Source organism: Streptomyces sp. RG80, from assembly GCF_040446465.1.
GTDB lineage: Bacteria > Actinomycetota > Actinomycetes > Streptomycetales > Streptomycetaceae > Streptomyces.
The window spans coordinates 112917-222781 of record NZ_JBEAAJ010000002.1; the positions used below are offsets into that span (position 1 = coordinate 112917).

Sequence of the window (109865 nt, forward strand, 5' to 3'; positions counted from 1 at the left end):
GCCCGGCGCGCTGGCCCTGGGCGCGGTCCTGCTGGCCCGGTGACCCCCGCCGCACCGGAGGACCCCCGCGCCGCCCGCACGCGCGCGAAGCTGCGCGAGGCCCTCCTCGCGGAGTGCGCCGAACGCCCGCTCGCGGAGGTCGGCGTGGCCGCGCTGGTCCGGCGGGCGGGGGTCGGACGGGCCACGTTCTACGTCCACTACGACGGCCTGGAGGCGCTCGCGGTCGACGCCTGCGCCGACGTCGTACGCGAGGCCGTGGAGGCGCTGCACGCCTGGCGCGGCCGGCCCGACCCGGTGCACGCGCCGCCCGCGCTGCCGACGTTCTTCGCCTCGCTCGCCCCGCACGCGGCGCTGTACCGGGCCCTGCTCGCCCCGGGCGGGGGCGGCCCGCTGGGCCGGGTCCTGCACCGGGACCTGCGCGCCTACAGCCTGCGGGAACGCGAACTCGCGGGCGCCGCCGACGCTCCATTGGTCGCGTCGGCAGTCGCCGCCACGTTCGCCGGAGTACTGGCCGACTGGCTGCACGGACTGCTGGCGGGCACTCCCGCCGACATCGCCGACCAGGTCTGGCAGTTGCTGGTCGCCCTGCACGCCAGCCGCTGAAAGGCAGGCTCTCGGGGTTCAGGCGCAGGCCATGCCGTCCTTGACCCGCGGCCAGGCCTCCACACCGTCGGGAGTGCGGACGTACGCCGTCTCCTTGTCGTCCGTGAGCCACAACCGCCAGTCCCGCAGCCGGTACCCGGTGTCCTCGGCGTCGGCGGGCAGGGGGACGTCCCCGTCGTAGGGGGTCTTGAGCATGTCGTCGCCGAGCACTCCCTTCGGGTCGCGGGCGTACAGCACTCTGTCCCGGTACTCGCCCGTGGCCAGGAAGTGCGCCTCCTGCCAGTCGCAGTGGGCGGCGCCGACCGAGCTGCTGATGACCGTGAGCGGCACCCGCCTGCCGTTCCGGTCGGTCCAGACCTCGTACTCCTTGGAGTCGGTGAAGCTCGCCGGAAACTCGGCGGGGTCGCAGGAGGCGCTGGTCTCCGGGCCCCAACCGGGCCGGTTCTTGCGGTCCTTGGCGACGATCACGGCCACCTTGGTCCGGCCGTCGACGTCGTAGGAGTACAGGACACGGCCGCCCTCCTTCCGTTCCACGCGGTAGCCGTCCTTCGGGACGTCGGGCTGCTCGATCTCGAAGTACGTCTCCAGCCCTTCCTCCGGTGTCTGCCCACCGTCGCCCTTGCTCCAGGGTTCGCTGCCGCCGGCCGTGGAGATCTCCCAGTCGCACTCCAGGGCGCGGGCCGCGGCGCCCGTGTCGATGAGCTCGGACCGGTCGTCCTTCTCCTCGTCCCAGTCCTTGCCGGGGATGTACAGCGGTCCGCTGTAGGGCGTGGCGGGTGCCGCGCCCCCGACGACCGTGTCCTTCCCGCTCTCGGTCCCGCATCCCACGGCCGCCACCGCGACCAGCGCCGTCAGCGCCACCAGGCCTCCGCGCATCCCCCACCCCTGTTCACCAGCCGCTGTCCTGATCCTCAGACGTGGCAGGGCCGGGAAACGTTCGGTTCAGCGCGCGGCCGTCTGGAAGGTCCGCCGGTAGGCCTGCGGCGACACCCCGATCGCGGCGTGCAGATGCTGGCGCAGCGAGGCGCCGGTGGCGAAGCCGACCTCGCCGGCGATCTGGTCCACCGACAGGTCGCTGGACTCCAGCAGGTGCCGGGCGCGGGCCACGCGCTGCTGGATCAGCCAGCGGCCGGGGCTCAGGCCCACCTCGTCGTGGAAGCGGCGGGCGAAGGTGCGCAGGCTCATCCGGGCGTGGCCGGCGAGGTCGGCCAGGGCCAGCGGGTCGCCGAGGCGCTCCAGGGCCCAGGCGCGGGTCGCCGCCGTGCTCGCGGCGCCCTGTTCCGGGACCGGATGCTCGATGTACTGGGCCTGGCCGCCGTCGCGGAAGGGCGGCACGACGCAGCGGCGGGCCACCGCGTTGGCCAACTCGCTTCCGTGGTCGGTGCGGACGATGTGCAGACACACGTCCACGCCGGAGGCCGCGCCGGCCGAGGTGAGGATGCGGCCGTCCTCGACGAACAGGACGTCCGGGTCCACGTCGACGTCCGGATGCAGACGCTGGAACGCCTCGGTCACCTGCCAGTGCGTGGTGGCCCGGCGGCCGTCGAGCAGGCCCGCCGCGGCGAGGACGAAGGCGGCGGTGCAGATCGACACGATGCGGGCGTCCGGGCGGATCAGCGCGAGGGCGGCGGCGACCTCGGCGGACAGCTCGGTGGGGATGTGGGCCGCGGCCATGGAGGCGACCACCACGGTGTCGGCCGTGGCCAGAACTTCCGGGCCGTGCTCGACCCCGATCGTGAAGTCCGCGTTGCTGGGCACCGGCCGTCCGTCGACGCTGCACGTCAGCACCTCGTAGTGGCCGTCGGCCGCGCCGAAGATCCGGCTGGGGATGCCCAGCTCGAAGGGGTAGACGCCCTCCAGGGCCAGGACCACGACTCGTTCGACCCGCCGCTGCGCACTCATGGCACGATTCTATCGAAGGTTGGCAATCATGCCATTTCCCGGGAGGGCGGGTCCGGGCACGCTGGATCACCATGAGCACTGTGAAGACGATGCGAGCCATCAGCCAGGACGTTCTCGGTGGTCCCGAGGTCCTGAAGGAAACCGAGGCGGAGCGGCCGCAGCCGCGCGCGAACGAGGTACTGGTCCGGGTACGGGCCGCCGGAGTGAACCCCACCGACTGGAAGCACCGCGCCACCGGCGGCTTCCTCGGCGAGCCGCCCTTCGTCCTGGGCTGGGACGTCTCGGGCGTGGTCGAGGCCGTCGGTATCGGAGTCGCCCGCTTCCAGCCCGGCGACGAGGTCTTCGGCATGCTGTCGTACCCGTACGGCCACGGTTCGCACGCGGAGTACGTGACGGCCCCGGCGCGTACGTTCGCGCACAAGCCGGCCTCTATCGACCACGCGGCGGCGGGCGCGCTGCCACTGGTCTCGCTGACCGCCTGGCAGGCGCTGGTCGAGTACGCCGACGTACGGCCGGGACAGCGGGTGCTGGTGCATGCCGCGGCCGGCGGCGTCGGGCACGTGGCCGTGCAGATCGCCAAGGCGAGGGGCGCGTATGTGATCGGCACGGCGAGCGCGGGCAAGCACGAGTTCCTGCGCGGACTCGGCGTGGACGAGGCGATCGACTACCGGGAGACGGACTTCGCCGAGGCCGTCAAGGACGTGGATGTCGTGCTGGACACCCTCGGCGGTGACACGTCCGTGCGCTCGCTGCGGGTGCTGCGACCCGGCGGGCTGGTGGTCTCGATCCTGCCGGTCGGGTCCCCGGAGTTCTTCGAGGAGGCCGAGCGGCTCGGCGTGCGGGCGCTGCGCATGCTGGTGGACGCCTCGCACAGCGGGATGAAGGCGATCGCGGAGCTGGTGGAGGCGGGGAAGCTGCGCCCCGCGATCGCCGGCACCTTCCCGCTCGCCGATGCCGCCGAGGCACATGCCCTCGGCGACACCGGTCGGACCACGGGGAAGCTGGTCCTGACGATGGACTGACCGGCCTCAGAACGTCAGCACGGGTTTGATCGCCTTGCCGGCGCCCATGTCCGTCACCGCCTGGTCGATGTCCGCGAACGGATAGGTGCTGACCAGGCGGTGCAGCGGCAGCCGGCCCGACTTCACCAGGTCGACCAGGGCGGGGATGAAGCTCTGCGTCTCGGCGTCGCCGAGGGTGAGACCGACGATCCGCTTGCCGCCGAGCAGTCCGTTGACGTCGAGGGAGACCTCGGTGCCGAACGGCGGGGCGCCGACGACGACGAGGGTGCCGCGGGCGCCGAGCGCGTCCACGCCCTTGCGCAGCACGGTGACGTTGCCGGTGGTCTCCACGACGCCGTCCGCGCCCCGGCCGCCGGTGATCGCGGCGAGGGCCTCCCCGAGGTCCTCCGCACCCGCGTCCACCGTGTGGGTGGCGCCCAACTCCCTTGCCAGGGACAGCCGTTCGCCGACCCGGTCGACTGCGACGATCGTCGTGGCCGGGGTGAGGGCGGCGGCCATCACCGCGGACAGGCCGACCGCTCCGGCACCGAGGACGACGACCGTGCTGCCCGTGCCGGGCTTCAGTACGTTCCACACGGCGCCGACACCGGTCTGGACACCGCAGCCCAGCGGGGCGAGGGACGCCAGCGGGACGTCGGGGTCGACCTTGACGAGGCTGCGCTCGTCGACCAGGGCCCGCTCGGCGAAGGAGGACTGGCCGAAGAAGTGGCCGCCGAGCGCCTCGCCGCCGCGGCTGATGGTGCTGCTGCCGTCGGCCCGGCGGCCGCCGATGAGGTTCAGCGGCAGCCAGGTCGCGCAGTACGCGGGGTGCCCGCCGTTGCAGTTGCCGCACTCGCCGCAGGACGTGAACGACAGCACGACGTGGTCGCCCGGGGCGACCCCGGTGACGGCCGATCCGACGGCCTCGACGACCCCGGCGCCTTCGTGGCCGAGGACACCGGGCAGCGGGAAGGGCAGTCCGCCGCTCGCCACGCCGAGGTCCGTGTGGCACAGACCGGTGGCCACCATGCGGACCACGGCCTCGTGCGCACCGGGCTCGTCCAGCTGGACGTCGGCGAGGGTGAACGGTGCTCCGCCGGACTCGACGACGGCGGCGCGGGTGGAGATGGGCATCGCGGTAACTCCCTTGGATTTCAAGCGCGTTCAGTCGAGCTGAGGTTCGGCGCGGTCAGTCGAGCGAGACGACGACGGACTTGGTCCTGGTGTAGGAGGCGAGCGCCTCGGGACCGTACTCACGGCCGAACCCGGAGTCCTTCACACCGCCGAAGGGCACCGCGGGGTCGAGCATCGCCCAGTCGTTGACCCAGACGATGCCCGCCTGGAGCTTGTCGGCGATGCGGTGCGCGCGGGCCAGGTTGGTCGTCTGGATGCCCGAAGCCAGGCCGTACGGCGTGGAGTTGGCGAGCCGGATCGCCTCCTCCTCGGAGTCGAAGGGCTGCACGGTGAGGACCGGGCCGAAGATCTCCTCCTGGATCACCCGGGAGTCGTTCGGCAGGTCGGCGATGACCGTGGGCCTGTAGTAGTAGCCGCCGTCGAGGTCGTGACGTTCGCCGCCGCAGACGATGCGGCCGCCCTCCTTGCGGGCCAGCTCGACGTACTCCTCGACCTTCTTGAGGTGCTTCTCCCCCGCCATCGGTCCGATGACGGTCTCGGGCTGCCGCGGGTCCCCGATCGGCACGCCGGGCACGGCCTGCTCCAGGATGCCCAGCAGGGTGGCGTAGACCGAGCGGGCCACCAGCAGTCGCGGGCCGCCCATGCAGAACTGGCCGGAGTTGAAGACGAAGGCCTTGATGATCGAGCCGACGGCCTTCTCCAGGTCGGCGTCCTCGAAGACGACGTGGGCCGCGTTGCCGCCCAGCTCCATGGTGACCGGTTTGAGAGCCTCGCCGGCGACGCTCGCGGCGTGCCGGCCGACCGCGGTGGAGCCGGTGAAGGCGATCTTGTCGACGCCGTTGTGCCGCAGCAGCGCCTCGCCGGCGATGGGGCCCGCGCCGGTGACGACGTTGACCACGCCGTCGGGCACGCCCGCCTGCTGGAAGAGCTTGGCCATGTAGAGCGCGCTGAGCGGGGTCTCGTCGGCCGGCTTGTGCACGACCGTGTTGCCCGCCGCGAGCGCCGGGGCGATCTTCGAGCCGGCGAGGATCAGCGGGAAGTTGAAGGGCGTGATCGCCGCGACCACGCCGAGCGGCTCGCGCCGGGTGTAGGCGAGGGCGTTCATGGGGGTGTCGCGGTTCGCGCCGTGCAGGGAGTGGGCGAGGGCGGCGAAGTGCTCGTAGTCGTTGGCCGCGTTGGTCACGTCCACGGCGTGCGCCAGCGTGATCGGCTTGCCGACGTCGAGGCTCTCCAGCCGGGCCAGTTCCTCGGCGTTCTCGCGGATCAGGTCCGCCACGCGCTGCAGGACCCGGCCGCGCTCCCGGCCGCTCATGCCGGACCAGGAGCCCTCGTCGAAGGCCTCCCGCGCGGCGCGCACGGCCGCGTCCACGTCGGCGGCGCCCGCCTCGGCGACCGTGGTGAGGACCGCGCCCCGGGACGGGTCGACTACCTCGGTGCGCGCTCCGTCGGCGGCCTCGCGCCACTGCCCCCCGATGAACAGCCGTCCGGGTTCGATCTCGAAGGTGGTCATCGCCACTCCTCAGCTCCATCGCCAAGATTTCAACAAACAGGATTCCTGTTGGTCCGCAGTCTCTTTACAGACAGGATTCCTGTCAATGCTCTAGGCTGAACTCATGCTCGACACCCAGGCGACCAAGGCGCCCCCGTCACTGCTCTACATGGTCAAACAAGTGGAACTCGTGGTCCGTTCCCACCTGGACGAGCTGGTCAGACCGTCCGGGATCACCGCGTTGCAGTACACGGCGCTGACCGTCCTGGAGCGGCACGACGGACTCTCGGCGGCGCAGCTCGCCCGCGACTCCTTCGTCACCGCCCAGTCCATCGCCGACCTCGTACGGTCACTGGAGAACCGCGGCCTGGTGCGCCGGGAGCGCAATCCGCGCAACCGCCGGGAGCTGCTGATCCTGCTGACCGACACCGGCCGCGAGCTGCTCGCGCAGTGCGAGGAACCGGTCCGCGAGCTCGAGGAGCGGATGGTCCGGGATCTCACGGCCCACCAGACCGAGCAGTTCCGCCAGGCGCTGTCCCGGGCCTGGCACGCCCTGTCCTGAAGTCGGGTCGCAATTCAGAGACATATGTCAATCGAACATGCTCAAATTCACTCCATCGAGGGTAACTTGCAGTGCGGGGAAAGCTTTTGCGCTCGCTCGGGCCCCGGGGACACGGCTGCGCTCGTTACGCTCGCCGCACGACGTCACCCCAGCCCCCGGTGAACTGCGAAGCCGTCGCATGAGGAGCTGGTGGGAGGCGATGTCGTCGTGGAGCAGGAACCTGCACCGCTCAGTCGGCATCTGCGCATCCACCAGGACCGGGGACACACGGTGCTGGAGTTCCGCGGCGAGATCGACATCGTGGCGGCGCTGGAGATCGTCCCGTATCTGGACCGGGTGACCGGGCATCCCGGCACCCGGATCGTGATCGACCTGCGCGAGGTCGAGTTCTTCGACTGCTCCGGTCTGCGTCTGCTGTACCGGGCCCGCAGCCGTGTGCTCGATCACGACGGGCAGTTACACCTGGTCTGTGTCCACCCCCTGACCCTGCGCATCATGCGGGTCACCGGCCTGACCCGGCTGCTGCCCGCGCACGCCACGCTGGACGCGGCCCTGGGACAGTCCGAGGCCACGTCCGGCTCGCTGTGAGGCCCTGCGGGGTGAGCGCGGCTACCTGACGATCCTGGTGACCTGCCCGGCGCCCACGGTCCGCCCGCCCTCACGGATGGCGAACTTCAGCCCCTCCTCCATGGCGATGGGCTGGATCAGCTGCACGAGCATCGTCGTGTTGTCGCCCGGCATGACCATCTCGGTGCCCTTGGGCAGCGTCACCACGCCGGTGACATCGGTCGTGCGGAAGTAGAACTGCGGGCGGTAGTTGTCGAAGAACGGCGTGTGCCGGCCGCCCTCGTTCTTGGACAGGATGTACGCCCGGGCCTCGAACTCCTTGTGCGGGGTGACCGTGCCCGGCTGGATCACGACCTGGCCGCGCTCGACGTCCTCCCGCTTGATGCCGCGCAGCAGCAGCCCCACGTTCTCCCCGGCCCGGCCCTCGTCGAGCAGCTTGCGGAACATCTCGATGCCGGTGACGGTGGTCTTCGTCTTCTGCTCGTGGATGCCGATGATCTCGACCTCCTTGTTGACGTGCAGCACCCCGCGCTCGATCCGGCCGGTGACGACGGTCCCGCGGCCGGTGATCGTGAAGACGTCCTCGATCGGCATCAGGAACGGCTTGTCCACGTCACGCTGCGGCTCCGGCACCGCCGTGTCCACCGCGTCGAGCAGCTCCAGCACCGACCGGGTCCACTGCTCGTCGCCCTCCAGGGCCTTCAGCGCGGACACCTGGATCACGGGCACCTCGTCGCCGGGGAACTCGTACTCGCTGAGCAGCTCGCGCACCTCCAGCTCGACGAGTTCCAGGATCTCCTCGTCGTCCACCATGTCGGTCTTGTTGAGGGCGACCACGATGTACGGCACGCCGACCTGCCGGGCGAGCAGGACGTGCTCCTTGGTCTGCGGCATCGGCCCGTCGGTGGCCGCGACGACGAGGATCGCGCCGTCCATCTGGGCCGCGCCGGTGATCATGTTCTTGATGTAGTCGGCGTGCCCCGGGCAGTCGACGTGCGCGTAGTGCCGGTGCTCGGTCTGGTACTCGACATGCGCGATCGAGATGGTGATGCCGCGCTGCCGTTCCTCGGGCGCCTTGTCGATCTGGTCGAAGGGCGTGAACGGGTTCAGCTCGGGATACCTGTCGTGCAGCACCTTCGTGATGGCCGCGGTGAGCGTGGTCTTGCCGTGATCGATGTGGCCGATGGTTCCGATGTTCACATGCGGTTTGGTCCGCTCGAACTTCGCCTTCGCCACGGGGGCCTCCAGGTCACCTGGGTGATGCCGGACGTCGCCCGGCTACCCCTCCATGTCTATTCGCTCCGCGGCGCGTCGAACAGGGCACTGACGGACTCACCGTTGTGAATACGACGCACCGCCTCGGCCAGCGCCGGGGCGATGGACAGGATCCGCAACTTGTCCGTGCGCTCCGCCTCGGGCACCGGCACGGTGTTGGTGCAGACGATCTCCAGGACGTCGGGCTGCTCCCCGATCCGCTTGAGCGCGCCCGCCGCGAACAGTCCGTGCGTACAGGCGACCCGGATCGAGCGCGGCTTCAACTCCCTGAGCCGGTCCAGGAGTTCGAGGACAGTGCTGCCCTTGGCGATCTCGTCGTCCAGCACGATGACATCGCGGTCGGTGACCTCGCCGATGACATCGCTGATGCTGACCCGGTCGTCGGCGTAGCGCTGCTTGGCACCGGCGGCCACCTGGGCGCCGATGAGCCGGGCGAACGCGGCGGCCTCCTTGGCGTTGCCGAGGTCCGGGGAGACGACCGTGGTCCGCGAGAGGTCGTACTGCCGGAAGTGCGCGGCGAGTTCGCGCAGCGCGTGCAGATGGTCGACCGGCACCGAGAAGAAGCCGTGCACCTGCGGCGAGTGCAACGTCATGGCGAGCACGCGACTGGCGCCGGCCGACACCATCAGATCGGCGACGAGCCGTCCGCCGAGCGAGATGCGGGGCGCGTCCTTCTTGTCGGAGCGCGCGTAGGAATAGTGCGGCATGACGACGCTGATCCGCCGCGCGGACGCCCCGCGGGCGGCGTCGCACATCAGCAGCAGTTCGACGAGGTGCTCCTGGACGGGCTTGACCAGCGGCTGGATCAGGAAGACGTCCCGTTCCCGGCAGTTGGCCTGAAGCTGCACCTCCAGACAGTCGTTGGCGAACCGGCTGACCCGGGTCGGGCTGAGAGGCACGCCGAGATGCGCGCAGACCTCCGCCGCCAGCTCGGGGTGGGCACTACCGCTGAACACGGCGATGTCTCGCACGATCCGCTCCTCGGATGATCATCTCGGGGCTGCGGCCTCATGCTACTGACCGCGAAATTCGGTTGCGGCCCCGCACCCGGCACCCGCCATCATGGCGGCGTCCGTTTACCTCACGTCAGGATCACCCGCATGCGCCGTCCCCTCGGAATCCCCCAGCCCTTCCACAGGCCCACGGTTCTCGAGGACGCGACCCCGTATGCACACCCTGAACATCGGAATTCTGGCCCACGTCGACGCCGGTAAGACCAGCCTCACCAAGCGGCTGCTGTTCGACCACGGCGCGATCGACCGGCTCGGCAGTGTCGACGGCGGTGACACCCGAACGGACGACGGCGCGATCGAGCGGCAGCGCGGTATCACCATCCGCTCCGCGGTCGCCTCGTTCACCGTCGGCGACACCCGGATCAACCTCATCGACACCCCCGGGCACTCCGACTTCATCGCCGAGGTCGAGCGCGCCCTGGAGGTCCTGGACGGCGCGGTCCTGGTGCTGTCGGCCGTCGAGGGCGTCCAGGCGCAGACCCGGGTCCTCATGCGCACCCTGCGCCGGCTGCGGCTGCCCACGCTCGTCTTCGTCAACAAGGTCGACCGGGCGGGCGCCCGCGCCGAAGGCCTCCTCGACGAGATCCGACGCAGGCTGACACCCCATGTCGCACCGCTCATGTCGGTCCGGGGAATCGGCACGCCCGCCGCCCGCGTGACACCGCTGCCCTACGGCGACGAACTGGCCGAATCCCTCGCCGACCTGGACCTGGACATCCTCTCGGCCGTCGTCGACGGCCCCGCCCCCACCCCCGACGACCTGAACAAGTCCCTGGCCGGCCACACCGCCGATGGTGCCTTCCACCCCGTCTGGTTCGGCTCGGCCCTCGGCGGCCAGGGCGTGTCCGAACTCGTCGAGGGCGTCATCCGCCTGATCCCGCCCGCACCGACCACCGGGGCCACCACCCCGCGCGGCACGGTCTTCGCCGTCCGCCCCGGACCCGGCGGCGAGCGCACGGCATATCTCCGCCTGTACGACGGTGAGGTGACGGAACGTCAAAGGCTCACGTTCCGGCGGCGCGAGGCCGACGGCCGGACCCGCGAGGTCTTTGGCCGGGTGACGCGCCTCGATGTGATCGGCGGCGCCGCCGGTCCGCTCACCGCCGGGAACATCGCGGCGCTCAACGGCGTCCCGGGCATCCGCGTCGGCGACCGACTGGGCGAACTCACCGACCGGTCACCGCAGTTCGCGCCTCCGACCCTGGAGACCGAGGTCAGCGCCCGGCGCCCGGAGCAGGGCGGCCCAGCTGCGCGCGGCGCTCCTCGCCCTCGCCGACCAGGACCCGCTCATCCACGCCCGCCCCACCGCCACCGGCACCACCGCGCTGCTCCTGTACGGCGAGGTCCAGATGGAGGTCCTCGCGGCGACGCTGGCCCAGGACTTCGGTGTCGAGGCGGAGTTCGAGCCCGGGCGGGTCCGGTTCCTGGAACGTCCGCGCGGGGTCGGTGAGGCGTCCGCCGAGAATCCGTGGCACGACCGCACCCGGTACTGGGCGACGATCGGGCTGCGGGTCGAGCCGGGAGAGCGTGGCTCCGGCGGGGTGTTCACGTACGAGACCGAACTCGGCGCGCTCCCCCGGGCGTTCCACCAGGCGATCGAGGAGACGGTCCACGCGAGCATGCGGACGGGGCTGTGCGGCGCGGCCGTCACGGACTACCGGGTCACGCTGGTCCGGTCCGGGTTCGTGGCGCCGCTCAGCACGGCCGCGGACTTCCGCGGACTCACTCCGGTCGTACTGCGCCGGGCCCTTCAGCGGGCGGGAACCCGGCTGTACGAGCCGTACCACGCGTTCGAGTCGGAGGTCCCCCTGGACGCGCTGGCCCCGGTCACCGCGCATCTCGCCGCGCTGGGCGCCGAGTTCACCGGTACGACCGGCGGGAGCACGGCGTGGGTGATCGCCGGTGAGCTCGCGGCCCGGCGGGTGCGCGAGGCCGAGCTGCGGCTGCCGGGGCTGACACACGGGGAGGGGGTGTGGTGGTCGCGCCCCTCCGGTGACCGCGAACTGCGGTCGCCGTAGGGCGCGTTGGCACCCGGCGGGCCTTTCCTTGGAGACCTTCCCTTGGAGGCCTTTCCTTGGAGACCTTCGCTTGGAGGTGTCACCAGGACACCGGCAGATGCAGCGGGCTGCGGGTCATCTGTCCCACCCGCCACTCGATCGTCTCCGGCGTGAACTCGGCCCGCAGCTCCGGGAAACGGGTGGCGAGCTGGTGCAGGCCGAGTTCGAGCTCCAACCGGGCAAGCCAGGCGCCGAGGCAGTGGTGGGGTCCGGCGCCGAAGGTGATGCTCGGCGCGGTCAGGGGTGCGGACAGGTCGGGCGGGCCCGGCGGGAAGACGTCGGGGTCGCGGCCCGCGGCGTTGGTCTGGAGGGCGACCACACTGCCCGCGGGGATCAGCACCCCGCCGACCTCGACGTCCTCGACGGCCCGCCGGATCAGACCGGGCAGCACCCTCCCCTCGCTCAGCGGGACGGTGCGCAGCAGCTGCTCGGCCGCGACCGCCGCCGACTCCTCGTCGCGGGCGAGCAGCGGCCAGCCGTCCCGGCCGTCGGTGAGGAGGTAGACGACGGCGTTGCCGAGCGAGGACATGGTGGTCTCGTGGCCGGCCACGACCAGTCCGCAGACCAGGGTGATCAACCGCCGTTCGTCGATACCCAGTTCGTCGCCGGCCGCCACCAGGCCGCTCACCAGGTCGTCCCCGGGCTCCTTGCGCCGCTCGGCGATCAGCCCGGCGGCGAACATGCCGAACTCCGTCATCGCCTCGACCACCTCATCGGCCGTGTGCGCACCGCCGGACAAGGCGTGGTCGGCCCAGTGCCGGATCCGCTCACGGTCGACATGGTCGAGCCCCATCAGCCGGCAGATCACCGACACGGGCAGCGGCCGGGTGAACCCCTCGACGATGTCGGCCGGTCGCGGCCGCGCGGCGAAGTCGTCCAGCAGCGCGGCGACCACCGAGCCGACCCAGGGCCGCCAGCGGGCGACGGCCCGCGGGGTGAACGCCCGCTGCACGGTGCCGCGCAGCAGCTGATGGGCGGGGCCGTCCTGGTTGAGCAGGCCGTTGGGGTCGTCCAGCAGGTTCGGTACGACGAGCAGCGGCGGGGCGTTCGGAGCATGCAGCGAACTCCGGTCGAACCGCGGGTCCATGAGTACCTGGCGGACCTCCGCGTACCGGGTCACGAGCCACACCGGGGTGCCGGTCGCGAGGGTGCCGAGCGTGGGCGGGCCGTGCTCGGGGAGGCTGATGCGGTGCATGGGGCACAGCGGCCGGGATGTGCTGTCTGGACTCATCCGGGTCTCCAGAAGCGCCGGTTCTCGAGGGTTTCCACGCTAGTGCGCCGTCCGTGCCCCCGTCAGCGGTCGCAATCGGCCAACACTGCGGTCTGACAAGGGTTTTGGAGGGAATCCGAGCAAGTAGGAAGGAGGGCCGTCGCATGACGACTCCCATCAGGCGCATGTCCAAGCGCATGCCCGGCTGGGCGAAGTTGGTGAGCGCCGTCGTACTGGTGCTCGTCGTGTTCTTCGCCGGTATCCGGCTGAGCGTGCTCCCGGGCCTCAAGGACCTGTTCGGCACCGAGACCCATGACCGCTCGGGTCCCGCACTCCTCCAGTCCATCCAGGACCTCAGCCGTTACGACGCCGCCTCCGGCAACTTCCAGGTGGTCGTGGACCTGGAGAAGGACGCCAAGTACCTGCCCGACGCGATCCGCGGCACCCGCACCCTGTACGTCGGGGCGGGCACCGTCGACGCCTATGTCGACCTCGGCAAGGTGGCCAAGGACGACGTGACGGTCAACGAGGACCGCACGACGGCCACGCTGCACCTGCCGCACGCACAGCTCGGCAAGCCCGCCCTGGACGCCGACCGCTCCTACGCGGTGTCCAAGCAGCGGGGTCTCCTGGACCGGCTGGGCGACCTGTTCTCCGACAACCCCAACGGCGAACAGGCCGTGCAGAAGCTCGCGGTGAAGCACATCGGCGACGCGGCGAAGGACAGCGGGCTCACCAAACGCGCCGAGACCAACACCACCGACATGCTCGAAGGCCTGCTGCACTCCCTCGGCTTCAAGGAGGTGAGCGTCACGTTCGGGACCTGATCAGGAGATCGGGATCCCCGGCAGGGCCAGGGCGCCGAGCAGTGCGGCGCCCGCCAGCACCCAGGCCACGTAGTCCCCGATGTGCCCGGACTGCAATCGCCGCAGCGGCAGCGCCCAGGCCGGTGCGGCGAGCAGCCGGGGACGGGTGACCGCAAGGGCCGCGAGGCCGAGGGCCAGCAGGGTCGAGAGGAGACCCAGCAGGACGCCGACCGGCGTCCAGTGCACGGAGGCCACCACCACTCCCCCGGATCCGGTCTCGTTCACGGAGTGGGCCACCACGTCGGCGAAGCCGGGTGCCACCCCGACCGCGAGCGCCCCGGCGAGCAGGACCGCCGGGACGGCCGTCATGGTGTCCGGCACCCTCCGCAGCCGCTGCCCGGTCTCGGGCCGCTCCCCGGTACCGGTCGTCTCGTAGCCGCCCGCCTCCCGCGGCCTGGGGCCGAGCCCGAGGAACACGCGCGCGCCGACCCGCAGTACGGCGCCGGCGGTCACCGCGGTCGCGGCGACGTAGAGCACGGTGAGCGCGGGGCCCGCGGCCTCCTCGGTGACGGCCTTGCCGAGGGCCGTGCCGAACGGCGGCAGCCCGGCGAGGCCGAGCGCGGCGACGGTGAACAGCACGGCGACGCCCCGTAGTCGGCGTGCCTTGCCGTGCAGGGCGTGCTCGTCGACGCTGCCGCAGCGGTCGAGGAGGATCCCGGCGCAGGCGAACAGGGCGGCCTTCACTCCGGCGTGGCCCAGCAGGTACAGGGCGACCCCGTCGTCGGCCTCGGGCTTGAGGACGCCGATGCCGATGAGGAACAGGCCGGTGTGGGCGACGGTCGAGTAGGCGAGCAGCCGTTTGATGTGCCGCTGGTACCAGCACATGACCGCGCCGATCACCGCCGTCAGCGCGCCGAGCGTCACGAGCAGCCGGGTCAGGTCGGCGGCCGGGACGCCGCCGGGCCCGGCGAACACGGTGCCGTACACGCGCCAGACGCCGTAGCCGCCGAGTTCGACCATGACGCCGGACAGCAGCATGCACACGGGGGTGGGGGCGACGGCGTGCGCGTCGGGCAGCCAGAAGTGGAAGGGCACCGCGGCGGCCTTGACCAGCAGCCCGGTCAGGACGAGGACGAAGGCGGCCAGTACCAGCGCGTCGGGCGGTCCGTGCGCGTCGAGCTCCTGCCCGATCCGGGTCATCGCCAGTTCGCCGGTGCGGGCGTAGAGCAGCGCGATGCCCATGAGCATGGCGTACGCGCCGAGCGAGGTGACGACGGCGAAGGTCAGGGCGCCCTGGACCGCCTTGGCCTCCTCCACTCGGGTGCCGGTCAGGGCGTACGCCACGACGCTCATCAGCTCGAACCAGACGAACGCGTTGAAGAGGTCGCCCGCGATCGCGAACCCGCACATGCCGCCCTGGAAGAGCAGCATCAGCCCGGGGAAGGAGCCGGCGTGCCGGCGCGGGGGTTCGTCGAAGTAGTGCCAGGAGTACACCAGGGCCGCGAGTGTCAGCAGCGAGGCGAGCGCGGCCATGCCGAGTCCGGGGCCGTCGCCGACCAGGACGATACCGACGCTCTCGCCGTTGACGGGGACCCAGCCGCCGACCCACTCGACCATCGGCGGTGAGGAGTCGAGGAGCAGCACGATCGCCAGCCCGGCGGTGCCGGCGGAGACGGCGCAGGCCGTGGACTCGGCGACGATCCGGGGCAGTCGGCGGCCGCCGGCGACCAGCAGGGCGGCGCCGAGCAGCGGGACGGCGACGAGGAGGGGCAGCAGGTCGTTCATCAGCCGCGCAGCTCCGAGAGTTCGTCGGGGTCGATCGTGCCGTGCCGCTTGGAGACCTGTACGACGAGCGCGAGCAGCAGCGCGGTGACGGTGGCGCCGACCACGACGTCGGTGAGGGCGAGCGCCTGCACGACGGGGTCGACGACCGGCCGGGAGCCGGGTTCCAGATCGGAGAAGACCGGCGCGGTGGCGTCGTCGCGGTACCCGACGGCCAGCAGCAGCACATAGGTGGCGGACTGGCACACGCTCAGACAGCCGACGGCGTGGATCAGGTTGCGGCTGGTGGCGAGGCCGTAGCAGCCGACCAGGAAGATCCATACGGCGACGAGGTACGGCAGGACGTCCATCACTTCGCGTTCTCCTCCTCGATCTCGACGGCCTGGTCCAGGAACCGGGCGAGCAGCACCACGACCGCACAGGCGACCTCCATGCCGATGGCCGCGTTCAGCAGCGGGACCATGCCGCCGGAGGAGAGCGTGTTGAACGTGCCGTACGGCAGCAGGGTGTTGGTGAGGAAGGCACTGCCGCCGATCAGGCCCGCGATGCCCGTGACGAGGTAGGCCGAGACGGCGAGGGCGTCCCCGACCTCGTACAGGCCGACCGGTCGGACGCGTTCCAGGGCGCGGTAGTCGGCGCCGAGGTAGAGCAGGTGGAGGGAGGTCGCGGCGACGACCCCGCCCTGGAAGCCGCCGCCGGGGCTGAGCTGACCGTGGGCGATGACGTAGAGGCCGGTGAGCAGGGCGAGGGGCAGGACGAGAAGGGCGTAGCGGCGCACGGGCAGGGCCACGGGCTCGGGTTCGGGGCGGGCGCGGTGCTCGTCGCGGGTCTGCCGCAGCAGGACGACACAGCCGAGCACGGCCGCGAACAGGATGGTCATCTCGCCGAGGGTGTCGAAGGCGCGCTGGTCGAAGTTGACGGAGGAGATGGTGTTGGCGGTGTGCCGGGCGAGCGAGGTCGCGACGGCCCGGTCGCCGTAGGGGTGCCGGTCGCCGCCGAAGGCGGGCAGCTGGAAGCAGGCGGCGCCGAGCAGCGCGGCGAGTCCCGCGCCGCCGACGGCCACGAGCAGCAGCCGGGTGCGCCGGTTCACTCGGGGCGTCCCTTGCGCCGGGCGCGCCGTCTGACCTTCTGGACGGCGAGCAGGAGCAGCAGCGGGGTCAGCGCGGAGCCCACCGCGAGCTGCGACAGCCCCACGTCGGGTGCCTGGAGCACGGTGAACAGCACGGCCAGCACCAGCCCGAGGACCGACAGGACGAGGGCCTGGCGCACGGGGTCGCGCACCAGCACGGCCGTGGTGGCGGCCGCGGCGACCAGCAGCAGTACGACGACGATGACGGCGTCAGCCACGGCGCACCCCGCGGAATCCGCCGGACAGCGCGCGCGAGGCGACGACGTTGCCGCCGATCAGCAGCGCTCCGGTGACCAGGAGCTTCGCCATGGCCCGGCTAGGCCCCTCCGCCGCGCACAGTGCCAGGACGACGGCGGCGACGAATGCGGCGACCGCCCAGGTCAGGCCCCAGGCGCGCGGCGGGTCCGCGGCGAGTTCGGTGGCGAGCAGCCGGGCGAAGACCAGGGTGCCGACCGGGCCGAGGAGGGCGAGGACCAGGGCGAGATCGACGTAGGACGGGCGGTCGTAGGCCTGTGCGAGCAGCAGGAGGGCCGGGCAGGCCAGGGCGGTGGACAGGTTCTGGGCCACGACCCGGCGGCGCAGCGGTCCGGTGGCGACGCCCCACAGGGCCGCGCCGACGCCCGCGCCGAGGGTGACGGTGGCGGCGAGGGTCCAGCCGTTCACCGTGCGCTCACCACCCGCCGCGCGGCCGTCGCCGCGAGCGCCGCCACGGCCGCGGCGGCCGTGCCGACCAAGAGCTCGAGCGTGTCCACCGGGCCGATGAGGACCAGCCACAGCGCGGCGAGCGCCGCCCACCAGGCCAGCGCCTCGGCCACGGTGAGCAGCGTCGTACGCCGGTCCATGCGCCACCTCCTCGGGCCCGCCGCCGACGAAATGTCCCGGGTGCGGTTTTCGCGCCATCCAAACACCGCCCCGGGGGCGGGCGGTGGCGGCGCGCGCGGGTCCGATGCCGGAGTGCCCCACCCGTACGAAGGGAAACCGTGGGGTGCTCCCGACCCGCCGGGGCGCGGCCGCATTCTCGGCCCGTTCGCGGGTAATCGCCTTACGACGCAGGGAAGTTGAAGACTGGAGGACCGCATGGCCCGTGCAGCCTTACGTCCACGTGACGCGTTCCGCCTGCGTACCACCAGGTCCGCCCCGCCCAAGTCCGACCCGGCCAAGGGCGCCAAGACCGGCAGGACCGCGAAGGCCGACCCCGCCAAGTCCAAGGCCACGCCGGAGAAGCGGCGCAGCCCGCTGGCCGTCGTCCGTCGGGTGGTGGCGATGGTCGCCGCGTTCGCCTTCATGGTGGCGTTCGCCGTCGTACTGGCCCGGCTCACGCTGGAGCCCTCACCCGCGTCGGAGGCGCTGACCCACACCAATCTGCATCCGGGCCGCTCCCTGCGCGCCTATCTCGATCAGCCCGAACTGCGGGACGCCGCCAAGCAGATCGGCGGCAACATCCTGCTGGGCATCCCCTTCGGCGTCCTGGTCCCCGTGCTCGCGCCACGCACCCGCGGCGTGCTGCGGGTACTTCTGTTGACGGCCGTCGTGATGCTGCTGGTGGAGTTCGCACAGGGCGCGCTGATCACCGGGCGGGCCTTCGACATCGACGACGTCATCCTCAACACCACCGGGGCGCTGATCGGCTATGTCCTGCTGGGGCGGCGGCTGAGCAGGGCGGTGCACCGCTGAGGTCAGCGGACGGACAACTGCACGATGGCCGCCGTACCCACCACGACGATGAGTCCGCGCAGGATCGCCGGGTGGAGACGGCGGCCCGCCGCTGCTCCGGCCTGACCGCCCACGGCGGAGCCGATCGCGAGCAGCGCGACGGCCGTCCAGTCGAAGTCGGCGACGACCAGGAAGAACAGCGCCGCGACCGTGTTCACGACGGCGACGAGGACGTTCTTGACGGCGTTGAGGCGCTGGAGGCCGTCATCCAGACGCAGCCCCATCAGGGAGACGTAGATGATCCCCTGGGCGGCGGAGAAGTAGCCGCCGTAGACGCTGGCCAGGGTCAGTCCGACGAGCAGCGGCGGGCCGCCGTCGGCGGGCGCGGTGCGGCCTTCGCGGGTACGGCGGTCGCGCAGTCTCCGGCCGATCAGGGGCTGGAGGACGACCAGCACGAGGGCGAGACCCACCAGGACCGGCACGATCGTCTCGAACGCCTGGGCCGGCAGGGCCAGCAGGAGCGTGGCTCCGGTCAGACCGCCGACCACGGCACCGGCACTCCAGGTGAGGATCCGGCGGCGCTGGCCCGCCAGTTCCCGCCGGTATCCGATGGCCGCGCTGATCGAGCCGGGGATCAGGCCGAGCGCGTTGGAGACCGTGGCGGTGACCGGCGGCAGTCCGACCGCGAGCAGCACCGGGAAGCTGATCAGCGTTCCCGATCCGACCGCGGCGTTGACGGCACCGGCACCCAGACCCGCGGCCAGGACGGCGAGGAGCTCTCCGAGACCTTGCATGAGGGGAGCTTAGGAACCGGACGCTTCGGCACCGGCCGAAGGGTCCCGCACGCTCCCGGCCGGAGGGGCCTCAGTGCCGGGTCCAGGTGAACTTGTCGCCGCCCACCCAGCGGACGGTGTCCGGGTCGTCGAGGTCGTGGACCGTGATGCCCCACGCGGCGGCGGCCTCCAGGACGTCGGTGACGGCTTTCGCCTCTCCGACCACTTCTCCGTCGATCTCCACGATCCGGAAGGGGGGCGTACCGGGTTGTACCCCGAGCACCATGATCCGCGGATGGGAGATGTACGGGCTCGCGCTTTCGGTCATGCAATAGAGCGTAGAGCGCATTCCGCAAGAGGGACATGAGAGGGCAAAGGTGTCCCCGCTCCGCCGTGCGAGCCACGCACACCCGGGGAACCCTGGAGGAGGAGGTGGCGATGGACCCCGTCGAGGCACTGGACCGGATCGCCTTCCTGCTGGAGCGGTCCCTGGCGCCGACGTACCGAGTGCGCGCGTTCCGTACGGCCGCCCGGGTGCTGGCGGCGCTGCCCGAGGGGGAGGTGCGCGAGCGGGCGGAGGCCGGGACGCTGGAGTCGCTCAAGGGGGTCGGCCCGAAGACGGCGAACGTGGTCCGTGAGGCGCTGGCCGGACAGGTTCCGGGCTATCTGGACAAGCTGGAGCGCGAGGCGCCCGCGGGGCCCGCCGTCGAGGGCGGGGAGCGGCTGCGGGCGCTGCTGCGGGGCGACTGCCACGTGCACTCCGACTGGTCGGACGGCGGCAGCCCGATCGAGGAGATGGGCCGGACCGCGGCGGAGCTCGGCCACGAGTGGACGGTGCTCACCGACCACTCCCCCCGGCTGACCGTGGCCCGCGGCCTGTCCCCCGAGCGGCTGCGCGAGCAGCTGGACGTGGTGGCGGAGCTGAACGCGACCTGGGCGCCGTTCCGGCTGCTCACCGGCATCGAGTGCGACATCCTCGACGACGGCTCGCTCGACCAGGAGGAGGAGCTCCTCGGGCGGCTCGACGTCGTGGTCGTCTCCGTGCACTCCAAGCTGCGTATGGACGCCCGCTCGATGACCCGCCGCATGGTCGCCGCGGTCCGCAATCCGCACGCCGACGTCCTCGGGCACTGCACCGGACGGCTGGTCACGGGGCGGGGGCGGCCGGAGTCGGAGTTCGACGCCGACGAGGTGTTCGCCGCGTGCGCCGAGTCGGGCACGGCCGTGGAGATCAACAGCAGGCCCGAGCGGCTGGACCCGCCCCGGCGGCTGCTGCGGCGGGCCGTGGCGGCGGGCACGCTGTTCTCCGTCGACACCGACGCGCACGCGCCGGGCCAGCTCGACTGGCAGATCCTCGGCTGTGCCCGTGCCGAGGAGTGCGGGGTGCCCGACGCGCGCGTGGTGACGACCTGGTCCCTGGAGGAGCTGCTGGCCTGGACCCGGGAGGGCCGGGTGCCGTCCGGAGTGACCGGCTCCTGACGTGGTACTCGTGCGCTGCGATGCGTGGTATGTGAGGAGGAGGACGGGCCTATGGAACGCGCGGCCGTGTTCGACGTCGACGGAACGCTGGTGGACACCAACCACCTCCATGTGGCGACCTGGTGGGAGGCCTTCCGCCAAGCGGGTCACGAGGTGCCGATGCACGCCCTCCACCGGGCCGTGGGCCTCGGCTCCGACGACCTCGTCGCCCATCTGCTCGGCGAGGACCGGGCCGAGCGGGAGGCGGCCGAGCTCAGCGCCGCCCACAAGGCCCTCTACGGGCAGTACTTCGACCGGCTCCCGGCACTCCGGGACGCCGGACGGCTGCTGCGGCGTCTGGACCACGAGGGCTGGACGGTGGTCCTGGCGACCTCGGCGGGCGGTGCCGAACTGTCCGCGCTGCGCCGCGCGATCTCCGCGGACGACGCCATCACCGCCACCGCGAGCGCGGACGACGTCTCCGAGGGCAAGCCCGCCCCGGAACCCGTGGAGCACGCCCTGGAACTGGCGGGTGTACCGGCCGAGCGCGCGGTGTTCGTCGGCGACACCGTGTGGGACATGAAGGCGGGCAGCCGGGCCGGTGTGCGTTGCGTGGGCGTGCTGTGCGGCGGCATCCCGCGCGCGGACCTGGAGGAGGCGGGCGCGGAGGCGATCTACGACGATCCCGCCCAGCTGCTCACGAGCCTCCCGGACAGCCCGTTCGCCTGGCTGCCGTTCGATCGGTGACGCAGCTCACGCCATAACGCGACAGCTCGGGGAACACCCAAGGGTGGTTGCCCGTTGAACCACACGTAGGTGCGGACGGGACAGTGTCCCGGGGCCTCGACTTCCGCCCACACCAGGACCGCCCCGACCGTGATCCCCCGTCCGGTCGGGGCTCTTTTTCGCCCAGACTCCTGGCCGGACTCCGCTCTTCGGGTTCCGCTTGACTTCGAGAGCACTCCAATTCGTAGCGTTCCTCGGTATGAGCACTGCACAGCACAAGATCGGATCGGGCTTCGACGCCCACAGCACCGCCGCCGACATCCTGGCCGGCCTCGACCTCACCGGCAGGCTCGCGATCGTCACCGGCGGCTACTCGGGGCTCGGCCTGGAGACCACGCGTGCGCTCACCGAGGCGGGCGCCCACGTCGTCGTACCGGCGCGCCGTCCCGCCGTCGCCCAGGAGGCCGTGGCGGGCATCGACCGGGTCGAGGTCGACGAGCTGGACCTCGGCGACCTCGACAGCGTGCGCGGCTTCGCCGAGCGGTTCCTCTCCTCCGGCCGGCTGATCGACTTCATGATCGACAACGCCGGGATCATGGCCTGCCCGGAGACCCGGGTCGGCCCCGGCTGGGAGGCGCAGTTCGCCACCAACCACCTCGGGCACTTCGCGCTGGTCAACCGGCTGTGGCCGGCGATCGCCCCCGGCGGCGCCCGGGTCGTGTCCGTCTCGTCGCGCGCCCACCACTTCTCCGGCATGCGCTGGGACGACGTCCAGTGGACCTCGGGCTACGACAAGTGGCAGGCCTACGGGCAGGCCAAGACCGCGAACGTCCTGTTCGCCGTCCACCTGGACCGGCTCGGCCGCGACGCCGGTGTCCGCGCGTTCGCCCTGCACCCCGGCGGCATCTTCACACCGCTGCAACGGCACATCCCCAAGGCCGAGATGCTGGAGCGCGGCTGGATCGACGAGGACGGCAACCTCCTCAACCCCCAGGGCTTCAAGACCCCACAGCAGGGCGCGGCCACCCAGGTGTGGGCGGCGACCTCGCCTCAGCTGGAGGGCCTCGGCGGCGTCTACCTGGAGGACTGCGACATCGCCGAGCCCGCGCTCGACGGCGACCAGTCCGCCGGCGTCCGCGACTGGGCGACCGACCCGGAGCAGGCGGCCCGGCTGTGGACGCTGTCGGCGGAACTGACCGGCGTCAACGCGTTCCCCGCCTGATCGATCCCTTCACGCCGAGCGCTCTACGCCGAGTCCTGTAACGCACGCCGTGCCCTTTGACGCCGAGCCTCTTACGCGACCCGGCAGTAGACACCCTGCTCCCGGCGCCCGGCACCGCCGACGAGAGCGGCCAGATCGCCCACGATCCCGTGGGCGATCCCCGCGTCGATCATCTCCCCGTCCTCCGCCCGCAGGGCGACCCACGCCACGGCGAGGTCACGGAGCCGGGACGCACCGGCCCCGGCGAGCGCGGCACACAGCCGGGCCGAGAGGGCGAACACCAGACACCCGGAGTCGTCCTCGGCGACGGTACGGGGTTCGCCGGCCGCGACGAGGTCGGCGAAGTCGCCGCCGGTGAGCAGGCACTCCCACTCGACCACGGCCTCCTCGACGTCGAAGTTCCCCATGGAGAGCGACTCGTGCGCGGCCTCCGGTCCGGTCCGCAGCGCGCGGGCCGCCGTCTCGTCGTCCGGTGCCGCGAAGAAATCGACCTCGACACTCACCGTCAGTCGTCGCTCTCCCCCGCGGCCGCGGGGTCGAGGTCCTCGCCGACGGTGTACGTGTCCTTGAGCTTCACCTCGGAGACCCCGCGGCCCTCCGGGAAGACCCGTCGCCAGTCGCCGACGACGTGCAACTCGTCGGTGCCCATGGCGCGGACGACCATCAGGCCCTCCGCATGGGCCTTGTACGCCTTCATCCAGAGGTTGGCGAAGGCCTGGGAGCGGATCAGGTGCATCCAGTCGGGGCGGTAGAGCTCGCGGTTGTAGTTGGACTCCCCCATCGTGGAGACGAACTTGGAGTACATCGCCTTCACGTACTCCAGCGTCACCTCGTCGCCCTCGGCGATCGCCCGGTCCCGGGCGTCCTTCAGCGCGACGCGGAACTTCTCCAGGAGGCCCTCGGTCGCGCCGGAGGTGAACGACTCGTGGATCTCCGGCGGGTCGCACAGCCCGTACTTCGGCCCCGACAGCCGCAGCAGCAGACGCAGGGTCGGTTCGGTGACCCAGAGGGGGCCGGGTTCGTCGCGGTTGCCGATCGGGTTGGGCAGCTGGTCCTCGTGGTCCCACTCGGGCGGGGTGATCAGATGCACGCCGGCCCGGCGGCGGTCGTGGTCGAAGCCGGTGGAGTGCTCCAACTGGCCGATCGGCAGATGGGTCTTGAGCGCCGACAGATACGCGCCGTTGATGTCGAGGGCGGTCACCTCGTGCGCGCCGGGCGGCAGTTCGGTCCGGGCCCACTTGGGGCGGGCCTCCCAGATCCGGTCGGCGCCGCGGGCGGACTGCTTGCGCAGGATCTCCGGGATCCAGGGGTGCGCCACGACGTCGTAACGGCCGCCCTTGCGGGTCTCGTCCAGCAGCGCCATGGCATCCGGGATCGCCCGCTTGACCAGGGCCGCGGTCGCGGCCTCCAGATCACCGCTGTGCTTCTCCAGGGCGGCGGCCACCGCGGCGCCGATGAGGTCGGTGTCCTGCGCGGCGGTCTGCATACGGCGGCCCACGGGGACCACGCGTACGGGCTCGGCGTCACGCCCGGGCCGCGCGGGGGCAGGCCTACGGCGCTGTGCGGGGGCCTGCGCGGGAGCCGGTGCGGGAGCCGGTGCGGGAGCCTGCGCAGGAGGCGCCTCGTCCTCGTGCTCGGCGGGGCCGGGCTCCGGGGGCACGTCCGCGGGCGCCGTCGTACCGCAGTCGGCCGGGTCGAGGTGCTGGGGGAACCCGGCGACCTGGTGGTGGGCCGGGGTGCCGCACAGGACGCACGGCTGCGGTGCGGCGAGAGCCTCGACCTCGTCCGGCTCGCCCGCGCCGTCACCGCCGGTCGCGGGCTCCGTCTGCTTCGGGTCGTCCACTTCGTCGTCGGCGTCGGACGTGTCGGCGGCCGCCTCCGCAGCCCGGGCCGCCAGTTTGGTCCGGGCCCCTTCCAGGAAGTACGCGTACTTCTCGCGCACGTCCCCGCTCGGGTCCCGCCCCGCCTCCCAGCCGCCGACGGTGGACGGGCTCACGCCGAGGGCCTGGGCCACCTGGGAACGCGAGAGGTTGAGCCCCTCACGCAGCTCGCGCCGCACGTCGGCGGGCGGCAGCGGCACCTCCTGGCGGGCGGCCGCCAGGAGCGCGTCGATCGCCTCGAAGTCGGTCATCGGGTCACCGCCGTCGTTCCTCCGGTCCGGCGCCGCCGGACGGGCAGCGTCTCGCACGCCCGGGTCGGTCCGGCCAGCAGGTCGAGCACGTCGATGCCGAAGTGGGCGGCGAGCGCGTCGCAGTCGGCCAGACTCCAGGCGGCGCTGCCGGACTGACGGCGGCTCACCTGCGCCTGGCTCACCCCGAGCGCCACGGCGACCTCCGCCTGTGACTCACCCGTCGCGTGCATCAACGCGGCGACCGAAGACCTCACACGTTCTCCCAAGGACAGTCCCACCCCGCCAACCCTACCCGGCCTCATGCGTCCACCGTATGAACCATGCTGTGGGCGCAATCCCCGCGTTGCATCCTCCCCGCCCGGGTACTCGGTCGTCCCCGTCGAAGCGGCATGCCCGAGAGGAGCCGAAGGTGAGCAGGATTGTGGTCACGGGTGCGACCGGCAACGTCGGCACGAGTGTGGTGCGCCTTCTGTCCGAGGACCCGGAGGTCGACTCCGTGCTGGGGCTGGCGCGCCGGATCCCGGACTGGTCGCCTCCCGGGACGGAGTGGTCCCCCGTGGACCTGGCGTCGGAGCGGGCCGATCTGGCGAAGGAGTTCGCGGGTGCGGACGCCGTGGTGCATCTGGCCTGGGCGTTCCAGCCGACGCACGACCCGGCGACGACGTGGCGGACGAACGTCCTCGGCTCGATCCGGGTCTTCGAGGCGGTGGCCGCGGCCGGGGTGCCGGCGCTGGTGCACGCGTCGTCGGTCGGCGCGTACTCGCCGGGTCCGAAGGACGAGGCCGTCGACGAGTCGTGGCCGACGCACGGCTGGCCGGACGCCGCGTACTGCCGGGAGAAGGCGTATCTGGAGCGGACCCTGGACACCTTCGAGCGGGACCATCCCGAGGTGCGGGTGGTGCGGATGCGGCCGGCGTTCCTGTTCAAGCGGGAGTCGGCGAGCGAGCAGCGCCGCATCTTCGGCGGCCGTTTCCTGCCGGGCCCGCTGGTCCGCCCGGAGCTGCTGCCCGTGCTGCCCGACATCCCCGGGCTGCGGGTGCAGGCGCTGCACACGGACGACGCGGCGAAGGCCTATCAGCTAGCGGTCCACTCCGAACTGCGGGGCGCCTTCAACCTGGCGGCCGAGCCGCCGGTCGACGCCGCACTGCTCGGCGAGATGCTGGGCACCCGCCGGGTCCGGCTGCCCCGCACCGCGGCCCGCTCGGCGGTGGCCGCCGCCTGGGGCCTGCACCTGCTGCCCGCCTCCCCGCACCTCTTCGACGCGGTCCTGCGACTGCCGCTCATGGACTGCACCCGCGCCCGCACGGAACTGCGCTGGCGTCCGGAGCACACCGCGCCCGAGGTGCTGGAGGAGTTCCTGAAGGGTCTCCAGCAGGGCGCGGGAGCGGACACGGAACCGCTGCGGGGGCGGAAGGTGGGCTGAGCGGGAGCGCGAGACGCCTGTGCCGTCCCGGGACGGCACAGGCTCATCAGATCAGAGCAGGCTCATCCGCGGCGGTGACCGATACGACCGTCGCGGCCGGCCCGGGTCAGCCGGTCGGCTCGTCCGGTACCGGGTCCTCGGAGGGCGCGTTCGCCGCGTGCGGGGCGCCCTCGCGGCCGGTGCCCGCCTCGTCGGTGTCGGGGACTTCGGCGTCCTTCTCGTCCTCGCCGGTCTGGTCGGGAGCGGCGTCCCAGGGGTCCTCGCCCTCGCCCGCCAGCTGGTCCGGCATGTCCCGCGGTACGGGCTCGCCGTCGGGGCCTTTGCGGTGGTGGTCGGCCATGGCGTCCTCCCTTCTCGTCGTCCGGGCGACACGCGAGTACCTCTGCCCCCACCGGCGAAACCTCAGTGCGGAGCCCGCTCCTGAAGCGCCGTGCGCCAGGCCGGGTGGGGCCCCTCGGGCGCGGGCTCGGGGCGGCGGCCGCCGCGCCCGAAGAAGTCGGCGAGCGGCAGGATCGCGGCGCCCACGGTGACCGCGTCGGGGCCGAGCCTGCCGAGGTCGATGGTGACCTTCTCGGCAGGATGCCGCAGCGCGTAGGAGGCGGCGTGGCGGCGTACGGCGGGCAGGAAGCGGGTGCCGAGCTGGAGGCCGGCCCAGCCGCCGATGAGGATGCGCTCGGGCTGGAAGAGGTTGATCAGGTCGGACAGCCCGGCGCCCAGGTACTCGGCGGTCTCCTCCAGCACGGCCAGCGCCACCGGGTCGGGCGCGCCGTCCCCGGCCGGGTACGCGGCGGCCAGCATCGCGGTCAGCGCGGTCTCCTCGTCGGTGCCCTCGGGCGGCCGTCCGCCCTCCTCGCGCCAGCGGTCGAGAAGCGACTCGGCGCCCGCGTACGCCTCCAGACAGCCCAGCGCACCGCACCGGCAGCGGCGTCCCCTGACCCGTACCGTCAGATGGCCCCACTCGACCGCCCTGCCGTGCTCCACCTCGGGCGTGACCAGGCAGGCGCCGACGCCGGAGCCGAAGAGGACCACGACCGCGTTGTGCGCGCCGCGTCCGCCGCCGAACCACATCTCGGCCTGGCCGAGGGTCTTGGCGCCGTTGTCGATGAAGTGGCGGACGGTGTCCGGCAACGGGGAACTGGAGCGGAGCAGGGCCTCCAGCGGGACGGCGTCCCAGCCGATGGTCTGCCCGTGGACCACGGCACCCCGGTCCGGGGTGTGCTCGACGATGCCGGGGACGCCGATACCGACGCCGAGAAGCTGGTCGGGGGCGATGCCTGCGGCGGTGAGCACTTCGGCGACGCCGTCGCGGATGTGGCCGACGATGACCTCGACGTCGTAGCGGCGCTGGGTCAACGGGCGTTCCGCGCGGGCGAGTTCGGTCAGGGTCAGGTCGAACAGCTCGATGCGCACCCGGGTCTCGCCGACGTCCACGCCGATCATGTGGCCGCTGCCGGGCGCCACCCGCAGCAGGGTGCGGGGGCGGCCGCCGTCGGAGTCGACGCTGCCGGCCTCCTCCAGCAGGCCGTCGGCGACCAGGTCGGCGACGACGTTGCTGACGGAGCCGGAGCTGAGACCGGTCGCCGGGCCGAGTTCGAAGCGGCTGAGGGGGCCGTCGAAGTAGAGCCGTTGCAGCACAGCCGTACGGTTGGCCCGCCTCAGGTCGCGCACCGTGCGCCCGTTCCGCCCCGCCATGTGGCCCCCTTCGAACCCTGTCCGACCTGCAACATACCGCTGCGGAGGCACTTTCCACGAGCCCTTAATTCACGATGTGAACTATGAGAGCTCCGCGATCTCGGTCAGCGCGGCGACCAGTTCCGGTGCAACCGCTCCCTGCCGCCAGCGCCGCTGACCCTCGCCCATCTCCCTCGGGACGGTCTCGGTGAGCATGATCAGGTAGAGGTAGGCGCGGTACAGGGCGTACCGGAGACGGGCCGGGACGTCGAACTCCGCGTGGCCGCCCGCTTCCCGGTACCCGGACAGGAAGGCCTCGTCCGTCCGGATGTCGCCGAGCAGCGCGAGGGAGACGAAGTCGGCGAGGGGGTCGCCCCAGAACATACGCTCGCCGTCGATGAGCCCGCCGATACGGACCTGTCCCTCGGCGCGCTCCACCAGGATGTTGCCGCTCCACAGGTCGAAGTGGACGAGGCTCGGGACGGTCACCTCCTCCAGCGCGTCGTAGGCGGGCCGAAGGGCGGCGGCCAACTCGTCGACGGGGCGCGGCAGTACGGCGCCGTAGTCACGGGCGTCGTCGAGGACCGCGTCCAGCATCCCCGTGAACGCGGTCCGCCAGTCCTCGGCGAGTGGCCCGAGCGCGCCGGACGGGTAGCCGAACGCGGGACCGGTCACGCGGTGCAGACGGGCCACCTGGCGGCCCAACTCCGCACGCAGAACGGCCTGTTCGGCGGCGGTGAACTGCCCGTCCCAGGCGTCGCCGGGGACGGCCGTCATCAGCAGATCCCGCCCGAGGAGCAGAACGCGGGGCGCCGGTACGTCCGCCTCGGCGGCGCCGCGGTAGAACTCGGCCTCCGAGACCAGGAGTTGGCGTTCGTGCCGCAGTCCGGGGACGGTCTCGGCGGGCGGCACCTTCAGCACCTGGCGAGTGCCGTCGTCGAGGAGCAGTTCCTCGACGGTGTTGTAGGTGCCGCCGGTCAACGGGCGCAGGTGGGTGAGGCGTTCGGGCGGCAGGCCCGCCTCTGCCAGGATGCGTCGGGCCCTCGCCCAGGAGTCCACCACCGTGCCCCCACCCCTCCCCTTCGCCGCGCCTCGATCAGCCGGCCGTGCACTTCCGGTACAGGGTACGGAACCGGTCGCCCGCGCCTACGCGCTCGGGGTGTGGCTGTCGGCGTCCTCCACCGCCTCGTAGGCCGTGCCCGCGCCCTCGGGGGCGCCGTGGCGGGCGAGGGTGTGCCAGACCATCTTCAGGTCCTGGAGTGCGTGGTGCCCGGTGCGGGCCGCGTCGCCGATGATCCTCGGGTCGATCCGCCCGTCCTCGGCGATCCGGGCGCCCAGGTCGACGTACTCCTGTCCCCGGTAGTCCGCGTACCGGCGCAGCCGCTCCACCGTGAGGCGGTAGCCGGGGTGCCACTCGACGGGGCAGGGCAGCAGGCGCGCCGCCGCCTCGACGGGGGTGCCGCGGTAGCAGGCGTCCAGGACGAGCGCCTCCACGTCCGTGGTGAGGGAGACGCCGCCGTGGACCTGTGCCTCGATGTAGTCGTTGAGGGCGTCCTGCCGGTCCGCCTCCGCCGACGCGATCAGCGACATGCCGGCGGCGACACCGAAGCGGGTCGGCTCGGCGGCGCTGTCGGGGTAGCAGAAGGTGGCCCGGGCCAGGGCCGCGCGCGTCAGCCGGAAGTACGAGGAGCCGAAGCGCGGGGCGGCGCCGACCACCTGACGCCGGAAGTCCAGCGCGCCGTACACGGGCCGGTCGTAGGGGTCGGCCTCGTCGTAGACGCCGCCGAAGATCCGGCTCTCCCAGCGCCATCGGTCACCGCCGGGGTGTGCGGTGAGGCCGCCGTTGCTGGTCCCGGTCACGAACTGGGAGTGGTAGGCGCCGTCCCGTCGCAGCGCCTCCAGGAGGGGCAGTCCGCCGGTCAGCCGGTCGGGGTGGAAGTTGAGGGTGATGCGGACGTCCGGGGCGACGGGCGGGCCCGCCGAGCGTGCCGCGACGTGCCGCAGCGCCGCTCTGGCCCGGGGTGACGGGACGTTCTCGAAATCCACTGGCTCCTCCTCGCCGGGGCCGTCTATTGTGTCTGAACCTAGAGCTTCTAGTTTTTTTACCCTCAGCTTTCGGTAGTAGCATGACACCCCCAGGAGGCTTCCCCATGCGATCACTGACCGAGCACGACATCCGTGAGTCCTTCGTGAACTGTTCGAAGGGCGAGGCGAAGCGGGTGGCCGTGCCGCACGACCTCGACGAACGCCCCTGGGACGATCTGGACTTCTTCGGCTGGCGAGATCCGGGGGCGCCCGACCGGACCTATCTGATCAGCGAGCGACAGGGGCGGCTCGTCGGTCTGTCGATGCGTCTGACGTCCGCGCACCGGGGCTTTCTGCACCGCAGCATGTGTTCGCTGTGCCTGACCACGCATCCGGGCGGCGGGGTCTCGCTCATGACCGCCCGCAAGGCCGGCACGGCGGGCCGCGAGGGCAACTCGGTCGGTCTGTACATCTGCACCGACCTGGCCTGTTCGCTGTACGTCCGCGGCAAGAAGGTCCCCAAAAGCACCCTGCGGATCGAGGAGAGCCTCACCGTGGAGGAGCAGATCGCCCGGGCCACGGGCAATCTGTCCGCCTTCCTCGACAAGCTGCACAGCTGACTCAGTCCATGGCGAGCACGATCTTGCCCCGGTTCTCGCGCCGCTCCAGCTGCTCGTGGGCGGCGCGCGCCTCGGCGAGCGGCAGCACGGTCTCCACCGGTACCCGATAGGCGCCCGCGGCGACCCGTTCGGCCAGTTCGCGCAGGTCAGCGCGGGGGTCGTAGCCGTGCCGCTGGCGGTTGGTGAGCTGGAAGCCGAGGATCGAGGCGTTCTTGGGATAGAAGTCGCGGGTGTCGACGGTGCTGGGGGCCAGGGCGACGTTGGCGAGCGCGACGACGCGGCCGCCGTGCCCCACCTGGCGCAGGCTCCGCCCGAACGCGGCGCCGCCGACGGTGTCGAGGACGACCTCGGCGCCGCGTCCCTCGGTCAGCCGCAGCACCTCCTCGACCTCCGCCTCGTCGGGGTACGCGGAGGTGTCGACGGTCACCTGGGCACCGAACTCCCCCGCCCAGGCGGCCTTCTCCGCGGATCCGGCGAGCGCGATGACGCGGGCCCCCGTCTCGGCGGCGATCTGGACGGCCGCGGTGCCGACCCCGCTGGCGGCGGCCTTGACCACCACGGTGTCCTCCTTGCCGACCCGGGCCAGGTGCCGTACGCAGTACCAGGCGGAGAGCCAGGCGATGGGCAGGGTCGCCGCCTCGGTCCACGCCACCCCGTCGGGGAGAGCCGCCACCTGGGTGACCGGCACGGCCGCCGACTCGGCGTAGAAGCCGGGTGACTTCACGCCGTCCAGCGCCAACACCCGTTGCCCGACCGCGAATTCGGTCACGCCCTCCCCCAGCGCGGTGACGACACCGGCCGCCTCCGCGCCCGGGATCAGCGGGGGCCGTCCGGCCCGGTGGTAGACGCCGGCCCGCAGCAGGGCGTCCGCGCGGTTCACACCGGCCGCCGCGATCCGTATCAGCACCTCCCCCGGTCCCGCCACCGGATCCGGCACCTCGGTCGCCACCAGTACCTCGGGTCCGCCGAACTCGTCGATCCGCACCGCACGCATGTCCCGCCCGCTCTCCGTCGTGACTGACACCACTTGAACAGGTGTCACCCTGCGACACCGGTTCAAGTAGTGTCAAGCCTGTGGCCCGGGCGGGTAGGCTCACCTCCATGACCAGCACCGACCCCGAGCTCGCCTTCCCGTTCGTCGGCGGCCGCCCCTGTCTGGACTTCGTGGCCACGCTCGGCAAGCGGCACGCCACGCCCAAGGAGCGGCTGCCGGACACCGCCGCGCTGGCCCGCTGGCTCACGGAGGCGGAGCTGACCGTGGGCGAGGAGCCGGTCCGGGTCACCGCGCGGGATCTCGCCGACGCGCGCGTGCTTCGCGAGGCCCTCTATCGCGTGGTGCGGGCCGCGATGGCCGGGCGGGAGCCGGCGGCGGCCGATGTCGAGCTGGTCAATCAGGCGGCCGCCAAGCCGGACCTGGCACCCCAGTTGGGCGAGGTGCGCTGGGCGGCCCGGCAGCCGTCCCGGGCCGCGCTGGCGACGGTGGCGCGGGACGCCGTACTGCTGACGGGCGGGCCCCTGCGGGAGCGGGTCAAGGAGTGCGAGAACCCGGACTGTTCGCTGCTGTTCCTGGACGACTCCCAGGCCCGGCGCCGCCGTTGGTGCTCGATGGACCGCTGCGGCAACCTCGCGAAGGTCGCCGGTTACCGCTCCCGCAGCCGGGCCGCGTCGACCCGGGCGGGCAGCGTCCACTGATCCCCCGGTGCGCGGACGGCCGGTGCCCTCGCCGTCACGCGGTGCGCGACACCCCTTGCCGCCACTGCGGATCACGGCCGAGGAAGGCGAGCAGCGCCTCGGCCCGGCCGGAGCCGTCCGGTATCTCGATCGCGGGTGCGAACACCCGGTAGGAGTCCCGGAGGTGGTCCACGAGCTGCTCCGCGAGCGGCCAGATCCCTTCGGCCAGTTCCTCGGTGAGCGGCCGGTCCTGTCCGGTCGCCACCGCGATGTCCCAGGCGTGCACGGCCGCGTCCATCGCGGCCGCGGCGGCGGCCGCCGGCAACGGCATGGGCCCGAGCGGCGTCGGCACCTCGGCCGCGTCCACGGGCAGACCGGCGTACGCGTCCGCGACCATGCGCAGCACTTCGTCCAGCTCCGCCGAAGGGTCCGCGGCGAGCGCGTCGGCCGGAGCGAACGGGTCGGAGTCCGGGCGGCCGCCGGTGATCGCGAGGCCGTAGCCCTGCTGGTCGATGCGTGCGTGGTTGAGGACCTGCCGGGCCGTCCACTCGGAGCACGGCGTCGGCGCTCCCCATGCCGCCGCCGGGACCGCCGCCACCACCTCGCGCAAGTAGCCGTGCGCCGCCGTGAGAACCTCGAGCCCCCGGGTGTCCGCCATCACTGCTCTCCCCTCTTGCCGTCGACGGGTTTGTGCTAACAATCTAGGCGTCGTTGCGGACAGTTACGGTCCGCAATGGTTGAACGCGATCGACTGTGGAAGAGGGACAGCCTGAGGATGCGAGATGTACGTGAGTGGACGGCGTCCCTCGTGCGCTTCGTGAAGCGCCGACGGGACCCGGTGATCGTTCAGACGCTGCGGTCGGCGGCCGCGGCGACGATCGCCTACGTCATCGCGCTCCGGCTCAGTCCCGAGGCGGCCCCGCTCACCGCGCCCCTGACCGCGCTGCTGGTCGTCCAGGTCACCCTCTACGCCACGCTCACCAACGGCATCCGCCGGGTGAACGCCGTGGTGGCCGGCGTCCTCGTCGCCATCGCCTTCAGCCTGCTGGTCGGGCTCACCTGGTGGAGCCTGGCGCTGCTGATCCTGGCCTCGCTGGGGGTGGGGCATCTGGTCAGAGTCGACGAGTACGTCCCCGAGGTGGCCATCAGCGCGATGCTGGTCCTCGGGGTCACCACCGTCGGGGACACCGCCTGGGCGCGGGTCCTTGAGACGCTCATCGGCGCGGTCGTCGGCCTCGGCTTCAACCTGCTGCTGGCGCCGCCGGTGTGGGTGGACGAGGCCGGCGAGTCGATCGAGGGACTGGCCCGCCGGGTACGCCAGTTGATGCTGAGCATGGGCGAGGAGGCCGCGGGCCGCACCCCCGTCGAGCACGCCACCGAGCGGCTGTACGAGGCACGCCGTCTCGACCACGACATCGTCGAGGTGGACGCGGCCCTGAAGCAGGCCGAGGACAGTCTGCGGCTCAACCCGCGCGTGCGTGAGGGGCTGTTGCACCGGGTGGTGCTGCGGACCGGTCTGGACACGCTGGAGATCTGCACGGTCGTGCTGCGGGTGCTCGCGCGCACCCTGGCCGACCTCGCCAAGGAGCGTGAGTCCGAGCGGCTGTTCGCACGGCAGGCGGGTGCCGCCGTGGAGCAGTTGCTGTCGGAGATCGCCGACGCGGTGGTGAGCTTCGCGGTGCTGGTCACCACCGACGTCAGCCGTAGCGCCGAGTCGGCGGAGGAGCGGCTCGCCTCCCAGCTCCGGCACGCCGCGGCCACCCGCGACAAGCTCGCCCAGCTGCTCCTGGAGGAGGTCCAGCGCGACGCCCGCCAGTGGCAGCTGCACGGCGCCGTGCTGACCGAGGTGAACCGCATCCTCGACGAGCTCGACACCGAGCACCGCTCGCGCCGGCTCCTGGAGGAGCTGGACCGCACCTCCCGGGAGCAGCGCGAACGCATGCCGCGGCTGACCCGGTTCCAGGAGCTGCTGCGCAGGAACCGTCCCGCCCTCGCGCGTCGCTCCAGGTGACACGACCGCCTCTCGGACCCCCCGACGACCGCCGGCGCCGTTTGCGTGTGCGGGGTGGTCCGCGTCAAGGTGGTGACGGCCGAGGCAACCGACCACCCGAGGTGTGTGCATGGGCAGGGGCGACTGGAGCAGGCGCCGATTCGTCGGCGCCCTCGCGGGAACGGCGGCCGCGGCGGCGGGCTGCGGCGACGCGCCCGGCCCGACGGCTCCGGCGCCCTCGGCGGCCCCGTCGAGCCCGTCGACCCCGGCCGTCCGGGCTCCGGAGGCCGGCACCCCGGGTGCGACCCCGACCTCCACCCCGAGCGGCCCTCACCCCCTCTACCTCGGCACCTACACCTCCGCCGAGGGCGGCGGCACCGGCATCGGCTTCGCCACCTACGACCCGGCGACCGGCGAGGTGACCGGCGGCAGGACTCTCGAGGGCGTCGCCGACCCCTCGTACCTCGCTTTGCATCCGAACGGCGACACGCTGTACGCGGTCAACGAGCGGGAGAAGGGCGCCGTGACCGCCGTACGGCTCGCCGACCGCGAGGTGCTGGGCAGTCGGGCCACCGGCGGCGGCGCGCCCTGTCATCTGTCGGTGCATCCGGGCGGGCGCTGGCTGCTGAGCGCCAACTACGGCTCGGGCAGCGTGGCCGTGCATCCGATCGAGGCCTCGGGGGCGATCGGCGAACGCGCCGACCTCGTCACCCACTCCGCACCCCCGCCGGGACCGGGGCAGGAGGGTCCGCACGCCCACCAGGTCGTCACCAGTCCCGACGGCGGCCATGTGCTCGCCGTCGACCTGGGCACGGACACCGTCTACACCTACCGGCTCGACGAGCGGACGGGGAAGCTCACCGAGGTCGCGCGGGCGCGGACCCGGCCGGGCGCCGGACCGCGCCATCTGACCTTCCACCCCGGCGGCCGGTTCGCCTATCTGGCCAACGAGGTCGACAACACGGTCGCCGTCTGCGCCTACGACGTGGAGACCGGCCGTCTGACCGTGGGCGAGGCACAGTCCACGGGCACGGGGTCGGGCACCAGTTACCCGGCGCAGCTCCTGGTGACGTCGAACGGCTCGTACGCCTATCTCGCCAACCGGGGCCACAACAGCCTCACGCGCTATGCGATCGAGGCGGACGGCGCCCGGCTCAGGCTGCTCGACACCGTGCCCGTGGGCGGGGACTTCCCGCGTCAGATCGCCTTCTCGCCGGACGGGACGCTGCTGTTCGCGGCGAACCAGCGCTCCAGCACGGTGAGCGTGTTCCGGGTGAACTCGGCGAGCGGTGAACTACGGCTCGCGGGCGAGCCGTTCGCGTCACCCGTCGCCGTCTGTGCGCTGCCGCTGTAGGGCGCGCGGGCAGGACGCGGCGCTCGCCTGGGTGAGCAAAACGTGCATCCGCTCGGTGAGCTGCCCCACGTCGTCGGCCGGCCGGTGGAAGGGCAGGCGTACGTCGCCGTGGGCGCGGTTGCGCTCGATCCGTAGGGTCAGTCCGTGCCGGTCGACGGCGATCGGCTGGACCTTCACCGCGCCGTGCAGACTGTCGGACTCCACGAGCCGGGTGAGCCGCTCGACGGCGTCGGAGTGGCAGTCGGCGAGGTGCGTCAGCAGCCGTGCCTCGGCGGTGGCCAGCGGGTCGGGTACGGCGGCGGCGTACTCGTCGAGGTCGATGACCACGGCGCCGGACGGCTGGCGCAGCACCACGCGCGTCGCCTGGAACGCCAGCTTGCCGTCCTCGGGGACGAACCAGCCGGCGAGCCAGAGCCGGGCGCGGATACGGTTGCGCACGGGGACGGGCGAGACGTCCGCGAACTCCACCACGGCGGACGGCTCGCCACGGGGCGCGCAGATCGCGGCCGCGAGCAGGGCGCTGTCCTCCGGCACGTCCAGCAGCAGTCGGCCGTCGTCGGTCACGGCGTGCGCGCCGACGAACTCCTCGCGCCCGCCGTCCGCGGTCACCGTGCAGGACCACGCGGTGGCGAGCACCGAGCGCGCCCGCTCCGCCGCGGCAGGCGCCGCCGCCCAGCCTTGGCTGTCAACCGTCCCAGCACCCATCCCAGAACCTCCTTAGGTAAGCCTTGCCTAACCTATCCGAGATCGGGGTGTACGCCAACCAGCGCCCTCATCCTTTACGGTCCCTTTTCGGCGCACGGGGGCGCGCTCAGGGGGCAATGGCTCCCAAAAGGGCCCGGGCGCACAGGTCCCGCACCTGCTCCCGGGAGAGTTCGGAGCCCCGCAGCCACTCCAGACAGACGGCGGTGGTGAAGGCCAGCCAGCCGCGCACGGCCAGCTCGATGTCGGGCCGCGCCCCGAGGGCCGCGCCGAACTCGGGGTCCGCGGTGAGCGCCGCGAGGATCTGCCGCTCCTGTGCGGCGAGCGAGCGCTGGTAGACCTTGCGCACGGCCTGGTCCCCCGCCGCGTCGGCCCGGTGGAAGGCGCGGAAACCGTGCGCGTGGGCCTCGACGTACTCCAGGAACGTGTCGAGCCCGGCGGCCAGCTGCTCGCGCACCGGGACACCGGGGACGGCCTCGGTCATCCGCAGCATCCGGGCGCTCTCACGCTCGACGACCGCCGCGAAGAAGTCCCGCTTGGTCGGGAAGTAGTGGTAGAGCAGCCCGCGCGAGACCCCGGCGATCTCGGCGACGCGCTCGATCCACACGTCGTCGTACGGGCTCTCCGAGAACAGCCTGGCGCCGACGGCGAGGAGCTGCTCACGGCGCTCCTCGGTGCTGAGCCGACGGCGAGCGCGTTCACCCTGCTTGGCGGCCATGTCAGCACTTTACTTGACGCCGGTTCAACAACGGGATCACACTGAACCACGCTATTGAACCCACGTACAACACGCGTAATCCGCAGGTGGAGCAAGGGAGATGGCGTCATGGCGGACACAACGGCCGATACCGGGCTGCCGAAGGGGTTCCGCAGCGCCGAACAGGGCTGGCCCGAGCTGCACCGCATCCCGCATCCGCCGCACCGGCTCCCGCTCCTGGGCGATGTGCTCGGGGCCAACAGGGCCACCCCGCTCCAGGACTCGCTCAAGTACGCCCGCATGCTGGGGCCGATCTACCGGCGCAAGGCCTTCAACCGGGAGTTCGTGTTCGTGTGGGGCGGGGAGCTGGCCGCCGACCTCGCCGACGAGACGCGCTTCGCCAAGCACGTCGGGCTCGGCGTCGCCAACCTGCGGCCGGTCGCCGGGGACGGGCTCTTCACGGCGTACAACCACGAGCCGAACTGGCAGCTGGCGCACGACGTGCTGGCACCGGGCTTCAGCCGTGAGGCCATGGAGGGCTACCACCCGATGATGCTGGCCGTGGCCGAGCGGCTCACGGACCACTGGGACCGGGAGCTCACGGCGGGCCGCGCGGTGGACGTGCCCGGCGACATGACCAAGCTGACGCTGGAGACGATCGCGCGCACCGGGTTCGGGCACGACTTCGGTTCCTTCGAGCGGGACCGGCCGCATCCGTTCATCACCGCGATGGTGGGCACGCTCACCTACGCGCAGCGGCTCAACAGCGTGCCCTGGCCAGGGCTGTTGCGGAAGGCGGCGCGGCACAACGAGGCCGACATCGGGTATCTGAACCGGACCGTCGACGAACTGATCCGGGTCCGGCGCACGGGGAGCGGGGACGGCGACCTCCTCGACCGGATGCTTCAGACGTCCCACCCCGAGACCGGCGAACGGCTTTCCGCCGAGAACGTCCGCCGCCAGGTCATCACCTTCCTGGTGGCCGGCCACGAGACGACGTCGGGTGCGCTCTCGTTCGCCCTGCACTACCTCTCCCGGCACCCGGACGTCGCGGCACGCGCGCGTGCCGAGGTGGACCGGGTCTGGGGCGACGCGGCGGTCCCGGGGTACGACCAGGTCGCCAAGCTGCGCTATGTGCGCCGGGTGCTGGACGAGTCGCTGCGGCTGTGGCCGACGGCGCCCGCCTTCGCCCGGGAGGCCGTCGAGGACACGCTGCTGGCCGGGGACCATCCGATGCGGCGTGGCGCGTGGACCCTTGTCCTCACCCCGATGCTGCACCGCGATCCCGAGGTGTGGGGCGCCGACGCCGAGCGCTTCGACCCCGACCGCTTCGACCCGAAGGCGGTACGCACCCGTGCCCCGCACACCTTCAAGCCGTTCGGGACGGGCGCCCGGGCCTGCATCGGCCGGCAGTTCGCCCTGCACGAGGCCACCCTGGTCCTCGGCCTGCTCCTGCGCCGCTACGAGCTCCGGGCCGACCCCGCCTACCGGCTCCGGGTGACCGAGCGGCTGACGCTGATGCCGGAGGGGCTGCGGCTGCACCTGGAGCGACGGAGCGTGCCCGCGCCGGTGGCGTCGGCGGCGGAGGCCGAAGAGGCGGTAGTACCGGAGTCACGGTGTCCTGTGCGTGGGGGCGGTGACTGAGGAGGCACCGGCGCTCCCGGGCCCTCAGGTCGTCCAGTGGCCCGGGCGGGTGACCGAATCGGTCAGTCTCGTGCCCGCGCTGCCCCTGGCCGCGTTCAGCTGCGGCTGGGTGAGGAAGAAGGCGCCGGTCAGATCGGCGTCGGTGAGGTCGGTGTCGCGCAGGTCGGCACCGATCAGGTCCGCGCCCCGCAGGTCGGCACCGGTGAGGTCGGCGGCGATCAGGTAGGCCCCGCGGAGGTTGGCACCGCGCAGGTCGGCGCCCTTGAGACGGGCGCCCATCAGGTCGGCGCCCCGACGGTCCTTCTTCTTGCCGCGGGTGCCCGCCCGGACCAGTTCGCTGGTCCTGAGCAGCAGGACGTTGACCTCCTGACGGTGCCCGGCGACGTCCAACCCGCGCAGCTCCTTCGGGGTGCGGCGCGTGAGTTCCTCGGTCCGCTCCAGCATCCCGCGCAGGTCGGGGTGGATCGGGCGGGCCGGGGGCAGGGTGAGGGCCTCGGTGAGGTACCAGAGCAGCTCGTGCAGTTGCCGGACGACCGGGAACACGTCGAACATCTCGCGGGCCCGCTCACGGGAGCCGCCTCGCCAGTCCTGGCCGCCGAACGTGACCTGCGAGACCTTCTGGCCGGCCCCGAAGCAGTCGTAGACCGTGCAGCCGCTGTAGCCCTGCTGCCGCAGCCGGGCGTGGATGCCGCAGCGGTGGTCGTCCTGGAGGTTGGCGCAGGGGGTGCCGGCCGACTTGTCGCGTGCGAAGTCCGCCGAGGCCGTGAAGGGCAGGGCGACACAGCACAGCCCGAAGCAGTTCGCGCAGTCGCCGCGCAGATCGGCGGCACCGACTATGTGATCTTGCATGGATTCCAGCATACGGAACCGAGCTCACCGATGAATTTCCTGCGATGTGGGGGTCTCCACATACAAGAGAAAACAAACTCGGCTACCACTGAGGTGCAGCCGATGAAAGCAGGAGCAGGACCGCGTCGAGGAGACATCATGTGCAGCCACCAGCCCGCGTGCCCCACCGCCGACAGCACGGACCACCACGCCGCGATCATCGTGTCGTCCCACCCCGAACAGGGCTGGCACCTGCTGTGCAACGGGACCATCGTTTTCGACGACACCGGTGAACTCCTCCCGGACGGCCGGACGGTGAGCCCCCACCGGACGCTCGGCCCGCTGGTCGTCGCCGCCTGACCGAACCGTCCGGCAGTCGCTCCGCCTCGTAAGTCCCCCTACCGGCCGAAGAGTTCGAAGGCCACGGCCGGCTTCCCACCGAACCGCTCCCCCGTCGCGGTGGCGTTGGCGCTCAGGAAGTCACGGGCGTACGTCTCCGGTTCCTCGTCGGTCAACGCCTCGATGTAGGTGCGGTGTTCGAGCAGTGAGCGCACCGCGCGCTCCAGTCCGGCCGACGCGTCCGATGCGTGGGTGGGGGTGCTGGAGCCCGCGACGGCGACCCAGCGGACGCCGTTCCAGGGTTCCAGGCCCTGTTCCACCAGTTCCGGGAAGATCCAGCGGTTGCCGGCGTCGGCGGCCGCGTCCAGGGTCGCCCGGCCCACCGCCACATGGTCCGGGGTGTTCCAGGCGACGCCGCCCCAGGTGTCGCGGTGGTTGAGGGTGATGACCAGTTCCGGGCGGTGGCGGCGGATCGCGGCGGCGATGTCGCGGCGCAGGTCGATGCCGTACTCGATGACACCGTCGGCGTGGTCGAGGAACTCCACCGCCGACACCCCCACCACCGCCGCGCTGGCCCGCTGCTCCCGCTCGCGCAGCGGACCGCACTTGGCGGGTTCGAGAGTGTCGATCCCGGCCTCCCCGCGGGTCGCGAGGACATAGGCGACCTCCCGACCGGCGTCGGTCCAGGCGGCGATCGCCGCCGAGCAGCCGTACTCCAGGTCGTCCGGGTGGGCCACGACGGCGAGGGCGCGCTGCCAGTCCTCGGGCATGGGCCGAAGTTGATTGGTCGTCACATCGGTCATGCCCGCAGAGTAGCCCGCGCCACCGACACTCACGCCTCGTCGCGGGTGAGGGCCAGCAGCCGGTCCAGGACGCGTGGGCCGCCGGCCCGGACGCCGTCGTGCTCGAACTCGTCCGTGACCCAGGTGCGCAGGCCCCGGACGGCACGGGCGGTCTGGAGGGAGTGCGTGGTGTCGACGTACATGTCGTCGTGGTAGACGGCGGCGGCGACCGGCACCTCGTTGGCGGCGAGGCGGGCGGTGTCGTAGAGCGGGGTCCAGTCGGTGCGGGCGGCGAGGAGGTCGGCGGTCTCGCGGAGCGGGCACAGGGCCGGGTCGGTCTCGAACATCCAGGGGTGGATGGACTCGCCGGTGAACAGCAGCGGTCCGTCGCCCGCGAGCGTCTTGGCGGCGTCGTACTGGGGGAACTCGGCGCGGACCCGCTCCGCCGACCAGGCCGTCGGTCGCTCGTCCTGACCGTAGATCGCCTCGTGGACCAGGGCGTAGAGGGGGTGGCCCGCGTACGACAGGAGGTGCTGGACCTCTTCCTGGAACGCGTCGGACAGGGCCGTGCCGTGCGGGGTGCGGACGAAGGCCTCCTCCAGGAGGAAGTGCAGCCGGTGACTGCCCTCGCCGCCGCCGAGGACGATGCCGAGGGACTGGAAGGCCTCCACGGTCAGGCGGTAGCCGTTGGGCAGGACGACCTCCTGGTTCAGGAGGTGCTCGGCGATCCGGCGGGCCCGCTCCACGTCCTGCGGGTAGCGGGCGTAGTGCGCGGCGACCTTGCGCTCGATGCGCGGGTAGGCGGCGCGGTAGACGTCGTCGGCGTGGGCGTCGAGCGAGGGAAGGCCGCCGGTGATCACGGCGGCGCTGAGGCCCTCGGGGGCGGTGGAGAGATAGGTGACCGCGCAGAAGCCGCCGAAGCTCTGGCCGAGGACGGTCCAGGGGGCGCCGCCGGTGACCTCGGGGCGGATCGTCTCGCAGTCCTTGACGATCGAGTCGGCGCGGAAGCGGGTGAGGTAGTCGGCCTGCTCGGCGGGGCCGCCGCGCAGCGGGAGCGTCTGCCGGTTGGCGGGGGTGGAGTGGCCGGTGCCGCGCTGGTCCAGGAGCAGGACGCGGTACTCCTTCAAGGCGCGGCCCAGCCAGGCGGGCTTGCCCACGAAGCGGTTCGCGCCGAAGCCGGGGCCGCCCTGGAGGTAGACCAGCCAGGGCAGGTTCTGCCGCACCTTGTCGCCGGCGACCACCTCACGGGCGTAGAGCTCGATCGTCTCCCCGGTGGGGTCGTCGTGGTCGAGGGGCACGGTGAAGCGGCGGTCGGTGAGGACGACGCCGGGCTGGCGGTAGGTCGCGGTCAACTGGGCTCCCGGGACGGACGGAATCTTCGAGACGCGTCCCAGTTCAGCACATGTCCGTCCGATATCCGATCCCCGGGATCATGAAATCGTACTGAATGGTGGATCAGCGGGCGGAGAGACTCGAGCGGCGTACGACCAGTTCCGGCTGGAGCACGACCCGGCGGTGTTCGTGCCGGCGCGGCGCGGTCTCCGCCTCGGTCTCCTCCAGCAGCAGCTCGGCGGCGAGGGCGCCCATGGTGACGGCGGGCTGGCGGACCGAGGTGAGCGGGACGGCCGCGGCGGCGGCGAACTCGATGTCGTCGTAGCCGACGATGGCGAGGTCGTCGGGAACGTTTATGCCGGCCGCGTACATGGCCTGAAGGACGCCGAGGGCGAGCAGGTCGTTGGCGCAGAAGACCGCGGTGGGGCGGTCGGCGAGCCCGAGGAGGCGGGCGCCGGCGTCACGGCCCGCGGCGACGTCGAGGCGCTCGGTGGGCAGCTCGCGCAGCACTCCGGGGGCGAGGCCGGCCTCGGCGAGCGCGTTGAGGGCGCCGGTACGGCGGTCGCGGACCTGGTTGAAGCCGGGCGGGCCGCTGACGTAGGCGATGTTGCGGTGTCCGGCGTCGATGAGGTGGCGCACGGCCAGCGCGCCGCCGGCGACGTCGTCGACGGAGACCGAGCACTCCTTGGTGCCCTCGGCGACGCGGTCGACGAGTACGAAGGGGATGCCGTGCCGGCGGAAGGTCTCGATGTTGCGGCCGGTGGCGTCGGCGGGGGTGAGCAGCACGCCCCGGACCCGCTGCTCGGCGAAGAGCGAGAGGTACTCGGCCTCCTCGCCGGGGCTCTGCGCGCTGTTGCAGACCATCACGCCGAGTCCGGCGTCCCGGGCGGCCCGCTCGGCGCCGCGCGCGACGTCGACGAAGAACGGGTTGCCCATGTCCAGGACGAGCAGCCCCATGATCCGGCTGCGGCCCGCGCGGAGCTGACGCGCGGACTCGCTGCGGACATAGCCGAGCCGGTCGATCGCGGACTGCACCCGCGCGCGGGTCTCGGTGGCGACGGAGTCCGGACGGTTGATGACGTTCGAGACCGTGCCCACGGAGACTCCGGCGGCACGGGCGACGTCCTTGATACCCACCGACTGGGCCATCAGGCAGAGACCTCCAGGGAAATGACGGGCGGCGGGCAGGATTTCACATTACCGGCACGCCGCCCATCTGCTGCTTCGGTCAGGCGGGAAGAGCGAAGTCCACCACGTGCAGCGCCGAGGGCGTGGTGCCGGTGGACTTCTCCTGGTACATGAAGGACAGGACGTTGTCGGCCTTGATCCGCATCTCGTCGATCACGACCTCGCCGAAGGCGTTGAGGCCGCTGCCGTCGAAGAGGATCTTCCAGTCGGTGTATCCGGAGGCCGCGGAGGCTGCGGCGATCCGGCCGAACGGGAAGATCGCGTAGGCGTTGTTGTACTTGTCCAGGACCAGTTTGGTGCGCTGGCTGGAGCCCAGCACCACCGGTATCTCGGTCTTCTGCCAGGTGCCGGAGGCGTTCTTGCGGAGGTGGAAGGCGCGGCCGTTCGCGGTGCGGTCGGAGACGTAGTTGGTGGTGCACTGACCGAAACGGCCGGGCACGTAGCTGATGATCGCGTGCGGTCGGCCGGCGGAGTCGGTGGCCTGACTCTCCTGGTTCATCAGGGAGTGGTCCGGGTTGAGCGCGTCGACGACGAGGCCGGAGTCGGTGACGGCGACCTTGTCGGAGCCGCCGGTGGTGCCGACGGCGGTGCCGGCGTTGTTGCGCCAGGTGCGGCCGCGGTCGTCGGAGTAGACGTAGCCGGTGTCGTGGTTGGTGATGCCGCCGCTGGAGCACATCACGGCGCCGTTCTGCTCACGCCAGGTGAAGAAGGAGTGCAGCCGGCCGTTGACGTCGTAGTCGATGCCGTGCAGATACATGTTGCGGGCCGTCGAGGAGCCGTGCTCGCTGGTGTAGGTGCCGGTGGAGCTGGACCACTCGCCGAGGTTGGTCCAGGTGGAACCGTCGTACTCCGCGAGGGCGTTGCGGCCGTTGCCGGAGATGGCGACCCGGTAGCTGAGCTGGAGCTTGCCCTCGGGCGTGGAGATGAACTGGGGGTAGGTGAACTGCGAGGTCAGGGCCAGGCCGTCCAGCGTGGACTGGGGGGCGCCGAACCGGGCCGCGGTCCAGCTCAGGCCCGCGGGGTTGTCCATGAGCCCGGCGACCGACTTGACGTAGGTGAAGCCGTCGCTGTGCGAGTCCATGTTGAGGTGCAGTCGGCCGTCGACCTTGGAGACGCCCATGGAGATGACGTTGTGGGAGTCGCTGGCCTTGAGGGTGTGGCCGACCTGGACGGTGGACCAGGTGCTGCCGCCGAGGACCCGGCGTCCGACGACGGCGTTCTTGTCGGCGGTGTACCAGACGGCGTACTGGTAGCCCTTGTAGGTCAACAGGCCGTTCTTCTGGAAGGAGTTGTTGTTGACCAGTCCGTCGTAGGACACGAAGAACACGGCCTGGCTGTCGAGCGTGGTCGTGCCCGTCCTGGTGACCGAGGGGCCGGGGTCGGCGGCACGGGCGGTGCCGGAGGCGAAGGCGGGGGTCACCACGGCACCGGCGAGGGCGGCGCCGAGCAGAGTACGTCTCTTCATGGGTGCGGCTCCTGATGGGGATGTCAGGCGAGGTGGAACACTTCGGTGAGCGGTTTCATGGCCTCGTCGGGGCGGGCGCCGTCCAGCGACTCGAAGAACGGCGCCATCTCGGCCTGCCAACGGGCGTTGACCTCTGTGGCTTCCATACCGGCCTGCGCGGCTTCGAAATCCTCGGTCTCCAGGTAGCCGACGAGCAGGCCGTCGTCGCGCAGGAAGAGGGAGTAGTTGTGCCAGCCGGTGGCCGAGAGAGCGTCGAGCATCTCCGGCCACACGGCGGCGTGCCGTTCGCGGTACTCGGCGAGCTTGTCCTGACGGACCTTGAGCAGGAAACAGACGCGCTGCATGGAGTACCGCTCCTTCACGAGGGGATCAGAAGTTGAACTGGTCGATGTTCTTGGCGTCGAAGACGGTCGGCTTGCCGAGGTTGATCACGCCGTCCTTGCCGATGGTGTAGGTCGTGCCGCCGGCCTTGAAGGTCTCACCCTCCGCGCCGGTGATCTGGCCCGAGACCAGCGCCACGGCGGTCTGCGCGGCCAGCGCGCCGAGCTTGGACGGGTCCCACAGCTCGAACGCCTCGACGGTGCCGTTCTTGACGTACTTGCGCATGTCGTTGGGGGTGCCGAGGCCGGTCAGCTTGACCTTGCCCTTGTACTTGGAGCCCGACAGGTACTGGGCGGCCGCCTTGATGCCGACCGTGGTCGGGGAGATGATCCCCTTCAGGTTCGGGTACTCCTGGAGCAGGCCCTGGGTCTGCTGGAAGGACTGCTGGGCGTCGTCGTTGCCGTACGCGACCTTGACGAGCTTGATGTCCTTGTACTTGGGGTCCTTCAGCTCGTCCTTCATGAAGTCGATCCAGGTGTTCTGGTTCGTCGCCGTCTGCGCGGCGGACAGGATCGCGATCTCGCCCTTGTAGTCGATCTGCTCGGCGAGCAGCTGCACCTCGGTGCGGCCGAGGTCCTCGGCGGAGGCCTGCGAGACGAAGGCGTTACGGCAGTCCGGCTTGGTGTCGGAGTCGTAGGTGACGACCTTGATGTCGTTCTTCATGGCCTGCTTGGTCGCGGTGCACAGGGCGCCCGGGTCCTGCGCGGAGATGGCCATCGCGTCGACCTGCTGCTGGGTGAGCGTGTTGACGTAGCTCACCTGGCCGGCGGTGTCGGTGGCGTTGGACGGGCCGACCTCCTTGTAGCTGGAGCCCAGCTCCTTCAGGGCCGCCTCGCCGCCCTTGTCGGCGGAGGTGAAGTACGGGTTGTTGACCTGCTTGGGCAGGAAGCCGACGGTCAGGCCCTTCTTGGTGGCCGCGTTCGGGTCGGCCTTGGCGGTGGAGGCGGCGGAGGCGCCCTCGTTCTCCACGTCCTTCTTGGTGGTGCCACCACAGGCGGTGAGCGCCAGGGCGAGGGAGGTTCCGGCGGCGAGGGCCGCACAGGCACGGCGGAGCGATGTCTTGCGCATGGTGAAGGTCCTTTACGAGGGTGAGCGGATTTACGAGGTCGGAGTCGAGGCGGCTCTACGGCCCGCCCTCGCCACCGCGATCTGGCGTGCGACCCGGGGGCCGAGCACGGAGAGGACGAGCAGGACTCCGGTCACGACGATCTGCGACTGGGCCGAGACGTCCTGGAGGCTCATCACGTTCTGGAGCGTGCCGAGCAGGAAGACACCCGCGATCGCGCCGCCGAGCGTGCCCTTGCCGCCGTCGAAGTCGATGCCGCCGAGCAGCACCGCGGCGATGACGGACAGTTCGAGGCCGGTCGCGTTGTCGTAGCGGGCGCTGGCGTAGTGCAGCGCCCAGAAGATCCCGGTGAGCGAGGCCATCAGCCCGGTCACCGTGAACAGGATCAGCTTCTGCCGCTTGACCCGGATGCCGGCGAACCGCGCGGCCTCCTCGCTCGCGCCGATGGCGAACGTGGCGCGCCCGAACGGCGTGGCGTGCAGGACGATCAGGGCGATCACGAGGAGCACCAGGAAGGGCGGGAAGGCCTTCGGGACGAACGAGTCCCCGTAGCGTCCGGACGCGAAGTCCAGGTACTGGGTGGGGAAGTCGGTCACCGCGTCCGAGCCGAGCACGATCTGTGCGATGCCCCGGTAGGCGGCGAGGGTGCCGATGGTGACGGCGAGGGAGGGCAGTCCGAGCCGGGTGACGAGCAGACCGTTGATCAGTCCGCAGACCACACCGAGCAGCAGACAGATCGGGATGATCACCTCGATCGTCATGCCCTGGTTCCACAGGGCGCCCATCACCGCGCCGGAGAGACCGGCGGTGGAGGCGACCGAGAGGTCGATCTCGCCCGAGACGACCAGCAGGGTCATCGGCAGGGCGATCATGGCGATCGGGAGCGTGCTGCCGATCAGGAACGACAGGTTGAAGGCGTTTCCGAAACCGTCGACCGTGCCGAAGGAGAGGAGCAGGACGACGATCAGGAGCGCGCCGACGACCGTGTCCCAGCGAATCGCTCGCGTCAAAGACTCAGGCATGGCGGGCGTTCCTCTTCTTCAGGGCCGAGGCCACGCGCAGCGCGACGACCCGGTCGACCGCGATGGCGAGGATGAGCAGGATGCCGTTGATGGCGAGCACCCACACGGAGCTGACACCGAGGGCGGGCAGCACGCTGTTGATGGAGGTCAGCAGCAGGGCGCCGAGGGCCGCGCCGTAGACGCTGCCGGAGCCGCCGGTGAAGACGACACCGCCGACCACGACCGCGCTGACGACGGTGAGTTCGTAGCCGTTGCCGGTCCCGGAGTCGACGTTGCCGAACCGGGCCAGGTACATCGCGCCGGCGAGTCCGGCGAGGGCCCCGCAGAAGGTGTACGCGGCGAGGATCCGCTTGCGGACGGGGATGCCGGCGAGCCGGGCGGCCTCGGGGTTGGAGCCGAGGGCGTACAGTTCGCGGCCGCTGCCGAAGTGCTTGAGGTAGTACGCCGTGGCCACGAGCACCGCGAGCGCGATGAGCGCGAGATACGGCACGGCGGAGATGCCGCCGGAGCCGAAGTCGATGAACCCGTCCGGGAGGTTCGCCGCGGTGATCTGCCGGGAGCCGACCCAGATGGAGTCGATGCCGCGGATGATGTAGAGCGTGCCCAGGGTGACGACAAGGGCGGGCACCTGGCCGAGGCTGACGAGCAGACCGTTGACGAGTCCGCAGCCGATGCCGAGGAGCACCGCGAGGGCGATCGCCACGACGGAGTTTCCGCCGCCCTGGAGATACGTACCGGCGGCGAAGGCGCTGATGCCCAGCGTCGAGCCGACCGACAGGTCGACGTTGCGGGTGATGACGACGAGGGACTGGCCGGTGGCGACCAGGACCAGGATCGTCGCGTTCAGCAGGAGGTCCTTGATGCCCTGCTCGGACAGGAACTCGCTGTTGCCGGCCTGGGTGACGCCGATCATCACCAGGAAGACGACCAGGATGGCGAGTTCGCGCATCTTGAAGACGCGGTCCACCAGCCGGGTGCCACTGGACTTGGGCACCTCGGCGACGGGGCTCTTGTCGGGGCTGATGACCGTCATGCGGCGGCCCTCCCCGTGGCTGCGGCCATCACGGTTTCCTCGGTGGCTTCGGAGCGCGGGATCTCGGCGGTGAGGCGGCCCTCGTGCATCACCAGCACGCGGTCGGCCATGCCGAGGATCTCGGGCAGGTCGGAGGAGATCATCAGAACGGCCACGCCGTCGGCGGCCAGTTCGCTCAGGAGGCGGTGCACCTCGGCCTTGGTGCCGACGTCGATGCCGCGGGTGGGCTCGTCGACGATCAGCACCTTGGGGCCGGTGGCCAGCCACTTGGCGAGGACGACCTTCTGCTGGTTGCCGCCGGACAGCGTGTTCACGGTGTCGGCGATGCGGGCGTACTTCACCTGGAGCTTGACCGCCCAGTCCAGGGACCGGCTGCGCTCGGCCCCCCGGTCCATCAGTCCGGCCTTGACGGTCGTACGCAGTCCGGTGAGGCCGATGTTGCGCTCGATGGACATGTCCATCACCAGGCCCTGGGCGCGCCGGTCCTCGGGAACGAGGGCCAGCCCGGCGGCCATGGCCGTGGAAGGGGCACCGTTGGTGAGCGCCTTGCCGGCCACGTCGACCTCGCCCGCGTCCCAGCGGTCGATGCCGAAGACCGCCCGGGCGACCTCGGTGCGCCCGGCGCCGACGAGTCCGGCGAGGCCGACGATCTCGCCCTGCCGGACGTCGAAGGAGACGTCCGTGAAAACGCCCTCCCGGGTCAGCCGGCGCACGCTCAGCGCCACCTCGCCGGCCTCGACGTCCTGCTTGGGGTAGAGCTCGTCGAGGTCGCGGCCGACCATGCGGCGGACGAGGTCGTCCTCGGTCATGCCGTCGATCGGCTCGCTGGAGATCCAGGCGCCGTCGCGCAGGGTGGTCACCCGCCGGCAGATCTGGAAGATCTCCTCCAGCCGGTGGGAGATGAACAGCACCGCGGCGCCCTGTTCGCGCAGGGTGCGCACGACTCCGAAGAGCCGGGCGACCTCGCTGCCGGTCAGGGCGGCGGTCGGCTCGTCCATGATCAGGACGCGGGCCTCGAAGGAGAGCGCCTTGGCGATCTCGACGATCTGCTGGTCCGCGATGGACAGGCCGCGCGCCGGGCGGTCGGGGTCGAGTTCGACGCCGAGCCGCTGCATCAGGGCGGCCGTGGCCGCGTGGGTGGACTTGTGGTCGATGCGGCCGAGCGCGCGCCGCGGCTGGCGGCCCATGAAGATGTTCTCGGCGATCGACAGGTCCGGGAAGAGCGTCGGCTCCTGGTAGATCACGGCGATTCCGGCGTCGCGGGCGTCGCCGGGGCCGTGGAAGACGACGGGCTCGCCGTCGAGCAGCACCTGGCCGGTGTCCGGCCGGTGCACCCCCGCGAGGGTCTTGATGAGGGTCGACTTGCCCGCGCCGTTCTCGCCGGCAAGGGCGTGCACTTCGCCGGGGAACAGTTCCAGGGACACGTCCCGAAGGGCGCGTACGGCGCCGAAGGACTTCGAGATGTCCTTGAGGGCCAGCACCGGGGATGGACCCGTTTCGGACGGGTGGGTCATGAGGGGCTCCTCGACGACGCCCGGGGCCTGCCTCACGGCGTCGTGAAAGGTTTCAACTTGGTTGCCGGGACGTTAGGCATGCAGTGCATGTCACGTCAATGGGTTCGTGTCGAAAATATTTCGATGTACGTAGGTAACAGCCGGGTCACGGGCAACAGGCTTGGCCTCAGGGCTTGACACCCTCCCGAGCGGCTCATAGCTTCCCGTCTTGAATCGTTTCACACCGAAGCTTTCTCGGAACGTGTTCTTGGAACCTTTCAAAACCTTCCGACCCGACGTCACAGGAGCCCTGAAGTGACCGAGCTCGCCGCGGTGAAGGCCGCGCTCAAGACCCAGGCAGTCGAGACGCCGTCGTGGGCGTACGGGAACTCGGGAACGCGCTTCAAGGTGTTCGCGCAACAGGGTGTCCCCCGTACCCCGCAGGAGAAGCTGGACGACGCGGCGCAGGTGCACGCGTTCACCGGTGTCGCGCCGACCGTCGCCCTGCACATCCCCTGGGACAAGGTCGAGGACTACGCCGCGCTGGCCAAGCACGCCGAGGACCGTGGCGTGCAGCTCGGCGCGATCAACTCCAACACCTTCCAGGACGACGACTACAAGCTCGGCAGCATCTGCCATCCGGAGGCTTCCGTACGCTGTAAGGCCGTGGACCATCTGCTGGAGTGCGTCGACATCATGGACGCGACCGGCTCCACCGATCTCAAGCTGTGGTTCGCCGACGGCACGAACTATCCCGGGCAGGACGACATCCGCTCCCGCCAGGACCGGCTGGCCGAGGGCCTCGCCGAGGTGTACGAGCGGCTCGGTGACGGGCAGCGGATGCTGCTGGAGTACAAGTTCTTCGAGCCGGCGTTCTACGCGACCGACGTCCCGGACTGGGGTACGGCGTACGCGCACTGCCTGAAGCTGGGCCCGAAGGCGCAGGTCGTCGTGGACACCGGGCACCACGCGCCCGGGACCAACATCGAGTTCATCGTCGCGACGCTGCTGCGGGAGGGGAAGCTCGGCGGGTTCGACTTCAACTCTCGGTTCTACGCGGATGACGACCTCATGGTGGGTGCGGCGGATCCGTTCCAGCTGTTCCGGATCATGTACGAAGTGGTGCGTGGGGGCGGGTTCACGCCGGACGTGGCGTTCATGCTCGATCAGTGCCACAACATCGAGGCAAAGATTCCGGCGATCATCCGTTCGGTGATGAATGTGCAGGAGGCGACGGCGAAGGCGCTGCTGGTCGACGGCGCCGCTTTGGCCGAGGCTCAGCGTGCCGGTGATGTGCTCAGTGCGAATGCGGTGCTGATGGACGCGTACAACACCGATGTGCGGCCGTTGCTGCGTGAGGTTCGCGAGGAGATGGGGCTGGACGTCGATCCCATGGGGGCGTACGCGCGGTCAGGGTGGGCCGAGAAGATCGTGGCTGAGCGTGTTGGTGGCGAGCAGGCCGGATGGGGTGCGTGAGCGTCTGCCGGGTTCTGTCGTCTGCGGGGTGCGGGCCGGATGTGGCTGGTCGCGCCCGCGCGGCGGAGCCGCAAATTGATACAGCCCCGCGCCCCTAGGTGTCTCCGCTTCCCCTCTCTTCAGAAGGAACTGAAAGTCATGGCAACCCATCCTGAAGCCGCCGCGCTGCTCGCCCGATCCCATCGGCTCGGTGCCGACCCCCGTAACACCAACTACGCCGGCGGGAACGCGTCCGCGAAAGGTGTCGAAACCGATCCCGTCACCGGGGGTGATGTGGAGCTGATGTGGGTCAAGGGGTCCGGTGGGGATCTGGGCACCCTGACCGAAGGTGGGCTGGCCGTGTTGCGGCTGGACCGGATGCGGGCGCTCGTCGATGTCTACCCGGGTGTCGAGCGTGAGGACGAGATGGTCGCCGCGTTCGACTACTGCCTGCACGGCAAGGGTGGCGCGGCGCCGTCCATCGACACCGCGATGCACGGGCTCGTCGAGGCCGCGCACGTGGATCATCTGCACCCCGACTCCGGGATCGCGCTCGCCTGCGCGGCGGACGGGGAGAAGCTGACCGCCGAGTGTTTCGGCGACACGGTCGCCTGGGTGCCGTGGCGGCGGCCCGGGTTCCAGCTGGGGCTGGACATCGCCGCGATCAAGGCGGCCAACCCGCAGGCCATCGGGTGCGTGCTCGGTGGACACGGGATCACCGCCTGGGGCGAGACGGCCGAGGAGTGCGAGCGGAACTCGCTGCACATCATCCGGACCGCCGAGAAGTTCCTGGAGGAGCACGGCAAGGCCGAGCCGTTCGGGCCCGCCGTCGAGGGGTACGGCGCGCTTCCCGAGGCCGAGCGGAAGGAGCGGGCCGCCGCGCTCGCGCCGCATGTCCGCGCCCTCGCCTCGCAGGACAAGCCGCAGGTCGGGCACTTCACCGACGCCGACGTGGTGCTGGACTTCCTGGCCGCCGCCGAGCACCCGCGGCTCGCCGCGCTCGGCACCTCCTGCCCCGACCACTTCCTGCGCACCAAGGTGGCGCCGCTCGTCCTCGACCTGCCGCCGGCCGCGCCGATCGAGGAGGCCGTCGCCCGGCTCAAGGAGCTGCACGCCTCCTACCGCGAGGAGTACGCCGCCTACTACCAGCGGCACGCCCTGCCCGACTCCCCCGCGATGCGCGGAGCGGACCCGGCGATCGTGCTGATCCCGGGTGTGGGCATGTTCTCCTTCGGCAAGGACAAGCAGACCGCCCGGGTGGCCGGCGAGTTCTACGTCAACGCCATCAACGTGATGCGCGGGGCGGAGGCCGTCTCCACGTACGCGCCGATCGAGGAGTCCGAGAAGTTCCGTATCGAGTACTGGGCCCTCGAGGAGGCCAAGCTCCAGCGGATGCCCAAGCCGAAGCCGCTCGCCACGCGGGTCGCGCTGGTGACGGGTGCGGGCAGCGGTATCGGCAAGGCGATCGCGCACCGGCTCGTCAGCGAGGGTGCCTGTGTCGTCGTCGCCGATCTCAACGGTGACAACGCCGCCGCCGTGGCCGAGGAGCTCGGCGGGCCCGACAAGGCCGTCGCCGTGACCGTGGACGTGACGTCCGAGGAGCAGATCGCCGAGGCCTTCAAGGCCGCCGCGCTCGCCTTCGGCGGGGTGGACCTCGTCGTCAACAACGCGGGCATCTCCATCTCCAAGCCGCTGCTCGAGACCTCGGCCAAGGACTGGGACCTCCAGCACGACATCATGGCCCGGGGCTCGTTCCTCGTCTCGCGCGAGGCCGCCCGGGTGATGATCGCGCAGGGGCTGGGCGGCGACATCGTCTACATCGCCTCCAAGAACGCCGTCTTCGCGGGCCCCAACAACATCGCCTACTCCGCCACCAAGGCCGACCAGGCCCACCAGGTCCGGCTGCTCGCCGCCGAGCTGGGTGAGCACGGCATCCGCGTCAACGGGGTCAACCCGGACGGCGTGGTGCGCGGGTCCGGCATCTTCGCCGCCGGCTGGGGCGCCCAGCGCGCCGCCGTGTACGGCGTGGAGGAGGAGAAGCTGGGCGAGTTCTACGCGCAGCGGACCATCCTCAAGCGCGAGGTGCTGCCCGACCATGTCGCCAACGCCGTCTTCGCCCTGACCGGCGGGGAGCTGACCCACACCACCGGTCTGCACATCCCGGTCGACGCCGGCGTCGCGGCCGCCTTCCTGCGGTGACGGGCGTGAAGTCGTACGCCGCGGTCGACCTCGGCGCGTCCAGCGGACGTGTCATGGTCGGCCGCGTCGGGCCGGACAGCCTGGAGCTGTCCGAGGCGCACCGCTTCCCGAACCGGCCGGTGCGCACCCCTGAGGGCCTGCGCTGGGACATCCTCTCCCTGTACGCCGGTGTCCTGGAGGGACTGCGGGCCGCCGGGCAGGTCGACTCGGTCGGCATCGACAGCTGGGCCGTGGACTACGGCCTCCTCGACGCGGACGGGGCGCTGCTCGGCAACCCCGTGCACTACCGGGACGCCCGCACCGAGGGCATCGCCGAGAAGGTGTGGGCGACCGTACCCGCCGAGGAACTGTACGCGGCGACGGGGCTCCAGTACGCGCCCTTCAACACCCTGTACCAGCTCACCGCGGCCCACTCGTCGGCTCAACTGACGCACGCCGAGCGGCTGTTGCTCATCCCCGACCTCCTGACCTACTGGCTCACCGGCGAGCAGGGCACGGAGCTCACCAACGCCTCGACGACCCAGCTGATCGATCCCCGGACGCGCGCGTGGTCGTACGACATCGCCGCGCGGCTCGGGATCGACCTGGACCTCTTCGCGCCGTTGCGGCAGCCCGGCGATCCGGCCGGGCTGCTGCGGCCCGAGGTGTTGGAGGAGACCGGGTTGCGGGGGCCGGTGCCGGTGACGGCGGTCGGTTCGCACGACACCGCGTCCGCGGTGGCCGCGGTGCCCGCCGGTGACGGTGAGCGGTTCGCGTACATCTGCACCGGCACCTGGTCGCTGGCCGGCCTCGAGCTGGACGCGCCGGTGCTGACCGAGGAGAGCCGGGCCGCCAACTTCACCAACGAGCTGGGGCTGGACGGCACGGTCCGCTACCTGCGCAACATCATGGGGCTGTGGCTGCTCCAGGAGTGCGTACGGGCCTGGGGCGAGCCGGACCTGGGGGCGCTGCTGCTCGACGCGGCGAAGGTGCCTCCGCTGCGGTCGGTCGTGGACGCGGGGGACGCGGCGTTCCTGGCGCCCGGGCGGATGCCGGAGCGGATCGCCGAGGCGTGCCGCGCCTCGGGGCAGCCGGTGCCCGAGACGCCGGGGGAGATCACGCGGTGCATCCTCGACTCGCTGGCCCTCGCACACCGCAGGGCGATCGCCGACGCACGGCGGCTCGCCGATCATCCGGTGGACGTCGTGTACGTCGTCGGCGGCGGTACCCGCAACGCGCTGCTCTGCCAGCTCACCGCCGACGCCTGCGGGCTGCCGGTGGTCGCGGGCCCGACCGAGGCCGCGGCGCTCGGAAACGTCCTGGTCCAGGCCCGGGCCCACGGCCTCGTCGGCGACCTGGCCGAGGCGCGGGGGCTGCTGACCCGTACCCAGCCGCTGACACGGTACGAACCCCAGGGGGACACGGCACCGTGGCGCGAGGCGGAGGCTCGGCTCACCGATCGGTGAGCGGGGTCTCCCCCATACCTCGCAGCCGCATTACTCTGCACTCATCCGATGATCGATCACAAGGAGCCGCGATGCGTGTCGCTCTGTTCCTGACCTGTGTCAACGACACGCTCTATCCGGACACCGGGCGCGCGGTGGTGAAACTGCTGACCAGGCTGGGCGTCGAGGTCGATTTCCCGATGGCCCAGACCTGCTGCGGGCAGGCGCACTACAACACCGGCTACCGCCATGAGGCCGAGCCGATGGCCCGGCATTTCTCCGATGTATTCGGGGAGTACGAGGCGATCGTCACGCCCTCCGGGTCGTGCGGGGCGATGGTGCGGGAGCTGTATCCGCGGATGGGTGAGCGGGCCCGGGCCGAGGGGCGTGGGGACTCGCTCGCGGCGACGCTGGCGCCCGTGGTCCCGAAGACGTACGAGCTGACCGAGTTCCTGGTGGACGTCCTCGGGGTCACGGACGTGGGTGCCTACTACCCGCACAAGGTGACCTACCACCCGACCTGTCACGGGCTGCGCGGTCTGGGGCTCGGTGAGCGGCCCCGGCGGCTGCTCCAGGCCGTGAAGGGGCTGGAGCTGGTCGAGCTGCCGGGGGCGGAGGAGTGCTGCGGCTTCGGCGGCACCTTCGCGCTGAAGAACTCCGATGTCTCGGCGGCGATGGGCGCCGACAAGGTGCGCAACGCCGAGTCGACGGGCGCCGATGTGCTGTGCGCGGCCGACAACTCCTGTCTGATGCACATCGGCGGCACGATGGCCCGGCTCAGCACGGAGATGCGGCCGGTGCACATCGCGGAGATCCTGGCGAGCACGGAGGAGGAGCCGGCGGTATGAGCGGGACGTTCGTAGGGATGCCGGCCTTTCCGAAGGCCGCGCACGAGGCGGTCGAGAACCGGACGCTGCGCGGGAATCTGCGGCACGCCACACACACCATCCGCGCCAAGCGCGAGAAGGCCGTCGCCGAGGTCTCCGACTGGGCTGAGCTGCGCGAGGCGGGCAAGCGGATCAAGGATCACACGCTCCGTCATCTCGACCGCTACCTCGTGCAGTTGGAGGAGTCGGTGACGGCGGCGGGCGGCATCGTCCACTGGGCCGCCGACGCCGACGAGGCCAACCGGATCGTGACCGAACTGGTCAAGGAGACGGGCGAGTCGGAGGTCGTCAAGGTCAAGTCGATGGCCACGCAGGAGATCGGGCTCAACGAGGCGCTGGAGGAGGCCGGGATCCGCGCCTACGAGACGGATCTCGCCGAGCTCATCGTGCAGTTGGGCAAGGACCGGCCCTCGCACATCCTCGTTCCGGCGATCCACCGCAACAGGGGCGAGATCCGGGACATCTTCGAGCGTGAGATGAGCGAGTGGGGCCGCCCCGCCCCCGAGGGACTGACCGACAGCCCCGCCGAACTCGCCGAGGCCGCACGCCTGCACCTGCGCGAGAAGTTCCTGCGCGCCAAGGTCGGCATCTCCGGCGCCAACTTCATGATCGCCGAGACCGGCACGCTGGTGGTCGTCGAGTCCGAGGGCAACGGTCGGATGTGTCTGACCCTGCCCGAGACGCTGATCTCGGTCGTCGGCATCGAGAAGATCCTGCCGACCTGGCAGGACCTGGAGGTCTTCCTCCAGACGCTCCCCCGCTCCTCGACGGCCGAGCGCATGAACCCGTACACGTCGACGTGGACCGGGACCACGGACTCCGAGACCGCCGACGGCCCGCAGACCTTCCATCTGGTCCTGCTCGACAACGGCCGCACCGACACCCTCGCCGACGAGGTCGGCCGCCAGGCCCTGCGCTGCATCCGCTGCTCGGCGTGCCTGAACGTCTGCCCGGTCTACGAGCGGGCCGGCGGCCACGCCTACGGCTCGGTCTACCCGGGCCCGATCGGCGCCATCCTCAGCCCCCAACTGAGGGGGACGCAGAGCGAGATCGACGCCTCCCTCCCGTACGCGTCCTCGCTGTGCGGGGCCTGCTACGAGGTGTGCCCGGTCGCCATCGACATCCCCGAGGTGCTGGTGCACCTGCGGGAGCGGGTCGTGGAGGGCGGGCCGGTGGTCCGCGAGGGCAACAAGGTCGTGCTGAAGCCGGCCAAGGGACATGCCGCCGAGCGGGCGGCCATGCGGGCGGCCCGCTGGGCGTTCGCCCGCCCCGGCGCGCTGCGCACCGGCCAGCGGCTCGCCTCGCGCACCCGCCGCCTCCACCCGCGCAAGCTGCCGGGCCCCGGCAAGGCGTGGAGCGGCACCCGGGATCTGCCGCCGCTGCCGGCCGAGCCGTTCCGGGACTGGTGGCAGCGGACCAACGGCGGAAAGGACGGCGCCAAGTGAGCAGCAGGGAACGGATCCTGGGCCGGGTGCGGCGCGCGCTCGCCGACGTACCGCAGGACGACACGCCGTACGACCAGGCGGTCGCCCGGGACTACGTGCGCGAGCACGGGGACCGGAGTGTCGAGCAGACCGTCGAGCTGCTGGCCGAGAACCTCGCCGACTACCGGGCGATCGTGCACCGCTGCACCGCCGACGACCTGGCCGTGACGCTCGCCGGGATGCTGGCCGCGCGGGGCGCGAAGACGGTGCTGGTGCCGCCGGGTCTGGAACCGTCCTGGCTCGCGGAGGCCGAGGCCGACCAGGTGCCGGACCGGTCGGAGAGCACCCCGCACGAGCTGGACGGGATCGACAGCGTGGTCACGGCGTGCGCGGTGGCCATCGCGGAGACCGGCACGATCGTCCTGGACGGCTCGCCCGACCAGGGCCGCCGCCGCATCACGCTCGTGCCCGACCACCACATCTGTGTCGTACGGGTCCCGGAGCAGGTCGTCTCCTCCGTCCCGCAGGGGCTCGAACGTCTCGACCCGGCCCGCCCGTTGACGTGGATCTCCGGTCCTTCGGCGACCAGTGACATCGAGCTGGACCGGGTCGAGGGGGTGCACGGTCCGCGCACCCTGGAGGTGGTGCTGGTGGGCGGCCGGTCGAGCGCGGAGGTCGACTCGTAGCGGCCGGAAGGAAGCCGGGGATGCGCACTCCTCCCTCCCGAGCTGCCGGCTTCGAAATCTTCGAAAACTGAGAGCCGCCCTTCGCCAGCCAGAGGGACCTCGTGGGAAGGCGCCGTGCGGCACGCGCCGTTAGCGTGTGGGCATGATCCGGTTCGAGCAGGTCAGCAAGCGGTATCCGGACGGTACGACGGCCGTGGACGACCTGAGTTTCGAGGTGTCCGAGGGGGAGCTCGTCACCCTGGTGGGCCCGTCCGGCTGCGGCAAGACGACGACCATGATGATGGTCAACCGCCTGATCGAGCCGACCTCGGGGCGGATCCTCGTCAACGGCGACGACATCGCGCACATCGACCCGGTGCGGCTGCGGCGCCGGATCGGCTACGTCATCCAGCAGGTGGGGCTCTTCCCGCACCGCACGATCCTCGACAACACGGCGACCGTGCCGGCACTGGTGGGCTGGAAGAAGGCGAAGGCCAGGGCGCGCGCGGCCGAGCTGCTCGATCTGGTGGGCCTGGACCCCAAGCGGTACGGGCCGCGCTATCCCGACCAGCTGTCCGGCGGGCAGCGGCAGCGGGTCGGCGTGGCGCGGGCGCTGGCCGCCGATCCGCCGGTGCTGCTGATGGACGAGCCGTTCGGCGCGGTTGACCCGGTGGTGCGGGAGCAGTTGCAGGACGAGTTCCTGCGGATGCAGGCCGCGGTGCGCAAGACGGTGCTGCTGGTCACGCACGACATCGAGGAGGCGGTCCGGCTGGGCGACCGGATCGCCGTGTACGGGCAGGGGCGGATCGAGCAGTTCGACACGCCCGGAACGGTTCTGGGGGCGCCGGCGACGCCGTACGTGGCCGAGTTCGTGGGCGCCGACCGTGGGCTGAAGCGGCTGTCGGTCACCGACGTCGAGGCCGACGACCTGGAGCAGCCGCCGCTGGCCCGCCTGGACGAGCCGGCCGGGACCGCCGCGGAACGGCTGGGTGCGGAGGGGGCCCGCTGGGCCGTGGTCCTCGACGACGCGGGCGAACTCCACGGCTGGGTCGGCGTGGACGACCTCGGCGCGGGCGGCACGGTCGGCGACCGCGCCCACCGGATGAACGCCTGGGTGCCGGTGGGCGCCCCCCTCAAGCAGGCGTTCGGGGTGATGCTCCAGCACGACGCGGGCTGGGTCGCCGTGCTGGACGGGGCACGCTTCCTGGGCGTCCTGACCCCGGCCAAGCTGCACGAGGCCCTGCGCCGATCGGTGGACGCGGACGCGCTGGGGGTGCCTCGGGACCAGGTGCGGTTCGATTCGGTGGCGGGTGCGTAGGTGTTGCCGGGTGGAGGTCGACGCGTCGGCGCTGCCGGGGCCGTGGTGGCGCGTAGGTGTGCCGGGGTGGTGGACCTGTAGGTGTGGACGGCGGGGGTCGGTTTCTGCTGTCAGGGGGTCAGGGGCACGGTCGGGCCTGGGACTAGGTCGTCGGTCCTCCGTCTTGGTCGCGTCCTAGATCGTGCGCGGGGCCGATGTCTCCGGGACGGGGGCGGGACAGCATGAGGGTCGACGCCTGTCAGAAGGAGCGCACCATGTCCTACCCGGAACACCTCGCGTACCCGGAGCCCCGCTATCTCGGCGACGAGGGTGAGGTGAACGCGTCCTTCCGGTCGGCCGAGACGCCCCCGGACATCTCGTCGCCGGGCGGCGCCACCCACTACCTCGCCACGCACGACTCCACCGGCGGCGAATTCGGGCTGTACAAGGCGGAGTTGGGCCCGCGGTCCGCCGGGGCCCGGACCCACTTCCACCGGGCGATGTCGGAGTCCTTCTACATCCTCTCCGGCGAACTGGAGCTCTACGACGGCGAGAAGTGGGTCACGGGGCGGACCGGTGACTTCCTGTACGTCCCGGTCGGCGGGCTGCACGCCTTCAAGAACACGACGGACGAGCCCATGTCCATGCTGATGCTCTTCTCCCCGGGCGCCCCGCGTGAGGAGTACTTCGAACGGGTCGCGGAGGTGTCGCAGCGCGGCGCCGAGGAACTGAAGCGGTTCCGCATCCGGCACGACAGCTACTTCGTGGAGGACTTCGAACCGCGCGGGGAGTAGGCGGCCGCGCGCCGGTCAGGAGCTCTTTCCCGGTCGGCGGGTCGACTCCCGTCCCAGGATGCCGAAGGCCCAGCGTTCGTTGAAGCCCGCGACGAAGCCGACGGCGCACCAGAAGCCCCAGAAGTCGGTGCCCTTGACGGCGGAGCCGGGACTGCCCGGGGACGGGCAGATCTCGGCCGCCGTCGCCGGGACCTGGAAGACCGGCACGATACCGCCGCTGAAGAGGAAGTAGACGGCCAGCGCGAGGACCCAGCCGACGAAGACCCGGTAGAGGCCCTCGTGGCGCATGCTGCGGGCCATCTGACCGGGTACCACTACGCCTTCGCGACCGTTGGTCTGTCGTCGCGCGAGCTGGTCCGCGCTGCCCCGCAGCCGCACCAGGACGCTGAGCACCGCGCCGAACGCGCCGACGCCGCCGCAGACGAAGGCGCCCATCAGACTCCAGCGGTTGGTGCAGTTGAGCGTCACGCCCAGCGCCCCGAGCAGGCCCACGCCCCACAGCAGCGGTACGGCGAGCAGGACCAGGCTGACGGCCGAGCCCAGGCCGAGGCCGATGTTGAGGCCGCGGCTGACGGCCGTCGCGCTGTCCTGGGCCAGCCGGCCACGCAGGTCGGCGATCTCCTGGTCGAGATACTCCGCCAGGTGCTCGTTCGGCTTCTGGTCGCCGAGACGGGGATCGGTCAGCGCATTGCCGAGCACCCGCACGACGGTGACGCGTGCCGAGATCCTCGTACGGTGTTCGAAGGCGCGTTGCGAGGCCCCGTAGAGCAGTTGCAGCTGGAGTTGCTGTTCGGGATACAGATCGCCGAACTGCACATAGGCGCCGTCGAAGCCGGCCGGCACCACGTCGACGAGTCCCTCGGGTCGCAGCTCGGTGTCGGCCCCGTCGAACGATTCACGCATCCCCCGCCACCAAGGGTGACGGTCTCCCCCGTTGTTGTCCCCCATGAACCGGGTGTACCCGCGCGGAAGGACCCCGGGAAGCCTCCCCACCGCACCAGTACGGTCACCGACGTCACGGAGCCGTCACGTCAGCTGTAGACGATCGGGCAGCCGCGGCGCAGGGAGTGCTGGGCGGCGCGGAGATACAGGGCCACGTAGAAGGCGGCGTCGAGGTCGTCGGCCCAGGGGCCGGGTCGGGCGGCGGCGGTCTCTTTGGCCTGTCCGTCGAGGAACCAGCAGGTCAGACCGAGGTTCGTGTACGCGGCCGGCAGCATGGGCGGCAGTGCGATGGCCGAGGCCAGCCGCTGGGCGAGGGCGAGCGCCCGGGGCGCTCCGGCGACCACCGTGACGTCCGTGTAGGCGGAGCCGATGGGCAGCCGTATCTCCTCCTCGATCGCGATCGGCACCAGAACCGACCAGCTGCAGAGGAACTCTTCCTCCGCCCGCGTCAGATGCGCCCGGCACAACTTGACGAAGCCGTCCATGGACGGACTCAGCTTCTCCTCGAACCACGGAGCACTTCTCTCCTCGAGCAACGGCTCGTACGCGGGCAGACCGCGCTGCCTCAACTCTTCGTCGAGCGCTGCGGCGATCTCCCCATGACCGCCCTCGTGCTCATCACGCCAGTCCTGTGCGTCGACATCGACCAGATAGACACCCATGACGGCAATGTACGGTGCCCCACTGACATCTCACTTCAGCAGCCGTTTCTCCTCCAGATACGTCCGCGCCACGTCCTTCGCCAATCGGCGCCAGCTGTCCACCTGTTGGTTCATCGAGGCCAGGTCGGTCGTGGTCAGGACGTCGTTCAGCTTGTCCAGCGCCTTGGTGACGCCCTCGCTGCCGGCGCGGGAGCGGTTGACGACGGGGACGACGTAGTCGGCGTTCTGGAGGTGCTTGTCGTCGGTGAGGATGACCAGGCCGAAGTCGGTCAGGGTGGCGTCGGTCGTGGTGGTGAGCACCATCTGGTCCTGACCGCTCTGGACCGCCCGCTTGGCCTGGGTGGTGCCGACGCCCTTGGGGTCGACGCCGGTGATGTCGATGCCGTAGGTCTTCCTCAACCCCGGTTCGCAGTAAGGCCGTTGGACGCACTCGTCCCCGGCGGCGAGGCGTACCTTCAGGCCCGAGGCGCCGAGGTCGCTCAGGGTCTTCAGGTCGTGCTGCCGTGCGTAGGCGGCGCTCACGGCGAAGGCGTTCTGGTCGACGGCCCTGCCCGCGTCCAGGACGGTGAGGCCGCGCGGTGTGGCCAGTCGGCGCAGGGCCTTCATCGTGGCGGCGAGGTCGGGTGAGCCGACCGGGGTCGCGTCGGCGCCGTTGGTCTTGGCGTTGAGCCAGTCGGCGAAGGTCGCCGCGTACTCGGGCACGACGTCGATCTGGCCGGATTCCAGGGCCGGTTCGTACAGTTCGCGGTTGGCGACGGTGAGCAGGGATGTCCGGTAGCCGGCCTGGTTCAGCAGCAGCGCGTACATCTGGGCGAGCAGGTCGCTCTCGGTGAACCCGGCGGATCCGATGGTCAGTCGGTGGCTGTCGCCGGGCGCGGCGGTGACCGCGCTCTGGTTCTCCAGGGACGGGCCCGTGGAGCAGCCGGTCAGCAGCGCGCCGAGCACCACGGCGACCCACCGGCGCCTCATCGCGTGCCCCTCGTCCAGCGCGGCGCCAGGCGCTCGGCGATCTCGAAGACGCCCTCGACGAGCAGCGCGAACAGGGCGACGAGCACCGCTCCGGCCACCACCTGCGGCGTACTGGCGAGGTTGAAGCCGGCCGTGATGATGCGGCCCAGCCCTCCGCCGCCCGCGAGCGCGGCGATGGTGGCGGTCGCGACGAGCTGGACGGCGGCGATGCGTACTCCGTTCAGCACCATGGGGAGCGCCAGGGGCAGCTCCACGCGGAACAGCATCTGCCCTCCGGTCATCCCCATGCCGCGGGCCGCTTGGACGACGCCGCGGTCCACCTCACGCATGCCGACGTAGGCGTTGGTGAGCAGGGGCGGGAGGGCGAACAGCACGAGGGCGACGACCGTCGGGCCCTCTCCCCAGTCGCCGACGGGTGTGAGCAGCAGGAGCACCAGGACGGCGAAGGTGGGCACCGCCCGGCCGATGTTGGAGATGTTGACCGCGAGGGCGCCGCCCTTGCCGAGGTGGCCGAGGACGAGGGCGACCGGGAGGGCGATCAGGCAGCTGACGACCAGGCAGACCACCGTGAGGAGGAGATGCTGGAGCAGCCGGTGCCAGATGCCGTCGTCGCCGGCCCAGTGGGCGGAGTCGGTGAGCCAGTCCCAGGCGTCGGTGAGGGTCGTCATCCGCGGGCCGCCCTGGTCCACGGGGTGAGCAGCCGCTGTACGCCGAGGAGCAGCACGTCGGCCGCGACCGCGATCACGACGCACAGCACGGAGGCGGTGAGGACCTGGGCCTTGAAGTAGGTGTTCATGCCCGCGTAGATGAGGTTCCCGAGCCCTCCGAAGCCGACGATCGCACCGACCGTGACCAGCGACACCGCGGAGACCGTGGCGATGCGCAGGCCGGCCATCGCGGCGGGCAGGGCGAGGGGCAGTTCGACGGTGAGCAGCAGGCGGACCGGGCCGTAGCCCATGCCGCGGGCGGCCTGCCGGGTCTCCTCGGGGACGGCCCGCAGTCCGGCGAGGATGTTCCGCACGAGCAGGGTGAGCGAGTAGAGGACGAGTCCGGCGACGACCAGGCCCGCCGAGAGCCCGTACACGGGCAGGAGCAGGGAGAACATCGCCAGGGAGGGGATCGTGTAGAGGACCGTCGTGACGGCGAGGACGGGGCCCGCCGCCCAGCCCCAGCGGCGCGCCAGCACGGCGAGCGGCAGCGCGATGACGAGGCCGATGAGCACCGAGACCGTGGTCAGTTGCAGATGCTGGAGGACCGCGTCCCAGAGGATCTGCCGACGGGAGCTCAGATACTCGCCGCAGATCCACTCGTTGCGCGCGAGGCAGTCGTCCGGAGGGGCGGTCACTCCTCCATTGCACCGGTCGTGCCAGGGGGTCGGCTCGTTGTGGTGACCCGTCCGGGGTGTCGCTGGGTACACCCCTCGATACGGGTTCTGGGCCCAATGTGGTCGCTCCGTCTTCTCCGTAACTTCGCTGTCAGGGCACAGGGAGTGCCGGACGGAGAGGTCAAGACGATGTTTCGCACACGTTCGCGACGTACGCACGACACGGGCCCCGCCGCCGAGGCGCTGCGGCTGGTGAAGGTCTCCAAGACCTACGGCAGCGAGGACAGCGCGGTGACCGCCCTGGACGGGGTGACGCTCAGCCTGCCCCGGGGCTCCTTCACGGCGGTGATGGGACCGTCGGGCTCCGGCAAGTCGACGCTGCTCCAGTGCGCGGCCGGGCTGGACCGGCCCGACAGCGGGATCGTGGTGGTGGACGGCGCCGAGCTGACGGGCGGCGGCGAGGCCGAGCTGACGCGGTTCCGGCGGGGCCGGATCGGGTTCGTGTTCCAGCAGTACAACCTGCTGGACACGCTCACCGTCGCGCAGAACACGGTGCTGCCGCTGAAGCTCGCGGGGCAGCGCGTCGACCGGCGGCGGGCCCGGGAGGTGCTCACCCAGGTCGGTCTCGGGGACCGGCTCGGGCACCGTCCCGACCAGTTGTCCGGCGGTCAGCGCCAGCGGGTCGCGATCGCCCGCGCCCTGGTCGCCGAGCCCCGGGTGATCTTCGCGGACGAGCCGACCGGCGCGCTGGACACCCGCAGCGCACGCGATGTGCTGCGGCTGCTCCAGGAGGCGGTCCGGGTGCACGGCCGGACCGTGGTGATGGTGACCCACGACCCGGTCGCCGCCAGTTACGCCGACTCGGTGCTGTTCCTCGCCGACGGCAGGCTGGCCGGCGGGCTGACCGCGCCCACCGCGGACGCGGTCGCCGAGCGCCTCGCCCACCTCGGCGACGACCTGACGGCGGGGGTGTGACCGATGTTCGTACTGGCCATGCGGTCGATCCGGCAACGCCCCGGACGGTTCCTCGCGACGCTGCTGTCCGCCTTCCTCGGCGCGGCGATCATCATGACGTTCAACTCGATGCACGACACGGCGGCCCAGAACGGCGTCGACCCGGTGAGCTCGGAGACGCTCACGACCGCGGCGAGCGTGGTGGGCGGTTACGGCTCCCTGCTGGTGTTCTTCGCCGTGGCCTCCACGCTCACCGTCAACGTGCGCCAGCGGGCCGCCGAACTGGAGCTGCTGCGCTGCTCGGGGGCGACTCCGGCGCAGCTCAAGCGGATGGTGGTCGGTGAGGCGATGGCCGTGGCCCTGGTGGGCGTCGCGCTGGCGATCGGCCCGGCGATGCTCGGCGGACAGGCGCTGCTGGACCTGTTCCAGGACAACGGTCAGGTGGCGTCGTCGGTCGACCACTCCTTCGGCCCGATCGCGTTGCTGTCGGGCGTGGCCATCACGCTGCTCGCCACCGTGGGCGCCGCGTTCCTCGCGGTACGGCGGGTGACGCGCGGACAGCGCCGACAGCGCGGCCGGGCACGGAAGTTCTTCACGTACGCCGCTCTCGTGGCCGGCGCCCTGTCGGCGACGTCCACCTTCGCCTCCTCCGGGACGGACGAGACGCTGATGGCACCGCCTGCGTACGGGGCGATCCTGCTGTCGGTCGGGCTCGCGCTCCTCGCGCCGCGGCTGCTGGCGGGGGTGCTGGACCGGCTGCGTCTGTCGGGTGCGGCGGGTTGGCTGGCCGTGCGCAATCTGCGGGAGCGGGCCGGGCATCTCTCCGGGATCCTGATGTCGCTGATCCTGTTCACGGCGATGGCCACGGCGACACTCACCATGCAGTCGGTGGAGAGCGACGCCATCGAGGCGTCGGGGCTGGTGAAGTCGGTCGACGCCAAGAACCTGGAGACGCTGAACTACACGGTCGTCGGGATCATCGTGGTGTTCGTCTGCGTGATGCTGGTCAACTCGCTGTACGCGGCGACCACTTACCGCGGCCGGGAGTTCGGTCAGCAGCGGCTGGCCGGGGCCACGCCGGGTCAGGTGCTCGGGGTGGTCGGGGCCGAGACGCTGGTCCTGACGGTCACCGGAGTCTTCTTCGGCACGGTCGCCGCGCTGGCGGGGATCGTCCCCTTCGCCGTCGTCCGTACCGACGCGGTGCTGCCGGAGCAGACCTTCGGCATCTGGCTCGCGGTGGTGTCGGTCGCGGCGGCGGTGACGCTGGGGACGAGTCTGGCGACGGCGCGGAAGGTGCTGCGGACACCGGCGACGGAGGCTGTGGCACTGGCCGCGTGAGGGGAGCGCGCGGGTGAGGGGGCGGCTGCCGCGGCGGCCGCCCCCTCGTCGTACGTCCGGGTCGTATGCCTGGTCAACTCATCGTTGATGCTTCACGCACCACGCGGTGGCTGAGGAGGACCACTCGGCCGAAGGTGCGGGTCTCGACGAGTTCGAGATCGACCCGGCGCTCGTTGCGGGGGAAGAACGGTGTGCCGCCGCCGGCCAGCACCGGGTAGACCATGGCCCGGTACTCGTCGATCAGCCCCGCCGCCGCGGCCTCGGCGGCGAGCGTCGCGCCGCCGATCGCGATCTCGCCCTCCCCGGGCTCGGCGCGCAGCCGCTCGATCTCCTCCACCAGACCGCCGGAGACCAGGCGGGCGTTGCCCTTCACCTCCGACAGCGTGGTGGAGAACACCACCTTGGGCAGCGGGTTCCAGAGCCGCACCCATTCGCGGTCGTCCTCGTCGAAGGACTGCTCCTGCTCGGCGGTCTCCCAGTACAGCATCGTCTCGTACAGCCGCCGCCCCATCAGGTGGACGTCGACGCCGCGGATCTCGTCGATCCAGTAGCGGAAGATCTCCTTGTCGAACCCGGGCCAGTCGAAACCGCCGTCCGGTCCGACGGTGTAGCCGTCGAGTGAGACGTTCATCGAGTAGGTCACTCTGCGCATCGGAAGTCCTCCTGGGTGACGGATTCGACGTTGTGACTGCCGAACGCTCCGGAACTCATCGCCCAGTGTCCCCACCCCGTCCGGCCGCGGCACGCGGGGCGTGACAGAACCGCTGAACAAGCGCTTAGATAGGTGGACGCCCTGACGGGCACCTGGCCGCCCGGCCGCCACCGTCATCGCCGCCGACCCGGAGGCCCCGTTGTTCACTTCCGTCGACGACGTCTCCGCGCGCCTCGCCGAGACCGGTTACCTCGCCTCGCCCGCCGTCGCCACGACCGTCTTCCTGGCCGCCCGGCTCGGCAAGCCGCTCCTGGTGGAGGGCCCCGCCGGGGTCGGCAAGACGGAGCTCGCCAAGGCCGTCGCCCAGGTCGCCGGGGCACAGCTGGTGCGCCTGCAGTGCTACGAGGGCGTCGACGAGTCCCGCGCGCTGTACGAGTGGAACCACGCCAAGCAGCTGCTGCGGATCAGCGCGGGCCGCGACGAGACCTGGGACGAGACGCGCACCGACATCTTCAGCGAGGAGTTCCTGCTCCCCCGGCCGCTGCTGACGGCCATCCGCGGCGACGACCCCAAGGTCCTGCTGATCGACGAGACGGACAAGGCCGACGTCGAGGTGGAGGGTCTGCTCCTGGAGGTGCTGAGCGACTTCCAGGTCACGGTGCCCGAGCTGGGCACCATCACCGCCACCCGCCGCCCGTTCGTCGTCCTCACCTCCAACGCCAGCCGCGAGCTGTCCGAGGCGCTGCGCCGTCGCTGTCTGTTCCTCCACATCGGCTTCCCCGAGGAGGAGTTGGAGCGTCGGATCGTACGGCTGAAGGTGCCGGGGCTGGACGCGGCGCTCGCCGAGTCGGTTGTCCGGGTGGTGGGTGCGCTGCGGGCGATGGACCTGCGCAAGGTGCCCTCGGTCGCGGAGACCATCGACTGGGCGCACACCCTCCTCGCGCTCGGCGCCGACACCCTCGACGAGAGCGTCGTACGCGACACCCTGGGCGTGATCCTCAAGCACCAGGACGACGTCCTCAAGGCGGCCGCGAAGCTCGACCTGGACGCCCTGTGAGCACGCCGGTCGCCGAGCGGCTCACGTCGCTCGTCGCCGCACTGCGGGCCCATGGCATCCGGGTCGGCACCGGCGAGACGGTGGACGCGGCCCAGGCGATGGAGGCCCTCGGGCTCACGGACCGGGAGCTGCTGCGCGAGGGGCTGGCGGCGACGCTGCTGCACGGTGCGGCTCAACGGCCGGTGTTCGACCCGGTCTTCGACCTCTACTTCCCCCGCGGAGTCGGCGCGCCCGACTCCTCCGCCAAGGACCGCGACGACCTGCGCGACCGGCTCGCGGCCGCCCTCGCCGCCCAGGACGAGGCCCTGATGGCCCGGTTGGCGGTCGAGGCCGTCGACGGCTTCGGCGGATACGGCTCCTCTCCCGCGTCGGACGGCTGGTCGTCGTACCAGACCCTCGACCGGCTCCGCCCGCAGACGCTGCTCGCCCGCGTCCGCGCCGACATCCGTGCGCGGGGCGGGAGTTCGGGCTTCGCGGACCGGCTCCTCGACGACGAGATCCGGCGCCGTATCGAGGCCTTCCGCGCCCTGGTCGCCACGGAGGCACGGCGCCGGGTCGCCGAGCGGCGCGACCGGGACTTCCTCGCCCGGCGCGCGGTGGCCCCGACGGCCGACCGGGTGGACTTCCTGTTCGCCGGAAAGGCCCAACTGGCCGAACTGCGCAGGACGGTTCAGCCGCTGGCCCGCAAGCTCGCCACCCGGCTGGCGGCCCGCCGGCGCCGGGCCGCCCGGGGCACCATCGATCTACGGCGGACCCTGCGCGGTTCGCTGTCGACGGGCGGGGTGCCGATGAAGCCGGTGCTGCGCAGGCGCCGTCCGGCCCGGCCCGAACTGGTGCTGCTGTGCGATGTGTCGGGCTCGGTGTCCGGCTTCTCGGACTTCACGATGCTGCTGGTGCAGGCGCTGCACGACCAGTTCAGCAAGGTGCGGGTGTTCGCCTTCGTCAACCGGATCGACGAGGTGACCGGACTGCTGGTGCACGGCGCGGCCGACGCGGCCGGGCTCGGCGCCCGCATCCAGTCGGAGGCGGAGCTCACGGGCTATCACGGCAGCAGCGACTACGGCATGGCCCTGGGCGAGTTCGCGGAGCGCTACGGCGACGCGGTCGGCCCGCGCACCACCGTGTTCGTCCTCGGAGACGCCCGTACGAACATGAGCGACCCGAACCTCGCGGCCGTCCGGCAGATCTCCGAACGGGCCCGCCGCGTCTACTGGTTGAACCCCGAGGAGCGCACCCGGTGGGGCACCGGTGACTCCGCGGCGCCGGAGTACGCCGAGCTCGTGGAGATGCACGAGTGCCGCAACGTCCGGCAGCTGGGCGCCCTGGTGGGACGGCTGCTGCCGATCTGAACCGGCGGCCCGGTCATACTGTGCCGATGGACACACAGGCCAGGGAGGATGCCCGGCGGTGGCTGGCGGAGGCCGGCGTCACCCAGGTCGGCGACGACACGTGGCTCGACGGCGACGCCCCTGACGCCCGGCTCACCGCCGACGACGTCGCACGGTCCTGGGCGGGACAGGCGTTCACCGACGAACGCCTCGACCGGGCCGGGCAGTTGAGGTTGGCGTTCGGGTTGCTGGATCTCCTCGACGCCTACTGGGTCACCTGCGAGATCCGCTTCGCCGACCAGGACCCGAGCGGCCCGCTGCCGCCGGGCGCCTTGTGGGACGGCTACCGACAGCGGCTGGAGGCCCCCGAGACGGGCGACGCCGTGACCTGTTCGCTGTGGGTCGACTGGTTCGAGGACCGCAAGACCGCCGCGACCGCCTTCGCCGAGGTACTCGGGCACGACATCCATCGCCTGCGGAACGACCCTTCGGATCCCCTGCTCCGCCGGGCCCGCCGGGTCCTGGAGTGCTCGGGTCCGGTCCCCTGGCCGGTGAAGGAGACCGCGTACGGCATCGCCGCGCACGTCCCGGCACTGCACCCCGCCCTGTTCAGGGCCCTGCTGGGGAGCTACCACGATGTCCACGGCGACCTCGAACCGCAGGCCGCCCTGGACCTGCTGAGCCGAGTGGCCCTCCCGCCGGACACCGCGCACCTGGCGCAACTGCGTGCCGTGCTCGCCGCCGGGCACCGCAACCACCACCGCGACCCGCATGCCTGGGACGCGGCCCGACGGCCCCGCCCCTGACCGGTCGACTCCCGAGAACCTGGCCGCCAGGCTCTCGGGATCGGACCTCTGCTGACACGGACACCGACCGGTTCCGTGTGACGGACGGGTCAGTCCGACTTCGCGAACTCCCTCGCCGTCTGGCCCTGGAAGTCGTACAGCACGACCTGCTCGTCGCCCACGACCCAGGCGTCGTGTCCCGGCGAGACGACGAAGACGTCACCGGGTCCGACTTCGGCCTCGCCGCCGTCGTCCATGGTGATGTGCATACGGCCCTGGACCACGTAGCCGTTGTGGTGCATCTGACAGCTGTCGGTGCCCGCGATCGGGCCCACGGACTCGGACCAACGCCAGCCGGGCTCCATGGTCCCCACGGCGAAGTCGAGGTCCGTCATGTGGACGGCTTCCAGGTGGCCGCGAGGGAAATCACGCCGCTCGTCCGGCTTGTCGAGCGTCTTCACTTCCAACATGACGCACTCCCTTCCGGCCGCGCTTCACCGCGACCGGGGGCGGACCTCCCGGTGACCCTGTACGCCTCCGTCGGCGGCCGGCCCCCTACCACTCCATCGTCCGCCCGGCCACCCGGCGCCGCCATTCGAAGGACCCCGGCTCAGGCCGGTCCGCCGCAGAGCTCGGCGAAGCGCTCGGCGTCGACGTTGCCGCCGGAGACGATCACTCCGACCCGGCCCGCGAGCTCCGCCACCCGGCCGGACAGCAGGGCGGCCAGCGGAGTCGCCCCGCTCGGCTCCACGACGATCTTGAGGTGCTCGAACACGAACCGCATCGCGTCCCGGATCTCGTCGTCGGTGACCAGCGCGATCGCCTCGACGAGCCGTCGGTTCACCGAGAAGGTCAGCTCGCCGGGAGTTTCCAGCGCCTGGCCGTCGGCGATGGTGCGGGGCACCGGGATCGTGACGCGCCGACCGGCCTCCAGGGACCGCTTGGTGTCGTCACCGGTCTCGGGCTCGACCCCGATGATCCGGATGCCCGGATACAGCCCCGTGGCGACCGTGGCACTCCCGGCGATGAGCCCGCCACCACCGACGGGTGCCATCAGCACGCCCAACTCCCCCACCTCTTCGAGGAGTTCGAGGGCCGCGGTGCCCTGTCCGGCCATGACGTGCGGATGGTCGTAGGGCGGGATGACGGCGAGTCCCCGCTCGGCCGCCAGCGCTTCGGCCAGCGCCGCACGGTCGCCCGTGTAGCGGTCGTACGGCACGATCTCGGCGCCGTAGCCGGCGGTGGCCTCGCGCTTGGAGCGCGGGGCGTCCTCGGGCATGACGATCACCGCGGTGCTGCCGAGCTCGCGGGCGGCCAGGGCGACCGCCTGGGCGTGATTGCCGGAGGAGTAGGTGGCGATACCGCGGGACAGCTGCTCGGGGGTCAACCGGGAGGCCGCGTTGTAGGCGCCGCGGAACTTGAAGGCGCCCATGCGCTGGAAGTTCTCGCACTTCAGGAAGACCTCGGCGCCGACGCGGGCGTCGAGGGTGCGGGAGCGCAGCACGGGGGTGCGGTGCGCGACCCCCTTGAGCCGCTCGGCCGCGTCACGGACGTCGTCGAGGGTGACGGGCGGGGTCGTGGTCGTCACTGGGGTGCCTCCATCGGTGTTCGTCACGCGGTGCCCGCGTCCGTGGTCGTGGCGCGGGCCTGGGAGAGGTAGCTGTAGGCGGAGGCGCGGGAGATGCCGAGACGGGCGGCGACCTGCTCGACGGCCCGGCGTACGGCGAAGACACCGCGGTCGTCGAGGCTGCGGAACAGGTCGAGGCGTCCGGCCCGGTCGAGGGCGCCCCACGGCTGGTGGCGGTGGGTGTCCAGGATGACGTCGACCACCGAGTCGATGTCGTCGCCGAAGGTGGTCACCGGCAGTTCGGCGGGGGCGGCGCCGATCCCGGCGAGCGCGCCGAGCAGCGCGTGGACCTCGCTCGCGGCGGTGACGTCGAGGTTGACGCACAGGGCGCCGAAGACCGCGCCGGTGGAGTCCCGCAGCACCAGCGTGGAGGACTTGACGGTCTTCCCGGTGCCGGTGCGCGTGACGTAGTTGAGCTCGTCGCCCGCCTCGTCCCCGCGGGCGACGATCCGCAGGCCGATCTCGCTCATCGCCCCGCCCACCGCACGTCCGGTCACCGAACCGGCGAGGGCGACCACGGAGTTCTCCGGGAGCCGGTAGTCGTGCAGGACCACCTCGCACACCGGACCGAAGGTCGCCACCAGCCCGTCGACGACCGGCATCAGCGCCGCGACGATCGCGTCCCGTTCCGCTTCCAGGGCCCGCTCGGATGACATGACACCTCTCCCCGCTCTCACTACCGACCAGCGGTTCTAGACTACAGGTCCAATGCTTGGACGTATAGTCCAATCAGGCTGGACGGTCAGCACCCGCCTCAGAACGGACGTCCGTACCGGAAGTGGCGGGATCGGCGCCACGGACCCGCGCGTTCCGGCCACATCAGGCCGCTGTCAGGCGGATGGCCGGTAGTTGTCAGCTTCGCGGGCTTCGATGACGACGACGCCCTTCCCCCCAACCCCGAGGAGCGAGATGACCGACACCGTTGCGGACTTCCCCATGGCACGCGCGGCCGGGTGCCCCTTCGACCCGCCCCCTCAGATGCTGCGTCTTCAGACCGAGCGGCCGGTCTCCCGTGTCCGGCTGTGGGACGGCAGCACCCCCTGGCTCGTCACGCGCTACGAGGACCAGCGGTCGCTCTACGGCGACCCGCGGCTGAGCGTCGATCCCCGGCGGCCGGGCTTCCCCCACTTCAGCGCCGCCTTCCAGGAGGCCTACTCCCGGATGCCGCCGTCCTTCCTCAACATGGACGACCCCGAGCACGCGCGGATCCGCCGGATGGTCACCGCGCCGTTCACCATCAAGCGCATCGAGGCCATGCGCCCCGCCGTACAGCGCATGACCGACGCGTTCATCGACGCGATGCTGGCCGGTCCGAACCCCGCCGACCTGGTCCGGGCCCTGGCACTGCCGCTGCCCTCGCTGGTGATCTGCGAACTGCTCGGAGTCCCGTACGCCGACCACGAGTTCTTCCAGAGCAGGAGCGAGGTGGGGGTCCGCCGGGACGCCTCGGTCGAGGAATCCCGGGCCGCCAGTGGGGAGTTGTTGACGTACCTGGACGCACAGCTCCAGGCGAAGCTCGCCGACCCGGGCGACGACCTGCTCTCCGACCTGGCCGCCCGGACGCGGGACGGCGACCTCGCCCGTCACGAGGCCGCGATGCTGGGCCTGTTGCTGCTGGGCGCCGGGCACGAGACCACCGCCAACATGATCGCGCTCGGCGTCCTGGCACTGCTGGAGCACCCGGAGCAGCTGGCGGTCGTCCGGGACACCGACGACCCCAAGGTGCTCGCGGGCGCCGTCGAGGAGATGTTGCGCTATCTGACGGTCGTCCACAACGGCCAGCGGCGCGTGGCCCTGGCGGACGTCGAGATCGGCGGCGAGACCGTCCGCGCCGGGGAGGGTGTCATCATCCCCGGCGCGAGCGGCAACTGGCAGCCCGACCGCTTCCCCGACCCCGGCCGCCTGGACGTCCGGCGCGACGCCCGCCGCCACATGGCCTTCGGCTTCGGCATCCACCAGTGCCTCGGCCAGCCGCTGGCCCGACTGGAACTCCAGGTCGTCTACAGCACCCTCCTCCGCCGCGTCCCGACCCTGCGTCGGGCGGTCGGCCTGGAGAAGATCCCCTTCAAGGACGACGGGGTGGTGTACGGCGTCTACGAACTGCCGGTGGCCTGGTAGCCGGGCCGACGGCGGGCCCGCTCGTTCACCCGGCGTTGAAGCGGTACTCCCCCGCCCGGGCCCGGTAGACCTTGTAGGCCGCGCCGCCCGAGGTGTCGTCCCGGACGAAGTCGACCCCGCGCGGCGCGGCGACGGGCCGGTCCCGGGTGGGCACCCAGATCTCGGCGTCGGTGTTGTGGGGGACGGTCACCGCGAGGTCGATCCGGCCGTCCGGGCAGCGCCGCCATTCCGAGGAGACCGTGCCCCGCACCGTGTCGATCGGGGCCCTGACGTGGTCGAGGGTCGCCGGGTCCAGGTCGGTGTCCTCGGTGTTCTTCGGGACCCGGCTGTTGACCGCCAGCTCGGGGATGTACGGGCGGATGCGCAGGGTCTCGCAGGCGGCGACGGGTGAGGCCGGGTCGGACACACCTCAGTCGGACACACCTCAGCCGGACGCACCTCGCCGAGGGGTCTGACGGGGTTTCGGCTCACTGCCCGGTGTCGTCCAGGGACTTGTCGATCCGGTCCAGCGCCGCGGTCAGTCGCGTGTAGTCGGCTTGGGACAGCGGCTCCACGAAGTACCGCTCGACGACCTCGGCATGCACGGCCGCCGCGTCGACGAAGGCCGTACGCCCCCGGTCGGCCGGTTCCACCAGGACGCTCCTGCGGTCCGTCGGCGACGGCACCCGGCGGACCAGGCCGGTCTCCTCCATACGGTCGATCAGCCGGGTGATGCCGCTGCTGGTGAGCGTGAGGTCATCCGCCAGCTGACGCTGCGAGACGCCCTCGCCCTCCTGTCGGCAGAGCCGGATGAGCACCTCGAACATCGTGTGGCTGATCCCGCACCGCTGCCGCAGTGCCGCGTCGATCCGCAGCTCCAGACGGGTGGCGGCCTTGATCAGCAGCCCGAAATCCCGCACGAGCGCACTGTTGGCGGCACGCCCCGCCTCCCCGCCCTGCCGCTTCTCCGCACCCACCGGTCGAGCCCCTCTCCCTTGCCTGCGAAACCTCCCCGAGTTTACTGCGCACTCACCTACCGACATCTCAAATACTGACTACTCAATTGCTGAGCAGTCAACAATCTTCTACCGTGGACGGAACTTGGACAGGGCTCGGGCAGGGCTCCTCAGCGACGACCACGAAAGCGGGGCAGGACCGTGGATCTGCAGCACTGGCTCGGACGGGCCACCCACGAGATACAGAACTGGGCCGACACCTACGGCGCGTACGACACGCACCCCTCACTGCTCGTCGACGAGGACCGCTTCGCCACGGCCTTCGGCGAACTGACGGGACGTCTGAAGAACAACTACCCCTTCTTCCACCCGCGTTACGCGGGCCAGATGCTCAAGCCCCCGCACCCGGCGGCCGTGGTCGGCTACCTCACCACCATGCTGATCAACCCCAACAACCACGCCCTGGACGGCGGTCCCGCCACCGCCGCGATGGAACGCGAGGCCGTCGCCCGACTCGCCGCGATGTTCGGCTACGACACTCACCTCGGGCACCTCACCACCAGCGGCACGATCGCCAACCTGGAAGCCCTGTTCGTCGCCCGCGAACTCCACCCCGACCGCGGCATCGCCTACAGCGCCGACGCCCACTACACCCACGGCCGCATGTGCCGCGTCCTCGGCCTGGAGGGCCACCCCGTCCCCACCGACAACCGGGGTCGCATCAACCTCGACGCCCTCGAAGAGCTGCTGCGGACCGGGCGGATCGGCACGGTCGTGCTGACCGCCGGTACCACCGGACTGGGCGCGATCGACCCCGTCCACCTCGCCCTGCCCCTCGCCCGGAAGTACGGCGCCCGGGTCCACGTCGACGCCGCCTACGGGGGCTTCTTCACCCTGCTGGCCGGCGCCGACGGCCCCGAAGGACTCCCGCCCGAGCCCTGGCGGGCCATCGCCCGGTGCGACTCGATCGTCATCGACCCGCACAAGCACGGGCTCCAGCCCTACGGCTGCGGAGCCGTCCTCTTCCGCGACCCGGAGGTGGGCCGCTTCTACCTCCACGACTCGCCCTACACCTACTTCACCTCCACCGATCTGCACCTCGGCGAGATCAGCCTGGAGTGCTCGCGCGCCGGCGCCGCCGCGGCCGCCCTGTGGCTCACCTTCCAGCTCCTGCCGCCCACCCCCGACGGGCTCGGCCAGGTACTCGCCGCGGGCCGCCGCGCCGCCTTGCGCTGGGCCGACCTGATCACCGCGTCCAGCCGGCTGGAGCTCTACCAGCAGCCCGAACTCGACGTCGTCACCTACTTCCCGACCGTCGAACCCGCCACCCTGACCGCCGTCAACGCCGCCTCCGCCCGCGTCCTCACCGACGGCATGACCGTCCCCGACCCGGTCTTCCTCAGCACCCTCCGAGCCGACCGCGAGGCCTTCGGCACCCGCCACCCCAAGGTCACCGCCGATGCCGACGGCGCCCGTATCCTCCGCAGCGTCCTGATGAAGCCGGAATCCGAGCACCACGTCGACGACATCCACGCCCGCGTCGAGGCCCTCACGGGCTGACGCCGACGCTCAGGGCGCAGATACGGCTATGGGTGGCCCTCTCCTTTCGGTGAGGGCCACCCACGGGAACTACTTCTGCTCGGCGAGCCAGTCCGCGAACCTCGTCCCGGCGATGTGCGCGTCCGGGCCGGGCAGGAGCGTGTTCTCCTCCAGCGGGGCGCCCCAGTACGTCGCGTCCGGGTCCGTGACGATCTTGCGCGGGTCGTTCAGGGCGGTCAGCCCCATGCGGATGAACTCCTCCAGCTGGAACACGTCGGGTCCGCCGACCTCCACCACGCCACCCACCGGTGCGCCGACCGCGGCGCGGACGACGGCCGCGGCCACGTCGTCGGAGACGATGGGCTGGATCCTGGCGTCGGGCAGGTGCACGGTGTCGCCCTCGGTGACCCCGTCGGCGAGTCCCTTGGCGAACTCGAAGAACTGGGTGGCGTGGACGATGGAGTAGGGGTTGCCGGACGCCTTGATCAGGTCTTCCTGGACCAGCTTGGCGCGGAAGTACCCACTGCCCTGGAGACGGTCGGTCCCGACCACGGACAGCGCCACGTGATGCCCCACTCCGGCCTGCGTCTCCGCCTTCAGCAGGTTGGTCGTCGAGGTGCGGAAGAACTCCATGACCGCCTCGTCCTCGAACGAGGGCGAGTTCGACACGTCGACCACCACCGACGCGTCCTGGAGGACCTCGGCCAGCCCCTCGCCCGTCAGCGTGTTGACGCCGGTGTTGGGCGCCGCCGCGACCGCCTCGTGCCCGTGCGCGCCGAGCCCGGCGACCACCTTCGAGCCGATGAGCCCGGTTCCACCGATCACTACGACCTTCATGACGGAGTTCCTCTCGGGTTTGTTCGGGTTTCCCTGATTGCCTGCATCAGTGGAGACCGGGCACCGGAGCCGTTTGTGACAACTTCACTCGACTTACGTTCGACGAGTTTTCCCTCTCATCCAGTAGGGGCTGGATCGGTTCAGTCGCCGAGCGATGCCACGTACGGCGTCAGCTTCTCCGGGTTCATGACCCACATGGCCCGCTCGACGCCGCGCTCCGAGATGTCGAGGGTCAGCAGGACCACGGGCGCCCCGCCGTCCGAGACGAGGGCGGCCGGTGCGCCGTTGGCCTCGACCCACTCGATCTCCTTGTGCGGCCAGAAGCGCGGGCCGAAGGCGGCGAGGTACCGGGAGACGTGCAGCGGGCCGACGACCGGAATCCGGGACGCCCCGCGCAGCCCGTTGCCGTCGGTGTAGCTGATCACGTCCTCGGTGAGGATGTCCTCCAGCACGGCCAGATCGCCGGTCTGTGCCGCGGCGAGGAACACCTCCATGAGCCGTCGGTGCTCGGTGGCGCCGACGGGCTTGCGGCGCTCCGAGGAGATGCGCTTGCGCGCGCGGCTCACCACCTGACGCGTGTTGGTCTCGCTGGTCTCCAGCATGTCCGCGATCTGCCGGTAGGGGTAGTCGAAGGCCTCCCGCAGCACATAGGCGGCCCGTTCCACGGGGTTCAGTCTCTCCAGGAGGAAGAGCACCGCCAGGTCGAGTGCCTCGGCCCGCTCGGCGCCCAGCTGCGGGTCGGCGCGCGTGTCGATCGGCTCCGGCAGCCAGGGACCGACGTACGACTCGCGCCGCACCCGGGCGGACTGGGCGAGGTTGATCGCCAGTCGGGCGGTGACGGTGGTCAGGAACGCCTTCGGCTCGCGGACCACGCCACGGTCGGTGTCCTGCCAGCGCAGCCACGCCTCCTGAACGACGTCCTCGGCCTCCGAGGCGCTGCCGAGGACGCGGTAGGCGATGCCGAAGAGCTGGGGCCGCACCGCCATGAACACCTTCGTCGCCTGGTCGAGGGAGTCCCAGCCATCGAGGGAATGAGCACTGCCGAGGGAATGAGCGCTGCCGAGGGAGTGCGTCCCGTCGACGGACTCCGTGCCGTCGAGGGCGTCCGTACCGTCCCCCATACCCATGCGTGCCGCCTTCAGTTCCGACCGTTCGCGCAAGCGCTCGCCATGGTAGAGCGGGCAGCTCTCCACCGGGTGGAGCACGTCACGACCGCACCAGTCGTAGGGCCAGGTCAGGACGCCCCCGAGCACCGCCCTGGCCGTCTCGTCCTGCCGCACGCCTTCGCCCTGAAGGCCGCACGTCAGGTGCACCGCCACGGGGTGCTCGCCCTGGCGACCGTATCCGCCGCGCTGCTCGCCTTCTCGGGCGGGGACACCAACACCCTGGCGCCGCAGTTCGCCACCGGCGTCCTCGTCGGCTTCGGGGCCCTGCTCACGATGTCTCGACCGTCGTCGTCACGGTGGAGAAGTTCGCGTCGGATGCCTGGCTGATCGTCGTCGCGCCGCCGCTGCTCGTGGCACCCTTCGTCGCCGCCCACCGCGCCTACGAACGGATCGGCGAACGGCTCGGCCGCGGACGCGTCCCCGAGCCACCGCACCCCGACCGGTCCGTCGTGATGGGGCCGAGTGGGACCCGGGTGTGGCCCTGGTCGGGCTGTGCTGATCCCGGAGACCGAGCCGGAGCGGCTGTGGCAGCGGTTGCTCCAGAACCAACGGGGTGCCGTCGTCGCGCACGCGGTGCGGCGCGGATGCGGTGATCTGCCGCCTGCGGTTCCGGCTGATGTGAGCCGGTTTCCGGGCCGGTGGCTGGCGGGGGCGTAAGAGTCCCGTCAAAGCCGCGGGGGCCGCCGTATGGGACCCGTCAACGGCGCTCGGATCCGGTCACGCAGGCGCTTTCCTCTAATCGTCCGCTTCTCTTTCGAACCTCTCTAGGAGTTCGCGATGGCCGATGTGGCCTTCGTCGTCACCACGATCGCGCTGTTCGCGCTGGTGGCTCTGGTCGCCAAGGGGGTGACCAAGCTGTGACCGCCGAGAACGTTGTCGGCCTCGTCGTGGCCGTCGCCCTGCTGGGCTATCTCGTCCTCGCCCTGATCTTCCCGGAGAGGTTCTGAGACTCGCGATGGGACCCGTACTCGCAGGCGTCCTCCAGCTGCTCGCCCTGATCGGCGCGCTGGCCCTCGCCTACATCCCCCTCGGCGACTACATGGCCAAGGTCTACTCCTCCGACAAGCACTGGCGCGTCGAGAAGTGGATCTACAAGGGCATCGGTGCCGATCCCGACACCGAGATGCGCTGGCCCGCGTATCTGCGGGGCGTGCTGGCCTTCTCGGCCGCCGGGGTGTTCTTCCTGTATCTGCTCCAGCGGCTCCAGGGTGTGCTGCCCGGCTCGCTGGGCTTCAAGTCGATCGATCCGGACCAGGCGTTCAACACCGCCGTCTCGTTCGTGACGAACACCAACTGGCAGTCGTACTACGGCGAGCAGGCCATGGGCCACGTCGTGCAGACCGCCGGTCTGGCCGTGCAGAACTTCGTCTCCGCGGCCGTCGGCATCGCGGTCGCCGTGGCGCTCGTACGGGGCTTCGCGCGCTCGCGGAGCGGTGAACTCGGCAACTTCTGGACCGACATGGTGCGCGGGGTCACCCGCATTCTGCTGCCGGGCGCGTTCGTCGCGGCGGTCGTGCTGGTCGCCTGCGGTGCCCTCCAGAACTTCTCCGGCATTCATGAAGTCGGTCAGTTCATGGGCGGTTCGCAGCAGTGGAACGGTGGCGCGGTCGCCTCGCAGGAGGCGATCAAGGAGCTGGGGACGAACGGCGGCGGCTACTTCAACGCCAACTCCGCCCACCCCTTCGAGAACCCCACCCCCTTCACCAACCTCTTCGAGATCTTCCTGCTGCTGGTCATCCCGTTCGCGCTGACCCGCACCTTCGGTGTGCTGGTCGGCAGCGTGAAGCAGGGGTACGCGATCCTCGCGACCATGGCGACCATCTGGGTCGGTTTCGTCGCCCTGATGATGTGGACCGAATTCGCCCACCACGGCCCGGCGTTCGACATCGCGGGCGGCGCGTACGAGGGCAAGGAGGTCCGCTTCGGCGTCGGCGGGTCGTCGATCTTCGCGGTCTCCACCACCTTGACCTCGACCGGCGCGGTGGACTCCTTCCACTCCTCCTTCACCGGCCTCGGCGGCGGCATCACCATGCTCGGCATGATGCTGGGCGAGATCGCGCCCGGCGGTACCGGCTCCGGCCTGTACGGCATGCTGATCATGGCGATCATCGCGGTGTTCATCGCCGGCCTGATGGTCGGCCGCACCCCCGAGTACCTCGGCAAGAAAATCGGCACCCGCGAGATCAAGCTCGCCGCCTGCTACATCCTCATCACCCCGGCGCTGGTCCTGATCCTGAGCGCGGCAGCGATGGCCCTGCCGACGCCGGGCAACTCGATGACCAACAGCGGGGCGCACGGCTTCTCCGAGATCCTCTACGCCTACACGTCCGCCGCCAACAACAACGGCTCGGCCTTCGCCGGGCTGAACGCGGACACGCAGTGGTTCAACACCACGCTCGGCATCGCCATGGCGCTCGGCCGGTTCCTGCCCATGGTGTTCGTGCTCGCGCTGGCCGGCTCGCTCGCCGAGCAGCGGCCGGTGCCGGTCACCGCGGGCACCCTGCGCACCGAGAAGCCGCTGTTCACCGGCCTGTTGGTGGGCGCGATCCTCATCATCACCGGACTGACCTACTTCCCGGCCCTCGCCCTGGGCCCGCTGGCCGAGGGGCTGGCGTCATGACCCCTCCCACCGGGACCGCTCGCAACGAAAGCGAAGAGATGTCCACAGCCACTCCGACCCGGGCGCCGCACAGCGACGTACCGACCGGGCACAAGTCCCCCGAGGGCCGTGTCGGCGCGGGCCTCTTCGATCCCCAGCAGCTGCTCAAGTCGCTGCCGGACGCCTTCCGCAAGCTCGACCCGCGGGTGATGGTCAAGTCGCCCGTCATGTTCGTCGTGTGGATCGGCTCCCTGCTCACCACCCTCTTCTCGTTCAAGGACCCGGGCGACTGGTTCGGCTGGACCATCAGCGTCTGGCTCTGGCTCACCGTGGTCTTCGCCAACCTGGCGGAGGCGGTCGCCGAGGGCCGCGGCAAGGCGCAGGCCGACACCCTGCGCAAGGCCAAGACCGACACGGTGGCGCGCCGGCTCGTCGGCGACCGTGAGGAGCAGGTGCCGGGCACCGAGCTGACCATCGGCGACCTGGTCGTGTGCGAGGCCGGCGACATCATCCCCGGCGACGGTGACGTCGTCGAGGGCGTCGCCTCCGTCGACGAGTCGGCCATCACCGGCGAGTCGGCCCCGGTCATCCGGGAGTCCGGCGGCGACCGCTCGGCCGTCACCGGCGGCACGAAGGTGCTGTCCGACCGGATCGTCATCAAGATCACGACGAAGCCCGGCGAGACCTTCATCGACCGGATGATCAACCTGGTCGAGGGCGCGGCCCGGCAGAAGACACCCAACGAGATCGCGCTGAACATCCTGCTCGCCTCGCTGACCATCGTCTTCCTGCTCGCCGTCGCCACGCTGCCGCCCTTCGCGGACTACGCAGGGACGCACCTGACGATGGTCGTGCTGGTCGCGCTGCTGGTCTGCCTGATTCCCACGACCATCGGCGCGCTGCTCTCCGCGATCGGCATCGCCGGCATGGACCGGCTGGTCCAGCGCAACGTGCTCGCGATGTCGGGCCGTGCGGTCGAGGCCGCCGGTGACGTCTCCACGCTGCTGCTCGACAAGACCGGCACCATCACCCTCGGCAACCGCCAGGCGTCCGAGTTCGTCCCGGTGAGCGGGGTGACGGAGGCCGAGGTCGCCGACGCCGCCCAGCTCTCGTCGCTGGCCGACGAGACGCCCGAGGGCCGCTCCATCGTCGTACTGGCGAAGGAGAAGTACGGTCTGCGCGAGCGGCACCAGGGCGAGTTGACCGGTGCCGAGTGGATCGAGTTCACCGCGCAGACCCGGATGTCCGGCGTCGACGTCGACGGGCGCAGGATCCGCAAGGGCGCGGCCGGGTCGGTCATCACCTGGGTCGAGGAGCGCGGCGGCACGGTCGCCGAGGACGCGGACACGACGGCGAACCGCATCTCCGAAGCGGGCGGCACCCCGCTGCTCGTGGCCGTCGAAGACACGGACGGCGCCCGGGTGTTGGGCGTCATCCACCTCAAGGACGTCGTCAAGGAGGGCATGCGGGAGCGGTTCGAGGAACTGCGCCGGATGGGCATCAAGACCGTCATGATCACCGGCGACAACCCGCTGACCGCCAAGGCGATCGCCGAGGAGGCGGGCGTCGACGACTTCCTCGCCGAGGCCACCCCCGAGGACAAGATGGCCCTCATCAAGCGGGAGCAGGCCGGCGGCAAGCTCGTCGCGATGACCGGTGACGGCACCAACGACGCACCCGCCCTCGCCCAGGCGGACGTCGGCGTTGCGATGAACACCGGCACGTCGGCCGCCAAGGAGGCCGGCAACATGGTCGACCTCGACTCCAACCCGACCAAGCTCATCGAGATCGTCGAGATCGGCAAGCAACTCCTCATCACCCGGGGCGCGTTGACGACGTTCTCCATCGCCAACGACGTCGCCAAGTACTTCGCGATCATCCCGGCGCTGTTCGCGGCCGTGTACCCGGGTCTGGACAGGCTCAACATCATGGGCCTGTCCTCGCCGGACTCCGCGATCCTGTCGGCCGTCGTCTTCAACGCGCTGATCATCATCGCGCTGGTGCCGCTGTCCCTGCGGGGTGTGCAGTACCGGCCGGTGAGCGCCGACAAGATGTTGCGCCGCAACCTCACGATCTACGGCATCGGCGGGCTGATCGCGCCCTTCGTCGGCATCAAGCTCATCGACCTGCTCATCTCCCTCATCCCCGGGCTGTAATTCCTCGAAAGCGTGCTGACCCGTCATGAACAACTCCGTTACGAACACCGCCCGGTTGCTCGGGGCCGGCCTACGGGCGCTCCTGGTGCTGACCCTGGTGACGGGCGTCATCTATCCGCTGCTGGTCACGGGCGTGGCCCAGGCACTGTTCAACAACAAGGCGAACGGCTCGGAGATCAAGGCGGACGGCAAGGTCGTCGGCTCGTCCCTGATCGGCCAACAGGGCTACAGCCTGGACTACTTCCAGCCGCGCCCGGCGAACGGCCTGGGCGAGAACTCGGTCAACACCCGGTACAAGCTGATCCTCTCCGGCGCCACCAACCGCTCCGGTGACAACGCCGAGCTCGTCAAGTGGGTGAAGGAGGCCAAGGCCAAGGTCGTCAAGGACAACTCCATTGCCGGCTACCAGGTCAAGCCCTCCGAGGTCCCCGCCGACGCGGTCACCTCCTCCGGCTCCGGCCTCGACCCGGACATCTCCCCGGCCTACGCCGACCTCCAGGTCCACCGGGTCGCCGAGAAGAACGGCCTGTCCGTGACCCAGGTGCAAAAGCTGGTCGACGAACACACCGAGGGCCGCACCCTCGGTTTCATCGGCGAGCCCCGGGTGAACGTCCTCGAACTCAACATCGCGCTCAAGGAACTCGCGGCCAAGGGCTGACGGCGTTACGAGGCCCACGAGGGAGCCGGCGGTCCGGGACACCCCGGTGCCGCCGGCTCCCACCGTCACATATGACACGAAAGGCACACGCCCATGACACGGGTGCTGGTGGTGGAGGACGACCCGCAGCTCGTACGGGCCCTCATCATCAATCTCCAGGCACGCCGGTACGGGGTCGACGCGGCACCCGACGGCGCCACCGCGCTCCGGCTCGCGGCCGCCCGCCGGCCCGACGTGGTCCTGCTCGACCTCGGGCTGCCCGACATGGACGGCGTCGACGTCCTCAAGGGCCTGCGCGGCTGGACCCGGGTGCCGGTCCTGGTGCTCTCCGCCCGGCAGGCGTCCGAGGAGAAGGTGGCCGCGCTCGACGCGGGGGCCGACGACTACATCACCAAGCCGTTCAGCATGAACGAACTGCTCGCCCGGCTCAGGGCAGCCGTGCGCCGCACCGAGGAGATGCCGCTCGCTCCCGGGACGACGCTGGTCGAGACGTCCGAGTTCACCGTCGATCTGCTGGCCAAGAAGGTGCGGCGGGGCGAGCGCGACGTACGGCTCACGCCCACCGAGTGGCATCTGCTGGAGATCCTGATAACCCACCCCGGACGGCTGATCACCCAGAAGCAGCTGCTCCAGGAGGTCTGGGGTGCCTCCCAGAGCAACAAGACCAACTACCTGCGGGTCTACATGGCCCAGCTGCGGCGCAAGTTGGAGACCGACCCCGCGCACCCCCGCTATCTCATCACCGAGCCCGGCATGGGCTACCGCTTCGAAGGGTGAACATGGCTCGCGGCAAGCTCCGCATCTATCTCGGCGCGGCTCCCGGCGTCGGCAAGACCTACGCGATGCTGTCCGAGGCGCACCGCCGTGTGGAGCGGGGCACCGACTGCGTGGTCGCCTTCGTCGAGCACCACCGCCGGCCGCGCACCGAGGTGATGCTGCACGGCCTGGAGGAGATCCCGCGCCGGGAACTGGACTACCGGGACGCCGTGTTCACGGAGATGGACGTCGACGCGGTCCTCGCGCGCCGCCCCGGCGTGGCCCTGGTCGACGAGCTCGCCCACACCAACGTCCCCGGCTCGCGCAACGACAAGCGCTGGCAGGACGTGGAGGAGTTGCTCGCCGCCGGGATCGACGTCGTGTCCACGGTGAACATCCAGCACCTGGAGTCGCTGGGCGACGTCGTCGAGTCGATCACGGGTGTGAGGCAGCGGGAGACCGTGCCGGACGAGGTGGTGCGCCGCGCCGACCAGATCGAGCTGGTCGACATGTCCCCGCAGGCCCTGCGCCGCCGGATGGCACACGGCAACATCTACCAGCCGGACAAGGTCGACGCGGCCCTCTCCAACTATTTCCGGCCCGGAAACCTCACCGCCCTGCGGGAGTTGGCGCTGCTGTGGGTCGCCGACCGGGTGGACGCCTACCTGACCGAGTACCGCAGCGAGCACCAGGTGTCGACGATCTGGGGTTCACGCGAGCGGATCGTGGTCGGCCTGACCGGCGGTCCGGAGGGGCGGACGCTGATACGGCGGGCCGCCCGGCTCGCCGAGAAGGGCGCCGGCGGCGAGGTGCTCGCCGTGTACATCTCCCGCAGCGACGGCCTGACCTCCGCCTCCCCGAAGGAGCTGGCCGTGCAGCGCACCCTCGTCGAGGACCTCGGCGGCACCTTCCACCAGGTCGTCGGCGACGACATACCGCCCGCGCTGCTCGACTTCTCCCGGGGAGTCAACGCCACCCAGATCGTCCTCGGCGTCTCCCGCCGCAAGGGCTGGCAGTACGTCTTCGGCCCCGGCGTCGGGGCCACGGTCGCCCGGGACTCCGGGCCCGACCTCGACGTCCACCTCATCACCCACGACGAGGCGGGCAAGGGGCGTGGACTCCCGGTCAACCGGGGTGCCCGTCTCCTCGGCCGGTCCCGGCTGATCTGGGGCTGGCTGGTGGGTCTCGGCGGGCCCGTCCTGCTGACCTGGCTGCTGAACGGTGTCTTCCCCGACGTGGGCCTCGCCAACGACATGCTGATCTTCCTGACGGCGACCGTGGCGGCGGCCCTGCTCGGCGGTCTCTTCCCGGCGCTGGCCTCGGCGGGGGCCGGATCCCTCCTGCTGAACTGGTACTTCACGCCGCCCGTCCACACCCTCACGATCGCCGACCCGAAGAACATCGTCGCCATCGCGATCTTCGTCGGGGTGGCCGTGTCCGTGGCGTCCGTCGTGGACCTCGCCGCCCGCCGCACCCACCAGGCCGCCCGGCTGAGGGTCGAGTCGGAGATCCTCTCCTTCCTCGCCGGGAACGTGCTGCGCGGCGAGACCGGTCTGGAGGCGCTGCTCGAGCGGGTGCGCGAGACGTTCGGCATGGACTCGGCGGCCCTACTGGAACGGGAGAGCGACATGGCGCCCTGGACCTGCGCCGGCAGCGTGGGCCCGCGGCCGTGCACCGCCCCCGAGGAGGCCGACGTCGACGTGTCGGTGAGCGACCACATGACGCTGGCGCTGAGCGGCCGGGTGCTTCCCGCCGAGGATCGCCGGGTGCTGGCCGCGTTCGCCGCGCAGGCCGCCGTCGTCCTGGACCGGCGGCGCCTTCAGCAGAAGGCGGACGAGGCCAAGGAGCTCGCGGAGGGCGACCGCATCCGCACCGCCCTGCTCGCCGCCGTCAGCCATGACCTGCGCACCCCGCTCGCCGGGATCAAGGCGGCGGTCACCTCCCTGCGCTCCGACGACGTGGAGTGGTCGCCGGAGGACCAGGCGGAGCTGCTGGAGGCTGTCGAGGCCGGCGCCGACCGCCTCGACGCCCTCGTCGGCAACCTCCTCGACATGTCCCGCCTCCAGACCGGCACCGTGACGCCGATCATCCGGGAGACCGACGTCGACGAGGTCATCCCGATGGCGCTCGGCGGGGTTCCCGAGGACAGCGTCGGCCTCGACATCCCGGAGACCCTGCCGATGGTCGCCGTCGACCGGGGCCTGCTGGAGCGGGCGGTCGCCAACGTCGTGGAGAACGCGGTGAAGTACAGCCCCGCGGGCGCCCCGGTACTGGTCTCGGCGAGCGCCCTCGCCGACCGCGTCGAGGTACGGGTCGTGGACCGCGGCCCGGGTGTCCCCGACGAGGCCAAGGACCGCATCTTCGAGCCCTTCCAGCGCTACGGCGACTCCCCGCGCGGCGCCGGAGTCGGCCTCGGCCTCGCGGTCGCCCGCGGCTTCACCGAGGCCCTCGGCGGCACCCTGCGCGCCGAGGACACCCCGGGCGGAGGCCTGACGATGGTACTGAGCCTGCCGAGGGCGACCAGCCAACTCCCGCCGACGGAACCGGATCTGCCGACGCCGACGACGTCCTAGACACGGACAGGCGGGCTCTTCGGCCTACCCACAGCTCAGCGCACCCTCCCCCGCGGCTTCAGCGCCACCGGCGGCAGTTCCGGGGCGGCCAGCGGAGCACCGTCGTACCCCTTCACCTCCCCGAACCGGGAACCTGTCATCCAGTCCTGGCGGGCCTGCACGATCTCCTCCTGGGACCGTCCGATCCAGTTCCAGAACATGATCAGCTCCTCCTCGAAGGGCTCGCCGCCCAGGAGCATCAGGGAGGCGTCCGACGCGGCGCGCAGCGGTAGTTCGGTGCGGCCGCAGCCGAGGTAGAGCATGGAGCCGGGCAGGACCGGGACGCCGTCGACGTGGGCCTCGCCGGACATGGACAGCACGGCGTACTCGAAGTCCGGCTGCACGGGGAGCCGGACGTCCGCGCCGGCGGCGAGGGTCAGGTCGGCGCCGACGATCGGGGTGTATGTCGTTCCGGGCGAGGTCGCGCCGTCGAGGTCGCCGAGGATCAGCGTGGCGGTGAGACCGGGCGCCGTGACGACCGGAAGCTCGGCGTGGTGCTCGAAGCGCGGGTCGGTGTGGCGGTCGCTGTCGGGGAGGGCGACCCACAGCTGGGCGCCGTGCAGGAAGCGGGCGTGCGACTTCGGGCTCTCCTCGGAGTGGCTGATGGCCCGTCCGGAGGTCATGAGGCCCAGCTCGCGCGGGCGGATCGTCTGGAGGCTGCCGGTGGAGTCGCGGTGCAGCACCTCGCCCTGGTGCAGCCAGCTGACCGTCTGGAGGCCCATGTGCGGGTGCGGCGGCACCTGCATGCCGGGCTCGTCGGCGATGTCGTCGGGGCCGTAGTGATCGACGAAGCACCAGGCGCCGACCATGCGGCGCCCCAGGTTGGGCAGCAGCCGGCGGACCTCGGTGGCTTCGCCGAGCTTGACGGTGCGCGGGCTGAGGAGTTCACGAACGGGTTCCGCCACCACGAAGCCGCGGCCGCCGCAGAGGGCGGGAGCCGCCTCGCGATCAAGATTGCTCATGCCGCCCAACCTAGACCCGTCGGAGGGGTCCCGTCAGTCCGTCACCGGGGCTGTCCTGAGGAGACCCGGAAAATAGTAGCCATGTACATAGTAGCCATGTACGGTATCTGGCATGAGCAAGGGTTCCGAGAAGGCGACACCCGGTTTCCTGGTGTGGCGACTGTCGATGAAGTGGCGGACGGCGGTGGACCGCGCACTGGCCCCACTGGACCTCACCCACGCGCAGTACTCACTGGTGGCGTCCCTGTACGGCATGCAGCGCGACGGCGAACGCCCCAGCCAGCGGCGCCTGGCCGACCACACCGGGCTCGAGCCGCTCTACGTGTCCAAGCTGGCGCGCGCCCTGGAAGCCGCCGGCCTGCTGGAGCGCACCCGCGATCCGCGCGACCCGCGTGCCGTACAGCTGGCCCTCACCGAGCCTGGCCGCGACGCGGCGCGGGAGGCCATCCGGGTCGTCCAGGGACTGCTGGAGCAGTTGCTGGCACCGCTCGGCGGGCTCGACAGCGCGCGCACCCGGGAGTTCAGCCATGAGCTCGCGACCCTCCTCGACGCACCTCTCGACCCGCTCGCCGCCACCGGCGAGCCCGACAAGGAGCAGCCATGACCACCACCACTCCTCCCCTGGTCAACCCGCGGACCATAGCCCTGGCCCACTACGCCGCCCGGGCGGTTCTGGAACAGGTGCTGGCCCGCCACGGCGTGACGTTTCAGCAGTCCGTCACCCTCCGGCCCGTCGCCGTCGCCGACGGGCCGATCCGGCGGGACGACCTGGTCGACAGCGTCACCGGCGCGCTCAAGATCGACGCCACGGAGGCCCACTCCGTGGTCGACGAGCTGATCGCCGCGGAGCTGCTGGCCCCGCAGGAGCCGTCCCGGGTACGGATGACGGACGCCGGGCGGGAGCTGTACGACCGGACGTCCGCCGAGACCGCCCCCATCACCGCCCGGATCTACGCCGGCATCCCGACGGAGGACCTGGCCGCCGCCGGACGGGTGCTGACCCTGATCGCCGAGCGGGCCGACGCCGAGCTCAAGGCCCTCACCACCCCCGCGAAGTAGTGGAATATTCAATCACCACCCTTCGTTGACGGCGTCGAAGGAGGTCAGAGTGGACATGACGTACTACGACCACGGAACGCCGGCGGAGCGCTGGGAGCGCGCGCTGATGTTCTTCGACGCCAAGGACTACACCGCTGCCGCGCGCGTCCTGGACGGACTGGTCGAGGAGGTGCCGGAGCAGACCGGACCGCGGCTGCTGCTGGCGCGCTCCTACTACCACTCGGCCCAACTGCGCCGCGCGGAGAGCGAGTTGCGCATCATCGTGGAGCGCGACCCGGTGGAGCAGTACGCCCGGCTGATGCTGGGCCGCACCCTGGAGCGGCAGGGGCGGCACCAGGAGGCCGAGCCGCACATCCGCCTCGCCTCCGCGCTGGCGGGCGACTTCGACACGCTCTGAGAAGCACGGCGGGGGCCCGGTTCCGTGACGGAACCGGGCCCCCGCTCTGTCGTACGGTCAGGTCGCCGCGCCGGCGCGCTCGCGCCTGCGGTGGCCGATCTCGCCGAGCACCACGTCCAGGACGACGAACGCGGCCAGCGGGATGCCGAGCAGCGGGACGAAGTAGCCGAGGACCGCGACGGCCGCCACGCACGGCAGCAGGATCTGCGGGGGCACCTTCTGCCAGGCACCGCGCGGAATCGGGCGACCGAACGCGGAGCCGCGGCCGCGCTGCCACCACATCCGGTAGCCCCACACGATGAGCAGGATCAGGGAGAGCGCGAGCAGCATCAGGGCGATCTGGTTGACCAGCCCGAACAGGACGCCGGTGTGCAGGTCGATGCCCCAGCGGGTCAGCTTGGCGAGGACCGGGTAGTCGGCGAACCGCAGCACGTCGGTGACCTCCCCGGTGGTGGGGTCGATCGCCACCGCGTCCTGCTTCTCGGGCCAGCTGCGCTGCACCTGCTTCACGACGTACGTCGACGAGGCGTCCGCGGGCGGGACGATCTCGACCGGGTCGCCGAGCCCCTCGGACCGCGCCGCCGCGAGGATCTTGTCGAGGCCTACGCCGTGCTCCGCGTCCCCCGCCGAGGTGGCGGCGCCGTGCCCGGAGTGGTCGCCGCCCGCGGCCGCGGAGATCGAGGGGGTGGACTGGCCCAGGTTGGTGCGCAGGACGTCGACGTTGGCACCGGCGTAGGTCGACCAGGTCAGACCGGTCGCCGACAGGAAGAGGAACCCGGCGGCGGCCCAGGCGCCGACCGTGCCGTGCAGGCCGAGGGTGCGGCGCCGTCCGCTGGTGCCGCGCAGTTTGCGCTGGGCCCGGCGGCGGGTGAACCACAGCAGCAGACCGGCGCTCGCGATCACCCACAGCCAGCTCGCCGCGAACTCGCTGTAGAGGCGGCCGGTCTCGCCGAGGTGCAGATTGCGGTGGAGCTCCGAGATCCAGGTGCGCAGCGGCAGCGCCCCGGTCGATCCGTACTGTTCGAGGGCGCCTTCCACCTTCGCGGTGTAGGGGTCGACGAAGACGGCGAGGGTGTGGTCGGCGTCGACGCCCTTGACGCCGGAGAGCAGCACGCGGGTGGTCGCGTCGTCCGCCGGGGAGGGACGGACGGCGGCGACGGCACCCTCGGGGTGGGCCTTGCGGGCGGCGTCGACCTGCTCGGATATGGGGAGCTTGGTCGCGCCGACCTCGGAGACCGTCATCTCGTCGGCGTAGATGATCTTCTCGGCCTGGAAGGAGGCGGCGTAGAGCAGTCCGGTGCAGGCGGCCACGAGCAGGAACGGCGCGACGAACAGCCCGGCGTAGAAGTGCAGGCGCAGCACCAGCGGGCGCAGTGGCGCCCAACTGCTGCGTGACGGCGTCGGATCGGCGGCTTTCGGGGCCTCGTCCGTGGTCGTCGTGAGAGCGGAGGTCATCGGCGGTTCTTCTCCGGGGCAGGGGACGGTTCTCGGCGGTACCGGTCCAGTAGTCGGGGGAAGAGGCGTCCGAGTTCCCGGAGCTTCGAGTGACCTGCGTCACATCAGGGTGGGCAGGGGGACGTGGCATCCTGACGCGATGGCAACTCCCCGTCATCACGCGTCCCTTGCCGAACAGGTCGAGGAACTCCTGGCGGTCGACGGACCGCTGCCGATCGTCGCGGCCGGCGAGCCGGTGCTGCGGCGCGGCACCGAGCGGTTCGAGGGACAACTGGACTCCGCGCTGCTGGCCCGGTTCGTCGAGGCGCTGCGCGTCACCATGCACGCGGCGCCGGGCGTGGGCCTGGCGGCGCCGCAGGTCGGCGTGGGTGTGCGGATCGCGGTGATCGAGGACCCGGCGCCGGTGCCGGACGAGATCCGGCTGGCCCGCGGCCGGGTCCCGCTGCCGTTCCGGGTCCTGGTCAATCCGTCGTACGAGCCCGTGGGTGCCGCGCGCGCCGGGTTCTTCGAGGGCTGTCTGAGCGTGCCGGGCTGGCAGGCGGTCGTGGCCCGGCCGACCGAGGTGCGGCTGACCTGCGAGGACGAGCACGGGCGCGCGGTGGACGAGGTGTTCTCCGGCTGGCCGGCGCGCATCGTGCAGCACGAGACCGACCACCTCGACGGCACGCTCTATCTCGACCGGGCGGAGCTGCGGTCGCTGTCGTCGGGCCGGGCGATGGCCGAGCGGTGGGCGCAGCCGACCCCCGAGGCGGCCGCCGAGTCCCTGGGCTTCGAACTGCCCCGGCCGTAATTCGCAGGCGCCGACCGGGGCGCCTCCACTACCTTGGCCGTATGTCAACGCCCCGAATTTCCTAGCTGAGGACCGGCTTCCACGTCACCCGTGTGCCCTCTCGCTGGTCCGGATCCCTGTCCGGAATTCTCATTCGGAGCGTTTTCTCATGATCACCGTTCGTGGTGTCGACGTGCGCGTCGGCGCGCGCCTGCTGCTGTCCGACCTCTCCTTCCACGTCTCCCCCGGCGACCGCATCGGCCTGGTGGGCCGCAACGGCGCCGGAAAGACCACCCTGCTGCACACCCTCGCGGGCACGCTGCGTCCCGCCGCCGGGACCGTCACCCGGACCGGCGAGGTGGGCCACCTCCCGCAGGACTCCCGCGCGGCCGATCCGGCGGTCACCGTCACCGACCGCGTCCTGTCGGCGCGCGGCCTCGACCGGGCGGTGCGCGCGCTGCGCGGTGCGGAGGCGGCGATGGCCGACGGCACCGAGCGCGCCATGGCCGCCTACGCGCGTGCCGAGGCGGAGTTCCAGGCCTGTGGCGGGTACGGCGCGGAGGCCGAGGCGGCGCGGATCGCGGCCGGCGTCGGTCTGCCGACGCGTCTGCTGGACCAGCCGGTCGGGGCTCTGTCGGGTGGCCAGCGCAGGCGTGTCGAGCTGGCCCGGATCCTCTTCGCGGACCACGGCACACTGTTGCTGGACGAGCCGACGAACCACCTGGACGCGGCCTCGACCGGCTGGCTGCGCGCCTTCCTGGCGAACCTCCGCGGCGGCCTGGTCCTCATCAGCCACGACACGTCCCTGCTGGCCGACACCGTCAACCGGGTCTTCCACCTGGACGCCCACCGCGCCACCATCGACGTCCACAACACCGGCTGGCACGCCTACCTCGCCCAGCGCGAGGCCGACGAGCGGCGCCGTACCCGGGAGCGGGCGGGCGCCGAGCGGAAGGCGGCGTCGCTGCACGCGCAGGCCGACCGGATGCGGGCCCGGGTGGCGACGGCGACGGCCGCGAAGAACATGGCCCGGCGCGCCGACCGGCTGCTCGACGACCTGGAGCCGGAGCGGCGCGCCGACAAGGTGGCCCGGATCCGGCTCCCCGAGCCGGCGCCGTGCGGCAGGATCCCGCTGGCCACGATCAGCCTGACGAAGTCCTACGGCGACCGGCGCGTCCTTCCGGGCGTGGATCTGGCCGTCGAGCGGGGCAGCCGTCTGGTCGTGCTCGGTCCCAACGGCGCCGGGAAGACGACCCTGTTGCGGCTGCTGGCGGGCCGGGAGACTCCAGACGGCGGCCGGGTCGTGCACGGGCACGGACTGCGGCTCGGCTACTTCGCGCAGGAACACGACACCCTGGACCGGGAGTCGACGGTCGGCGCGCACCTGGCGGCCACCGTCCCGCACCTGACGGACGGTGAACTCCGGCGTGTGCTGGGCTCGTTCCTGTTCACCGGGGACGACGTCCACAAGCCGGTCGGCGTGCTGTCCGGCGGCGAGAAGACCCGGCTCGCGCTGGCCGGCCTGGTGCACTCCGGTGCCAACGTGCTGCTCCTGGACGAGCCCACCAACCACCTCGATCCGGCCTCCCGTGCCGAGGTGCTGGCCGCGGTGGGCACCTATCCGGGCGCGATCGTCATGGTCACCCACGACGACCACGCCGTCGAGGCACTGCGCCCGGACCGTGTCCTGCTGCTCCCGGAGTCCGAGGAGGACCTGTGGCACGAGGACTACCTGGAGCTGCTCACGCCCGCCTGACCACCGCAGGCCTCAGTTGTCGCGGTAGCTCTCCAGCAGCCGCAGCCACACCTCGCTGATCGTCGGGTAGGACGGCACGGCGTGCCAGAGCCTGCTGATCGGTACCTCTCCGGCGACGGCGACGGTGGCGGAGTGGATGAGTTCGCCGACGCCGGGTCCGACGAAGGTGACGCCGAGGAGGATCTCGCGCTCCAGGTCGACGACCATCCGGGCGCGGCCGCGGTAGCCCTCGCCGTACAGGCTCGCCCCGGAGACGTTGCCGAGGTCGTAGTCGACGGCGCGGACCCGGCGGCCGGCCTGTTCGGCCTCGGCCAGGGAGAGGCCGACGGCGGCCGCCTCCGGGTCGGTGAAGACGACCTGGGGTACGGCGGAGTGGTCGGCGGTCGCGGCGTGCGCGCCCCAGGGGTCGGTCTCCAGCAGGGGGACGCCGGAGGCGCGGGCGGCGATGGCGGCGCCCGCGATCCGGGCCTGGTACTTGCCCTGGTGGGTGAGGAGGGCGCGGTGGTTGACGTCGCCGACGGCGTAGAGCCAGTCGCTGCCGGTGACGCGGAGACTGTCGTCGACCTCCAGCCAGGAGCCGGGCTCGAGGCCGAGGGTGTCCAGGCCGATGTCGTCGGTGCGCGGGGCGCGGCCGGTGGCGAAGAGGATCTCGTCGGCCTCGATGCGGTCGCCGGCGTCGGTGACGACCACGACGGTGCCGTTCTCCCGGGTCACCGAGGCGACCGAGGTGCCGGTGCGGACGTCGGCGCCCGCCTCGGTGAGAGCCTCGTGGATCAGCTCGCCGGCGAAGGGCTCCATGCGGTTCAGCAGGCCCTTGCCGCGGACCAGGAGGGTGACCCGGGAGCCGAGGGCCTGCCAGGCGCAGGCCATCTCGGTGGCGACGACCCCGCCGCCGACCACGACCAGGCGGCCGGGGGCGGCCTTGGCGCTGGTGGCCTCCCTGCTGGTCCAGGGCCTGACCTCGTCGAGTCCGGGGAGGTCGGGCAGGACGGCTCGGGTGCCGGTGCAGACGGCGACGGCGTGCCGGGCGGTGAGGACCTTGTCGCCCACGGTGACCTCGCGTGGACCGGTGAGGCGGCCGTGGCCGCGGTGGAGGTCGGCGCCGATGGACTCGATCCACCGGACCTGGCCGTCGTCCTTCCAGTGGGAGGTGAACTCGTCGCGGCGGGCGAGGACCGCTGCGGTGTCGAGGGGGCCCTGTACGGCGGGGGCGAGACCGGGCAGGCGGCGGGCGTCGGACTGGGCGATGACCGGGCGCAGCAGGGCCTTGCTGGGCATACAGGCCCAGTAGGAGCATTCGCCGCCGACCAGTTCGCTCTCCACGACCGCGGTGGAGAGGCCGGCCGCACGGGTGCGGTCGGCGACGTTCTCCCCCACGGGTCCGGCACCGAGAACCACTACGTCGTAGGTGGTGTGCGCGATGGATTCCGTTTCCGTCATGGGGTCAGTCTGGTGGGTGGTGTGCGCTCAGGCCACATGGGTACGCGCGCGGAATACCTACTCGGCCTGCCGTGTTTGCGACGACGGCTTCGCCCCTACATCAGGAAGAGGGATTCACGCCATGAGCAAGACCGTGGAGCTCACCAAGGAGAACTTCGACCAGACGGTCACGGACAACGAGTTCGTGCTGATCGACTTCTGGGCGTCCTGGTGCGGGCCGTGCCGTCAGTTCGCGCCGGTGTACGACAAGGCCGCCGAGGAGAACCCGGACCTGGTCTTCGGGAAGGTGGACACCGAGGCTCAGCCGGAGCTGGCGGCGGCCTTCGGGATCCAGTCGATTCCCACGCTGATGATCGTCCGTGACCGGGTGGCCGTCTTCGCCCAGCCGGGCGCGCTGCCGGAGGCCGCGCTGACGGATGTGATCGGACAGGCCCGGAAGCTGGACATGGACGAGGTCCGCAAGTCGGTCGCCGAGCAGCAGGCCCAGGCCGAGCAGAACGGCCAGTAGGCGTACGGGACTTCCCCTGCGTGGTTCACCGCTCCAGGGGAAGTCCCGTGTAGTTGGCGGCCAGTTCGGCTGCGGCGTGCCGGGACGCGGTGATCCGGCGCAGCCGGGCGAGTTGGAGCCGGTCCTCGAAGGGGTCGGCGTCGGGTCGGGTGTGCAGCATCGTCGTCATGTCGTAGGAGAAGCGGGTCGCCTGCCAGACGCGGGCGAGGCTCGATTGCGAGTAGGTGTCCAGGAGTCGCTCGGAGCCGGTGCGGTGCAGCTCGGCGAAGGCGCGGCCGAGGAGGCGTACGTCGGAGACGGCGAGGTTGAGGCCCTTGGCGCCGGTCGGCGGGACGATGTGGGCGGCGTCGCCGGCGAGCAGGAGGCGGCCGTGACGCATCGGTTCGTGGACGTAACTGCGCAGCGGGGTCACGGACTTGGCGGTGATGGGGCCGCGGCCGAGGGTCCAGTCGGCGTCGATGGCGAAGCGGGCGGCGAGTTCGTCCCAGATTCGTTCCTCGGGCCAGTCGTCCGGATCGGTGCCGTTGGGTACCTGGAGGTACAGGCGTGACACGCGCGGCGAGCGCATGCTGTGCAGGGCGAAGCCGCGCTCGCCGCGGGCGTAGATCAACTCGTCGCAGGACGGGGCGACGTCGGCGAGGATCCCGAGCCAGGAGTACGGGTAGCCGTGCTCGTGACTGCGGCTGATCGCGGCCGGGACGGTGTCGCGGGAGATGCCGTGGAAGCCGTCGCAGCCGATCACCCAGTCGCAGTTCAGTGTCTGCTCGCGCCCCTCGTGCACGAACCGTACGACCGGTGTCCGGGTCTGCGGATTCTCGATGGCGAGTGCCTCGGCCTCGAACAACAGCGGTGGCCCGTCCGCGAGTTGGAGGGCCACGAGGTCTTTCACGATCTCGGTCTGGGCGTAGATGGTGACGGTGCGGCCGCCGGTGAGGGCCGGGAAGTCGATGTGGTGGCGCTGCCGGTCGAAGCGCAGCTCGATGCCCTGGTGGACCAGGCCCTCCCGGTCCAGGCGGTCGGCCGCGCCGCACTCGCGCAGGGCGTCGACCGTGCCCTGCTCCAGCATTCCGGCGCGCTGGCGCTGTTCGACGTACTCCCGTGTCCTGGCCTCCAGGACGACGCAGTCGATTCCCGCGCGGTGCAGCAGGCGGGCGAGGAGCAGTCCGGCGGGTCCGCCGCCGATGATGCCGACCGTCGTGCGCATCGCACGCCTCCCCTGGGTCCCCTGGGTGACAGCCCGGCCCTCAGGCTCTCAGCTGGACTCGCGGTGCACCACCGTGGCTCCCAGCACCTTGTGCGTCTCGGGCGCGGCGCCGGGGTTGCGCACCGCGCGGTCGACGAGTTCGGCGAGGTCGCGGCCGGAGGGCAGTTCGAGACGGACCGTGCTGAGGCGGGGCCGCAGCAGCCGGCCGAGCATCAGGTCGTCGGCGCCGATCACGGCGGTCTCGCCGGGTACGTCGATGCCCTGGTCCTGGAGGGCGCGCATCAGCAGCATCGCGTACTCGTCGTTGTACGCGAACACGGCGTCGAGGCCGAGCTCGCGCCAGCGGGCGGCGAGGCGGGCCGCGGCCTCCTCGGTGTAGGCGAGCGGGAGGTGGGTCATGCCGGCGTCGGTGCCGTGCAGGGCGTTGCGCACGCCTGCCAGCCGGGGCAGGGAGAAGCCCTCCAGGCCCGGTTCCTCGGGGACGACCACGCCGATGCGGCGCCGGCCACGCTCGTAGAGGTGGGTGCCTGCGCGGTGGCCGACGGCCTCGTGGTCCATGAGCAGCGCGTGGGCACCCTCGACGGACTCGGGGCCGAGGGTGAGGACGGCGCGGGCGCCGGAGCGCTTGAGGACCGCGACGCCCTGCGGTCCGAGCCCGGCGCCGGGCACCAGGACGGCGACCGGGCGCAGTTCGGCCCAGGCGCGGGCGGCCTCGTCGCCCTGCAGGCCGACGCTGCCGTGCTGGACGACGGTGTAGTCGAGGCGGCTGAGGGCCCACTGGAGTTCGTTGATGAACTGTCCGTAGAGCCGGCCCACGGGGATGGTCGGGGCGGGCATCAGGACCAGGCGGCTGTGTCCGGCGCGCAGACTGCGGGCGGCCGCGTGGGGCACGTACCCGAGTTCCTTGGCGGCCTCGTGGACCCGGCGGCGGGTGGGCTCGCTGATCCGGACGGCGCTGGTGTTGTTGAGGACGTAGGAGACGGTCGCGCGCGAGACGCCGGCCAGGCGGGCCACATCGGCGCTCGTGGGCACGGAGCGCGGTGCGGGCGACGCGGGGGCGGGCGTTTTCGGTATCTGCACCATGACCCCACGCATCTTTGCAGAACCTGTGCGAGCCGCCTCTAGTGGGTCGCCCCGGCGCCCGTGACGCGGTCCACGAGATCGACCCAGCCGGCCTCCAGCCGCTCCATCGGCATCCCGCACTCCCTGGTCAGGTGGTGGATCAGGGCGGGGTCGAGATATCCGAGCAGCGTCCGCGCCAGCAGTTCGCAGTCGGCGTCCGGCACGATCTGGCGCAGCAGGACCGTGACGTGCATGGTGAGCGCGCGGTGCGAGGGATGGGAGAACCGGCGGGTGGGCTCCGGCTCGGCGGCGAGCTGGAGGTCCAGCTGTTCGTGGGAGCGGTACAGCATGGCCACGCCGAACGCCCGCAACCGCTCCAGGGGCGGTGCTCCGGGGCCCAGGGGCGGCGGGCCGCCGAGGAAGTCCTCCTGGAGCTTCTTCGCCGAGTGGTCCAGGAGCGCCATCAGCAGGCCGGTGCGGTCGCCGAAGCGGCGGAAGACGGTTCCCTTGCCGACCTGGGCCGCGGCGGCCACCGCCTCCATCGTGACCCCGGCGGCGCCGTGCTCGGCGATCAGCCGGGCGGCGGCCTCCAGCAGCCGGGCCCGGTTGCGCGCGGCGTCGGCGCGCAGGCAGGGCTCCTCCCCGGACGTGCCGAGCTGCAGCAACTCGGCCTCACCCGAGGGTTCCTGGGGCCTGGGAAAGGGCGGCAGAGAGGCGGACATGAAGACAGCGTAAAGCATCGGGAATGAAACTGGACCGCGGTCCGGTTATGGTGGTAGAACTTAAACGGACCCCGGTCCGTATTGTGACGGCACTGTTTCAGCATCTTGGAGTTCGCATGTCTGTTCGCATCCTTGCGCTCGTCGGCAGCCTTCGCGCCGGTTCGCACAACCGCCAGCTCGCCGAGGCGGCCGTCAAGTTCGCCCCCGAGGGTGCGACCGTCGAGCTCTTCGAGGGCCTCGCCGAGATCCCGTTCTACAACGAGGACATCGACGTCGAGGGCAGCGTCCCGGCCCCCGCCGCCAAGCTGCGTGCGGCCGCCCAGGCCGCCGACGGCTTCCTGCTCTTCTCCCCCGAGTACAACGGCACCATCCCGGCCGTCCTGAAGAACGCCATCGACTGGCTGTCGCGTCCGTACGGCGCCGGCGCCTTCGGCGGCAAGCCGGCCGCCGTCGTCGGTACCGCCTTCGGTCAGTTCGGCGGCGTCTGGGCCCAGGACGAGACCCGTAAGTCGCTCGGTATCGCCGGCGCCAAGGTCCTGGAGGACGTCAAGCTCTCCATCCCCGGTTCCGTGGTCCGCTTCGCCGAAACCCACCCGGCCGACGACGCCGAGGTCGCCGAGCAGCTCACCGAGGTCATCGCCCGGCTGCACGGCCACGCCGGCGAGACCGTCGCCGCCTGATCAGCACCTCGCGGCAAGGGGCTGGAGCTCGTTGGAGCGCCGGCCCCTTTCGCATGCCCTTACGGCCGTTCAGCCCGTGATCGAGAAGAAGATCGTGTCCTGGCTGTACCAGTCGATCGACTGCGCGGTCCGCCACTCGCCGTGCTCGAACTCCAGCTGCCCGGGGTGCCGTCGACGGGGTACGGGATGTGGAAGGGGATCCCCTCGGGCGGTCCGGCGAACAGGAAGTCGCCCGGCAGCAGGTCGGCGGGGACGCCGAGGCGGCGCAGCTCGTCGTCCATGAGCCCGAAGAACGTGGACGGCTTGGAGAAGGTGCCCACCTGGTACGGTTCGCTGCCGTTGCAGTCGATGATCTTCTGTAGGGCGCTGTAGTAGGCGTGGCCCGCGCACTCGGCGTCCGAGTCGGCGCGGCCCGCGATGAGGTGGTCCAGCGCTTCGCTGATGTTGCGACTCGTGATCCCCATCCTGCCGAAGGGCACTGACACCGCTTACGCCACCGCGCCCGGCGCCAGCTCCCGCAGTTCCGTCAACGCCGCCTGCACCGCGGGACGTTCATGTCCCCCGCGGCGCGTGCAGGTCAGCATCTTGCGGTGCGGGTTGCCCGTGCAGGGCACTCGGGTGATGGGCAGGTGCGGGGTGAGCTGGGCCAGCCGTGGGATCAGCGCGACGCCGAGCCGGTGGGCGACGAGATGGGCGGTGACGTTCCAGTCCACGGCCTGGTGGACCACCGCGGGGCTGAAACCGGCCTCTCCGCAGGCGGACATGACATGGGTACGGCAGGGGCTGTCCGGCATGGGCGTGATCCAGTCCTCGTGCGCCGCGTCCGAGAGGTCGACGCACTCCCTGCCCTCCAGGGGGTGACCGGTGGGGACCACCAGGTCGAACGGGTCGTCCAGCAGGGGCTGCTGGTCGAAGCGGGCGTCGCTCAGTGGCGGGTTGTGCGGGGTGGCCTCGACGATCGCGAGGTCGATCTCGTTCTCGAAGAGCAGGTCGAAGCTCTCCGGCACGCCCGCCTCCAGGATGCGCACGGCCAACCGCGGGTACCGCTCCTGCAGCCGGACCGCCATCGGTGCCAGCAGTACCGAGATCGCCACCGGGTACCCGCAGACCCGCAACGGCCCGGCGGGGGCGCCCTGTTCGGCGCGCAGATCGAGTTCCGCCTGTTCCCAGCGGGCCTGGATGGCGTCGGCGTGCGCGAGCAGGCTCTCGGCGGCCGGGGTGAGACGTACGCCCCGGCCCTGCGGTTCGAGCAGGTCCACGTCGAGGTCGCGGGCGAGCTGGCGGATCTGCTGGGAGGCGGCGGACGGGGTGAAGTGCAGGGCGCGGGCGGCCGCGGTGACCGTGCCGTAGTGCGCGACCGCTCGCAGGACGTGGAGCCGACGGAGGTCAATCATGAAGCCCACGCTTCAAGGTCGGGTCCGGAAAGTCAACCTGGACGTGCACGATGGCGGCGACGCACCCTGGTGGTGTCGCGACGGTCAACCAGCCACGACGTACGAGGAGTTCTCATGACCAGCACGACCGGCACGACCGGTACCACGGGGATTGCCGGAACCGTCTGCCCGCACTGCGGCTGGCCGGATGCCGCCGAGCCCTTCCAGGTGGTGTCCCGGCACGCCACCGCGGCGGGTCGCACGGTGTGGACCCGCTGCGGTTGCGGCTCGCTCCAGGTCCGCGTGATCGACGACCGCGGGACGCGGATCGTCTCCCGCAGCGGACCGGCCCTCCCTCAGTCCAGTCCCGCCAACCGCTGAACGGCGGGCGCCGCGAACCGCTCGATGAACGCCGCCGGCTCGCCCGTGCGCGGGGACAGGATCACGGTGTCGATACCGAGCTTGGTGTAGCCCGTGATGTCCTCGGTGAAGGCGTCCAGGTCGCCCGTGGCGAGCGGTTCCCCGGAGTAGGCGACGGTCTTGCGGATCGCGTCGTAGTCGCGGCCCTCGGTGTCGCAGTGGCCGCGCAAGACGTCCAGCTTGTGCGCGACCTCCTCCGGGGTGGTGGTGAACAGGTTGCACGCGTCGCCGTACCGGGCGACCAGCCGAAGGGTCTTCCTCTCGCCGCCACCGCCGATCATGATCTCGGGGCGCGGGTCGCTGACCGGTGCCGGGACGCACAGCGTCTCGGCGAGCCGGTAGTGCTTGCCCTCGAACGGACCGTCGTTGTCCGGGTCCCACATCTGGAGGCAGATCCGCAGGGTCTCCTCCAGCCGCTCGAAGCGCTCGGCGACCGGCGGGAACGGCACGCCGAGGCCCGCGTGCTCCCGGTCGTACCAGGCGGCGCCGATCCCGAGGGTGGCCCGGCCGCCGGACAGGACGTCGAGCGTGGTGGCGATCTTGGCGAGCAGTCCGGGGTGCCGGTAGGACACGCCGGTGACCAGGGCGCCGAGCTGGACCGTCGAGGTGCGGCCCGCGAGATAGCCGAGGGTGGTGTAGGCCTCCAGCATGGGGTCCTCGGCCCGGTCGTTGAACTCCATCTGGAAGTAGTGGTCCATGACCGAGACCCAGCTGAGCCCGGCGGCTTCGGCGGCGGCTCCCGCGGCGCCGAGTTCGGCGGCGAGCGCGGGCCCTCCTCCGGGGTGGTCGAACCGGTTGATGTGCACGCCCACGCGCATGGACTTCTCCGTTCACCAGGGCCTGACCGACCCTGGTGACGCTAGATCCTGGAGTGCTCTCGAAGTCAAGTGCCGCCGACGCCGGGAGCCATCGCCACGGAGCCGCCGTACGGCTGTCCGCTAGGCGACCCGCTCCGCCTCCTCCTGCTTCTTGGAGGCGCGCAGGCTGGTGAAGGTCGTGACGGCGAGGACCAGCACGATGAAGCCGAGGGAGAAGGGGATGCTGATCTCGGGCACGTGGACGCCGGACTCGTGCAGGGCGTGGAGCACCAGCTTGACGCCGATGAAGCCGAGGATGATCGACAGGCCGTAGCTGAGGTGGACCAGCCTCTTGAGCAGGCCGCCGATGAGGAAGTACAGCTGGCGCAGACCCATCAGCGCGAAGGCGTTGGCCGTGAAGACGATGTACGGGTCCTCGGTGAGCCCGTAGATGGCCGGAATGGAGTCGAGCGCGAACAGCACGTCGGTGGAGCCGATCGCGAGCATGACCACCAGCATCGGGGTCATCACCCGCTTGCCGTTCTCCTCGATCCACAGCTTGGTGCCGTGGTAGCGGTCGGCGACTCCGAAGCGCTGCTCGACCATCCTGAGCAGCTTGTTCTCCTCGTACTCCTCCTCGTGGCTGCCCTTGCGGGCGTCCTGGACGAGCTTCCAGGCGGTCCAGATCAGGAAGGCGCCGAAGAGGTAGAACACCCAGGAGAACGTGGAGATGATCGCGGCGCCGGCCGCGATGAACACGGCGCGCAGCACCAGGGCCACCAGGACGCCGACCATGAGGACGCGCTGCTGGTACTGCGAGGGCACCGAGAACTTCGCCATGATCAGGACGAAGACGAAGAGGTTGTCGACGCTGAGCGACTTCTCGGTGATGAATCCGGCGAAGAACTCACCGCCGGGCTTGGCGCCACCGAAGATCAGCAGGCCGATGCCGAAGAGGCAGGCCAGCGCCACCCAGACGGCCGTCCAGATGCCGGCTTCCTTGATCGACACGTCGTGGGGCTTGCGGCCGATGAAGAAGTCGACGGCGACCAGCGCACACAGCGCGGCCACCGTCAGCAGCCAGACGGACAGAGACACGTTCACTTGTTACTCCTGGTACTGGTGGGGCTTTCACAGGGTTGTCTCAGGTTCCGATCCCTTCCACCTACGGAAGGTGAACAGAAAGTTATGACATGGCAAGGTCACTGGTCACACCGGTGTCACCCGCCGGACGGCGGTCAGGTTCCGCCGGACGGCGGCGCCCCGGACGGCGGTCGGGGCGCGAATCATGTCGGCACGAGCCGCCGCGTATTCCGCGTGAGGAGAAGACATGAGCCTGGTGCCGCCGCCGTTCGACCCGGAGCTTGCCGGAGCCCTGGAACTGATCAAGGAGTTCATCTCCCCGGGAATGACCCCGGAGGACATCGAGCAGATCCGCCAGGGCCCCGGTATCCAGATGCTGGCCGAGCTGGACCTGACCCTCGACGGCTTCTTCAAGACCGAGGACCGTACGGTGCCCGGCCCGGTGGGCGCCCCCGACATCTCGCTGCTGATCTGCCGTCCGACCGTCCCCTCGACCACCGGCCCGCGACCGGTCGTCTACCACGTGCACGGCGGCGGCATGGTGCTCGGCAACAACCGGGTCGGCGTGGACGTGGCGCTGGCCTGGGCGAAGGAGCTGGACGCGGTCGTGGTGTCGGTCGAGTACCGGTTGGCCCCCGAGGACCCGTATCCGGCACAGATCGAGGACGTGTACGCCGGTCTGCTGTGGACCGCGGAGCACGCCGGGGAGCTCGGTGCCGACACGGAGCGGATCGTCATCGCCGGTGCCAGTGCGGGCGGTGGGCTGTCCGCGGCCCTGGCCCTGCTCACCCGGGACCGGGGAGGGCCGCGCCCGATCGGCCAGGTGCTGATGTGCCCGATGCTGGACGACCGCAACGACACCCCGTCCTCGCACCAGATGGCGGGCCTGGGCGTCTGGGACCGCACCGCCAACGAGACTGGGTGGACGGCCCTCCTGGGCGAGCGGCGAGGCGGTGCGGACGTACCCGCGTACGCGGCACCGGCCCGCGCCGAGGACCTGTCCGGTCTGCCCCCGGCCTTCCTGGACGTCGGTTCCGCGGAGACCTTCCGCGACGAGGTCGTCACCTACGCCTCCCGCATCTGGCAGGCCGGCGGCATCGCCGAGCTCCATGTGTGGCCCGGCGGCTTCCACGGCTACGACGGCTTCGCCCCGCAGGCGGCCCTCTCCCAGCGGGCCCGGGCGGCCCACCTGGACTGGCTGCGCAGGCTTCTGGGCGCCTGACACCGGATTCCGTACGCCGCCGAGGGCCACGGGCTCCCGGCCGGGCCCGGCATGGCGCACCATGGACGCATGAAAGAGCTGGCCGGGCGCCTGACCGCGCTGGATCCGGACGCCGGTGCCGCCGTCCAGGTGATCGCCTACTTCGATCGGCTGGCCGAGTCACGGGCCGGCCTGGAGGCGCTGGTACGTGGGGCGGCCGTGCTGGCCGGGGTGCCCGCGCGGCTCGTGGACGCGGACCGGCGGGTGCAGGTGCGGGTGGAGGCCGACGGCACGCGCCGTGACGCCGAGCTGCCACCGGATCCGGCCTGGCCGTCGGCGGCGCTGACCCCGGACGGGGCGCCCGCGCTGTGGCTGGAGCGGGCGGCGGCGCCCAGCGTGGTGGACGCCGTGATCCTGGAGCGGGCCGCCGGTGCCGTGCGGCTGGTCCTCGACCGCACCCGGGGCCGGGCCCCGGCCGACGATCCGGCTCTGGTGGAGACGCTGCTCGACGCCACCGCCCCGGAACCCGCCCGGCTGCACGCGGCCCGGCGGCTGGGACTGGACCCGTCGCTGCCCGCGCGGGCCGTGGCGCCGGCCGAGGGCCCGCCCCGGGTCGTCCCGCGGCTGCCGGACGACCCCGGGTCCGCGGTCCGGCTCGGCGTGGGCACCGCCGTCCCTGTCCTCGAACTGCCGCGGTCCTGGGCCGCCGCGCGCACCGCGCTGCGGTTCACCGCGGAGGGCACGGCCCAGGACCCCGGTCAACGTGTCATGTACGCGGACGAGTTGGGCGGTACGGCGCTGCTCGCCGACCTCGTCGTACCGGGAGCCGAACCCCCGCCCGACGTGGTCGCGCTGGAGTCGGCCGCCGCGGCGACTCCGTGGCTGCTGGTCACCCTGCACGCCGTGGCGTCGACGGCGAGCCTCCGGGCGGCCGCCACCGAGATCAACGTGCACCACTCGACGCTCCAGGACCGACTGGTCCACGCCGAGCATCTGCTGGGCTGGCCGGTGCGCACCCCGCAGGGCCGCTTCAGGCTGCAACTGGCGCTGACGATGCGCCACTTGGCCCGGTCGTAGACGCGGTCAGCGGAACTCGTGGACGACCTGGATCGGGCCGACGAGGTGGGCGTTGAACTCGTCGAGCTCCTCGGCCGGCACCCACAGCTCCAGGATCGTCTCGCCGCCCGCCCGCTGGACCGGGTATCGGCTCAGGAACTCCGAGTCGACCTCGAAGCGGGTCACGAAGCCGGCGCCGTCGTGCTTGACGTTCCAGTCGCGGGCGATCTTCACGGCGTAGTCCTCGTTCAGGACGGGGTAGAAGATCGGCTGCTCGGGCAGGCGCGGCGGCCAGGCCCGCCAGTTCAACTCGCGGACCAGGTCCAGCTCGACCGGGCCGGTGGGGCGCCAGAGGGTCGTCGTCGGTCGGGGGCTGGTCATGGGGTGAGGTCGCTCTCGTGGGTAGCTGGTCTGAACGCGGTGACCCTATCGGCGGGGCCGAGGCGCCGACCAACGGATTTCGGCTTCGGCACACGCGGTTCATGAGGGTCAGCGCACCCGGTTCATGAGCTCCAGCGCCTCCTCCGCGGCCGTGGTGACGACGCCGGGAGCGGCGCCCGCGGCCGTGGCGACGTCGGTCAGCAGGCGGACGTCCTTGCGGAGGAGGGGTCCGGCGTGGGCGGCGATGCGGTCGAGGGTGCCGCCCGCGGAGGTGACCCGGTCCAGGGCGAAGCTGCGGCCGCTGCCGTGGGCGACGACCTGGGCCAGGGCGGCGGGGTCGACGGCCAGGTCCCGGCCGAGCGCGAGGGTGCTCGCGGCGGTGGCCAGGTTGGCGGTGAACAGGAGGTTGTTGAGGAGCTTGGCGACCTGTCCGGTGCCCAGCGGGCCCATATGGACGACCGGGTCGGCGTAAGTCGCGAAGACCGGGCGGCAGTAGGCGACGGTGCCCTGCTCTCCCCCGGCCATCACCACCAGTCGGCCTTCGGCGGCGGCCGGTCCGCCGCCGCTGACGGGTGCGTCGATCAGGGTGACCCCGTGGGTGCGGGCGCGGTCGGCGAGGCGGCGGCAGGTGTCGGGGTGGACCGTGCTGTGCACGGCGACGACACCGCCCCGGCGCAACCCGGCCAGGATCCCGGAGGCTCCGGTGAGGACCTCCTCTACGTCCGCGTCGTCGACGACGCACACGCACACCAGGTCGCTGACCGACGCCAGTTCGGCCGGGGACCCGGCACGCTTGGCGGCGGTGTCCTCGAACGGCAGCAGGGTGGCGGGGCGGCGGGCCCAGAGCGTCGTCTCGAACCCGGCGTCGACGATCCTGCGGGCCATGGGGGCGCCTTGGCTGCCCAGGCCGATGAAACCGACTCGCATCAGCTTGCCTCCTGCTCGGGGGGTTCGGGGCGCCAGAAGACGGCGAGGAGTCCGGCCGTCGCGACCACGGCGACACCGAGGGCGAGGGCGCCGCCCGCCCAGCCGGTGACGTCGATGCCGCTCGCCTCGTCCAGCGAGACGCCGCCCGGTCCCAGTACGGCGACCGCCAGGGCGACGACGGCGAGGGTCAGGACGTACTCGTAGCCGTCCTTGAACACGAAGAAGCCGTGCGGGCGGTGGGCGAGGAGGCCCGCGACGAGCATCACCGAGACGACGGCCGCGCAGGCCAGCGGGGTGAACAGGCCGAGCACCAGCAGCGCGCCCGCGCCGATCTCGGTGACGACGCTCAACCAGGCCTGGAGCGTGCCGTTGCGCAGGCCCAGGCCGGTGAACCAGCGGGCGGTGCCCTCGATACGGCCGCCGCCGCGCCAGTGGTTGAGGCCGTGCGCGATCATGACGACGCCCAGGACGAGGCGTACCAGCAGCAGCGCGACATCGTCCATGTCGGTCAACTCACCCTTCCGCGCGTGGAGTCGGCGTGCGCGTGCTCGCGGGCGACGGCGCACTCCTCGGCGAACGACAGCACCCTGAGGTGGTAGGCGCGGGCTGTATGCCCGAGGCTCAGGTTGTGCCCGCTGTCCGGCTGTTCGTAGGTCAGCACCCGGGGCGCCGCCGTGAACATCGCGGCCATGTCGGCCAGGGCGCGCGGGCCGGAGCGCCACACCGCCTCGTGGTCGCCGAGGGTGTAGCGCACGGGAACGCGTATCCGGGCGGCCAGTTCGACGAGCTCCCGTACCCAGGCGCGCGCCTCGAACTCGTAGGCGGGCGAGGGGGCGCCGATGGCCGTCCCGCCGAAGACGTCGGCCGGGTACAGGTGGCTCGGGCCCCACAGCAGGTCGCGCATCCGGCGGCGCGCGGGCCGGCGGATGCCGAGCTCGCCGTGGGTGGCCCAGCGCGCGGAGAAGCGGGGGTGGTGCTCGCGTCCGGTGCCGGCGATCTCCAGGCCCAGCAGGGCGCGTCCGCGCTCCTCGGCGGCCATCCGGATGGCCAGTTCACTGCCCGCGGAGTGGGCCATCAGGAACACGCCCGCGCCGCGCGGGCGGGAGGCGAGCAGCCCGTCGAGGGCCGCGTGGGTGAGGGCGACCCGGCGGGCGGGGTCGGTCAGTCGCTCCTGGTGGGCGTGTGAGGCGCCGTATCCGGGCCGGTCGAGGGCGATCACCGTGAAGCCGAGCGCGGCGCCGGTCCGCAGGAGCGACAGGCGGGGCCGGTTCGGGCAGTCGAAGTACGACGAGTCGGTGCCGCCGCCGTGCAGGGCGAGGACGACGGCACGCGGCTGCGGGGCCCAACTCACCCGGTACGACAGGGGGATGCCGTCGATGTCGATGACGCCGCGTTGCACGTGTCCGTCCTGTGGTTCGCGTGTCCGTCCCGTGCTCACGTGTCCGTCCTGAGGAGAAGGACTCCGCTGGGGGTGAGCCCGCCGGAGCTGACCACGGCCACCCGCGCGCCGGGCACCTGCCGGGGGCCCGCCTCGCCGCGCAGTTGCACGATCGCCTCCTGGACCAGGCCCATTCCGTGGGTGCGGCCGTGGGAGAGCTGGCCGCCGTGGGTGTTCAGGGGCAGTACGCCGTCCCGTGCGATGTTCTTTCCTCCGTCCAGGAAGTCCTTCGCCTCGCCGATGCCGCAGAAGCCCAACGCCTCTATCCAGGACAGACAGTTGAAGGTGAAGCCGTCGTAGAGCTCGGCCACGTCGACGTCGTCGGGGCGCAGTGCGGTACGGGTCCACAGGTGGGCGGACTGGCCGATGACCTGGGGTTCGTGGGTGAGAGTGCTCTGGTCCCATTCCAGGCGCTCGGTGATCTGGGTGCCCACGGCCTCGACGAGGACGGGCGGTTTCGCCAGGTCCCGGGCCGTGTCGACGTGCGAGACGACGACGGCGACGGCTCCGTCGCAGGGCACGTCACAGTCGTAGAGCCCGAACGGGGTGGTGATGGGCCGGGCTCGGAGGTAGTCGTCCATGGTCATCGGGTCGCGGTAGATCGCCGTGGGGTTCAGGGTGGCGTTGGCGCGCTGGTTGAGGGCGATCCAGCCGAGGGTCTCGCGGGTCGTGCCGTAGCGGTGGAAGTGGCGCTGGGCGTTCTGGGCCAGGGTGTGCGCGGCCGAGGTCGCGCCGAAGGGTCTGAGCCAGCCGGCGTCCGGGCCGCTCGGCGGCTGGATCCTGCCCTGCTTGAGCAGTTCGCCGTACGACGCCTCCCACAGGGTCCGGAAGCACAGCACGTGCCGGGCGAGGCCGCCGGCCACGGCCAGCATCGCGGCGATCAGGGAGCCGCCGGGGCCGAAGGTCTCGCCGCCGCCGTTGTGCCAGGTGGGGTGGATGCCGAGGGCGGACTCCAGGGCGGTGACGCCGCCCTCGGCGAAGCCGCCGAAGGGGCCGGCGCCGGGGTAGGTCGCCAGGCCGTCGATGTCGTCGAGGGTCAACCCGGCGTCGGCGACGGCCTGTTCGCAGGCCTGGACGGTGAGGGAGAGCGGCGGGACCATCAGGCGGCGGCCGAGCGGTGAGGTGCCGATGCCGGTGATCGCGACCTTGTCCTCGAACTTCTCGGTCGTGACCATCGGCCGGATGCGAGGTCGGACCTCGTCCTCGGGCAGCGGTGCCGGTCCCGGCCCCGGTTGTTCCGCGGCGGGGCGGAACAACGGCAGCCACGCCTCCCCCGTGCGCTCGGACCCCGTCTGCTCGGACCCCGTCTGCTCGGATCCCGTCTGCTCGGATCCCGTCCGCTCGAAGACGACCTCCATGCGCATGCCCAGGACCAGGTCCTCGGGGTCGCACCCGACCGCGTTGGTGGTGAGCCGGACGCGGTCGTCCTCCTCCAGCGCGACCTGGGCGACGACGTACGGGGCGGGGAGGCCCGGCAGGCCGAAGCGGTGGTTGACCGTGAAGCCGATGAGGGTCGCGCGGCCGGAGACGGCCCGTACGCCCATCTCGTGGGCGCGACAATAGCGGCATACGGGTTGGGGCGGGTGGATCAGGGAGGCGCACGACGCGCACTCCTGGATCCGCAGCCGTCCGTCGGCGCCCGAGGTCCAGAAGAAGGCGTTCTGGTCGGTGAGTTGGGGCGAGGGGCGTCCCGGGTTCGCGGCCACGTCGTGCTCCTCCCTCTCAGCGCTGGATCTTCGCCCTGGACGAGCGGACCGTGACGGGTTCGGCGAGGCGCTGTTCGTCGCAGGCCCGCTGGAGGATCTCCAGGGTCTCGTCGAGCGGGGGTCCGAGGCGCTTGCCGGGGGTGAAGGTCGCCGGGAGGTGGCGCATGCCCTGGATGACGCCGATGGTCTCGTAGTGCACGGTGCCCTCGGGGTCGCAGCGGTAGTCGGGCATACGGTCCAGGACGGCCGTGACCATGCGCTTGAACACCGTACGGGCGACGTTGGAGCCGATGCAGCGGTGGATGCCGAGGCCGAAGCTGCTGTGCCGGTTGCCCTTGCGTTCCAGGTCGACACGGTCGGGGTCGGGGAAGACGGCCGGGTCGCGGTTGGCCATCGCCCAGGACAGCCAGAGGCGTTCGCCCTCCTCGAAGCGCTGGCCGGCGATCTCGCAGTCGGCGGAGATCGTACGGCCGTCCCCGGGCGCGGGGGTGAAGTAGCGCAGGAACTCCTCGGTGGCCGAGTCCAGCACGGTCTCCCGGTCGCGGCTGAGCCGGTCGCGCTCCCCGGGGTGTTCGCCGAGCCACTCCAGGGCGTGCGCGGTGAGCGCGGTGGTGGTGTCGAAGCCGCCGCCGATGAGGAGGGCGAGCACGCCGAACAGTTCCAGGTCGTCGGGGGTGCGGCCGTTGATCTCGGCGCGGACGAGGGCGTCGACCAGGCCGGGCCGGGGCTTGGCGCGGGTCTCCTGGATCGCCGTGTAGAGGGCGAGGCCCATGGTGCGGCTCAGTTCGGTGACGCGCTCGATGTCCGGTGAGTTGGGCGGGGTGTAGACGCCCGCGTGGGCCGGTTCGTTGTAGACCGTCCAGTCCTTCAGCGGGATGCCCATCATGGCCAGGGTGAGGACGGCCGGGACGACGTTGGCGAGGTCGTCGACGAAGTCGATCCGGCCCTCCTCGATCCGCTCGTCGAGGCAGGCGCGGACCACCTCGTCGACGAGCGGGATCCAGCGGCTCACGGCGGCCGGGGAGAGATAGGGGTTGAGGGTCTGGCGGTAGTGGCGCTGGTCCGGCGGGTCCATCTCCAGGAAGCCGCCC

113 protein-coding genes and 2 pseudogenes (2 of these 115 cut by a window edge) are annotated in these 109865 nt (G+C 71.4%); 50 read left to right on the forward strand and 65 right to left on the reverse strand.

What is annotated here, in order from left to right:
- Together ABKA17_RS06390 and ABKA17_RS06395 are read left to right on the forward strand one after the other, a co-directional pair.
- A protein-coding gene (locus ABKA17_RS06390; protein WP_353690875.1) for a DUF1304 domain-containing protein crosses the window boundary here: on the forward strand, window positions 1-43 show its 3' end. The gene continues 320 nt to the left of window position 1, outside the view; the window shows 43 of its 363 coding nt (coding positions 321-363); the start codon falls outside the window, past its left edge; its stop codon occupies window positions 41-43.
- Complete coding sequence (locus ABKA17_RS06395; protein ID WP_353690876.1) at window positions 40-603, forward strand: TetR/AcrR family transcriptional regulator; 564 nt, start codon at window positions 40-42, stop codon at window positions 601-603. Before ABKA17_RS06390 ends, ABKA17_RS06395 begins: the two co-directional genes overlap by 4 nt.
- Window positions 604-621: 18 nt before the next feature.
- On the opposite strand, the gene ABKA17_RS06400 is transcribed toward ABKA17_RS06395, so the two are convergent.
- Together ABKA17_RS06400 and ABKA17_RS06405 are read right to left on the reverse strand one after the other, a co-directional pair.
- The gene (locus ABKA17_RS06400) at window positions 622-1479 is read right to left on the reverse strand and encodes a hypothetical protein (RefSeq protein WP_353690877.1); all 858 of its coding nucleotides are present in this window, start codon (window positions 1477-1479) and stop codon (window positions 622-624) included.
- A 66-nt stretch (window positions 1480-1545) separates the two neighbouring features.
- Window positions 1546-2505, reverse strand: coding sequence for a GlxA family transcriptional regulator (locus ABKA17_RS06405; RefSeq protein WP_353690878.1), 960 nt, complete (start codon window positions 2503-2505; stop codon window positions 1546-1548).
- Between the two features lie 71 nt (window positions 2506-2576).
- On the opposite strand from ABKA17_RS06405, the gene ABKA17_RS06410 reads away from it, so the two are divergent.
- Window positions 2577-3527: an NADP-dependent oxidoreductase gene (locus ABKA17_RS06410; protein ID WP_353690879.1), complete on the forward strand. Its 951-nt coding sequence runs from the start codon at window positions 2577-2579 to the stop codon at window positions 3525-3527.
- 6 nt (window positions 3528-3533) lie between these two features.
- Here ABKA17_RS06410 and ABKA17_RS06415 read toward each other — a convergent pair whose 3' ends face one another.
- Together ABKA17_RS06415 and ABKA17_RS06420 are read right to left on the reverse strand one after the other, a co-directional pair.
- Complete coding sequence (locus ABKA17_RS06415) at window positions 3534-4640, reverse strand: NAD(P)-dependent alcohol dehydrogenase (RefSeq protein ID WP_353690880.1); 1107 nt, start codon at window positions 4638-4640, stop codon at window positions 3534-3536.
- Between the two features lie 55 nt (window positions 4641-4695).
- Window positions 4696-6150, reverse strand: a complete 1455-nt coding sequence (locus ABKA17_RS06420) for an aldehyde dehydrogenase family protein (protein ID WP_353690881.1) — start codon at window positions 6148-6150, stop codon at window positions 4696-4698.
- A gap of 103 nt (window positions 6151-6253) precedes the next feature.
- Between ABKA17_RS06420 and ABKA17_RS06425 the strand changes: the two genes are divergently transcribed.
- Complete coding sequence (locus ABKA17_RS06425; protein WP_353690882.1) at window positions 6254-6691, forward strand: MarR family winged helix-turn-helix transcriptional regulator; 438 nt, start codon at window positions 6254-6256, stop codon at window positions 6689-6691.
- A gap of 207 nt (window positions 6692-6898) precedes the next feature.
- A complete protein-coding gene (locus ABKA17_RS06430; protein WP_353690883.1) occupies window positions 6899-7279 on the forward strand; it encodes an anti-sigma factor antagonist in 381 nt (126 codons plus the stop codon).
- A 21-nt stretch (window positions 7280-7300) separates the two neighbouring features.
- On the opposite strand, the gene tuf is transcribed toward ABKA17_RS06430, so the two are convergent.
- Together tuf and ABKA17_RS06440 are read right to left on the reverse strand one after the other, a co-directional pair.
- Window positions 7301-8494 (reverse strand): elongation factor Tu, encoded by a 1194-nt coding sequence (gene tuf, locus ABKA17_RS06435; protein WP_353690884.1) that lies wholly within the window; start codon window positions 8492-8494, stop codon window positions 7301-7303.
- A gap of 56 nt (window positions 8495-8550) precedes the next feature.
- Window positions 8551-9504, reverse strand: a complete 954-nt coding sequence (locus tag ABKA17_RS06440; protein ID WP_353690885.1) for a ribose-phosphate diphosphokinase — start codon at window positions 9502-9504, stop codon at window positions 8551-8553.
- Between the two features lie 196 nt (window positions 9505-9700).
- On the opposite strand from ABKA17_RS06440, the pseudogene otr(A) reads away from it, so the two are divergent.
- Window positions 9701-11564: pseudogene (gene otr(A) / locus ABKA17_RS06445) on the forward strand (tetracycline resistance ribosomal protection protein Otr(A)).
- A 79-nt stretch (window positions 11565-11643) separates the two neighbouring features.
- Here the strand turns inward: otr(A) and ABKA17_RS06450 are convergent.
- Window positions 11644-12834, reverse strand: coding sequence for a cytochrome P450 (locus ABKA17_RS06450; protein ID WP_353690886.1), 1191 nt, complete (start codon window positions 12832-12834; stop codon window positions 11644-11646).
- 143 nt (window positions 12835-12977) lie between these two features.
- Here ABKA17_RS06450 and ABKA17_RS06455 point away from each other — a divergent pair, with 143 nt between their 5' ends.
- Window positions 12978-13640: a DUF4230 domain-containing protein gene (locus ABKA17_RS06455; protein WP_353690887.1), complete on the forward strand. Its 663-nt coding sequence runs from the start codon at window positions 12978-12980 to the stop codon at window positions 13638-13640.
- Here ABKA17_RS06455 and ABKA17_RS06460 read toward each other — a convergent pair whose 3' ends face one another.
- From ABKA17_RS06460 to ABKA17_RS06485, 6 genes are read right to left on the reverse strand one after another with little or no spacing between them, the layout of a single operon-like run.
- On the reverse strand, window positions 13641-15404 hold the full coding sequence (locus ABKA17_RS06460) for a complex I subunit 5 family protein (RefSeq protein ID WP_353690888.1): 1764 nt from the start codon (window positions 15402-15404) through the stop codon (window positions 13641-13643). It abuts the gene before it with no gap.
- Window positions 15404-15751 carry a sodium:proton antiporter gene (locus tag ABKA17_RS06465; RefSeq protein WP_353690889.1) on the reverse strand — a complete coding sequence of 116 codons (348 nt, stop codon included), beginning with the start codon at window positions 15749-15751 and terminating at the stop codon, window positions 15404-15406. Before ABKA17_RS06465 ends, ABKA17_RS06460 begins: the two co-directional genes overlap by 1 nt.
- Window positions 15751-16491 (reverse strand): hydrogen gas-evolving membrane-bound hydrogenase subunit E, encoded by a 741-nt coding sequence (gene mbhE / locus ABKA17_RS06470; protein ID WP_353690890.1) that lies wholly within the window; start codon window positions 16489-16491, stop codon window positions 15751-15753. The genes ABKA17_RS06465 and mbhE overlap by 1 nt, the downstream gene beginning before the upstream one ends.
- Window positions 16488-16748 (reverse strand): hydrogenase subunit MbhD domain-containing protein, encoded by a 261-nt coding sequence (locus ABKA17_RS06475; protein ID WP_353690891.1) that lies wholly within the window; start codon window positions 16746-16748, stop codon window positions 16488-16490. Before ABKA17_RS06475 ends, mbhE begins: the two co-directional genes overlap by 4 nt.
- Window positions 16741-17193: a monovalent cation/H+ antiporter complex subunit F gene (locus ABKA17_RS06480; protein ID WP_353690892.1), complete on the reverse strand. Its 453-nt coding sequence runs from the start codon at window positions 17191-17193 to the stop codon at window positions 16741-16743. Before ABKA17_RS06480 ends, ABKA17_RS06475 begins: the two co-directional genes overlap by 8 nt.
- On the reverse strand, window positions 17190-17372 hold the full coding sequence (locus ABKA17_RS06485; protein ID WP_353690893.1) for a hypothetical protein: 183 nt from the start codon (window positions 17370-17372) through the stop codon (window positions 17190-17192). The genes ABKA17_RS06480 and ABKA17_RS06485 overlap by 4 nt, the downstream gene beginning before the upstream one ends.
- A 235-nt stretch (window positions 17373-17607) precedes the next feature.
- Between ABKA17_RS06485 and ABKA17_RS06490 the strand changes: the two genes are divergently transcribed.
- Window positions 17608-18204 (forward strand): VanZ family protein, encoded by a 597-nt coding sequence (locus ABKA17_RS06490; protein ID WP_353690894.1) that lies wholly within the window; start codon window positions 17608-17610, stop codon window positions 18202-18204.
- Between the two features lie 2 nt (window positions 18205-18206).
- Here the strand turns inward: ABKA17_RS06490 and ABKA17_RS06495 are convergent, their stop codons facing one another.
- Window positions 18207-18977 (reverse strand): sulfite exporter TauE/SafE family protein, encoded by a 771-nt coding sequence (locus ABKA17_RS06495; protein ID WP_353690895.1) that lies wholly within the window; start codon window positions 18975-18977, stop codon window positions 18207-18209.
- A 70-nt stretch (window positions 18978-19047) separates the two neighbouring features.
- Entirely contained in the window at window positions 19048-19284 is a 237-nt protein-coding gene (locus tag ABKA17_RS06500) for a hypothetical protein (protein WP_353690896.1), read from the reverse strand.
- A gap of 110 nt (window positions 19285-19394) precedes the next feature.
- On the opposite strand from ABKA17_RS06500, the gene ABKA17_RS06505 reads away from it, so the two are divergent.
- The 3 genes from ABKA17_RS06505 to ABKA17_RS06515 all read left to right on the forward strand — a co-directional run bounded on the left by ABKA17_RS06505 (window position 19395) and on the right by ABKA17_RS06515 (window position 22362).
- Entirely contained in the window at window positions 19395-20435 is a 1041-nt protein-coding gene (locus ABKA17_RS06505; RefSeq protein ID WP_353691603.1) for a PHP domain-containing protein, read from the forward strand.
- A 51-nt stretch (window positions 20436-20486) separates the two neighbouring features.
- Window positions 20487-21161, forward strand: coding sequence for an HAD family hydrolase (locus tag ABKA17_RS06510; RefSeq protein WP_353690897.1), 675 nt, complete (start codon window positions 20487-20489; stop codon window positions 21159-21161).
- Window positions 21162-21399: 238 nt separating this feature from the next.
- On the forward strand, window positions 21400-22362 hold the full coding sequence (locus ABKA17_RS06515; protein ID WP_353690898.1) for an SDR family NAD(P)-dependent oxidoreductase: 963 nt from the start codon (window positions 21400-21402) through the stop codon (window positions 22360-22362).
- Window positions 22363-22433: 71 nt separating this feature from the next.
- Here ABKA17_RS06515 and ABKA17_RS06520 read toward each other — a convergent pair whose 3' ends face one another.
- Genes ABKA17_RS06520 through ABKA17_RS06530 form a run of 3 tightly spaced genes read right to left on the reverse strand, consistent with a single transcriptional unit; the run spans window position 22434 to window position 24795 of the window.
- Window positions 22434-22865, reverse strand: a complete 432-nt coding sequence (locus ABKA17_RS06520; RefSeq protein WP_353690899.1) for a hypothetical protein — start codon at window positions 22863-22865, stop codon at window positions 22434-22436.
- A gap of 2 nt (window positions 22866-22867) precedes the next feature.
- Window positions 22868-24493 (reverse strand): helix-turn-helix domain-containing protein, encoded by a 1626-nt coding sequence (locus ABKA17_RS06525; protein ID WP_353690900.1) that lies wholly within the window; start codon window positions 24491-24493, stop codon window positions 22868-22870.
- Complete coding sequence (locus ABKA17_RS06530) at window positions 24490-24795, reverse strand: helix-turn-helix domain-containing protein (RefSeq protein ID WP_502994155.1); 306 nt, start codon at window positions 24793-24795, stop codon at window positions 24490-24492. The genes ABKA17_RS06525 and ABKA17_RS06530 overlap by 4 nt, the downstream gene beginning before the upstream one ends.
- Window positions 24796-24902: 107 nt before the next feature.
- Here ABKA17_RS06530 and ABKA17_RS06535 point away from each other — a divergent pair, with 107 nt between their 5' ends.
- Entirely contained in the window at window positions 24903-25916 is a 1014-nt protein-coding gene (locus ABKA17_RS06535) for an SDR family oxidoreductase (protein ID WP_353690902.1), read from the forward strand.
- A gap of 106 nt (window positions 25917-26022) precedes the next feature.
- On the opposite strand, the gene ABKA17_RS06540 is transcribed toward ABKA17_RS06535, so the two are convergent.
- The 4 genes from ABKA17_RS06540 to ABKA17_RS06555 all read right to left on the reverse strand — a co-directional run bounded on the left by ABKA17_RS06540 (window position 26023) and on the right by ABKA17_RS06555 (window position 29633).
- Entirely contained in the window at window positions 26023-26256 is a 234-nt protein-coding gene (locus tag ABKA17_RS06540; protein ID WP_353690903.1) for a hypothetical protein, read from the reverse strand.
- A 62-nt stretch (window positions 26257-26318) separates the two neighbouring features.
- Window positions 26319-27608 (reverse strand): ROK family transcriptional regulator, encoded by a 1290-nt coding sequence (locus tag ABKA17_RS06545; protein ID WP_353690904.1) that lies wholly within the window; start codon window positions 27606-27608, stop codon window positions 26319-26321.
- An 81-nt stretch (window positions 27609-27689) separates the two neighbouring features.
- A complete protein-coding gene (locus ABKA17_RS06550) occupies window positions 27690-28649 on the reverse strand; it encodes a phosphotransferase family protein (protein WP_353690905.1) in 960 nt (319 codons plus the stop codon).
- Window positions 28650-28733: 84 nt separating this feature from the next.
- Window positions 28734-29633: a DUF3626 domain-containing protein gene (locus tag ABKA17_RS06555; RefSeq protein WP_353690906.1), complete on the reverse strand. Its 900-nt coding sequence runs from the start codon at window positions 29631-29633 to the stop codon at window positions 28734-28736.
- 104 nt (window positions 29634-29737) lie between these two features.
- On the opposite strand from ABKA17_RS06555, the gene ABKA17_RS06560 reads away from it, so the two are divergent.
- A complete protein-coding gene (locus ABKA17_RS06560) occupies window positions 29738-30232 on the forward strand; it encodes an FBP domain-containing protein (RefSeq protein ID WP_353690907.1) in 495 nt (164 codons plus the stop codon).
- A 1-nt stretch (window position 30233) separates the two neighbouring features.
- Here the strand turns inward: ABKA17_RS06560 and ABKA17_RS06565 are convergent, their stop codons facing one another.
- Window positions 30234-31226: a quinone oxidoreductase family protein gene (locus ABKA17_RS06565; RefSeq protein ID WP_353690908.1), complete on the reverse strand. Its 993-nt coding sequence runs from the start codon at window positions 31224-31226 to the stop codon at window positions 30234-30236.
- Between the two features lie 107 nt (window positions 31227-31333).
- Between ABKA17_RS06565 and ABKA17_RS06570 the strand changes: the two genes are divergently transcribed.
- Complete coding sequence (locus ABKA17_RS06570; RefSeq protein WP_353690909.1) at window positions 31334-31924, forward strand: CGNR zinc finger domain-containing protein; 591 nt, start codon at window positions 31334-31336, stop codon at window positions 31922-31924.
- 34 nt (window positions 31925-31958) lie between these two features.
- Here the strand turns inward: ABKA17_RS06570 and ABKA17_RS06575 are convergent, their stop codons facing one another.
- The gene (locus tag ABKA17_RS06575) at window positions 31959-32561 is read right to left on the reverse strand and encodes a TIGR03086 family metal-binding protein (protein WP_353690910.1); all 603 of its coding nucleotides are present in this window, start codon (window positions 32559-32561) and stop codon (window positions 31959-31961) included.
- 117 nt (window positions 32562-32678) lie between these two features.
- Here ABKA17_RS06575 and ABKA17_RS06580 point away from each other — a divergent pair, with 117 nt between their 5' ends.
- Together ABKA17_RS06580 and ABKA17_RS06585 are read left to right on the forward strand one after the other, a co-directional pair.
- Window positions 32679-33914 carry an FUSC family protein gene (locus tag ABKA17_RS06580; RefSeq protein WP_353690911.1) on the forward strand — a complete coding sequence of 412 codons (1236 nt, stop codon included), beginning with the start codon at window positions 32679-32681 and terminating at the stop codon, window positions 33912-33914.
- Window positions 33915-34023: 109 nt separating this feature from the next.
- Window positions 34024-35247 carry a lactonase family protein gene (locus ABKA17_RS06585; protein WP_353690912.1) on the forward strand — a complete coding sequence of 408 codons (1224 nt, stop codon included), beginning with the start codon at window positions 34024-34026 and terminating at the stop codon, window positions 35245-35247.
- Here ABKA17_RS06585 and ABKA17_RS06590 read toward each other — a convergent pair.
- A complete protein-coding gene (locus tag ABKA17_RS06590; RefSeq protein WP_353690913.1) occupies window positions 35215-35952 on the reverse strand; it encodes a DUF2470 domain-containing protein in 738 nt (245 codons plus the stop codon). The two genes, ABKA17_RS06585 and ABKA17_RS06590, sit on opposite strands and share 33 nt — an antisense overlap.
- A 106-nt stretch (window positions 35953-36058) precedes the next feature.
- Entirely contained in the window at window positions 36059-36667 is a 609-nt protein-coding gene (locus tag ABKA17_RS06595) for a TetR/AcrR family transcriptional regulator (protein ID WP_353690914.1), read from the reverse strand.
- A 108-nt stretch (window positions 36668-36775) separates the two neighbouring features.
- Here ABKA17_RS06595 and ABKA17_RS06600 point away from each other — a divergent pair, with 108 nt between their 5' ends.
- Window positions 36776-38290, forward strand: coding sequence for a cytochrome P450 (locus ABKA17_RS06600; RefSeq protein ID WP_353690915.1), 1515 nt, complete (start codon window positions 36776-36778; stop codon window positions 38288-38290).
- Between the two features lie 24 nt (window positions 38291-38314).
- Here ABKA17_RS06600 and ABKA17_RS06605 read toward each other — a convergent pair whose 3' ends face one another.
- Window positions 38315-39151, reverse strand: coding sequence for a pentapeptide repeat-containing protein (locus ABKA17_RS06605; RefSeq protein ID WP_353690916.1), 837 nt, complete (start codon window positions 39149-39151; stop codon window positions 38315-38317).
- Window positions 39152-39277: 126 nt separating this feature from the next.
- Between ABKA17_RS06605 and ABKA17_RS06610 the strand changes: the two genes are divergently transcribed.
- Window positions 39278-39478: a DUF5999 family protein gene (locus tag ABKA17_RS06610; RefSeq protein ID WP_353690917.1), complete on the forward strand. Its 201-nt coding sequence runs from the start codon at window positions 39278-39280 to the stop codon at window positions 39476-39478.
- A gap of 38 nt (window positions 39479-39516) precedes the next feature.
- Here the strand turns inward: ABKA17_RS06610 and ABKA17_RS06615 are convergent, their stop codons facing one another.
- The 9 genes from ABKA17_RS06615 to ABKA17_RS06655 form a co-directional block, all read right to left on the reverse strand.
- Window positions 39517-40260: a PIG-L deacetylase family protein gene (locus ABKA17_RS06615; protein WP_353690918.1), complete on the reverse strand. Its 744-nt coding sequence runs from the start codon at window positions 40258-40260 to the stop codon at window positions 39517-39519.
- A 29-nt stretch (window positions 40261-40289) separates the two neighbouring features.
- Window positions 40290-41591 carry an alpha/beta fold hydrolase gene (locus tag ABKA17_RS06620; RefSeq protein ID WP_353690919.1) on the reverse strand — a complete coding sequence of 434 codons (1302 nt, stop codon included), beginning with the start codon at window positions 41589-41591 and terminating at the stop codon, window positions 40290-40292.
- A 103-nt stretch (window positions 41592-41694) separates the two neighbouring features.
- Window positions 41695-42720 (reverse strand): LacI family DNA-binding transcriptional regulator, encoded by a 1026-nt coding sequence (locus ABKA17_RS06625; protein ID WP_353690920.1) that lies wholly within the window; start codon window positions 42718-42720, stop codon window positions 41695-41697.
- Window positions 42721-42799: 79 nt separating this feature from the next.
- The gene (locus ABKA17_RS06630) at window positions 42800-44224 is read right to left on the reverse strand and encodes a BNR repeat-containing protein (RefSeq protein ID WP_353690921.1); all 1425 of its coding nucleotides are present in this window, start codon (window positions 44222-44224) and stop codon (window positions 42800-42802) included.
- 23 nt (window positions 44225-44247) lie between these two features.
- The gene (locus ABKA17_RS06635; RefSeq protein WP_353690922.1) at window positions 44248-44568 is read right to left on the reverse strand and encodes an L-rhamnose mutarotase; all 321 of its coding nucleotides are present in this window, start codon (window positions 44566-44568) and stop codon (window positions 44248-44250) included.
- A gap of 25 nt (window positions 44569-44593) precedes the next feature.
- Window positions 44594-45673, reverse strand: a complete 1080-nt coding sequence (gene rhaS / locus ABKA17_RS06640) for a rhamnose ABC transporter substrate-binding protein (protein WP_353690923.1) — start codon at window positions 45671-45673, stop codon at window positions 44594-44596.
- 30 nt (window positions 45674-45703) lie between these two features.
- Window positions 45704-46693: an ABC transporter permease gene (locus tag ABKA17_RS06645; protein ID WP_353690924.1), complete on the reverse strand. Its 990-nt coding sequence runs from the start codon at window positions 46691-46693 to the stop codon at window positions 45704-45706.
- On the reverse strand, window positions 46686-47726 hold the full coding sequence (locus ABKA17_RS06650; RefSeq protein WP_353690925.1) for an ABC transporter permease: 1041 nt from the start codon (window positions 47724-47726) through the stop codon (window positions 46686-46688). Before ABKA17_RS06650 ends, ABKA17_RS06645 begins: the two co-directional genes overlap by 8 nt.
- Window positions 47723-49240, reverse strand: coding sequence for a sugar ABC transporter ATP-binding protein (locus ABKA17_RS06655; protein ID WP_353690926.1), 1518 nt, complete (start codon window positions 49238-49240; stop codon window positions 47723-47725). The genes ABKA17_RS06650 and ABKA17_RS06655 overlap by 4 nt, the downstream gene beginning before the upstream one ends.
- Before the next feature lie 294 nt (window positions 49241-49534).
- Here ABKA17_RS06655 and rhaI point away from each other — a divergent pair, with 294 nt between their 5' ends.
- From rhaI to ABKA17_RS06695, 8 genes are all read left to right on the forward strand, one after another.
- Window positions 49535-50695: an L-rhamnose isomerase gene (rhaI, locus tag ABKA17_RS06660; protein ID WP_353690927.1), complete on the forward strand. Its 1161-nt coding sequence runs from the start codon at window positions 49535-49537 to the stop codon at window positions 50693-50695.
- A 138-nt stretch (window positions 50696-50833) separates the two neighbouring features.
- The gene (locus tag ABKA17_RS06665) at window positions 50834-52873 is read left to right on the forward strand and encodes a bifunctional aldolase/short-chain dehydrogenase (protein ID WP_353690928.1); all 2040 of its coding nucleotides are present in this window, start codon (window positions 50834-50836) and stop codon (window positions 52871-52873) included.
- A gap of 5 nt (window positions 52874-52878) precedes the next feature.
- The gene (locus ABKA17_RS06670) at window positions 52879-54318 is read left to right on the forward strand and encodes a rhamnulokinase (protein ID WP_353690929.1); all 1440 of its coding nucleotides are present in this window, start codon (window positions 52879-52881) and stop codon (window positions 54316-54318) included.
- A 71-nt stretch (window positions 54319-54389) separates the two neighbouring features.
- Window positions 54390-55145, forward strand: coding sequence for a (Fe-S)-binding protein (locus ABKA17_RS06675; RefSeq protein WP_353690930.1), 756 nt, complete (start codon window positions 54390-54392; stop codon window positions 55143-55145).
- Window positions 55142-56629 (forward strand): LutB/LldF family L-lactate oxidation iron-sulfur protein, encoded by a 1488-nt coding sequence (locus tag ABKA17_RS06680; protein ID WP_353690931.1) that lies wholly within the window; start codon window positions 55142-55144, stop codon window positions 56627-56629. The genes ABKA17_RS06675 and ABKA17_RS06680 overlap by 4 nt, the downstream gene beginning before the upstream one ends.
- On the forward strand, window positions 56626-57294 hold the full coding sequence (locus ABKA17_RS06685) for a LutC/YkgG family protein (protein WP_353690932.1): 669 nt from the start codon (window positions 56626-56628) through the stop codon (window positions 57292-57294). Before ABKA17_RS06680 ends, ABKA17_RS06685 begins: the two co-directional genes overlap by 4 nt.
- Window positions 57295-57436: 142 nt before the next feature.
- The gene (locus ABKA17_RS06690; RefSeq protein WP_353690933.1) at window positions 57437-58591 is read left to right on the forward strand and encodes a betaine/proline/choline family ABC transporter ATP-binding protein; all 1155 of its coding nucleotides are present in this window, start codon (window positions 57437-57439) and stop codon (window positions 58589-58591) included.
- Window positions 58592-58845: 254 nt separating this feature from the next.
- Window positions 58846-59364, forward strand: a complete 519-nt coding sequence (locus tag ABKA17_RS06695; RefSeq protein ID WP_353690934.1) for a cupin domain-containing protein — start codon at window positions 58846-58848, stop codon at window positions 59362-59364.
- A 15-nt stretch (window positions 59365-59379) separates the two neighbouring features.
- Here ABKA17_RS06695 and ABKA17_RS06700 read toward each other — a convergent pair whose 3' ends face one another.
- The 5 genes from ABKA17_RS06700 to ABKA17_RS06720 all read right to left on the reverse strand — a co-directional run bounded on the left by ABKA17_RS06700 (window position 59380) and on the right by ABKA17_RS06720 (window position 63282).
- Window positions 59380-60267 carry a hypothetical protein gene (locus ABKA17_RS06700; RefSeq protein WP_353690935.1) on the reverse strand — a complete coding sequence of 296 codons (888 nt, stop codon included), beginning with the start codon at window positions 60265-60267 and terminating at the stop codon, window positions 59380-59382.
- Window positions 60268-60395: 128 nt separating this feature from the next.
- Window positions 60396-60968 (reverse strand): hypothetical protein, encoded by a 573-nt coding sequence (locus ABKA17_RS06705; protein ID WP_353690936.1) that lies wholly within the window; start codon window positions 60966-60968, stop codon window positions 60396-60398.
- Window positions 60969-60998: 30 nt separating this feature from the next.
- Window positions 60999-61937 carry an ABC transporter substrate-binding protein gene (locus ABKA17_RS06710; protein ID WP_353690937.1) on the reverse strand — a complete coding sequence of 313 codons (939 nt, stop codon included), beginning with the start codon at window positions 61935-61937 and terminating at the stop codon, window positions 60999-61001.
- Window positions 61934-62605 (reverse strand): ABC transporter permease, encoded by a 672-nt coding sequence (locus tag ABKA17_RS06715; RefSeq protein ID WP_353690938.1) that lies wholly within the window; start codon window positions 62603-62605, stop codon window positions 61934-61936. The genes ABKA17_RS06710 and ABKA17_RS06715 overlap by 4 nt, the downstream gene beginning before the upstream one ends.
- A complete protein-coding gene (locus tag ABKA17_RS06720) occupies window positions 62602-63282 on the reverse strand; it encodes an ABC transporter permease (protein ID WP_353690939.1) in 681 nt (226 codons plus the stop codon). The genes ABKA17_RS06715 and ABKA17_RS06720 overlap by 4 nt, the downstream gene beginning before the upstream one ends.
- Window positions 63283-63450: 168 nt before the next feature.
- Between ABKA17_RS06720 and ABKA17_RS06725 the strand changes: the two genes are divergently transcribed.
- Both ABKA17_RS06725 and ABKA17_RS06730 read left to right on the forward strand, forming a co-directional pair.
- A complete protein-coding gene (locus tag ABKA17_RS06725; protein WP_353690940.1) occupies window positions 63451-64236 on the forward strand; it encodes an ABC transporter ATP-binding protein in 786 nt (261 codons plus the stop codon).
- A 3-nt stretch (window positions 64237-64239) separates the two neighbouring features.
- Window positions 64240-65553 (forward strand): FtsX-like permease family protein, encoded by a 1314-nt coding sequence (locus ABKA17_RS06730; RefSeq protein WP_353690941.1) that lies wholly within the window; start codon window positions 64240-64242, stop codon window positions 65551-65553.
- Between the two features lie 73 nt (window positions 65554-65626).
- Here the strand turns inward: ABKA17_RS06730 and ABKA17_RS06735 are convergent, their stop codons facing one another.
- Window positions 65627-66205, reverse strand: a complete 579-nt coding sequence (locus ABKA17_RS06735; protein WP_353690942.1) for a dihydrofolate reductase family protein — start codon at window positions 66203-66205, stop codon at window positions 65627-65629.
- 199 nt (window positions 66206-66404) lie between these two features.
- Here ABKA17_RS06735 and ABKA17_RS06740 point away from each other — a divergent pair, with 199 nt between their 5' ends.
- Genes ABKA17_RS06740 through ABKA17_RS06750 form a run of 3 tightly spaced genes read left to right on the forward strand, consistent with a single transcriptional unit; the run spans window position 66405 to window position 69396 of the window.
- Complete coding sequence (locus tag ABKA17_RS06740) at window positions 66405-67262, forward strand: AAA family ATPase (RefSeq protein WP_353690943.1); 858 nt, start codon at window positions 66405-66407, stop codon at window positions 67260-67262.
- Window positions 67259-68611 (forward strand): vWA domain-containing protein, encoded by a 1353-nt coding sequence (locus tag ABKA17_RS06745; protein ID WP_353690944.1) that lies wholly within the window; start codon window positions 67259-67261, stop codon window positions 68609-68611. The genes ABKA17_RS06740 and ABKA17_RS06745 overlap by 4 nt, the downstream gene beginning before the upstream one ends.
- Before the next feature lie 26 nt (window positions 68612-68637).
- Window positions 68638-69396: a hypothetical protein gene (locus ABKA17_RS06750; RefSeq protein WP_353690945.1), complete on the forward strand. Its 759-nt coding sequence runs from the start codon at window positions 68638-68640 to the stop codon at window positions 69394-69396.
- Window positions 69397-69485: 89 nt separating this feature from the next.
- Here ABKA17_RS06750 and ABKA17_RS06755 read toward each other — a convergent pair whose 3' ends face one another.
- The 3 genes from ABKA17_RS06755 to ABKA17_RS06765 all read right to left on the reverse strand — a co-directional run bounded on the left by ABKA17_RS06755 (window position 69486) and on the right by ABKA17_RS06765 (window position 71658).
- Window positions 69486-69845 carry a cupin domain-containing protein gene (locus ABKA17_RS06755; protein WP_353690946.1) on the reverse strand — a complete coding sequence of 120 codons (360 nt, stop codon included), beginning with the start codon at window positions 69843-69845 and terminating at the stop codon, window positions 69486-69488.
- A gap of 140 nt (window positions 69846-69985) precedes the next feature.
- Complete coding sequence (locus ABKA17_RS06760; RefSeq protein ID WP_353690947.1) at window positions 69986-70963, reverse strand: threo-3-hydroxy-L-aspartate ammonia-lyase; 978 nt, start codon at window positions 70961-70963, stop codon at window positions 69986-69988.
- 23 nt (window positions 70964-70986) lie between these two features.
- The gene (locus ABKA17_RS06765) at window positions 70987-71658 is read right to left on the reverse strand and encodes a helix-turn-helix transcriptional regulator (protein WP_353690948.1); all 672 of its coding nucleotides are present in this window, start codon (window positions 71656-71658) and stop codon (window positions 70987-70989) included.
- Between the two features lie 253 nt (window positions 71659-71911).
- Here ABKA17_RS06765 and ABKA17_RS06770 point away from each other — a divergent pair, with 253 nt between their 5' ends.
- The gene (locus ABKA17_RS06770; RefSeq protein WP_353690949.1) at window positions 71912-73120 is read left to right on the forward strand and encodes a cytochrome P450; all 1209 of its coding nucleotides are present in this window, start codon (window positions 71912-71914) and stop codon (window positions 73118-73120) included.
- A gap of 25 nt (window positions 73121-73145) precedes the next feature.
- Here ABKA17_RS06770 and ABKA17_RS06775 read toward each other — a convergent pair whose 3' ends face one another.
- Window positions 73146-73526, reverse strand: coding sequence for an alpha-L-rhamnosidase C-terminal domain-containing protein (locus ABKA17_RS06775; protein ID WP_353690950.1), 381 nt, complete (start codon window positions 73524-73526; stop codon window positions 73146-73148).
- A 61-nt stretch (window positions 73527-73587) separates the two neighbouring features.
- The gene (locus ABKA17_RS06780) at window positions 73588-74076 is read right to left on the reverse strand and encodes a MarR family winged helix-turn-helix transcriptional regulator (protein ID WP_353690951.1); all 489 of its coding nucleotides are present in this window, start codon (window positions 74074-74076) and stop codon (window positions 73588-73590) included.
- A gap of 180 nt (window positions 74077-74256) precedes the next feature.
- Here ABKA17_RS06780 and ABKA17_RS06785 point away from each other — a divergent pair, with 180 nt between their 5' ends.
- The gene (locus ABKA17_RS06785; protein WP_353690952.1) at window positions 74257-75615 is read left to right on the forward strand and encodes a pyridoxal phosphate-dependent decarboxylase family protein; all 1359 of its coding nucleotides are present in this window, start codon (window positions 74257-74259) and stop codon (window positions 75613-75615) included.
- A gap of 69 nt (window positions 75616-75684) precedes the next feature.
- Here ABKA17_RS06785 and ABKA17_RS06790 read toward each other — a convergent pair whose 3' ends face one another.
- Both ABKA17_RS06790 and ABKA17_RS06795 read right to left on the reverse strand, forming a co-directional pair.
- Window positions 75685-76431 (reverse strand): SDR family oxidoreductase, encoded by a 747-nt coding sequence (locus ABKA17_RS06790; RefSeq protein ID WP_353690953.1) that lies wholly within the window; start codon window positions 76429-76431, stop codon window positions 75685-75687.
- 140 nt (window positions 76432-76571) lie between these two features.
- Complete coding sequence (locus ABKA17_RS06795; RefSeq protein ID WP_502994185.1) at window positions 76572-77552, reverse strand: RNA polymerase sigma-70 factor; 981 nt, start codon at window positions 77550-77552, stop codon at window positions 76572-76574.
- A 150-nt stretch (window positions 77553-77702) separates the two neighbouring features.
- On the opposite strand from ABKA17_RS06795, the pseudogene ABKA17_RS06800 reads away from it, so the two are divergent.
- From ABKA17_RS06800 to ABKA17_RS06830, 7 genes and pseudogenes are all read left to right on the forward strand, one after another.
- Window positions 77703-78219 (forward strand): annotated as a pseudogene (locus ABKA17_RS06800) (hypothetical protein); the annotation flags it as partial.
- A 235-nt stretch (window positions 78220-78454) separates the two neighbouring features.
- Window positions 78455-78544, forward strand: a complete 90-nt coding sequence (gene kdpF / locus ABKA17_RS06805; RefSeq protein ID WP_009326374.1) for a K(+)-transporting ATPase subunit F — start codon at window positions 78455-78457, stop codon at window positions 78542-78544.
- 8 nt (window positions 78545-78552) lie between these two features.
- Window positions 78553-80217, forward strand: a complete 1665-nt coding sequence (gene kdpA / locus ABKA17_RS06810; protein ID WP_353690955.1) for a potassium-transporting ATPase subunit KdpA — start codon at window positions 78553-78555, stop codon at window positions 80215-80217.
- A 38-nt stretch (window positions 80218-80255) separates the two neighbouring features.
- Window positions 80256-82352 (forward strand): potassium-transporting ATPase subunit KdpB, encoded by a 2097-nt coding sequence (kdpB, locus tag ABKA17_RS06815; RefSeq protein WP_353690956.1) that lies wholly within the window; start codon window positions 80256-80258, stop codon window positions 82350-82352.
- Window positions 82353-82377: 25 nt separating this feature from the next.
- Window positions 82378-83010, forward strand: coding sequence for a potassium-transporting ATPase subunit C (locus ABKA17_RS06820; RefSeq protein WP_353690957.1), 633 nt, complete (start codon window positions 82378-82380; stop codon window positions 83008-83010).
- Window positions 83011-83103: 93 nt separating this feature from the next.
- Complete coding sequence (locus tag ABKA17_RS06825) at window positions 83104-83787, forward strand: response regulator (RefSeq protein WP_353690958.1); 684 nt, start codon at window positions 83104-83106, stop codon at window positions 83785-83787.
- Window positions 83788-83789: 2 nt separating this feature from the next.
- Window positions 83790-86339 (forward strand): DUF4118 domain-containing protein, encoded by a 2550-nt coding sequence (locus tag ABKA17_RS06830; RefSeq protein ID WP_353690959.1) that lies wholly within the window; start codon window positions 83790-83792, stop codon window positions 86337-86339.
- 35 nt (window positions 86340-86374) lie between these two features.
- On the opposite strand, the gene ABKA17_RS06835 is transcribed toward ABKA17_RS06830, so the two are convergent.
- On the reverse strand, window positions 86375-87340 hold the full coding sequence (locus ABKA17_RS06835; RefSeq protein WP_353690960.1) for a pirin family protein: 966 nt from the start codon (window positions 87338-87340) through the stop codon (window positions 86375-86377).
- 112 nt (window positions 87341-87452) lie between these two features.
- On the opposite strand from ABKA17_RS06835, the gene ABKA17_RS06840 reads away from it, so the two are divergent.
- The 3 genes from ABKA17_RS06840 to ABKA17_RS06850 are packed head-to-tail and all read left to right on the forward strand — an operon-like array spanning window position 87453 to window position 88796.
- Window positions 87453-87944 (forward strand): MarR family winged helix-turn-helix transcriptional regulator, encoded by a 492-nt coding sequence (locus tag ABKA17_RS06840; protein ID WP_353690961.1) that lies wholly within the window; start codon window positions 87453-87455, stop codon window positions 87942-87944.
- Complete coding sequence (locus tag ABKA17_RS06845) at window positions 87941-88399, forward strand: winged helix DNA-binding protein (RefSeq protein ID WP_353690962.1); 459 nt, start codon at window positions 87941-87943, stop codon at window positions 88397-88399. The genes ABKA17_RS06840 and ABKA17_RS06845 overlap by 4 nt, the downstream gene beginning before the upstream one ends.
- A gap of 49 nt (window positions 88400-88448) precedes the next feature.
- On the forward strand, window positions 88449-88796 hold the full coding sequence (locus ABKA17_RS06850) for a tetratricopeptide repeat protein (protein WP_353690963.1): 348 nt from the start codon (window positions 88449-88451) through the stop codon (window positions 88794-88796).
- Between the two features lie 57 nt (window positions 88797-88853).
- Here ABKA17_RS06850 and ABKA17_RS06855 read toward each other — a convergent pair whose 3' ends face one another.
- Window positions 88854-90251: a PepSY-associated TM helix domain-containing protein gene (locus ABKA17_RS06855; protein WP_353690964.1), complete on the reverse strand. Its 1398-nt coding sequence runs from the start codon at window positions 90249-90251 to the stop codon at window positions 88854-88856.
- Window positions 90252-90390: 139 nt separating this feature from the next.
- Between ABKA17_RS06855 and ABKA17_RS06860 the strand changes: the two genes are divergently transcribed.
- Window positions 90391-91041, forward strand: a complete 651-nt coding sequence (locus ABKA17_RS06860) for a peptide deformylase (RefSeq protein ID WP_353690965.1) — start codon at window positions 90391-90393, stop codon at window positions 91039-91041.
- A 148-nt stretch (window positions 91042-91189) separates the two neighbouring features.
- Window positions 91190-92776 carry an ABC-F family ATP-binding cassette domain-containing protein gene (locus ABKA17_RS06865; RefSeq protein ID WP_353690966.1) on the forward strand — a complete coding sequence of 529 codons (1587 nt, stop codon included), beginning with the start codon at window positions 91190-91192 and terminating at the stop codon, window positions 92774-92776.
- A gap of 12 nt (window positions 92777-92788) precedes the next feature.
- Here ABKA17_RS06865 and ABKA17_RS06870 read toward each other — a convergent pair whose 3' ends face one another.
- A complete protein-coding gene (locus ABKA17_RS06870; protein ID WP_353690967.1) occupies window positions 92789-94216 on the reverse strand; it encodes a dihydrolipoyl dehydrogenase family protein in 1428 nt (475 codons plus the stop codon).
- A gap of 121 nt (window positions 94217-94337) precedes the next feature.
- On the opposite strand from ABKA17_RS06870, the gene trxA reads away from it, so the two are divergent.
- Window positions 94338-94724, forward strand: a complete 387-nt coding sequence (gene trxA, locus ABKA17_RS06875) for a thioredoxin (protein ID WP_353690968.1) — start codon at window positions 94338-94340, stop codon at window positions 94722-94724.
- A gap of 25 nt (window positions 94725-94749) precedes the next feature.
- On the opposite strand, the gene ABKA17_RS06880 is transcribed toward trxA, so the two are convergent.
- From ABKA17_RS06880 to ABKA17_RS06890, 3 genes are read right to left on the reverse strand one after another with little or no spacing between them, the layout of a single operon-like run.
- Entirely contained in the window at window positions 94750-95928 is a 1179-nt protein-coding gene (locus ABKA17_RS06880) for a 4-hydroxybenzoate 3-monooxygenase (RefSeq protein WP_353690969.1), read from the reverse strand.
- Window positions 95929-95976: 48 nt separating this feature from the next.
- Window positions 95977-97011 carry a LacI family DNA-binding transcriptional regulator gene (locus ABKA17_RS06885; protein ID WP_353690970.1) on the reverse strand — a complete coding sequence of 345 codons (1035 nt, stop codon included), beginning with the start codon at window positions 97009-97011 and terminating at the stop codon, window positions 95977-95979.
- Between the two features lie 38 nt (window positions 97012-97049).
- Window positions 97050-97730: a TetR/AcrR family transcriptional regulator gene (locus ABKA17_RS06890; RefSeq protein WP_353690971.1), complete on the reverse strand. Its 681-nt coding sequence runs from the start codon at window positions 97728-97730 to the stop codon at window positions 97050-97052.
- Window positions 97731-97828: 98 nt separating this feature from the next.
- Between ABKA17_RS06890 and ABKA17_RS06895 the strand changes: the two genes are divergently transcribed.
- Window positions 97829-98392, forward strand: coding sequence for an NAD(P)H-dependent oxidoreductase (locus ABKA17_RS06895; RefSeq protein ID WP_353690972.1), 564 nt, complete (start codon window positions 97829-97831; stop codon window positions 98390-98392).
- 59 nt (window positions 98393-98451) lie between these two features.
- Here ABKA17_RS06895 and ABKA17_RS06900 read toward each other — a convergent pair whose 3' ends face one another.
- Window positions 98452-98856 (reverse strand): DUF7691 family protein, encoded by a 405-nt coding sequence (locus ABKA17_RS06900; RefSeq protein WP_353690973.1) that lies wholly within the window; start codon window positions 98854-98856, stop codon window positions 98452-98454.
- 24 nt (window positions 98857-98880) lie between these two features.
- On the reverse strand, window positions 98881-99786 hold the full coding sequence (locus tag ABKA17_RS06905; RefSeq protein ID WP_353690974.1) for a LysR family transcriptional regulator: 906 nt from the start codon (window positions 99784-99786) through the stop codon (window positions 98881-98883).
- A 114-nt stretch (window positions 99787-99900) separates the two neighbouring features.
- On the opposite strand from ABKA17_RS06905, the gene ABKA17_RS06910 reads away from it, so the two are divergent.
- The gene (locus ABKA17_RS06910; RefSeq protein WP_353690975.1) at window positions 99901-100146 is read left to right on the forward strand and encodes a hypothetical protein; all 246 of its coding nucleotides are present in this window, start codon (window positions 99901-99903) and stop codon (window positions 100144-100146) included.
- On the opposite strand, the gene ABKA17_RS06915 is transcribed toward ABKA17_RS06910, so the two are convergent.
- Complete coding sequence (locus ABKA17_RS06915) at window positions 100122-101003, reverse strand: LLM class F420-dependent oxidoreductase (RefSeq protein WP_353690976.1); 882 nt, start codon at window positions 101001-101003, stop codon at window positions 100122-100124. The two genes, ABKA17_RS06910 and ABKA17_RS06915, sit on opposite strands and share 25 nt — an antisense overlap.
- Window positions 101004-101123: 120 nt before the next feature.
- On the reverse strand, window positions 101124-102086 hold the full coding sequence (locus ABKA17_RS06920; protein ID WP_353690977.1) for a TerC family protein: 963 nt from the start codon (window positions 102084-102086) through the stop codon (window positions 101124-101126).
- A gap of 226 nt (window positions 102087-102312) precedes the next feature.
- On the opposite strand from ABKA17_RS06920, the gene ABKA17_RS06925 reads away from it, so the two are divergent.
- Both ABKA17_RS06925 and ABKA17_RS06930 read left to right on the forward strand, forming a co-directional pair.
- Window positions 102313-103287, forward strand: coding sequence for an alpha/beta hydrolase (locus ABKA17_RS06925; RefSeq protein ID WP_353690978.1), 975 nt, complete (start codon window positions 102313-102315; stop codon window positions 103285-103287).
- 69 nt (window positions 103288-103356) lie between these two features.
- Window positions 103357-104343, forward strand: coding sequence for a helix-turn-helix domain-containing protein (locus ABKA17_RS06930; protein ID WP_353690979.1), 987 nt, complete (start codon window positions 103357-103359; stop codon window positions 104341-104343).
- 6 nt (window positions 104344-104349) lie between these two features.
- Here the strand turns inward: ABKA17_RS06930 and ABKA17_RS06935 are convergent, their stop codons facing one another.
- The 6 genes from ABKA17_RS06935 to ABKA17_RS06960 all read right to left on the reverse strand — a co-directional run.
- Window positions 104350-104703 carry a hypothetical protein gene (locus ABKA17_RS06935; RefSeq protein WP_353690980.1) on the reverse strand — a complete coding sequence of 118 codons (354 nt, stop codon included), beginning with the start codon at window positions 104701-104703 and terminating at the stop codon, window positions 104350-104352.
- A gap of 108 nt (window positions 104704-104811) precedes the next feature.
- Window positions 104812-105630: an NAD(P)-dependent oxidoreductase gene (locus tag ABKA17_RS06940; RefSeq protein WP_353690981.1), complete on the reverse strand. Its 819-nt coding sequence runs from the start codon at window positions 105628-105630 to the stop codon at window positions 104812-104814.
- Window positions 105630-106133 carry a DoxX family protein gene (locus tag ABKA17_RS06945; RefSeq protein ID WP_353690982.1) on the reverse strand — a complete coding sequence of 168 codons (504 nt, stop codon included), beginning with the start codon at window positions 106131-106133 and terminating at the stop codon, window positions 105630-105632. The genes ABKA17_RS06940 and ABKA17_RS06945 overlap by 1 nt, the downstream gene beginning before the upstream one ends.
- Window positions 106134-106138: 5 nt before the next feature.
- A complete protein-coding gene (locus tag ABKA17_RS06950; protein ID WP_353690983.1) occupies window positions 106139-107029 on the reverse strand; it encodes an alpha/beta hydrolase in 891 nt (296 codons plus the stop codon).
- Between the two features lie 35 nt (window positions 107030-107064).
- Window positions 107065-108774: a thiolase C-terminal domain-containing protein gene (locus ABKA17_RS06955; protein WP_353690984.1), complete on the reverse strand. Its 1710-nt coding sequence runs from the start codon at window positions 108772-108774 to the stop codon at window positions 107065-107067.
- Between the two features lie 16 nt (window positions 108775-108790).
- Window positions 108791-109865 carry the 3' portion of a cytochrome P450 gene (locus tag ABKA17_RS06960; RefSeq protein ID WP_353690985.1) on the reverse strand. Its footprint extends 338 nt past the window's final position, so the window shows 1075 of its 1413 coding nt (coding positions 339-1413); the start codon falls outside the window, past its right edge — the gene reads right to left on this strand; the stop codon is at window positions 108791-108793.

Coding starts and splice junctions, on each gene's coding strand:
- ABKA17_RS06425 (WP_353690882.1), top strand. CDS start 6,254: ATGCTCGACACCCAGGCGACCAAGGCGCCCCCGTCACTGCTCTACATG.
- ABKA17_RS06530 (WP_502994155.1), bottom strand. CDS start 24,795: ATGAGGCCGGGTAGGGTTGGCGGGGTGGGACTGTCCTTGGGAGAACGT.
- ABKA17_RS06845 (WP_353690962.1), top strand. CDS start 87,941: ATGACCACCACCACTCCTCCCCTGGTCAACCCGCGGACCATAGCCCTG.
- ABKA17_RS06630 (WP_353690921.1), bottom strand. CDS start 44,224: ATGAAGAGACGTACTCTGCTCGGCGCCGCCCTCGCCGGTGCCGTGGTG.
- ABKA17_RS06505 (WP_353691603.1), top strand. CDS start 19,395: ATGGACCCCGTCGAGGCACTGGACCGGATCGCCTTCCTGCTGGAGCGG.
- ABKA17_RS06650 (WP_353690925.1), bottom strand. CDS start 47,726: ATGACGGTCATCAGCCCCGACAAGAGCCCCGTCGCCGAGGTGCCCAAG.
- ABKA17_RS06840 (WP_353690961.1), top strand. CDS start 87,453: ATGAGCAAGGGTTCCGAGAAGGCGACACCCGGTTTCCTGGTGTGGCGA.
- ABKA17_RS06420 (WP_353690881.1), bottom strand. CDS start 6,150: ATGACCACCTTCGAGATCGAACCCGGACGGCTGTTCATCGGGGGGCAG.
- ABKA17_RS06510 (WP_353690897.1), top strand. CDS start 20,487: ATGGAACGCGCGGCCGTGTTCGACGTCGACGGAACGCTGGTGGACACC.
- ABKA17_RS06675 (WP_353690930.1), top strand. CDS start 54,390: ATGCGTGTCGCTCTGTTCCTGACCTGTGTCAACGACACGCTCTATCCG.
- ABKA17_RS06585 (WP_353690912.1), top strand. CDS start 34,024: ATGGGCAGGGGCGACTGGAGCAGGCGCCGATTCGTCGGCGCCCTCGCG.
- ABKA17_RS06460 (WP_353690888.1), bottom strand. CDS start 15,404: ATGAACGACCTGCTGCCCCTCCTCGTCGCCGTCCCGCTGCTCGGCGCC.
- ABKA17_RS06870 (WP_353690967.1), bottom strand. CDS start 94,216: ATGACGGAAACGGAATCCATCGCGCACACCACCTACGACGTAGTGGTT.
- ABKA17_RS06725 (WP_353690940.1), top strand. CDS start 63,451: ATGTTTCGCACACGTTCGCGACGTACGCACGACACGGGCCCCGCCGCC.
- trxA (WP_353690968.1), top strand. CDS start 94,338: ATGAGCAAGACCGTGGAGCTCACCAAGGAGAACTTCGACCAGACGGTC.
- ABKA17_RS06575 (WP_353690910.1), bottom strand. CDS start 32,561: ATGGCGGACACCCGGGGGCTCGAGGTTCTCACGGCGGCGCACGGCTAC.
- ABKA17_RS06795 (WP_502994185.1), bottom strand. CDS start 77,552: ATGGGGGACGGTACGGACGCCCTCGACGGCACGGAGTCCGTCGACGGG.
- ABKA17_RS06485 (WP_353690893.1), bottom strand. CDS start 17,372: ATGGACCGGCGTACGACGCTGCTCACCGTGGCCGAGGCGCTGGCCTGG.
- ABKA17_RS06580 (WP_353690911.1), top strand. CDS start 32,679: ATGCGAGATGTACGTGAGTGGACGGCGTCCCTCGTGCGCTTCGTGAAG.
- ABKA17_RS06855 (WP_353690964.1), bottom strand. CDS start 90,251: ATGACCTCCGCTCTCACGACGACCACGGACGAGGCCCCGAAAGCCGCC.
- ABKA17_RS06895 (WP_353690972.1), top strand. CDS start 97,829: ATGTCTGTTCGCATCCTTGCGCTCGTCGGCAGCCTTCGCGCCGGTTCG.
- ABKA17_RS06925 (WP_353690978.1), top strand. CDS start 102,313: ATGAGCCTGGTGCCGCCGCCGTTCGACCCGGAGCTTGCCGGAGCCCTG.
- ABKA17_RS06525 (WP_353690900.1), bottom strand. CDS start 24,493: ATGACCGACTTCGAGGCGATCGACGCGCTCCTGGCGGCCGCCCGCCAG.
- ABKA17_RS06770 (WP_353690949.1), top strand. CDS start 71,912: ATGACCGACACCGTTGCGGACTTCCCCATGGCACGCGCGGCCGGGTGC.
- ABKA17_RS06710 (WP_353690937.1), bottom strand. CDS start 61,937: ATGAGGCGCCGGTGGGTCGCCGTGGTGCTCGGCGCGCTGCTGACCGGC.
- ABKA17_RS06865 (WP_353690966.1), top strand. CDS start 91,190: ATGATCACCGTTCGTGGTGTCGACGTGCGCGTCGGCGCGCGCCTGCTG.
- kdpA (WP_353690955.1), top strand. CDS start 78,553: ATGGGACCCGTACTCGCAGGCGTCCTCCAGCTGCTCGCCCTGATCGGC.
- ABKA17_RS06880 (WP_353690969.1), bottom strand. CDS start 95,928: ATGCGCACGACGGTCGGCATCATCGGCGGCGGACCCGCCGGACTGCTC.
- ABKA17_RS06690 (WP_353690933.1), top strand. CDS start 57,437: ATGATCCGGTTCGAGCAGGTCAGCAAGCGGTATCCGGACGGTACGACG.
- ABKA17_RS06635 (WP_353690922.1), bottom strand. CDS start 44,568: ATGCAGCGCGTCTGTTTCCTGCTCAAGGTCCGTCAGGACAAGCTCGCC.
- ABKA17_RS06400 (WP_353690877.1), bottom strand. CDS start 1,479: ATGCGCGGAGGCCTGGTGGCGCTGACGGCGCTGGTCGCGGTGGCGGCC.
- ABKA17_RS06490 (WP_353690894.1), top strand. CDS start 17,608: ATGGCCCGTGCAGCCTTACGTCCACGTGACGCGTTCCGCCTGCGTACC.
- ABKA17_RS06765 (WP_353690948.1), bottom strand. CDS start 71,658: ATGTCATCCGAGCGGGCCCTGGAAGCGGAACGGGACGCGATCGTCGCG.
- ABKA17_RS06695 (WP_353690934.1), top strand. CDS start 58,846: ATGTCCTACCCGGAACACCTCGCGTACCCGGAGCCCCGCTATCTCGGC.
- ABKA17_RS06615 (WP_353690918.1), bottom strand. CDS start 40,260: ATGACCGATGTGACGACCAATCAACTTCGGCCCATGCCCGAGGACTGG.
- rhaS (WP_353690923.1), bottom strand. CDS start 45,673: ATGCGCAAGACATCGCTCCGCCGTGCCTGTGCGGCCCTCGCCGCCGGA.
- ABKA17_RS06625 (WP_353690920.1), bottom strand. CDS start 42,720: ATGGCCCAGTCGGTGGGTATCAAGGACGTCGCCCGTGCCGCCGGAGTC.
- ABKA17_RS06910 (WP_353690975.1), top strand. CDS start 99,901: ATGACCAGCACGACCGGCACGACCGGTACCACGGGGATTGCCGGAACC.
- ABKA17_RS06885 (WP_353690970.1), bottom strand. CDS start 97,011: ATGGTGCAGATACCGAAAACGCCCGCCCCCGCGTCGCCCGCACCGCGC.
- ABKA17_RS06410 (WP_353690879.1), top strand. CDS start 2,577: ATGAGCACTGTGAAGACGATGCGAGCCATCAGCCAGGACGTTCTCGGT.
- ABKA17_RS06515 (WP_353690898.1), top strand. CDS start 21,400: ATGAGCACTGCACAGCACAAGATCGGATCGGGCTTCGACGCCCACAGC.
- ABKA17_RS06495 (WP_353690895.1), bottom strand. CDS start 18,977: ATGCAAGGTCTCGGAGAGCTCCTCGCCGTCCTGGCCGCGGGTCTGGGT.
- ABKA17_RS06915 (WP_353690976.1), bottom strand. CDS start 101,003: ATGCGCGTGGGCGTGCACATCAACCGGTTCGACCACCCCGGAGGAGGG.
- ABKA17_RS06790 (WP_353690953.1), bottom strand. CDS start 76,431: ATGAAGGTCGTAGTGATCGGTGGAACCGGGCTCATCGGCTCGAAGGTG.
- ABKA17_RS06680 (WP_353690931.1), top strand. CDS start 55,142: ATGAGCGGGACGTTCGTAGGGATGCCGGCCTTTCCGAAGGCCGCGCAC.
- kdpB (WP_353690956.1), top strand. CDS start 80,256: ATGTCCACAGCCACTCCGACCCGGGCGCCGCACAGCGACGTACCGACC.
- ABKA17_RS06940 (WP_353690981.1), bottom strand. CDS start 105,630: ATGCGAGTCGGTTTCATCGGCCTGGGCAGCCAAGGCGCCCCCATGGCC.
- ABKA17_RS06750 (WP_353690945.1), top strand. CDS start 68,638: ATGGACACACAGGCCAGGGAGGATGCCCGGCGGTGGCTGGCGGAGGCC.
- ABKA17_RS06900 (WP_353690973.1), bottom strand. CDS start 98,856: ATGGGGATCACGAGTCGCAACATCAGCGAAGCGCTGGACCACCTCATC.
- ABKA17_RS06590 (WP_353690913.1), bottom strand. CDS start 35,952: ATGGGTGCTGGGACGGTTGACAGCCAAGGCTGGGCGGCGGCGCCTGCC.
- ABKA17_RS06830 (WP_353690959.1), top strand. CDS start 83,790: ATGGCTCGCGGCAAGCTCCGCATCTATCTCGGCGCGGCTCCCGGCGTC.
- ABKA17_RS06450 (WP_353690886.1), bottom strand. CDS start 12,834: ATGAGTCCAGACAGCACATCCCGGCCGCTGTGCCCCATGCACCGCATC.
- ABKA17_RS06415 (WP_353690880.1), bottom strand. CDS start 4,640: ATGCCCATCTCCACCCGCGCCGCCGTCGTCGAGTCCGGCGGAGCACCG.
- ABKA17_RS06545 (WP_353690904.1), bottom strand. CDS start 27,608: ATGGCGGGGCGGAACGGGCGCACGGTGCGCGACCTGAGGCGGGCCAAC.
- ABKA17_RS06905 (WP_353690974.1), bottom strand. CDS start 99,786: ATGATTGACCTCCGTCGGCTCCACGTCCTGCGAGCGGTCGCGCACTAC.
- ABKA17_RS06610 (WP_353690917.1), top strand. CDS start 39,278: ATGTGCAGCCACCAGCCCGCGTGCCCCACCGCCGACAGCACGGACCAC.
- ABKA17_RS06860 (WP_353690965.1), top strand. CDS start 90,391: ATGGCAACTCCCCGTCATCACGCGTCCCTTGCCGAACAGGTCGAGGAA.
- ABKA17_RS06560 (WP_353690907.1), top strand. CDS start 29,738: ATGCGATCACTGACCGAGCACGACATCCGTGAGTCCTTCGTGAACTGT.
- ABKA17_RS06735 (WP_353690942.1), bottom strand. CDS start 66,205: ATGCGCAGAGTGACCTACTCGATGAACGTCTCACTCGACGGCTACACC.
- ABKA17_RS06825 (WP_353690958.1), top strand. CDS start 83,104: ATGACACGGGTGCTGGTGGTGGAGGACGACCCGCAGCTCGTACGGGCC.
- ABKA17_RS06570 (WP_353690909.1), top strand. CDS start 31,334: ATGACCAGCACCGACCCCGAGCTCGCCTTCCCGTTCGTCGGCGGCCGC.
- ABKA17_RS06665 (WP_353690928.1), top strand. CDS start 50,834: ATGGCAACCCATCCTGAAGCCGCCGCGCTGCTCGCCCGATCCCATCGG.
- ABKA17_RS06455 (WP_353690887.1), top strand. CDS start 12,978: ATGACGACTCCCATCAGGCGCATGTCCAAGCGCATGCCCGGCTGGGCG.
- ABKA17_RS06930 (WP_353690979.1), top strand. CDS start 103,357: ATGAAAGAGCTGGCCGGGCGCCTGACCGCGCTGGATCCGGACGCCGGT.
- ABKA17_RS06705 (WP_353690936.1), bottom strand. CDS start 60,968: ATGGGTGTCTATCTGGTCGATGTCGACGCACAGGACTGGCGTGATGAG.
- ABKA17_RS06645 (WP_353690924.1), bottom strand. CDS start 46,693: ATGCCTGAGTCTTTGACGCGAGCGATTCGCTGGGACACGGTCGTCGGC.
- ABKA17_RS06565 (WP_353690908.1), bottom strand. CDS start 31,226: ATGCGTGCGGTGCGGATCGACGAGTTCGGCGGACCCGAGGTACTGGTG.
- ABKA17_RS06890 (WP_353690971.1), bottom strand. CDS start 97,730: ATGCTTTACGCTGTCTTCATGTCCGCCTCTCTGCCGCCCTTTCCCAGG.
- ABKA17_RS06820 (WP_353690957.1), top strand. CDS start 82,378: ATGAACAACTCCGTTACGAACACCGCCCGGTTGCTCGGGGCCGGCCTA.
- ABKA17_RS06540 (WP_353690903.1), bottom strand. CDS start 26,256: ATGGCCGACCACCACCGCAAAGGCCCCGACGGCGAGCCCGTACCGCGG.
- ABKA17_RS06715 (WP_353690938.1), bottom strand. CDS start 62,605: ATGACGACCCTCACCGACGCCTGGGACTGGCTCACCGACTCCGCCCAC.
- ABKA17_RS06835 (WP_353690960.1), bottom strand. CDS start 87,340: ATGAGCAATCTTGATCGCGAGGCGGCTCCCGCCCTCTGCGGCGGCCGC.
- ABKA17_RS06945 (WP_353690982.1), bottom strand. CDS start 106,133: ATGGACGATGTCGCGCTGCTGCTGGTACGCCTCGTCCTGGGCGTCGTC.
- ABKA17_RS06700 (WP_353690935.1), bottom strand. CDS start 60,267: ATGCGTGAATCGTTCGACGGGGCCGACACCGAGCTGCGACCCGAGGGA.
- ABKA17_RS06655 (WP_353690926.1), bottom strand. CDS start 49,240: ATGACCCACCCGTCCGAAACGGGTCCATCCCCGGTGCTGGCCCTCAAG.
- ABKA17_RS06405 (WP_353690878.1), bottom strand. CDS start 2,505: ATGAGTGCGCAGCGGCGGGTCGAACGAGTCGTGGTCCTGGCCCTGGAG.
- ABKA17_RS06730 (WP_353690941.1), top strand. CDS start 64,240: ATGTTCGTACTGGCCATGCGGTCGATCCGGCAACGCCCCGGACGGTTC.
- ABKA17_RS06465 (WP_353690889.1), bottom strand. CDS start 15,751: ATGGACGTCCTGCCGTACCTCGTCGCCGTATGGATCTTCCTGGTCGGC.
- ABKA17_RS06755 (WP_353690946.1), bottom strand. CDS start 69,845: ATGTTGGAAGTGAAGACGCTCGACAAGCCGGACGAGCGGCGTGATTTC.
- ABKA17_RS06605 (WP_353690916.1), bottom strand. CDS start 39,151: ATGCTGGAATCCATGCAAGATCACATAGTCGGTGCCGCCGATCTGCGC.
- ABKA17_RS06595 (WP_353690914.1), bottom strand. CDS start 36,667: ATGGCCGCCAAGCAGGGTGAACGCGCTCGCCGTCGGCTCAGCACCGAG.
- ABKA17_RS06935 (WP_353690980.1), bottom strand. CDS start 104,703: ATGACCAGCCCCCGACCGACGACGACCCTCTGGCGCCCCACCGGCCCG.
- ABKA17_RS06500 (WP_353690896.1), bottom strand. CDS start 19,284: ATGACCGAAAGCGCGAGCCCGTACATCTCCCATCCGCGGATCATGGTG.
- ABKA17_RS06600 (WP_353690915.1), top strand. CDS start 36,776: ATGGCGGACACAACGGCCGATACCGGGCTGCCGAAGGGGTTCCGCAGC.